100 protein-coding genes and 2 tRNA genes (2 of these 102 running past the window's edge) are annotated in these 114788 nt (G+C 62.5%); 43 read left to right on the top strand and 59 right to left on the bottom strand.

The features are described from left to right. The 3 genes from GLW01_RS04875 to GLW01_RS04865 all read right to left on the bottom strand — a co-directional run. Positions 1-398: the 5' portion of a c-type cytochrome gene (locus GLW01_RS04875; RefSeq protein WP_160898322.1), read on the bottom strand. Its footprint begins 16 nt before the window's first position; 398 of the gene's 414 nt are visible here — the first part of the coding sequence; the start codon lies at positions 396-398; its stop codon lies off the left edge, out of view. A gap of 66 nt (positions 399-464) precedes the next feature. Continuing rightward, positions 465-956: a bacterioferritin gene (gene bfr / locus GLW01_RS04870; protein ID WP_160898321.1), complete on the bottom strand. Its 492-nt coding sequence runs from the start codon at positions 954-956 to the stop codon at positions 465-467. Positions 957-1054: 98 nt separating this feature from the next. Continuing rightward, a complete protein-coding gene (locus GLW01_RS04865) occupies positions 1055-1261 on the bottom strand; it encodes a bacterioferritin-associated ferredoxin (protein WP_160898320.1) in 207 nt (68 codons plus the stop codon). Positions 1262-1519: 258 nt separating this feature from the next. Between GLW01_RS04865 and GLW01_RS04860 the strand changes: the two genes are divergently transcribed. The 3 genes from GLW01_RS04860 to GLW01_RS04850 all read left to right on the top strand — a co-directional run bounded on the left by GLW01_RS04860 (position 1520) and on the right by GLW01_RS04850 (position 4275). After that, positions 1520-1596, top strand: a tRNA-Arg gene (locus tag GLW01_RS04860). A gap of 329 nt (positions 1597-1925) precedes the next feature. Further along, positions 1926-3182 carry an alginate export family protein gene (locus GLW01_RS04855; protein WP_202405570.1) on the top strand — a complete coding sequence of 419 codons (1257 nt, stop codon included), beginning with the start codon at positions 1926-1928 and terminating at the stop codon, positions 3180-3182. Positions 3183-3291: 109 nt separating this feature from the next. Further along, the gene (locus GLW01_RS04850) at positions 3292-4275 is read left to right on the top strand and encodes an NAD(P)/FAD-dependent oxidoreductase (RefSeq protein ID WP_160898319.1); all 984 of its coding nucleotides are present in this window, start codon (positions 3292-3294) and stop codon (positions 4273-4275) included. Here the strand turns inward: GLW01_RS04850 and GLW01_RS04845 are convergent. After that, the gene (locus GLW01_RS04845) at positions 4266-5204 is read right to left on the bottom strand and encodes a sensor domain-containing diguanylate cyclase (RefSeq protein WP_160898318.1); all 939 of its coding nucleotides are present in this window, start codon (positions 5202-5204) and stop codon (positions 4266-4268) included. The genes GLW01_RS04850 and GLW01_RS04845 overlap by 10 nt on opposite strands. Positions 5205-5444: 240 nt before the next feature. On the opposite strand from GLW01_RS04845, the gene tpx reads away from it, so the two are divergent. Then, on the top strand, positions 5445-5945 hold the full coding sequence (tpx, locus tag GLW01_RS04840; protein ID WP_160898317.1) for a thiol peroxidase: 501 nt from the start codon (positions 5445-5447) through the stop codon (positions 5943-5945). Between the two features lie 4 nt (positions 5946-5949). Here tpx and GLW01_RS04835 read toward each other — a convergent pair whose 3' ends face one another. The 3 genes from GLW01_RS04835 to GLW01_RS04825 are packed head-to-tail and all read right to left on the bottom strand — an operon-like array spanning position 5950 to position 8851. Continuing rightward, positions 5950-6606, bottom strand: a complete 657-nt coding sequence (locus tag GLW01_RS04835) for a thiopurine S-methyltransferase (protein ID WP_160898316.1) — start codon at positions 6604-6606, stop codon at positions 5950-5952. A 31-nt stretch (positions 6607-6637) separates the two neighbouring features. Then, on the bottom strand, positions 6638-7177 hold the full coding sequence (locus GLW01_RS04830) for a TIGR00730 family Rossman fold protein (protein ID WP_160898315.1): 540 nt from the start codon (positions 7175-7177) through the stop codon (positions 6638-6640). 30 nt (positions 7178-7207) lie between these two features. Continuing rightward, a complete protein-coding gene (locus tag GLW01_RS04825) occupies positions 7208-8851 on the bottom strand; it encodes a methyl-accepting chemotaxis protein (RefSeq protein WP_160898314.1) in 1644 nt (547 codons plus the stop codon). Between the two features lie 137 nt (positions 8852-8988). Here GLW01_RS04825 and GLW01_RS04820 point away from each other — a divergent pair, with 137 nt between their 5' ends. Next, positions 8989-10647 (top strand): ABC-ATPase domain-containing protein, encoded by a 1659-nt coding sequence (locus GLW01_RS04820; protein ID WP_160898313.1) that lies wholly within the window; start codon positions 8989-8991, stop codon positions 10645-10647. A gap of 69 nt (positions 10648-10716) precedes the next feature. Next, positions 10717-11946, top strand: coding sequence for an MFS transporter (locus GLW01_RS04815; RefSeq protein ID WP_160898312.1), 1230 nt, complete (start codon positions 10717-10719; stop codon positions 11944-11946). A gap of 31 nt (positions 11947-11977) precedes the next feature. On the opposite strand, the gene GLW01_RS15490 is transcribed toward GLW01_RS04815, so the two are convergent. The 7 genes from GLW01_RS15490 to GLW01_RS04785 all read right to left on the bottom strand — a co-directional run bounded on the left by GLW01_RS15490 (position 11978) and on the right by GLW01_RS04785 (position 19811). Continuing rightward, positions 11978-12115 (bottom strand): hypothetical protein, encoded by a 138-nt coding sequence (locus GLW01_RS15490; RefSeq protein WP_202405569.1) that lies wholly within the window; start codon positions 12113-12115, stop codon positions 11978-11980. A 27-nt stretch (positions 12116-12142) separates the two neighbouring features. Beyond that, positions 12143-13138: an ABC transporter ATP-binding protein gene (locus GLW01_RS04810; protein WP_160898311.1), complete on the bottom strand. Its 996-nt coding sequence runs from the start codon at positions 13136-13138 to the stop codon at positions 12143-12145. Beyond that, the gene (locus GLW01_RS04805; RefSeq protein ID WP_160898310.1) at positions 13128-14114 is read right to left on the bottom strand and encodes an ABC transporter ATP-binding protein; all 987 of its coding nucleotides are present in this window, start codon (positions 14112-14114) and stop codon (positions 13128-13130) included. The genes GLW01_RS04810 and GLW01_RS04805 overlap by 11 nt, the downstream gene beginning before the upstream one ends. Further along, positions 14111-15442, bottom strand: coding sequence for an ABC transporter permease (locus GLW01_RS04800; RefSeq protein ID WP_160898309.1), 1332 nt, complete (start codon positions 15440-15442; stop codon positions 14111-14113). Before GLW01_RS04800 ends, GLW01_RS04805 begins: the two co-directional genes overlap by 4 nt. Beyond that, on the bottom strand, positions 15439-16524 hold the full coding sequence (locus GLW01_RS04795) for an ABC transporter permease (protein WP_202405568.1): 1086 nt from the start codon (positions 16522-16524) through the stop codon (positions 15439-15441). Before GLW01_RS04795 ends, GLW01_RS04800 begins: the two co-directional genes overlap by 4 nt. Then, entirely contained in the window at positions 16517-19048 is a 2532-nt protein-coding gene (locus GLW01_RS04790) for an ABC transporter substrate-binding protein (protein ID WP_202405567.1), read from the bottom strand. The genes GLW01_RS04795 and GLW01_RS04790 overlap by 8 nt, the downstream gene beginning before the upstream one ends. 124 nt (positions 19049-19172) lie before the next feature. After that, a complete protein-coding gene (locus GLW01_RS04785) occupies positions 19173-19811 on the bottom strand; it encodes a lysozyme-like domain containing protein (protein ID WP_202405566.1) in 639 nt (212 codons plus the stop codon). 167 nt (positions 19812-19978) lie between these two features. On the opposite strand from GLW01_RS04785, the gene GLW01_RS04780 reads away from it, so the two are divergent. From GLW01_RS04780 to GLW01_RS04765, 4 genes are read left to right on the top strand one after another with little or no spacing between them, the layout of a single operon-like run. Beyond that, entirely contained in the window at positions 19979-21601 is a 1623-nt protein-coding gene (locus tag GLW01_RS04780) for a GMC family oxidoreductase (protein WP_160898307.1), read from the top strand. 28 nt (positions 21602-21629) lie between these two features. Then, positions 21630-23348, top strand: a complete 1719-nt coding sequence (locus tag GLW01_RS04775; protein ID WP_160898306.1) for an aldehyde dehydrogenase family protein — start codon at positions 21630-21632, stop codon at positions 23346-23348. A gap of 41 nt (positions 23349-23389) precedes the next feature. Then, complete coding sequence (locus tag GLW01_RS04770; RefSeq protein WP_160898305.1) at positions 23390-24004, top strand: TetR/AcrR family transcriptional regulator; 615 nt, start codon at positions 23390-23392, stop codon at positions 24002-24004. A gap of 31 nt (positions 24005-24035) precedes the next feature. After that, on the top strand, positions 24036-26015 hold the full coding sequence (locus tag GLW01_RS04765; RefSeq protein WP_237416488.1) for an alkyl/aryl-sulfatase: 1980 nt from the start codon (positions 24036-24038) through the stop codon (positions 26013-26015). Between the two features lie 33 nt (positions 26016-26048). Here the strand turns inward: GLW01_RS04765 and GLW01_RS04760 are convergent. Next, a tRNA-Gly gene (locus tag GLW01_RS04760) sits at positions 26049-26124 on the bottom strand. Between the two features lie 379 nt (positions 26125-26503). Here GLW01_RS04760 and GLW01_RS04755 point away from each other — a divergent pair. After that, positions 26504-28513 (top strand): methyl-accepting chemotaxis protein, encoded by a 2010-nt coding sequence (locus tag GLW01_RS04755; protein ID WP_160898304.1) that lies wholly within the window; start codon positions 26504-26506, stop codon positions 28511-28513. Positions 28514-28655: 142 nt separating this feature from the next. On the opposite strand, the gene GLW01_RS04750 is transcribed toward GLW01_RS04755, so the two are convergent. From GLW01_RS04750 to GLW01_RS04740, 3 genes are all read right to left on the bottom strand, one after another. After that, positions 28656-29627 (bottom strand): GGDEF domain-containing protein, encoded by a 972-nt coding sequence (locus tag GLW01_RS04750; RefSeq protein ID WP_160898303.1) that lies wholly within the window; start codon positions 29625-29627, stop codon positions 28656-28658. A 140-nt stretch (positions 29628-29767) separates the two neighbouring features. Further along, positions 29768-32566 (bottom strand): EAL domain-containing protein, encoded by a 2799-nt coding sequence (locus tag GLW01_RS04745; protein WP_160898302.1) that lies wholly within the window; start codon positions 32564-32566, stop codon positions 29768-29770. 51 nt (positions 32567-32617) lie between these two features. Further along, positions 32618-34195 (bottom strand): methyl-accepting chemotaxis protein, encoded by a 1578-nt coding sequence (locus GLW01_RS04740; protein ID WP_160898301.1) that lies wholly within the window; start codon positions 34193-34195, stop codon positions 32618-32620. Between the two features lie 358 nt (positions 34196-34553). Here GLW01_RS04740 and GLW01_RS15485 point away from each other — a divergent pair, with 358 nt between their 5' ends. Then, positions 34554-35063 (top strand): SDR family NAD(P)-dependent oxidoreductase, encoded by a 510-nt coding sequence (locus GLW01_RS15485; RefSeq protein ID WP_202405565.1) that lies wholly within the window; start codon positions 34554-34556, stop codon positions 35061-35063. Between the two features lie 416 nt (positions 35064-35479). Here the strand turns inward: GLW01_RS15485 and GLW01_RS04730 are convergent, their stop codons facing one another. From GLW01_RS04730 to GLW01_RS04720, 3 genes are read right to left on the bottom strand one after another with little or no spacing between them, the layout of a single operon-like run. Beyond that, entirely contained in the window at positions 35480-36451 is a 972-nt protein-coding gene (locus GLW01_RS04730; protein ID WP_160898300.1) for a DUF4340 domain-containing protein, read from the bottom strand. Between the two features lie 3 nt (positions 36452-36454). Continuing rightward, positions 36455-39331, bottom strand: a complete 2877-nt coding sequence (locus tag GLW01_RS04725) for a Gldg family protein (protein WP_160898299.1) — start codon at positions 39329-39331, stop codon at positions 36455-36457. Then, the gene (locus GLW01_RS04720; protein ID WP_160898298.1) at positions 39324-40244 is read right to left on the bottom strand and encodes an ABC transporter ATP-binding protein; all 921 of its coding nucleotides are present in this window, start codon (positions 40242-40244) and stop codon (positions 39324-39326) included. The genes GLW01_RS04725 and GLW01_RS04720 overlap by 8 nt, the downstream gene beginning before the upstream one ends. Positions 40245-40473: 229 nt before the next feature. Here GLW01_RS04720 and GLW01_RS04715 point away from each other — a divergent pair, with 229 nt between their 5' ends. After that, positions 40474-41007: a uracil-DNA glycosylase family protein gene (locus tag GLW01_RS04715; protein WP_237416487.1), complete on the top strand. Its 534-nt coding sequence runs from the start codon at positions 40474-40476 to the stop codon at positions 41005-41007. Here the strand turns inward: GLW01_RS04715 and GLW01_RS04710 are convergent. Further along, positions 40996-41658: a hypothetical protein gene (locus tag GLW01_RS04710; RefSeq protein ID WP_340162430.1), complete on the bottom strand. Its 663-nt coding sequence runs from the start codon at positions 41656-41658 to the stop codon at positions 40996-40998. The two genes, GLW01_RS04715 and GLW01_RS04710, sit on opposite strands and share 12 nt — an antisense overlap. 188 nt (positions 41659-41846) lie before the next feature. Here GLW01_RS04710 and GLW01_RS04705 point away from each other — a divergent pair, with 188 nt between their 5' ends. From GLW01_RS04705 to proX, 3 genes are all read left to right on the top strand, one after another. After that, on the top strand, positions 41847-43022 hold the full coding sequence (locus tag GLW01_RS04705) for a quaternary amine ABC transporter ATP-binding protein (protein WP_202405564.1): 1176 nt from the start codon (positions 41847-41849) through the stop codon (positions 43020-43022). 10 nt (positions 43023-43032) lie between these two features. Beyond that, positions 43033-43935, top strand: a complete 903-nt coding sequence (locus GLW01_RS04700; protein ID WP_202405563.1) for an ABC transporter permease — start codon at positions 43033-43035, stop codon at positions 43933-43935. Positions 43936-44030: 95 nt separating this feature from the next. Further along, positions 44031-45059: a glycine betaine/L-proline ABC transporter substrate-binding protein ProX gene (gene proX, locus GLW01_RS04695; protein ID WP_160898296.1), complete on the top strand. Its 1029-nt coding sequence runs from the start codon at positions 44031-44033 to the stop codon at positions 45057-45059. Positions 45060-45128: 69 nt separating this feature from the next. On the opposite strand, the gene GLW01_RS04690 is transcribed toward proX, so the two are convergent. Together GLW01_RS04690 and GLW01_RS04685 are read right to left on the bottom strand one after the other, a co-directional pair. Further along, positions 45129-48224, bottom strand: coding sequence for an efflux RND transporter permease subunit (locus GLW01_RS04690; RefSeq protein WP_202405562.1), 3096 nt, complete (start codon positions 48222-48224; stop codon positions 45129-45131). Further along, positions 48154-49278, bottom strand: a complete 1125-nt coding sequence (locus GLW01_RS04685) for an efflux RND transporter periplasmic adaptor subunit (RefSeq protein WP_160898295.1) — start codon at positions 49276-49278, stop codon at positions 48154-48156. Before GLW01_RS04685 ends, GLW01_RS04690 begins: the two co-directional genes overlap by 71 nt. Before the next feature lie 220 nt (positions 49279-49498). Between GLW01_RS04685 and GLW01_RS04680 the strand changes: the two genes are divergently transcribed. From GLW01_RS04680 to GLW01_RS15785, 3 genes are read left to right on the top strand one after another with little or no spacing between them, the layout of a single operon-like run. Beyond that, positions 49499-50335 (top strand): DUF2846 domain-containing protein, encoded by an 837-nt coding sequence (locus GLW01_RS04680; protein WP_151441552.1) that lies wholly within the window; start codon positions 49499-49501, stop codon positions 50333-50335. Between the two features lie 26 nt (positions 50336-50361). Continuing rightward, the gene (locus tag GLW01_RS04675) at positions 50362-50976 is read left to right on the top strand and encodes a gamma-glutamylcyclotransferase (protein ID WP_160898294.1); all 615 of its coding nucleotides are present in this window, start codon (positions 50362-50364) and stop codon (positions 50974-50976) included. A 12-nt stretch (positions 50977-50988) separates the two neighbouring features. Next, positions 50989-52050: a GGDEF domain-containing protein gene (locus GLW01_RS15785; RefSeq protein WP_151441550.1), complete on the top strand. Its 1062-nt coding sequence runs from the start codon at positions 50989-50991 to the stop codon at positions 52048-52050. Between the two features lie 2 nt (positions 52051-52052). On the opposite strand, the gene GLW01_RS04665 is transcribed toward GLW01_RS15785, so the two are convergent. From GLW01_RS04665 to GLW01_RS04645, 5 genes are all read right to left on the bottom strand, one after another. Next, positions 52053-53606, bottom strand: coding sequence for an MBL fold metallo-hydrolase (locus tag GLW01_RS04665; RefSeq protein WP_160898293.1), 1554 nt, complete (start codon positions 53604-53606; stop codon positions 52053-52055). A 6-nt stretch (positions 53607-53612) separates the two neighbouring features. After that, entirely contained in the window at positions 53613-54575 is a 963-nt protein-coding gene (locus tag GLW01_RS04660; protein ID WP_160898292.1) for an NAD(P)-dependent alcohol dehydrogenase, read from the bottom strand. 121 nt (positions 54576-54696) lie between these two features. Then, the gene (locus GLW01_RS04655) at positions 54697-56301 is read right to left on the bottom strand and encodes an MFS transporter (protein ID WP_160898291.1); all 1605 of its coding nucleotides are present in this window, start codon (positions 56299-56301) and stop codon (positions 54697-54699) included. Between the two features lie 65 nt (positions 56302-56366). Continuing rightward, positions 56367-57707 carry an MFS transporter gene (locus GLW01_RS04650; RefSeq protein ID WP_160898290.1) on the bottom strand — a complete coding sequence of 447 codons (1341 nt, stop codon included), beginning with the start codon at positions 57705-57707 and terminating at the stop codon, positions 56367-56369. 149 nt (positions 57708-57856) lie between these two features. Beyond that, the gene (locus tag GLW01_RS04645) at positions 57857-58228 is read right to left on the bottom strand and encodes a SirB2 family protein (RefSeq protein WP_160898289.1); all 372 of its coding nucleotides are present in this window, start codon (positions 58226-58228) and stop codon (positions 57857-57859) included. Positions 58229-58327: 99 nt separating this feature from the next. Between GLW01_RS04645 and GLW01_RS04640 the strand changes: the two genes are divergently transcribed. The 3 genes from GLW01_RS04640 to GLW01_RS04630 are packed head-to-tail and all read left to right on the top strand — an operon-like array spanning position 58328 to position 60337. Further along, complete coding sequence (locus tag GLW01_RS04640) at positions 58328-58687, top strand: YbaN family protein (RefSeq protein ID WP_077531700.1); 360 nt, start codon at positions 58328-58330, stop codon at positions 58685-58687. Then, positions 58680-59858 carry an NnrS family protein gene (locus GLW01_RS04635; RefSeq protein ID WP_160898288.1) on the top strand — a complete coding sequence of 393 codons (1179 nt, stop codon included), beginning with the start codon at positions 58680-58682 and terminating at the stop codon, positions 59856-59858. Before GLW01_RS04640 ends, GLW01_RS04635 begins: the two co-directional genes overlap by 8 nt. After that, on the top strand, positions 59858-60337 hold the full coding sequence (locus tag GLW01_RS04630) for an RrF2 family transcriptional regulator (RefSeq protein WP_151441543.1): 480 nt from the start codon (positions 59858-59860) through the stop codon (positions 60335-60337). The genes GLW01_RS04635 and GLW01_RS04630 overlap by 1 nt, the downstream gene beginning before the upstream one ends. A 12-nt stretch (positions 60338-60349) precedes the next feature. On the opposite strand, the gene GLW01_RS04625 is transcribed toward GLW01_RS04630, so the two are convergent. Together GLW01_RS04625 and GLW01_RS04620 are read right to left on the bottom strand one after the other, a co-directional pair. Beyond that, the gene (locus GLW01_RS04625) at positions 60350-61084 is read right to left on the bottom strand and encodes a Crp/Fnr family transcriptional regulator (RefSeq protein WP_160898287.1); all 735 of its coding nucleotides are present in this window, start codon (positions 61082-61084) and stop codon (positions 60350-60352) included. A gap of 39 nt (positions 61085-61123) precedes the next feature. Beyond that, positions 61124-61876, bottom strand: coding sequence for a Crp/Fnr family transcriptional regulator (locus tag GLW01_RS04620; protein ID WP_160898286.1), 753 nt, complete (start codon positions 61874-61876; stop codon positions 61124-61126). Positions 61877-62235: 359 nt separating this feature from the next. On the opposite strand from GLW01_RS04620, the gene GLW01_RS04615 reads away from it, so the two are divergent. Genes GLW01_RS04615 through GLW01_RS04595 form a run of 5 tightly spaced genes read left to right on the top strand, consistent with a single transcriptional unit; the run spans position 62236 to position 67312 of the window. Further along, the gene (locus GLW01_RS04615; protein WP_151441540.1) at positions 62236-62688 is read left to right on the top strand and encodes a c-type cytochrome; all 453 of its coding nucleotides are present in this window, start codon (positions 62236-62238) and stop codon (positions 62686-62688) included. A 45-nt stretch (positions 62689-62733) separates the two neighbouring features. Further along, complete coding sequence (locus GLW01_RS04610; RefSeq protein ID WP_160898285.1) at positions 62734-64089, top strand: cbb3-type cytochrome c oxidase subunit I; 1356 nt, start codon at positions 62734-62736, stop codon at positions 64087-64089. After that, on the top strand, positions 64086-64874 hold the full coding sequence (locus GLW01_RS04605; RefSeq protein ID WP_160898284.1) for a CbbQ/NirQ/NorQ/GpvN family protein: 789 nt from the start codon (positions 64086-64088) through the stop codon (positions 64872-64874). The genes GLW01_RS04610 and GLW01_RS04605 overlap by 4 nt, the downstream gene beginning before the upstream one ends. A 12-nt stretch (positions 64875-64886) precedes the next feature. Beyond that, positions 64887-66824, top strand: coding sequence for a nitric oxide reductase activation protein NorD (locus GLW01_RS04600; protein WP_160898283.1), 1938 nt, complete (start codon positions 64887-64889; stop codon positions 66822-66824). A 2-nt stretch (positions 66825-66826) separates the two neighbouring features. Next, the gene (locus GLW01_RS04595; RefSeq protein ID WP_160898282.1) at positions 66827-67312 is read left to right on the top strand and encodes a nitrous oxide reductase accessory protein NosL; all 486 of its coding nucleotides are present in this window, start codon (positions 66827-66829) and stop codon (positions 67310-67312) included. Here GLW01_RS04595 and metE read toward each other — a convergent pair. The 3 genes from metE to GLW01_RS04580 all read right to left on the bottom strand — a co-directional run bounded on the left by metE (position 67309) and on the right by GLW01_RS04580 (position 71349). After that, positions 67309-69588: a 5-methyltetrahydropteroyltriglutamate--homocysteine S-methyltransferase gene (gene metE / locus GLW01_RS04590; RefSeq protein WP_160898281.1), complete on the bottom strand. Its 2280-nt coding sequence runs from the start codon at positions 69586-69588 to the stop codon at positions 67309-67311. The genes GLW01_RS04595 and metE overlap by 4 nt on opposite strands. Before the next feature lie 255 nt (positions 69589-69843). After that, a complete protein-coding gene (locus GLW01_RS04585; RefSeq protein WP_160898280.1) occupies positions 69844-70686 on the bottom strand; it encodes an iron-sulfur cluster assembly protein in 843 nt (280 codons plus the stop codon). A gap of 144 nt (positions 70687-70830) precedes the next feature. Continuing rightward, complete coding sequence (locus GLW01_RS04580; protein WP_160898279.1) at positions 70831-71349, bottom strand: SRPBCC family protein; 519 nt, start codon at positions 71347-71349, stop codon at positions 70831-70833. 323 nt (positions 71350-71672) lie between these two features. Here GLW01_RS04580 and gdhA point away from each other — a divergent pair, with 323 nt between their 5' ends. After that, the gene (gdhA, locus tag GLW01_RS04575; protein ID WP_160898278.1) at positions 71673-73022 is read left to right on the top strand and encodes an NADP-specific glutamate dehydrogenase; all 1350 of its coding nucleotides are present in this window, start codon (positions 71673-71675) and stop codon (positions 73020-73022) included. A gap of 289 nt (positions 73023-73311) precedes the next feature. Here the strand turns inward: gdhA and yegQ are convergent, their stop codons facing one another. Further along, on the bottom strand, positions 73312-74658 hold the full coding sequence (gene yegQ / locus GLW01_RS04570) for a tRNA 5-hydroxyuridine modification protein YegQ (protein WP_237416486.1): 1347 nt from the start codon (positions 74656-74658) through the stop codon (positions 73312-73314). Positions 74659-74706: 48 nt separating this feature from the next. Here yegQ and GLW01_RS04565 point away from each other — a divergent pair, with 48 nt between their 5' ends. Beyond that, a complete protein-coding gene (locus tag GLW01_RS04565; RefSeq protein WP_160898277.1) occupies positions 74707-75111 on the top strand; it encodes an HIT domain-containing protein in 405 nt (134 codons plus the stop codon). A 3-nt stretch (positions 75112-75114) separates the two neighbouring features. Here GLW01_RS04565 and GLW01_RS04560 read toward each other — a convergent pair whose 3' ends face one another. The 3 genes from GLW01_RS04560 to GLW01_RS04550 all read right to left on the bottom strand — a co-directional run bounded on the left by GLW01_RS04560 (position 75115) and on the right by GLW01_RS04550 (position 79074). Then, positions 75115-75489, bottom strand: coding sequence for a gamma-glutamylcyclotransferase (locus GLW01_RS04560; protein WP_160898276.1), 375 nt, complete (start codon positions 75487-75489; stop codon positions 75115-75117). Then, a complete protein-coding gene (locus tag GLW01_RS04555; RefSeq protein ID WP_160898275.1) occupies positions 75486-77078 on the bottom strand; it encodes a BCCT family transporter in 1593 nt (530 codons plus the stop codon). The genes GLW01_RS04560 and GLW01_RS04555 overlap by 4 nt, the downstream gene beginning before the upstream one ends. A gap of 67 nt (positions 77079-77145) precedes the next feature. Beyond that, on the bottom strand, positions 77146-79074 hold the full coding sequence (locus GLW01_RS04550; RefSeq protein ID WP_160898274.1) for a sigma 54-interacting transcriptional regulator: 1929 nt from the start codon (positions 79072-79074) through the stop codon (positions 77146-77148). Positions 79075-79369: 295 nt separating this feature from the next. Here GLW01_RS04550 and cynS (GLW01_RS04545) point away from each other — a divergent pair, with 295 nt between their 5' ends. The 3 genes from cynS (GLW01_RS04545) to GLW01_RS04535 all read left to right on the top strand — a co-directional run bounded on the left by cynS (GLW01_RS04545) (position 79370) and on the right by GLW01_RS04535 (position 81822). Further along, entirely contained in the window at positions 79370-79813 is a 444-nt protein-coding gene (gene cynS, locus GLW01_RS04545) for a cyanase (RefSeq protein WP_160898273.1), read from the top strand. A gap of 74 nt (positions 79814-79887) precedes the next feature. Further along, positions 79888-81141, top strand: coding sequence for an alginate export family protein (locus GLW01_RS04540; protein ID WP_202405561.1), 1254 nt, complete (start codon positions 79888-79890; stop codon positions 81139-81141). A gap of 60 nt (positions 81142-81201) precedes the next feature. Further along, positions 81202-81822 carry a class I SAM-dependent methyltransferase gene (locus GLW01_RS04535; RefSeq protein ID WP_202405560.1) on the top strand — a complete coding sequence of 207 codons (621 nt, stop codon included), beginning with the start codon at positions 81202-81204 and terminating at the stop codon, positions 81820-81822. Between the two features lie 5 nt (positions 81823-81827). Here GLW01_RS04535 and GLW01_RS04530 read toward each other — a convergent pair whose 3' ends face one another. From GLW01_RS04530 to GLW01_RS04515, 4 genes are all read right to left on the bottom strand, one after another. Continuing rightward, complete coding sequence (locus GLW01_RS04530; protein WP_160898272.1) at positions 81828-83417, bottom strand: sigma 54-interacting transcriptional regulator; 1590 nt, start codon at positions 83415-83417, stop codon at positions 81828-81830. A gap of 161 nt (positions 83418-83578) precedes the next feature. Then, positions 83579-84403 carry an ABC transporter permease gene (locus tag GLW01_RS04525; protein ID WP_160898271.1) on the bottom strand — a complete coding sequence of 275 codons (825 nt, stop codon included), beginning with the start codon at positions 84401-84403 and terminating at the stop codon, positions 83579-83581. Next, entirely contained in the window at positions 84400-85635 is a 1236-nt protein-coding gene (locus GLW01_RS04520) for an ABC transporter substrate-binding protein (protein WP_160898270.1), read from the bottom strand. The genes GLW01_RS04525 and GLW01_RS04520 overlap by 4 nt, the downstream gene beginning before the upstream one ends. Further along, positions 85628-86482 (bottom strand): ABC transporter ATP-binding protein, encoded by an 855-nt coding sequence (locus GLW01_RS04515; RefSeq protein ID WP_237416485.1) that lies wholly within the window; start codon positions 86480-86482, stop codon positions 85628-85630. Before GLW01_RS04515 ends, GLW01_RS04520 begins: the two co-directional genes overlap by 8 nt. A 336-nt stretch (positions 86483-86818) precedes the next feature. Between GLW01_RS04515 and GLW01_RS04510 the strand changes: the two genes are divergently transcribed. From GLW01_RS04510 to GLW01_RS04470, 9 genes are all read left to right on the top strand, one after another. Next, positions 86819-87358: an OsmC family protein gene (locus GLW01_RS04510; RefSeq protein WP_160898269.1), complete on the top strand. Its 540-nt coding sequence runs from the start codon at positions 86819-86821 to the stop codon at positions 87356-87358. Positions 87359-87418: 60 nt separating this feature from the next. Further along, the gene (locus GLW01_RS04505) at positions 87419-88549 is read left to right on the top strand and encodes an acyl-CoA dehydrogenase family protein (RefSeq protein WP_160898268.1); all 1131 of its coding nucleotides are present in this window, start codon (positions 87419-87421) and stop codon (positions 88547-88549) included. Between the two features lie 12 nt (positions 88550-88561). Next, complete coding sequence (locus GLW01_RS04500) at positions 88562-89935, top strand: FAD-dependent oxidoreductase (protein ID WP_160898267.1); 1374 nt, start codon at positions 88562-88564, stop codon at positions 89933-89935. Positions 89936-89953: 18 nt separating this feature from the next. Next, a complete protein-coding gene (locus GLW01_RS04495) occupies positions 89954-90349 on the top strand; it encodes a DUF302 domain-containing protein (protein ID WP_160898266.1) in 396 nt (131 codons plus the stop codon). 88 nt (positions 90350-90437) lie between these two features. Then, positions 90438-91322: a sulfurtransferase gene (locus tag GLW01_RS04490; protein WP_160898265.1), complete on the top strand. Its 885-nt coding sequence runs from the start codon at positions 90438-90440 to the stop codon at positions 91320-91322. A 300-nt stretch (positions 91323-91622) separates the two neighbouring features. Further along, entirely contained in the window at positions 91623-92063 is a 441-nt protein-coding gene (cynS, locus tag GLW01_RS04485) for a cyanase (RefSeq protein WP_160898264.1), read from the top strand. A 13-nt stretch (positions 92064-92076) separates the two neighbouring features. Then, positions 92077-92889: a formate/nitrite transporter family protein gene (locus GLW01_RS04480; protein WP_160898263.1), complete on the top strand. Its 813-nt coding sequence runs from the start codon at positions 92077-92079 to the stop codon at positions 92887-92889. Positions 92890-93012: 123 nt separating this feature from the next. Then, on the top strand, positions 93013-93432 hold the full coding sequence (locus GLW01_RS04475; RefSeq protein WP_160898262.1) for a DUF4399 domain-containing protein: 420 nt from the start codon (positions 93013-93015) through the stop codon (positions 93430-93432). 44 nt (positions 93433-93476) lie between these two features. Beyond that, positions 93477-94511, top strand: coding sequence for a DUF5924 family protein (locus GLW01_RS04470; protein WP_160898261.1), 1035 nt, complete (start codon positions 93477-93479; stop codon positions 94509-94511). A 19-nt stretch (positions 94512-94530) separates the two neighbouring features. Here GLW01_RS04470 and GLW01_RS04465 read toward each other — a convergent pair whose 3' ends face one another. After that, positions 94531-94674 carry a DUF3096 domain-containing protein gene (locus tag GLW01_RS04465; protein ID WP_095616256.1) on the bottom strand — a complete coding sequence of 48 codons (144 nt, stop codon included), beginning with the start codon at positions 94672-94674 and terminating at the stop codon, positions 94531-94533. A gap of 98 nt (positions 94675-94772) precedes the next feature. Between GLW01_RS04465 and GLW01_RS04460 the strand changes: the two genes are divergently transcribed. Beyond that, positions 94773-95789: a lipid A deacylase LpxR family protein gene (locus GLW01_RS04460; RefSeq protein ID WP_237416484.1), complete on the top strand. Its 1017-nt coding sequence runs from the start codon at positions 94773-94775 to the stop codon at positions 95787-95789. 51 nt (positions 95790-95840) lie between these two features. Continuing rightward, the gene (locus GLW01_RS04455) at positions 95841-97484 is read left to right on the top strand and encodes an FMN-binding glutamate synthase family protein (protein ID WP_160898260.1); all 1644 of its coding nucleotides are present in this window, start codon (positions 95841-95843) and stop codon (positions 97482-97484) included. 1 nt (position 97485) lies between these two features. Here the strand turns inward: GLW01_RS04455 and GLW01_RS04450 are convergent, their stop codons facing one another. The 16 genes from GLW01_RS04450 to tssA form a co-directional block, all read right to left on the bottom strand. Next, the gene (locus GLW01_RS04450) at positions 97486-98280 is read right to left on the bottom strand and encodes a hypothetical protein (protein WP_160898259.1); all 795 of its coding nucleotides are present in this window, start codon (positions 98278-98280) and stop codon (positions 97486-97488) included. Further along, complete coding sequence (locus tag GLW01_RS04445) at positions 98262-99164, bottom strand: hypothetical protein (RefSeq protein WP_160898258.1); 903 nt, start codon at positions 99162-99164, stop codon at positions 98262-98264. The genes GLW01_RS04450 and GLW01_RS04445 overlap by 19 nt, the downstream gene beginning before the upstream one ends. A 121-nt stretch (positions 99165-99285) precedes the next feature. Continuing rightward, on the bottom strand, positions 99286-99723 hold the full coding sequence (locus tag GLW01_RS04440) for a hypothetical protein (RefSeq protein ID WP_160898257.1): 438 nt from the start codon (positions 99721-99723) through the stop codon (positions 99286-99288). Between the two features lie 41 nt (positions 99724-99764). Next, positions 99765-100415, bottom strand: a complete 651-nt coding sequence (locus tag GLW01_RS04435) for a hypothetical protein (protein WP_160898256.1) — start codon at positions 100413-100415, stop codon at positions 99765-99767. Continuing rightward, complete coding sequence (locus tag GLW01_RS04430; RefSeq protein ID WP_160898255.1) at positions 100412-101449, bottom strand: hypothetical protein; 1038 nt, start codon at positions 101447-101449, stop codon at positions 100412-100414. The genes GLW01_RS04435 and GLW01_RS04430 overlap by 4 nt, the downstream gene beginning before the upstream one ends. A gap of 31 nt (positions 101450-101480) precedes the next feature. After that, positions 101481-103331 (bottom strand): type VI secretion system Vgr family protein, encoded by a 1851-nt coding sequence (locus GLW01_RS04425; protein WP_160898254.1) that lies wholly within the window; start codon positions 103329-103331, stop codon positions 101481-101483. A gap of 82 nt (positions 103332-103413) precedes the next feature. Beyond that, positions 103414-103893, bottom strand: a complete 480-nt coding sequence (locus tag GLW01_RS04420) for an Hcp family type VI secretion system effector (RefSeq protein WP_095616246.1) — start codon at positions 103891-103893, stop codon at positions 103414-103416. Between the two features lie 113 nt (positions 103894-104006). After that, positions 104007-106646, bottom strand: a complete 2640-nt coding sequence (gene tssH / locus GLW01_RS04415) for a type VI secretion system ATPase TssH (protein ID WP_160898253.1) — start codon at positions 106644-106646, stop codon at positions 104007-104009. Positions 106647-106652: 6 nt separating this feature from the next. Further along, a complete protein-coding gene (gene tssG, locus GLW01_RS04410; RefSeq protein WP_160898252.1) occupies positions 106653-107627 on the bottom strand; it encodes a type VI secretion system baseplate subunit TssG in 975 nt (324 codons plus the stop codon). Continuing rightward, a complete protein-coding gene (gene tssF, locus GLW01_RS04405; RefSeq protein ID WP_160898251.1) occupies positions 107624-109438 on the bottom strand; it encodes a type VI secretion system baseplate subunit TssF in 1815 nt (604 codons plus the stop codon). Before tssF ends, tssG begins: the two co-directional genes overlap by 4 nt. Beyond that, positions 109438-109902 (bottom strand): type VI secretion system baseplate subunit TssE, encoded by a 465-nt coding sequence (gene tssE, locus GLW01_RS04400; RefSeq protein ID WP_151440059.1) that lies wholly within the window; start codon positions 109900-109902, stop codon positions 109438-109440. Before tssE ends, tssF begins: the two co-directional genes overlap by 1 nt. Continuing rightward, positions 109889-110698: a type VI secretion system accessory protein TagJ gene (locus tag GLW01_RS04395; protein ID WP_160898250.1), complete on the bottom strand. Its 810-nt coding sequence runs from the start codon at positions 110696-110698 to the stop codon at positions 109889-109891. Before GLW01_RS04395 ends, tssE begins: the two co-directional genes overlap by 14 nt. 48 nt (positions 110699-110746) lie before the next feature. Beyond that, positions 110747-112201: a type VI secretion system contractile sheath large subunit gene (gene tssC, locus GLW01_RS04390; protein ID WP_160898249.1), complete on the bottom strand. Its 1455-nt coding sequence runs from the start codon at positions 112199-112201 to the stop codon at positions 110747-110749. Between the two features lie 36 nt (positions 112202-112237). Further along, a complete protein-coding gene (tssC, locus tag GLW01_RS04385) occupies positions 112238-113728 on the bottom strand; it encodes a type VI secretion system contractile sheath large subunit (protein ID WP_160898248.1) in 1491 nt (496 codons plus the stop codon). Further along, the gene (gene tssB / locus GLW01_RS04380; protein ID WP_151440063.1) at positions 113725-114237 is read right to left on the bottom strand and encodes a type VI secretion system contractile sheath small subunit; all 513 of its coding nucleotides are present in this window, start codon (positions 114235-114237) and stop codon (positions 113725-113727) included. The genes tssC (GLW01_RS04385) and tssB overlap by 4 nt, the downstream gene beginning before the upstream one ends. 63 nt (positions 114238-114300) lie before the next feature. After that, positions 114301-114788 carry the 3' end of a type VI secretion system protein TssA gene (gene tssA / locus GLW01_RS04375; RefSeq protein WP_160898247.1) on the bottom strand. It continues 646 nt past the right edge of the window, so the window shows 488 of its 1134 coding nt (coding positions 647-1134); its start codon lies off the right edge, out of view; its stop codon occupies positions 114301-114303.

The raw sequence follows: 114788 nt of genomic DNA, 5'->3' as shown, positions 1-114788 counted from the left end.
GTCATGTAGTCCACCGCGTTCTGTACTTCCTCATCGGAACAGCCACTGCAGCCGCCCTTGGCAGGCATGGCGTTGAAACCATTGATCGCATGGTCATAGAGGGTTTCATCCCCCTTGCTGATACGGTCCGCCCAGGCGCCGGAATCGCCAAGCTTGGGCGCGCCAGCAGCGCCGGAGTCATGACATGCGGAACAGGCGTCGGCATAGACCTCTTCGCCACCGCGCGGTCCAGTGGACTGCTGCTGGCGCTGCTGGCCTTCCTCACCTGCAATGTTCACATTGCCGGTGGGCTCGATGCGTTCCCTGATCTGGTCCTCAACGGCGGCCAGTGTGAGCGCGGAACCGCCCAGCGCCACAATGAGGCCGAGACTTGCGAAAATTCGGGTCAGCTTGTTCATTACCACACCTCAGTCGTCAGAAGCGGACGTATTGTACCCGCTCCCGGCCGATGATACGAGCCTGCTTTATTCGCCGCCTTCCTCGGCAGTGCCACTGGACTGCAGCTGGCAGTAGTTCTCGAGACCCATGCGATCGATCATGTCGAGCTGTGTCTCAAGGAAGTCCACATGCCCTTCCTCGTCCGCCAGAAGGCTCGCGAGCAGATCACGTGTACCATAATCCTGAACGGATTCGGCGTGCTGGATGCCGGCCCGATAGATGGCGATGCCGTCGTGCTCGGCCTTGAGGTCGCACTCAAGGATTTCCTTCACGTTCTCGCCGATCAGAAGCTTGTTCAGGTCCTGGAGATTCGGCAGGCCGCCCAGAAACAGGATGCGCTCGATCAGCTGATCGGCGTGCTTCATCTCGTCGATGGACTCGTCGTATTCGATCTTGCCCAGCTTATCGATGCCCCAGTCCTTGAGCATGCGCGCGTGGAGAAAATACTGGTTGATAGCGGTCAGCTCGGCCGCCAGCGCCTGGTTCAGATACTGGATGACCTGTTTGTCGCCCTTCATGGGAATTGCCTCCTGATCCGGTCTGTCTGTTTTCAATTACGCAAAACTAGCACACACGGATCAGTAACGGCCAGCCAGTCGCGGGGAGTAGGGGCTACTCACGCGGGGCGCGCGAGCGCATTGATCAGATCCAGATCCACGCTCTGGCGGTGCTCATTCAGAATCTCTCGGGCCATGGTTCCACAACGACCACACTGGGTGGCAACACCGAGCTCATTCCGGAGCTGACGCATGCTGGAGCAGCCATCCTCGACCGCGCGGCGGATTTCGTGATCAGTGATTTGATTACAGAGACACACGTACATGACAACTCCTGCGTGGCAGCTAACGAGCACCTTAATGCTAATTATTCTTATTTCCTCAAAAGAATGCAAGTGTTTCGCGCAAAAAATGTTCTCATTGGACAATGGCACATTTGGCAGCGCCCCTCAACTGCTGAAATGTCACCAGGGGATGGACGTGCGGGCCAACGGCCCTTATCATACGCCCCCTGTTTCGATGGCATTGCTCAAAAGGCAACAGCCGTCGAACGACACCGGTACCATCCATTCCGGTGTCAATCTCCGCCCGTAGCTCAGCTGGATAGAGCGCTGCCCTCCGGAGGCAGAGGTCATAGGTTCGAATCCTATCGGGCGGGCCAGACAGACGAGGGGCCTGCGAGCAATCGCAGGCCCCTTTTTTATGCATCGTCGGCGCTGGACGACGACCGCCCCCTATTGAGAATCCTGAAAGCACCCAATGCTGCGGGGGTGATCCTGGTCAGTACGTGGATGCCACACAGATGTGGTACTCCCTAAGCACCAGCCTGATCCGGAAGCCGACAGGCAAACCCTACCCCTTAAGGTCTACCTTCCTGATCCTGAAGGGAAATAATTGCCGTAACTTGATAAGCATCATTTCCCATATTTCTTTAAGAGGGGATACTCGGCTGAGAATTCATCATCAGTCGGCCGTTGGAGGCCCCACCCCATGACAGCGCGATCACCGATTACCACCGCCGTCCGCTCCCATCTTGGCAAAGCCCCCCTCGTGGTTGCTGTTGCCGCATTTTCCGGGGGAATCTGTGCAGACCCCATCACAGATGCCATCGCCAATGGCACATCATCACTGGACACGCGTTATCGCTATGAAAACGTGGGCGAGGATGGCTTCGCAGATGATGCGCGGGCATCCACGCTGCGTGTCAGGCTGGGCTATGAAACCGCTGAGGTCGCCAACCTCAAAGGTTATATGGACGTGGAACATGTCACATCGGTCGGCCCTGAAAATTACAACAGCACAATCAATGGTCGTGATAGCCGCCCGGTGGTTGCCGACCCAACCGAGACGGAGCTGAACCAGGCTTATCTAGCGTACAGCGGACTGGCGAACACCAGGCTGACAGTTGGTCGCCAGCGCCTGAAGCTGGATAACGACCGTTTCATTGGCAATGTGGGCTGGCGCCAGAACGAACAGACCTTTGACGGCTCAACGCTGGTCAATACGTCACTGCCGGATACCACCATCACGGCAGGGTATCTGTATAACGCCAACCGCATTTTTTCGGATGCCAGCCCCAAGGGCGACCTCGCCATGGATACCGGCATTTTGAATGCGCGGTACGAAGGCCTGGATTACGGATCAGTGTCGGCCTACAGCTACCTGATCGCGCTTGATGACAACCCCGATGACTCCACACAGACGTTCGGGCTGCGGTACACCGGAGATGCACCCCTCAGTGACACCGTGAATGCCCTGTACACACTGGAATACGCTCACCAGAGCGACTATGACGATAACACCCGCAGCCTGGACCAGAGCTACTACAGCCTCGAAGCCGGGGTCGATGTGTCGGGCGTGCGATTCAAAATCGGTCAGGAAATGCTGGGCAGTGATGACGGTAACTCAGCCTTTGCAACGCCTCTGGCCACACTGCACGCGTTCAATGGCTTCACCGACCGTTTCCTCGCGACCCCGGATTCCGGGCTGGTGGACAGCTACACCAGTCTCTCCGGCACTCTGGGTGGCGTCCATCTGATGGCGATCTACCATCAGTTTGACAGCGATGAGAGCAGCGACGATTACGGTTCTGAAGCCGCATTGCAGGCGACGTACAGCATCAACGGGACCTATTCGGTAGGCGCCAAGTATGCCGCCTACGATGCTGACGGCTTCAGTCAGGACACTGACAAAGCCTTCAACCGCGATGCGGACAAGGGCTGGGTCTGGATACAGGCCTCCTTCTGAATTCAGCCTGAAACCCCAAAAGCCGGGCCTCTTTGTCAGCAGGGGCCCGGCTGGTTACGATTATTCGGACGCGGTCATCCATAATGTCTCCGCCAACGAATAACTCCCCATGATTCAGAATACAGACATCGCCATTGTTGGGGCTGGCGTTGCCGGCCTGACAGCAGCGCTGCGCGCACGCGAAGCGGGTTTCACGCCCATCATCTACGAGAAAAGCCGTGGTCCGGGAGGGCGGCTTGCCAGCAAGCGCACCCGGGATGACGCCAGCGTCGACATCGGAGCGCAGTTCTTTACCATCCGCAATCCGAAGTTCAACGCGTTTCTTAGGGAATACGCCGGAGCGGACGCCCTTCAGCTCTGGGACGCCACTCTCTGGCATGAAAGTTCGGAAAACGGGGTGGACAGCTTCCACCAGGCGATGCGGTATGTTGGTACGCCCCGCATGACCGCCATCACCCGTGCGCTATCCAGAAATCTTTCCATCAGCACGGGAGCCCGCATCACGGCAGTCTCGGCGGGTCCTGAGGGCTGGACCCTGACGACCGACCAGGGTTCGCATGGGCCATTCCCACGCGTGATCATTACGACTCCGCCCGAACAGGCCCGGGACCTGCTCCCTGAATCCCTGGTCGCTGCCATGACGCTGGAACAATTCCGGATGCTGCCCTGCTGGACTCTGGCACTGCGCTTCGAAGAAGCGCTGACACCTGGCTTTGATGGCATCCAGTTGGCCCATGAAAGTCTGGGCTGGGTCGCCCGGAACACCAGCAAACCCGCTCGCGGCAATGCGGAATGGTGGGTTATCCATGCCAACAGCACCTGGTCCGAGACCCACCGTGACATCGAGCCGGCGATAGTCGCCGAAAAACTGACCACAGCCTTCCGCCAGCGCTTCGGGGTTGGCCAGCCCATCAGCGATCACCTGGTGCACCGCTGGCTCTACGCACGCCCTGCCCCCGGGCCCAGGCCACTGTATCTCAGCTCAGCAGACAATGGTCTGGGCCTGTGCGGCGACTGGCTGGCGGGTGGCCGTGTGGAGGGTGCCTTCGAGAGTGCGGACGCACTGATCACAGCCTGGACGGATCAGCCGTAGACGCAGTCCCGCCCGGCCTGCTTGGCCCGGTAGAGCGCCCGGTCCGCACGTGCCATGAGATCATCAACGCCATCGTCCGCTGGAATCAGGGAGGAAACACCGAAGCTGGCACTGGCGCTGACCGTGGCATCACGGCAGGCAACGGATGAACTGGAGAGACACTGGCGCAGCCGGTTGGCCAGGATTCGGGCCTCGTCCTGGTCCGTATCCGGAAGCAGCAACACGAATTCCTCGCCACCGACGCGTGCCGCAACATCGCCCTCTCGCACACAGTTGCCGATCAGCTGCCCGATGTGGCGCAGTAGCCGATCACCGGCCTCATGGCCGTGCTCGTCATTGATGCGTTTGAACCAGTCCAGATCAAACTGCACCAGCGAAAGGGAGCGGTCGCTGCGACGGGCTCTTGCAAGCAGCTTCTCCGCAGCCTCGAAGAACGCTCGGCGGTTGTTGAGCCCCGTCAGTTCATCCTCGCGGGCCAGCGCATCCGCGCGTTCGCGTTCGGCCCTGAGCGCTTCTTCCATCTCCCGGCGCTCGGTGATGTCCGTGGCGATCTCCAGCCGCACAAGGCGCCCATCCGGCCATTGGATGGCCTGATCGCGGCACTGGTACCAGCGGCCGTTGGTCTGGTTCCGGAACTCCCACACCAGTGGTTCAGCAGCCTCACGCTCGGCATTCACAAGCTGGGAGTTGGTGCAGAAGGGGCAGGGGCTGTCCCGATCCTGAAGCACCGCCCAGCACTTGCGACCAGCCGGTTCACCCCAGATGCGCCGGCCGTAGTCGTTCATGAACAGCAGCTCGTGCGTTTCCATGTCCGCCACGTAGACGAGCGCATCCATATTATCGAGGATGGTCAGCAGTGCCCGGGAATCCATCTGACTTAAGTCGGTAGCAGGCGCCTCCCTGAAAAACACCGCATCTCCTTCCTGCATCAAAGAGCTCCCATACCACAGAAGGGGTAATTATCGGCGGGGTTCCGGCCGTATGCCAACCAGTCAGGCATAAACTTTGAAAAATCCCGGTAAAAGTCCATTAACCCGACAGGCACACCCGGTGGATCAGCGGCTTTGTTCCAGCACTGCATTGTGGCACTGTTGGGTCATCCGCGGTCACAGTGACAGCGTACCCAACGGCGGTATTCCAAAAGACGTACAGAAACAGGGAGAACAGCAATGGCACAGGTCACACTTGGCGGCAATCCGGTTGAGGTCAGCGGTAACCTGCCCCAGCCCGGCGATACTGCCCCGGACTTCACCCTGACCAACCCGGACATGGAGGAGAAAACCCTTGGTGACTGGCAGGGTCAGCGCCGCATACTGAACATCATTCCCAGCGTGGATACCGGCGTCTGCGCCGCCTCAACCCGCACCTTCAATGAAAAGGCCAGCAGCCTGGACAACACCGCGGTGCTGGTGATTTCGGCGGACCTGCCGTTCGCGGCGGCGCGTTTCTGCGGCGCGGAGGGGCTGAACAACGTGATTACGCTGTCGTGTTTCCGCAACGACGGCTTCCGGCAGGACTATGGCGTCAATCTCACCTCCGGCCCCTTCCGTGGCCTGTGCGCCCGTGCCGTGGTGGTTCTGGACGGGAACGGCAAGGTACTGCACAGCCAGCTGGTATCAGAGATCGGTGAGGAGCCGGACTACGAGGCAGCCCTGAAGGCGCTGGGGTAAAGCCTCATGCCGGCTCGGCAGTACGCTCGAGCCGGTAGGCCGTTTCCACCAGCGAGGTAAGGCCCGCCTCCTGCAGGTGGCTGTAATAGCCGATCACTTCCTGGCGCTCAAGCTGTTCGACCCGGAACCAGTTCTGGGCGTCCAGCTCCGGGCGCCGCACCGGGAAGGGCGGGCCATCCATTTCGTGGTCCGGGTATTCAAAGGTGATCAGCATTCCCACGCCGCCTTCAACAACAACCGAAGCCAGCTTCCTGAGGTAGTCCGGGCGCATGGCTTCCGGCATGGCGATCAGGGCAGCCCGGTCGTAGAACGCCTCAAAGCGCGCCTCCGGCTGGAATCCGAAAAAATCCCCCACCAGCAGATGGATGTTACCGGAATGATGGTCCGCAAGCCCGTCAACGCGCGCGTCAACCGCCGGCTGACACTGCCATTCCTCGAAGAACTCATCCACGGCACGCTGGTCCAGCTCAATGCCAGTCACCTGGTGGCCTTCGCTGGCGAGCCAGCGCATGTCCAGTGTCTTGCCGGACAGCGGCACCAGTACATCGAGACCCTCACGCCCGAGTGAATGCCAGTGGTTCTGGAGCATGGGGTGCATGTCACTACGGTGGAAACCGATCTTCCGCTCGGTCCAGATGTCATGCCAGAACTGCGGCTCCATTGGAGGCTCCTGCGACTTTATTTAGAATAAACTAATGCAAAGACAGGGCATCAAGCAAGTCTTCCGGTACCTGTGACACGGTCAGCATGGCCCGATGCCGGGGATGCACAAACCCCTCGGAAACGGTGCCATCCAGGAACCGGATCAGGTCATCGTAGTACCCGCGGGTGTTGAGAAGGCCAATGGGTTTGGCATGGAAGCGCAGCTGGCCCCAGGTCAGGATCTCGAACAGTTCCTCCAGGGTGCCGAGGCCACCCGGCATGGCGATGAAGGCATCGGCGCGCTCGGCCATGAGGCGCTTGCGCTCGTGCATATCCGCGGTCACCAGCAGTTCCGTGAGCCCTTCGTGGGCCACCTCCTTCTGCTGAAGCGACTCCGGGATCACCCCGGTCACGGCGGCGCCGGCCGCCAGCATCTCATCCGCGATCACCCCCATCATGCCGATCGAGGCGCCCCCATAGACCAGGTCGAACCCCCGCGCCGCCATGGCCTTTCCAAGCCGGCGCGCGGCGTCCGTGTAGTCATCCCCATGCCCGGTGCGGGAGCCACAGTAGACACAGATGGACGTCATCACCCTCTCCCTGATCAAGTGAGGCCGGGCTCAGTCCACCCGGAACTGGCGCACCATGGACTCGATGGAATCCGCCGCACTGCCCAGGGACTGGGACTGCTCCTGGATGCTGTTGAGCTCCTCCCGGACCTGTCCCGCCAGTGTGGTCAGATGGTTCAGGCTGGCCGAGATCTCGTTGGAGGCCTGGGACTGCTCCTCCGCCGAGGTAGCCACGTGCTGGGTCATGTCGGTGATGGTGCTGACCGACCCGGCAATGGCCTCCAGCGCCTGCCGGGCTGAATCCACACTCGTCTGCATGCTCTGGGTCTGTTCGCTGCTGCGCTGCATGGTCTCCACAGCATGGCGGGTCCCTTCCTGCAGCTGATTGATCATCTCGCGGATCTCATCCGTGGACTGCTGGGTGCGACTGGCCAGGTTACGCACTTCGTCCGCCACCACCGCGAAGCCGCGCCCGTGCTCGCCGGCGCGGGCCGCCTCAATGGCCGCGTTCAGTGCCAGAAGGTTGGTCTGATCCGCCACGCCATGGATCACATCCAGCACCTGGCCGATGTTCTGGGCGTGCTCATCCAGCTTGCCAATGGCGTCGCTCGACTGCTGGACCTCCTGCACCAGATTCGCCATCCGGTCCCGGGCCTCCTGGGCCGTATGCTCACCCTCGCTGGCGCGGTCATTGGCGGTGCTGGCCGCGTCCGCCGCCTCACTGATGCGCTTGGCCACATCATCCACGGTCTGGGTCATCTCCTCGATGGCGGAAGCGACCGTGTCCAGCTCGGATTTCTGCTGGTCAAAGGACTGCCCCGCCTCGGTCACCGAATTGCGGACACTGCCGGCCACTTCCTTGTTGGTCCCGACCACCTCCCGGAGTTCACGCACCATGTCCTGGATCCGGGAGACAAAACTGTTGAACCCATTGGCAACGCGGGCAACCTCATCGCCACCGCTGTCATCCAGGCGCCGGGTGAGATCCCCCTCGCCCGTGGCGATGCTCTCCATGGCGGCAGCGGCCGCGCCCATGGGCTGGGTCACACTACGCACAATCAGGAAACTCACACCAATCAGCACCAGAATCCCGATCACCGCCAGCGTTATCACCCCACTCATGGCGGCAGCGTACTGGGCCTCCTGCTCGTCCAGGTAGATGCCGGTGCCGATCACCCAGTCCCAGGGTTCAAACCGCTGAACATAGGAAATCTTACGCACCGGGTCGTCAAAGCCCGGCTTGGGCCAGTGATAGGGCACAAAACCCGAACCACCTTCATTGCGGATGGTTTTGTTCATTTCCGCAAACAGACGTACCCCGTTCGGATCCTCGTAGTCCTTCAGCGACTCGCCTTCCAGATCCTCACTGAAGGGGTGCATGACCATGACCGTATCCATGTTGTGGATCCAGAAATAGTCATCGTCGCCATAGCGCAGGTTGCGCGCGGCTTCGGCGGCGCGGCGCTTGGCCTGCGACTCACTGAGTTCACCGTCCTGCTGGCGTTCGTAATAGTACTCCACCACCTTCATGGTGCTCTGTACCAGATTCTTGGTGCGCTCCTTGCTGCTGTTGTAGAGGCCTTCCTCGAAATCGTTGGCAACCATCAGCACAATCCCTAGCAGGAGCAGGAAGGCTACGCCCACCAGCCCCATCAGACGCTGGCGGATGGTAAAACGGCGCATCAGGGCAAGCATGATGTGATCTCCGAATTTTCGTAGTGGCGAACTGGTGTGCAATATAGTTGCGGCTGCGACATCAGTCACGGACAGAATTGAAACACTTGTTCAACGAGCTGCTGTTAGCATGCCCATTTATGTAATCGGAAGGCTCCATGAAAGAACTGGCATCACTGCTCACACGACTCGACGGCAAAAGCTATAAGGCCTATAAGGATCTGCTCGGCGAACACCGTTTCGAGGGCTGGACCCTGATCGTGGACCACGTGCAGGCCGACCCGTTCGCCGCCCCTTCACGCGTACGGGCCAGGGTGGACGCGGCCACAGCGCAGCTCCCACAGACGGTGTTCACCAGCCAGGCGCGACGGTGCGCGGCACGGGATTACATCGCCCGTGCCTTCCGCCAGGCCACGCGCAATGAGAAAGAGCTGGGCATCGACGCCGGTAACCAGACGGTACTGGACCGAACGGCGACCCTGATCGATGACAACGGCGACGTGGAACTGCGCCTGAACCTGAGCCTGCCGGCGCGCGGGCGCAGCATCATGGGCCACCAGGCCCGCAAACTGATCTGCGAGAAGCTGCCCGAGGCGGTGCTGGCCGCGGCCACCGCCCGGCGTCTGGATCTGGAAGCACTGGAGCGGCACATGGCCGTGGTGGAGGACCAGCATGCCCTGCGCCGCCAGCTTCCGGAGCACGGGATCGTGGCCTTCGTGGCCAATGGCTCGATCCTGCCCCGGCGCTCAGGGGTCGATGACCGGCCGCTGACGGATGCCATCCCCTTCGAGACGCCCGGGTCACTGGCCGTCACGCTGGAAACGCCCAACCATGGCCCGGTCGCTGGCATGGGCATTCCCGAGGGGATCACCCTGATCGTCGGCGGCGGCTTCCACGGCAAGTCCACCCTGCTGTCCGCGCTGGGGCTCGGCGCCTACGACCATGTACCCGGGGACGGGCGCGAGCAGGTGGTCACCGATGGCGGCGCTGCCAAGATCCGGGCGGAGGACGGGCGCGCCGTGCACGGCCTGGATCTCTCCCCCTACATCAACCGTCTGCCCTACGGTAAGACCACGGAACGCTTCTCCACTGAACTGGCCTCCGGCTCCACCAGCCAGGCGGCAGCCCTGCAGGAATCCCTGGAGGCCGGAGCCCATACCCTGCTGGTGGACGAGGACACTTCCGCCACCAACTTCATGATCCGCGACCGCCGCATGCAGGCGCTGGTCGCCCGCGAGAGCGAACCCATCACCCCCTTCGTGGACCGCATCCGCCAGCTGCGCGATGAACTCTCGGTTTCCACCATCCTCGTGATGGGCGGCTCCGGGGACTACTTCGACTACGCGGACACCGTGATCCAGCTCCAGGACTACCATGCCCATGACGTGACCGCTGATGCCCGGGCTGTGGCCGAACGCTTTGCCACCGGGCGCGAGACCGAGGCCCTGGACCCACTGAACCGGCCAGCACCGCGCCCTCTGATTGGCAAACAACTGAACCCGGAAACCAAGCCGGGCAAGACCAAGATCCAGGCCCGGGGACCGGACACCCTGATCTTCGGCCGTGACGACGTGGACCTGCGTTCCGTGGAGCAGGTGGCCGACCCCTCCCAGGTCCGGGCCATCGGCCAGTTGCTCGCACGGGTGGCGGAATCCGGCGCTCGGCTGGACCAGCCGCCGGAGGAGCTGGCCCGGCGACTGGAGGCAGGGCTGACGGCGCTCAGCCGCCGCCCCGACGGCGACCTGGCACTACCCAGGCTGCATGAGGTGATGGCCGTTCTGAACCGCCTGCGCAGCTCGGCTTTCGGGGACTCCTGACCCGCCGCCCCTGTAACGGCGGACTCCGGCGCATTATCATGGCGCTCCCGCTGTTCACCGGAGTCCGTCTTGAAGCTGCCGCTGCCACGCTTTATACAGACCAACCCGTCGCTGGCACTGTTCGCGCTGCTGGCCACGGCCCTGTCCGGGTTCGGGCAGACCTTCTTCATTTCCATCTTCGGCAGCAGCCTGCGTGACACCTTCGAGCTGAGCAACGCCACCTACGGCACCTACTACAGCCTGGCGACCCTGTGCTCGGCCATCGTGCTGGTGCGGCTCGGAACCATCGTGGACCGCTGGTCCCTGGCCAACACCATCACCCTGGCACTGGGCCTGCTGGGCGCCAGCGCCCTGATGCTGGGGACCGCCGCCCACTGGCTGCTGCTGATTCCCGGCTTCTTCCTGGGGCGGCTCGGCGGCCAGGGCATGATGACCCACATCGGCTTCACCGCCGCCAGCCGCTACTTCGATCGCGACCGGGGCAAGATCATGGCTCTGACCGTCTCCGGCCTGCCGCTGTCCGAGGCCCTGCTGCCGGCGGCCGGGGGCCTGATCCTCGCCGCCTGGGGGTGGCGTTCGCCCTGGCTGCTGGCGGCTGCCTTCCTGTTCCTGCTGGCGCTGCCGCTGATGCGCTGGCTCGCCCTGGATGCCCGCCACCCGAGCGAGTTCCGTTCCCACGCCCACGACGACGATGACGGTGCCAGCGCCAGTGGCTTCACCCGGCGCCAGGCGCTGCGGGATCCCGGCCTCTACATGGCCCTTCCCGGCGTACTGGCCGTGCCCTTCACGGTGACCGCCATCCTCTTCCACCAGACCGCGATCGCGGAGATCCGGGGCTGGTCGCTGGAACACATCGCGCTGGCGTTCTCCGGCTACGCCCTCGGCCACTTCCTGATGCTGTTCGTGGCGGGGCCGCTGGTGGACCGCATCGGGGCGCGGCGGTCACTGGCGATGGGGCTCTACCCCATGGTCGCGGGGCTGGTGGTGATGGCCATGACCCATGCAGTCTGGACGCCCTTCCTGTACCTGGCGCTTACGGGCATGAGCCAGGGCTTCGCGGGCACGGCCGGCAACGCCCTCTGGCCGGAACGCTACGGCGTGGCCCACATCGGCAGCATCCGTTCCCTGGCCCAGGCGGCCATGGTGCTGTCCACCTCCGCCTCCCCGGCCCTCGCCGGACTGGCCCTGGATGCCGGCATGACACCGGCCGGACTGGGTCTGACCCTTGCCGGCGCGACCGTGGCCGCCTCCATGCTGCTCCTGCTGGTGCCGGACACACCACGCAGCAGCGCTTCCTGATCGTTGACGTCGCCCGATACGGTGCTCCTGGCTAGCGGCGGCGAATGACCCCGGCGGTGTAGCAGAACACGCCAGCGAACAGGGCGCCGTAGGCCAGCAGGGAGAGCAGCACCGACGGCGCCAGGCCGCCGGAGACCATGGCCAGCAGCGGCGCCAGGGCTGACAGCATCAGGAGGATTCCGATGGCCCGCAAGGTCTAGTCCCGCTCCGGGTCCTGAAGCCAGCAGGCGGAATAGTGCCCGGCCTCGGGCTCGAACACCGGGGGATCCTGCTGGTCGCAGAGCCCTTCCATGGCCCGGGGGCAGCGCGGGTGGAAACGACACCCTTCGGGCGGGTGCAACAGGCTGGGCGGTTCGCCATCCGGCACGTCGCGTTCATCCAGCGCGTTGTCTGCATCCACATCCGCAATCGCCGCCAGCAGGGCCCGGGTGTAAGGGTGCTGTGGATTGTCGAGGAGCCGTTCCACCGGCGCCTGCTCCACCACCCGGCCCGCGTACATCACGAAGATGCGGTCGGCGTAATGGCGCACGGTTGAGAGGTCGTGGGTGATGAAGGCCAGGGTCAGCCCCCGCTCCTTCTGGATGCGCCGCAGCAGGTTGAGGATCTCCACCCGCACCGAGGCGTCCAGCATGGAAACCGGCTCGTCCGCGATCAGCATGGCCGGCTCCAGCAGCAGCGCCCGGGCGATCACCACTCGCTGCTGCTGGCCGCCGCTGAGCATGTGCGGGAACTTGGGCAGGATCTCGTCCACCTGCGTCAGGCGCACTTCCTCCAGCGCCCGGCGGATACGGCGCTCGCGCTCGTCACGGTCCTTAACGCCGTGGATGATCAGCGGCTCCGAAAGCAGACGGCGCACGTCCATGAACGGCGGCAGCGCGCCGAAGGGATCCTGCTGCACATAGCCGACCCGCGCCAGGTACTGGCGGCGATCCTCGCCTTTCAGCTCGCTGAGGTGCTGCCCCTCGAAGATCACGTCGCCATGGCTGGGGTTGTGCAGGCCGAGCAGGGTCCGGGCCAGGGAGCTCTTGCCGCAGCCGCTCTCGCCCACGAAAGCCACGGATTCGCCCTTCGCCAGCTCAAAGTCCACGCCGTCCACGGCGCGCACCGAGCCCACGCGCAGGAAGCCCCACTGGCGCAGCTCAAACCAGGTGTGCAGGTTGGTCGCCTGGAGCAATGGTTCCTCAGCCGTCATGGTCGGTGCCCTCCTCATGCAGCCAGCAGCGAACACGGCGGTCGCCGTCCAGTTCGAACGCGGGCGGATCCTCGCTGCAGCGCCCGAAACGCCGCGGGCAGCGGTCCGCGAAGCGACAGCCCGCCGGCGGGTCGATCAGGTCCGGCGGCTCGCCGGGAATGTAGCCCGGCGGCTCGCTCTGGTGCAGGCGCGGCACGCTGTCCATCAGCAGCTTCGAATAGGGGTGGGCCGGATGATGGAAGAAATCACGGGCATCGCTCTGTTCCACGATCTGCCCGGCATACATCAGCGCCACCCGGTCCGCCAGCTCGCTGGAGGTGGCCACGTCATGGGTGATCAGGATGAAGCTGGTGCCCTGCTCGCGCTTGATGCGCTTGAGCACGTTCATGATGCTCGCCTGGGTCAGGACGTCCAGGGCCGAGGTGGGTTCGTCCAGGATGACCAGCTCGGGCTCGGTGACCAGCGCCATGGCCAGCACCACGCGCTGGCGCATGCCGCCGGAGAGTTCGAAGGGGTAGCGGGTCACGAAGTCCCGGGATACGCCGACCGTGGCGAAGGTCTCCACCACCCGCTCCATGGCAGCCTCTTTCGACCAGCCCCGGTGCACCCGCAGCGGCTCTGCCACCTGCTCGCCCACCCGGACCACCGGGTTGAGGGCGTTCATGGCCGCCTGCATTACCATCGAGATGCGGTTCCACTGCACACCGGAACGGAAGCGCTCGTCGTCCATGCCCATGAGTTCGTCACCACCGAGCATCACCTGACCGCTGTAGCGGGCCACGTTGCGGGGCAGCAGCCGCATCAGTGCCTTGGCCAGGGAGCTCTTGCCGGAGCCGGACTCGCCCAGCACCACCAGCGCCTCGTTGCGCCCCACGTCCAGGTCAACGCCGTCCACCGCCCGGGCCGTCCCCCGGCGGGTGCGGTAATGGAGCTGCAGGTTGCGGACCTGCAGCAGCGGCTCGCGAGCGTCCGTCATTGCGTTCTCAGCCTCGGATTGAAGATACGGTCCAGGGCGAAACCGAACATGGCGAAGCCCAGCCCCGTCAGCATCAGCAGCACGGCGGGCGCTATCACCCAGTAGTAGAAGCCATTGTAGAGCGCGCTCTGCTCCTGGGCGTCATTGAGTACCTTGCCCCAGGTGGGCAGCTCCGGGTCGCCCAGACCCAGAACCGCCAGCGACGCCTCCAGGAACACGAAGGTCGGGATCAGGGTCACGAAGGTCGGGATCAGCACCGGCAGGATGCGCGGGATCATGTAGCGCAGGATGATGCGCGCGTTGCCCGCGCCATAGGCCCGCGCCGCCTCGATGTAGGGCGCCTCGCGGATGGGCAGCAGCATGGCCCGGTAGGTCTTGATGCCGGCGCTGAAGATGCCCAGCGCAATCACCACGCCCAGCATCAGCCAGATGCTGGTGGAATAGAGCGTACCCACCATCACCAGTATCGGGAGCATGGGCAGGATCATGTTCACCTCGGTCAGGCGCTGGATGAGCGCATCCACCCACCCCCGGTACCAGACGCCGGTGGCGGCGATCACCAGGGTCGTCAGCGTGGTGCCCACCGCCGCCAGCAGCCCGAAGGCCAGCGCCACGGGCGTACCCCACATCAGTGCCAGCATCAGGTTGCGGCGCTGGTAGTCGGTGCCGGCCAGCCCGTGGACCTGGCCATAGACCGCCAGATCGGCCTCCAGTTCGGCACCCGGATCAAACAGCATGGCGTCCACCGTGAGCCGGTATTCGCCCTGTTCAGCCTTCGAATCCGCCGGACCACTGTCGCCGGCGAACAGTCCCACGTGCGGCACCATGCCCAGCCGCCCCTCCAGCGCCCGGTTCTGGGAGATGGAGATACGGTCCTCTTCCGAGACCCGACGCCCGCCCAGAGAGATGGTCTCCCCGGAGGGCGTGTGCCAGGTCAGACGCACAAAGGCCTCCTGCTGGGTACCCTTCTGGTTCAGGAAGAGGTTGAGTTCGCTGGGGAAGCCCTCATTGTCGTACTCAAAGGTCAGCGGAATCCGCACCTGCTTGCCACCCTCAAAGGGCGCCTCGCGCACGTCGGCATTGTCACTTTCCACGACCCGGGTCTGCGGCAGGTTGCCGCCCAGCAGCCGATCCGCCCAGACCGGCCCGGCGTTGACCGGGTTCATCTGCCAGTGGTCCCCGCCCCGCCAGCGATCCAGTGCCTCGGAGTATGGAATGGTGATGACGGTATAGAGCGACAGCGCCACCAGGAAGAGGATGATCCCCAGCCCGCCAACCGCGGAGGGATACCCCTTGAGCTCACGCAGCCCCTGCATCCAGCGGCTCATTGCTCACCTCCTTCGATCCGCACGCGCGGGTCGAGAATGGCGTAGAGGAAATCCAGCATGAACACGGTAACCGCCAGCAGGTAGGCAAAGATCACCACCCCACCGATGATCACCGGCGTGTCCCGGTGCCCGATGGCCTGGAACAGCAGTGTGCCCAGCCCGGGCCAGTTGAACACCTGCTCCAGGATGATGGCGCCACTCCAGAGGCCGATCAGCATCAGCAGGAAATTGGTGATGATGGGCGCCAGGGTCGGCCGCAGGATGTAGCGGCTCTGGATCAGGTTCGAGGGCAGGCCCTTGGCCCGCGCCATCTCCACGTAATCCTCGCTGGAATGGATCAGGAAGAAGGTCCGCCACGAGTAGATGGAGATGAAGATGGACGACAGGAACATGGCGATGACCGGCAGCACCAGGTGCTCCAGCACGCTCCCGGCGTAGACCCAGGGATCCGCGGGCGGCGGTATGGCAACCATGCCGCCGGCGGGCAGCACCGGCACCACGAAGGCGAACAGCAGGATCAGGAAGATGCCGTAGAACCAGGCCGGCGCGGCCGAGCTGGGGGCCAGGCCGATGACGGCGCGGTCCAGCCGGCTGCCGTAGCGTCGCGACAGGTAGAGCGCCGCATAGACGGAAACGAAGAACACCAGCAGGTTGGCCGTACCGAACAGCAGCAACGTGGCCGGCAGCCGCTCCACGATGATGTCGTAGACCGCGCGCGAGCCGGAATCACTGTGCATCTCCTCCGCGCGCCCCAGATCCAGCTGGATCGCCTGGGCCAGGTAGTCGAAGCTGCGCCATATGAAGGGTTCGTCCAGGTTGCGCTGCTCGATCTGCAGCTGCACCTGTTCCTGGATCAGCTCGTTGCGCTCCTTGGAATCCATCTCCATGAAGGCCGGATCCGCGCGAACCGATTCAGACACCGTTGCACGGATCTGAATCTTGCGGAGCTCATCCACCTTGCCGCCCATGTTGGCGATGATGATGGTCAGGTAGACGCCGATCAGAACGGTCACGAACAGCGCCAGCACCCGGCGCAGGGTGAACCAGCCAAGACGGCGGAAATCCCGCAGGCGACTACTCATCATCCACCTCCATCAGCCGGGTTCCCACCGGAACCGTGGCAAAGGCGTGGGAGGCGAAGGCCGGCAAAGCCACCCGGGAGGACGTCACTGCCACCTCCAGGCTGTTGGCACCGTCGCCCAGGGCCGACAGGGTGTCGGCATCCAGTGATACCTGCCAGCGCCCCGCGCCAGCGGGTTCCGCCTGGCCGCGGGTCTGGAGATTGCCGTCGGCGTCGAAAAGCAGGTATTCAAGGTTCCTGATGGCCTTCTTCGGGTAGGGATCCCCGCCAAAGGTCACATCCACGTTGAAGGTGGCAGACTTCCCCTGGGTCACCATCATGGGCCCGTCCAGGGTCACCTCCGGAATCTCGGGTTCGCTGAAATCCAGCCACTTGTCCGCCGGGTCCGCAAAATCCTCGTAGCGGCGCAGCACCACTGTCTTTTCAACAGGGTGCACGGAATGCAGGTAGAAGGGCCCATTGCCCACCCAGAAATGGCCACGCTCGCGGTACCAGTCCTGGATGGCGCTGTAGCGCCGTTGCGCCGGGTTCCCGCCTTCCGTCATGCCCTTGAGGACCGAGGCGTAGGGCAGGTAGCCCTGCTCAAGTGCCCGGCCCAGGTGCCGCTCCAGAGTCGCCAGGCTGGGCCCGGACACCAGACTGAGCCAGGGCACCCGATTGGCGTCCGCCTTGTGCGAGGAAAAGGCCAGATCCCCGGCCTTTTCCGCCCGCATGCCCAGCGCCAGCATGTGCCACGGCAACGGCGACAGCGCCTGCTGGGCCACGATGGTCTCGGCGTCCGGGAAGACCTGGTCGCTGTAGACCTCGATCACCAGCGGTTCGCGCTGGAGAATGCGCCAGCCCTTGAAGTACCGCTGGAACACCTTGAAACGCGGTACGTGCGCAGGGTCGAAGAAGGGACTGTTCTCATCCGCACGGGCAAAGCTCAGGATCCAGGGCAGCACCAGATCCGCCAGGGACATCTCGGTGCCGTCATGCCACTGACCATCCAGATAGCCTTCCTCATAGCGGATGCGGGTGCGCGAGCGCGCCGTCGTGCCCTCGGGATGAGCGTCCCCGACCGTCCGGAAACGGCGCTCTTCCGCGTTCCAGCCGATCCATGCGTCCGCCGGCACCTCAATGGTTTCCTTGCGCTCCAGCTCCACCCAGTCCTGGCTGCGCTGGGCCACCGTATCCTCGGTGACCGTCACCTCCGCGCCCTGGATGCTCTGGGGCTGGTAGAGCCCTGTGTAGGGGTTCGGAAGCAGAGGCGGATCATTGAGTGCCCGCGTGATCATGGTATCGAACAGCCAGTTGCTGCCGGCCACCGGGTTCCAGGGCTCGGTCAGGATGCTGGGAGCCGCAAACGTCATGCTACCGCCCAGCCGATCCTCGTAGCGCAGGGTGTAGGGCCACATCCGCGAGCCGGCGATCCCCCCGGCCAGGTCCGCGGCCAGGGCCACGTTGGCAGCACGCGGAATGATACTGAGCTGGTCCACCAGCCAGATGCGGTAGGACTCCTCCATGGCCAGCTCCATGCCCTCGGCCATCAGCTCGCGCCGTTCCTCCATGCTGGTGTAATCCCGGCGCTCCAGCCGGCGGGCGATGTTATCCAGGGTCTCGTCCGGGTCATAGGCCTGCCACAGCGGGTCCGGGCGGCCACGGTTGGTGTAGTAGAAGCTCAGGTTGCTGGAGACGTCCCGGTTGATGGCGGTTGAGACCCAGCTGCCGGTATAGATGTGCCACTGTCCTGCCGCCGGGTCGGTGGCGATCCAGATGCGCGAGGCCTCCTGGGCTGTGCGGTACTGGCGCCGCACGTTGAACCCGAGATCGCTCATGAGGTTGCTCACGTAGTCGCCCACCTGCTTGCGGGCGTCCTCGGTGCGGATCAGGATCTGCAGCGTTACCGGTTTGCCGTTGTGGTACCACTGCCCGTCCCGGCGGATCGCGCCCATCTCTTTCATGGCATCCGTGATGATCCGGCGTGCCTTTTCCGGGTCATGGCCGTACTGGAGCTCCAGGGAACGGGCAGTCTCCGCCAATCGCGCATAATCCGGGAAGGCGGTGTTCATCGGCAGGTAGCGGGGAACGGCCATGCCGCCGTAGATCTCCTCGGCCACATGCCGGCGGTCCACCAGCCAGTTCATGGCCTCACGGATACGGCGGTTGCTGAAGGGATTGAGGCCCTCCTCGAATTCCGCCGGGTTGAGGGTCAGCTCGGTGTTGGAACCGTAGGCGGTTTCGTAGTCACCCTTACGGGAGTCGCGCAGGCGTTGATAGGCGGTGATGTTGGTGATGCCCTGGGCAAACACCTGCTGCCGGCCGCGTTCAATCAGCCCGGCGATCCGACCCACGTCCGATTCCTGGGTGAACACCACCTCGTCCACCAGCGCGCCTCGGCGGCCGGTTTCCTCAATGGCCTCCCGGAGATCCCCGTCTTCCGGGCCAGCACTGGTGGACTCGGGCTGCTCTGCCGGGCGTGGCAACAGCATCAGCAGGGCCAGCACCACAAGCCCCGCCAGCACCCAGGCAATGGGTTTTCTCAAGATGACCGGCGCTCCCTTCCTGTTGTTCTTTGACGGGACAGGTTATACGAAGCCAAGCCGGCGGGAAAACCGGATTCAGACTGAAATGACGGTAATGCCAACCCGTTGGCGGGGTAACGGCGGGCTATTCAGAACAGAAGGGCCAGAACTGCCAGAAATGGCGACAGCGGAACTCGGACTCACACTGCTTCAACTGGGCGTCATAACGCCAGGCCCGTTGCTCCACCTGCCGGGCGATTCTCTGGATACCCGGCTTGGACCGGTAGCTGCCCCGCTCATAGCCGGTCGGCCCCTGGTGGTAGGCCAGATAGAGATGCTCCGGATTGGACAGGGCAATGCCCTGACGCTCGTGGCTGCGCCGGTTGTACCAGCCAATGAAGTCCGTGGCGTGCTTCATGTGGGTACGCCGCGCGAACAGCCCGCCCGCGTCCTCCTCGTACTCCCCCCAGACCGGATCCTGGGCCTGGGCGTACCCGTACGCCGAGGACGAGCGGAACCAGGGAATGATGCCCAGAAGCCAGGGGCGCGGCGGCCGCACGTGGCTGCGGAAGGACGATTCCCTGTAAACAAACGCCATCTGCGTGGCGATGGGCGTACCCCAACGCTCTTCGGATGCCCTGGCATAGTCATACCATTCGGGCTGCTCCCGGAAGATCTCGCAGATGTTGCCCTGGTCCGACGGCGGGTCCGGCGCCAGCAGCGAACACCCCGCCAGCACGCCGGTCGCGATGATCAGCAGCACATACCGGACCATTGAGGTCATATGCGGCAACTCACTCAATCCACGCTAACGACCGCAGTATAGCAAGGGCGGAACGCGAGGAAATGGACTGATCCTGAACGGCCGGACATAAAATTTGGACAAGTGTCCGATTTTATGATTCGCTGCTCGTAATCTGATCAAAAACAACAAAAGAGAAGGATGAGGTCATGACCTATGACTACGTGATCGTCGGCGGCGGCTCGGCCGGGTCCGTGCTCGCCTCCAGACTGAGTGAGGATCCGGACGTCAGCGTCTGCCTGCTGGAAGCGGGCGGGCACGGCAACCACCTGCTGATCCGTGCCCCGGCAGCGGTTGTGGCCATGATGCCGGGCCACGGCAAAATCAATAACTGGGCGTTCGAGACCGAACCCCAGGCAAGCTTCAACGGCCGCCGTGGCTACCAGCCCCGGGGCAAGGGCCTGGGCGGCTCCAGCGCCATCAATGCCATGCTGTGCGTGCGCGGCCACCGCAAGGACTACGACCACTGGGCGGAGCTGGGCTGCGAAGGCTGGAGCTGGGACGAGGTCCTGCCCTATTTCCGCAAGTCCGAGAACAACGAAAACGGCGCCAATGCCGTCCACGGCGACAGCGGCCCCCTCCACGTCAGCAACCAGAGGTCACCGCGCCCCATCACCCGGGCCTTCATCAAGGCCGCCACCGAGTGCGGCCATGCCGAAGTGGACGACATCAACGACGGTGACAACGAGGGCGTCGCCCTCTTCCCGGTCACGCAGTTCCACAGCCTGGAGCGCAACGGCGAGCGCTGTTCCGCGGCGGCCGCCTACCTCCACCCGGTCATGGACCGCCCCAACCTGACGGTCATCACCGGCGCCCACGCCACCCGCGTCCTCACCGAGGGCAAGCGCGCCACCGGCGTCGCCTACCGGCAGGGCAAACAGGACCACAGTGTCCACACGCGGCAGGAAGTCCTGCTTTCGGGCGGCGCCTTCAACTCACCGCAACTGCTCCAGCTCTCGGGGATCGGGCGCCCGGACAACATCCAGTCCCACGGCATCGGGATGGTCCAGGAACTGCCCGGCGTGGGCCAGAACCTGCAGGACCACCTCGACCTGATCATGGCCTACAAGTCGACGGACACCGACACCTTCGGCTTCAGCATGGCGGGCTTCCTGCGGATGCTGCGCCAGATCCTGCAGTGGCGCCGGGACGGCACGGGGATGATCGCCACGCCCTTTGCCGAGGGCGCGGCCTTCCTGAAGACCGACCCCGCGCTGGACAAGCCCGACATCCAGCTCCACTTCGTGATCTCGATCGTCGAGGACCACGCGCGCCGGCTGCACTGGGGCCATGGCTTCAGCTGCCACGTCTGCGCCGTGAACCCCCACTCCCGTGGCGAGGTCTTCCTCAAGAGCGCGGACCCGCTGGCCGCACCGGGCATCGACCCGAAGTTCCTGGACGACCAGCGCGACCTGGACACCATGATCAAGGGCGCCCGGATGACGCGGGAGATCCTCCAGGCACCGGCGCTGGCGCCATGGCGCCAGAAAGAGCTGTTCGGCGTGGGTGATGGCATGAGCGACGCCGACTGGGAGCAGCAGATCCGTGCCCGCGGCGACACCATCTACCACCCGGTGGGCACCTGCCGGATGGGCCCGGAAGGCGACCCCATGGCGGTGGTCGACCCGGAACTGAAGGTGCAGGGCATGCAGGGGCTGCGCGTGGTGGACGCCTCCGTCATGCCCACCGTGGTCAGCGGCAACACCAACGCGCCCACCATCATGATCGCGGAAAAGGCGGCGGACCTGATCCGCTCCGCCCGGACCACTTAACACTGCAGGAACCAAAGGAACACCGACCATGACCAACGACAACGCGCACCCCGACTTCGAGGCCCTGCAGTCCCAGCTCGACACGCTCGCCGCCGCGAAGGACCAATGGGCCCGCACGACGCTGGATGAGCGCATCGCCATTCTTGAGTCGGTCAAGGATGCTCTTATGGGCGTCGCCGGTGACTGGGCCCGGCAGGGCGCCAGCGCCAAGGGCCTGTCGGGTTCCCCCCTGGAGGGTGAGGAATGGATGTCCGGCCCCTACGCCCTGATGGGCGCCTGTAACGGCCTGATCGAGACGCTTTCCAGGATGAACGGCAAGTCCTTCCTGCAGGATATTCCCCTGCGGACATTGCCCAACGGCCAGCTCGCCGCGCGCGTCACGCCCCACAGCATCTGGGACCGGCTCCTGCTCTCCGGCGTCAGCGCCGAGGTCTGGATGCAGGAGGGCATCACCAAAGACAACCTCGCCGCCCACACCGCCACCGCCTACGACACCCCGGCCGAGCAGCGCCAGGGCAGGGTCTCGCTGGTGCTGGGCGCCGGCAACATCGCCGCCATCGCCCCGCTCGACGTCTTCCAGAAGCTGTTCCTTGAGCACCAGGTCGTGATCCTCAAGATGAACCCGGTGAACGAGTACCTCGCCGGGGTCCTGGAGACCGCCCTGGCCCCGCTGATCGAACGGGACGCCCTGCGCATCGTGAAAGGCGGCGGGGATGTCGGCGCCTGGCTCACGGAACATGAGCTGGTCGAGGAAATCCACATCACCGGCTCCCAGGCGACCCACGACATGATCATCTGGGGCAAGGGCGAGGAAGGCGAGAAGAACCGTGCCGCCGGCACACCGCGCCTGGACAAGCGCATCACCTCGGAGCTGGGCGCGGTCTGCCCCACCATCGTGGTGCCGGGTAACTGGTCCCAGGCGGACATCCGCTTCCAGGCGGAACAGATCGCCACCCAGAAGCTGCACAACTCCGGCTTCAACTGCGTGGCCTGCCAGGCCCTGCTGATGCCGCGCGGCTGGGACCAGGAAGACGCCCTGATGCGCGAGCTCCGCGACGTCATCAGCCAGTCCGCCCGCCCCACCTACTACCCCGGCACCGAGGACCGTCTGGCGGCGTTCCGGGACCATGCCAGTGAGGTAGACGTTGTCAGCCGTGGGCACGCGCCGGAGCTGCTGATCAACAACCTTGAGGACCACGACCGGTTCCGCTCGAACGAGGTCTTCGCCCCGGCCTTCTCCGTGCAGCGCCTGGAGGCCCCGGACGCGGAGCAGTACCTGCGCAACGCCATCGAGTTCGCCAACAACCAGCTCCACGGCACCCTGGGCGCCAACATCGTGATCCACCCGGACACGATCCGCGCCATGGGCCGCGAGCGCTTCGAGGCCCTGCTGGCGGATCTGCACTACGGCACCATCGCCATCAACGCCTGGACGGGCCTGGGCTTTCTCAACACCGTCTGCCCCTGGGGCGCCTTCCCCGGCCACACCCTGGACGACGTCCAGAGCGGCATCGGCTCCGTCCACAACACCTTCATGTTCGACGCGGCCGAACGCTCAGTGGTGGAAGCCCCCTTCCGACCCTTCCCGCGCTCGGTCGCCAACGGCGACTGGAGCCTGCTGCCACGGCCGCCCTGGTTCATCACCAATACCCGGCAGCACAAGCTTGGTGAACTGCTGACCCAGTTCGAGTACAGACCGGCCTGGCACCGGATTCCCGGCATTTTCCTGAACGCGCTGATGGGCTAGGGTTCCGCGCTCCACGTGGATGGTCAGACGAGGTAGTAGGCATGAGCACGGTTGCCCCCGACAAACTGCAGGCACGCGCGGACCGCAAGACGCGCAAGCGCCAGGAGAAGAAGGACCAGATCGCGCGCAGTGCCATGCAGGCGCTCCAGGAGCTGGGGTACGCCAATACCAGCCTGCGCGACATCGCCGCCAGGGCGGACCTCTCGCTCGGCATGCTGCACTACTACTTCGAGGACCGGACCCAGCTGATCCTGCACTGCGTCTCGCTCTACAAGGCCGCGTTCATCTCCGGGCTGGAAGACGCACTCAGCGACGCCAGCGGCCGGGAACCGGTCATCAATGCGCTGGCCAACGCGCTGGCGACCTCCATCGTCGAGGACGCCTCCACCCATCGCCTCTGGTACGACATCCGCGGCCAGGCCCTGTTCGATCCGGCCTTCCGGCCCATGGTGCGTGAGCTGGAGGCCGCGCTGATCGGCGTGGTTGAGAGCGCTGCTGAAAAGACCGGATCGGCCCGCCCCGACATGGGCGAATTCGGCTACGCGCTCATCGACGGCGTCTTCCGCTACCAGATGCAGAACCAGCTCACGGGTACGCCCCGGGATCATCAATCGCTCGCTACAGAGATGCGAGCCCTGCTCGAAAAACTGTTCTAGACCCGCAAACCCCTGGACAACAGGAGACACCATGACAATAACAAAACCACTCCGGAAAACCCTGACGACCCTGGCCATGCTGACCCTGTCAGCGGGCGCTGCCCATGCCCAGGACGCCAGCACGCATACGGCGGAAGCCAACCGGGCCGTCCTGGACGTCCTGCCGTTCGAGGACCGCACCGACTTCGAGAACGCCGAGCGTGGCCTCATCGCCAAACCGGACAACAAGACGATCACCAACGCCGAGGGTGACGTCGTCTACGACATCGGCGCGTTCGACTTCCTCGCGGGAACCGAGGCCCCGGCAACGGCGAACCCCAGCCTCTGGCGGCAGGGCCAGCTCAACCGGATCTCGGGCCTCTTCAAGGTGACGGATGGCATCTACCAGGTCCGTGGTTACGACCTGTCGGTGATGAGCTTCATCCGTGGGGAGAATGGCTGGATCGTGATCGACCCCCTGATTTCGACCGAACCGGCCAGAGCCGGGTTCGAACTGCTCAAGCAGCATGTGGCGGACCTGCCGGTCAGCGCCGTGATCTTCACCCACAGCCACGCGGACCACTTCGGGGGCGTGAAGGGCATCATCTCGAAAGAGGAGGTTCAGGAACGGGACGTCCCGATCATTGCACCCGAAGGCTTCTATGATGCCGCCGTGGGCGAGAACCTGATTGCCGGCAACGCCATGAGCCGCCGCGCCAGCTACATGTTCGGCAACCTCCTGCCCAAGGGCCCGAAGGGCTCCATTGGCGCCGGCCTGGGCAACACCACCTCCGCCGGCACCATCACCATCCTCGAGCCCACCCGGGTGATCTCCGGCCCGCCGGCGGAGCCGATCGAGACGTCCGTGGACGGCGTCGAGATGACCTTCCTCAACACGCCCGGCGCCGAGGCCCCCGCCGAGCTGATGTTCTACCTGCCGGAATCCAACGCCATGATGCAGGCGGAGGAAATCAACCACGTCATGCACAACCTCTACACGCTGCGTGGCGCCAAGGTCCGCAGCGGCGACCTCTGGGCCAAGTACATCCACGAGGTCATCAAGCAGTTCGGGGACGAAGTGGAAACCAGCTTCGGCAGCCACCACTGGCCGGTCTGGGGCAACGCCGCCATCAATGAGTTCTGGCGCAAGCAGCGGGACACCTACCGCTACCTGCACGACGAAGTCCTGCGGCTGGCGAACAAGGGCCAGACCATGGATGAAATCGCCGAGAACATTGAGCTGCCCGAGAGCCTGGCCAGCGAATTCGCCAACCGTGGCTACTACGGGTCGGTCAGCCACAATGCCAAGGCCCAGTACCAGCTCTATTTCGGGTGGTTCAGCGGCAACCCCGCCGAGCTGAACCCCCTGCCACCGGTCGAGGAAGGCGAGAAATTCGTTGAGTACGCCGGGGGCGCCGAAGAACTGATCCGCAAGGCCCGCGCGGACTACGAGGCCGGCGAATACCGCTGGGCCGCGACGGCGCTCAACCATTTGGTCTTCGCCCAGCCGGACAACGAAACCGCGAAGGAACTCCTGGCCGATGTCCTGACCCAGATGGGTTATCAGTCCGAGAACGGTCCGTGGCGGAACTTCTACCTGACGGGCGCGAAAGAACTGCGCAACGGCGTGGCCGCGGGCATGATGCCCAACACCCGATCCACCGACATCATCCGAAGCTTACCCATCGATAAGTATCTGGATTACCTCGCGGTGCGCCTGGACCACCCCAAGGCTGCCAAAGCCAACGTGGACCTGGACCTCAACATCGTGATGCCGGATGTGGACACCCGGTTCACGCTCGACGTCGCCAACGGGGTCCTGAACTACGACATCGGGAAACAGGATGATGATGCCGACGCCACGGTCACCATCGACCGCGCCGTGCTGGACGCCATCAACCTCAAGCAACGGACCTTCCCGGAAGCCATGAAGGCTGGAGACATCGAAATCGAAGGCGACCAGGAAGCCTTCATGTCGTTCCTGGGTCTTCTGGACAGCTTCGATTTCGGCTTCAACATCGTCACGCCCTGAGCGGCGTGACCCGAGTCGATACGGAAGGAAAACTGGAGCGGGCGACGAGGCTCGAACTCGCGACTTTCAGCTTGGGAAGCTGATGCTCTACCAACTGAGCTACGCCCGCGAACGTGGACAGGGAACCACCCCGCGCCGGTGCTGTCAATCTCGAAAGGCATCAGAGCCCTGTGGTTCCCCGGATCGGAGAGTCAGAGAGCCCGCTTCACCACCATGCTTTTGAAGCGATACTGCCCTGCTCAAAAAACCTGCAGAGCGTCAATCTCAACTCATTGAATTTCTGAAATTTTAAGAGGTACAACTTGCGGGGTAGGCTCACACTTTATTAGATACAAATACCATACATGTTAGTGATTGTGTGCATATCCTCCCCAGTTATCATTTGAGTCATCTGGTTATCGAGGTTTTCTTGAGGCGGCTATGGCCAGTTCAAGTAAACCAATAGAGCAACGGATCCAACCTGACATAACTGAGTGGAGCGAGCGCCCATGGCCTTTATCGATCGTCTCTCTATGCGCGGCAAGATGCTTTCGCTGGCCTTCCCGGCGTTGCTCGTGATTCTCTGGTTTGCAACCACGGATATTTTTCAAAACTACAATGAGTATCGTGAGGGTTACGCGCTTCAAGGAATGATGGAACTCGTTGAGGCAGGGGCCCCCGTCATTGAGCACTTGCAACGGGAGCGGGGGCGCTCAGCGGTTTTTTTCGCTGCTGAAAAACAATCGAGTGACGCAGCGACTGCGATGCACAATCAACGTAAGCGCACCGATGACGCGACCCGTCGCTACCGAGAGGCGGTGAGCAAGCTTGAGGCGGTTTACAAGTTCCCAGACATGATCAAGGCCAATATTGATCAGGTTGCCCGGGCACTGGATGAACTGTCAGGAAAGCGTCGGGCCATCGACAATCATGATTTTTCTGCCGGTGAATCAGCGTCAACTTACACGAGCTTAATCACAACACTGCTTGAGCGAGAGCGCCAGATCGTTCGCCGGGCGACCAACCCTGGTATCACTCGTCAACTCTCAGCCTACTATCTGATCTCACAGGCAACTGAGATGGCTGGTCGCGAGCGAGCTGCAGGCGCCGGCATGATTCGCTCGAACAACGTCGATCTCGCTGGCAGCGCTCGAATTGCAGGCTTATTTGGGCGGCAGGAGGCCCTTTTCACTCAAGCGGGTGCAATGCTGGACCGGCAGGAGCGCACTGCTTTGGCTGAAAAGCTCGATAACACGGATGAAGCTACTATGGGGCAGTTACGGGAGACTTTGACGAGCGACCGAGAGGGCGTTGATGAGCTGAGCGCTGAGCAATGGTTCAGCACGTCAACGCAACGGATTGAAACACTTAACAGGATTGGGGAAAGCCTGCTCCAAGAAGTGAGCAGCCAGACTGGGTTGCTCCTCTCCAGCGCTTGGAAAGGGCTGGTCACTACCAGCGTCATTGCCCTAATCATCGTCGGTATCGTACTGACGCTGGTTGCGCTGATCACGATACAGATCAATCGCCAGGTCAGGGATCTACTCAATGGACTTAGCGCGGCAATGGAAAAGAAGGACCTGAGTACACCCTTGCCGGTTCAGTCGAACGATGAGATTGGCACCATCAGTACCAAGATCAATGAACTTTTTTCCCGGTTCGGGGAAGCTCTGCGCGGAATTGAAAAGGCGAGTGTTCAGTTGGCCACGGCAACAGAGGAAACCAGTTCAACGGCCCAAGAGAACGCGACTGAGGTCAAGAACCAGCAGCAGAATATTGAGCAGGTAGCCGCTTCCACCGAGGAAATGTCATCCACCTCCGAGGAGATTTCGCAAAATACCCAGCAGGTAGCGGATGCTGCCAGCAGCGCAACCGAGAAAAGCCAGAGTGGTGAGCAGGCATTGCGAAGCAGCGTCGAACGGATCACGTCTCTCGCCAACTCTGTCGATAATGTGAATTCGGTGATCAATGATTTGGAACAACGCAGTGGTTCCATTACCAAAATGATTGACGTGATCGGGCAGGTTGCGGAGCAGACCAATCTTTTAGCGCTCAATGCCGCCATAGAAGCGGCTCGGGCGGGCGAACACGGGCGTGGTTTCGCAGTAGTAGCCGACGAGGTGCGCAACCTCGCTAAAAAGACTCAGGAATCCACCAGGGAAATTGAAGGCATTATCAGTAGCTTCCAGGAGATTACCGAGAATGCCAGCCGATCCGTGGGGGAAAGTCATGCCTTGGCCAACCAAACCTGTGAGCAGGCGAAGGACCTGGAGCAGACGTTCGCGGAAATCCTCAATGATGTGAACTGTATCAGTGACATGAGCTCGCAGATTGCGACGGCTTCGGAGGAACAGGTAACGACTACCCGAGAGCTGGCGGGTCGTATGGAGTCGATCAGCGGGTCGGCAGTACAGACATTGAGCGGGGCTGAGGAAATATCAGGCGTTTCTTCTGAACAGGCTAAGCTGGCGCGCGAGCTTCAGGACATGGCCAATGAATTCAGCGTTTGCGAAGGATGATCGTGGGAGGGTGACCTGCCCCCACACCGGGCAAATTAGCGCGGCGTTGACACGAGCGGGCTGATGACAAAGGCAACCAGCCCACCACGGTCATCATAGCTGGAATCAAGATCGGGACTTACAAAGTTTACAGCGGCTTGTCTCAGTCAGGCAGCTCACCTTCCGTGCCCGAACTGTGGCGAAGCTCAGAAGGCCCTCGCTCAAAAACCGCTTCCCGGCTCGCATCCTTGCCCGCTGCTTTCACCTCATACATCAGCTTGTCCGCAGCCTTAAGAGCATCCTCGGGGGTACCCGGGGGTGTACGGAACGTCACCACGCCGCAGGAAATGGTCACGGACCACCCGCTATCATGCATGCTCTGTTTCATCTTGTGGAGCAGGTCTGCGATGGGTGACTGTATGGTTGTTGTACCCGTCTCCGGAAGCAATACAGCAAACTCGTCACCCCCGATGCGAGCGATAACATCCGTCTTGCGCAGCCTTCTTTGAGCCACCTCAACGATTTGTTGAAGTAGCTTATCCCCTTGCGCATGGCCATAGCGGTCATTCACGTCTTTGAAGTTATCAAGGTCAAGGTACGCGACTGAAAATACGCGCGCATGCCGGCTGGACCGTTCGATCTCGTAAAGAAGCTCGTTGCTGAAATGACGACGATTACCAACCCCAGTTACAGGATCTGTGGTCGACAGCACTTTTTCCTGCTCCAGTGCTTCATGAAGATCGTTCTTCTGGCGTTGCTCCTGGGACATATCCCGACAAATAGCCAATGCATAACGCCCATCCTCCAGGTTCAGTTGGTTAAGCATGATGGCAACGGTGATGGATGTCCCATCCTGCCTTCTTGCTCCCAGCCGCTCCCTGTTACCCATGGATCGGGCCACCGGGTTGTCCCAGTAGCGCTTCATGTGCTCGAAGTGGCCCTCCCGCAGGTGCTCTGGGATGAGCTCCTCAACGTTCTGAGCCCAAAGCCCATCCGCTGAGCCACTGAAAAGCGCCACCGCCATCTCATTAGCCCAGACAATGCCTCCATCGCTGTCGGCCAAAAGAGCCGCATCGGGTATGGTCGTGAGGAATTCACAGTACGTCTCAAGCGTTACGCGGATGTCCTGCCCCATGTCTGCTCTTCAATGCGGTGTCCTGTCTCAAAACCGGTTTGGCCTGCTGTTTCCGGCGCGCAAGCGCTGGAGAAGACCGATTACAGGGCGTCGGTACGTTCCTGCGAGGTTGACGGTTGATCCCGTTACGCAAAGCTTTGTTAAAGACTGAGCAACTGACGCCATTGGGATTCCGGAAGAGGCCGGTTGTAGTAAAAGCCCTGACCTAATGTGCACCCCAGCTCTTTTAAGACGTCGCCATGGTGCGCCGACTCCACCCCTTCGGCGACAATCTGGGCGCCAATCGCAACAGCGATTGCGTCTACCGCTTTAACAATGGCCCGACCATAGGCGCCGTCATCAAGCTGCCAGACAAAGCTTTTATCAATCTTGATTTCGTCAAACGGATAGTCTTTAAGGTAGCTCAGCGAGGAATAACCAGTCCCGAAGTCATCCAGGGACAGTTTCACCCCCATCGCGCTGAGTGTACGCAGGTCTTCCTTTAGAAGGTCACTGTGCTCCTCAAAGACGCTCTCGGTGATCTCCAGCGTGAGCTGGTGCGGATCAATCCCGAAATCCGTCAGCGCTTTCTCAACAATATCCGGCACAAATCCGAGCTGAAACTGGACCAGCGACATGTTCACCGACACCGGCCTTACGTCGAGCCCGGCGTCCTGCCAGGCTCGGAGATCGCTGCACGCCTGACGCAAAACCCACTCGCCGATAGGCCCAATGAGCTGGCTTTGCTCGGCGAGTGGAATAAAGTCGCCCGGTGCTATAAAGCCCCTATGGGCGTGTTGCCACCGCAGCAATGCTTCCGCAGCCACAACCGCGCCGCTCGCCAGGTCCACTTTTGGCTGGTAATAAAGCATCAACTCATCGCGCTCTATCGCCTGACGCAGCTCGTGGGTTGTAGCAACCGTCGCGCGGGTTTGACGTTCCAACACCCTGGTGTACTGCGTCCAGGTGACGGACAGATTCTGCTGGCTTTGGCGCAGTGCCAGCTCTGCATCATTCATTAACGCCTGCGCCTCGCGCGCCGCGGACCCGATACGCACATAGCCGAATGAGACACTGATAAAGAGCACGAACCCACCGACCTCGAATGGGGCGTTAAAAACTGCCTCCAGCCGCTGGCGCCAACGCGCGGGCGTGTGCTGCCTGTCAACGGCCACGAGGACGAGAAACTCGCCACCTCCTGGGCGGGCCACCAGATTCGACTCGCCCACCTCTGCAGCCAGGCGCCGTGCTGCTTCTTCCAACACCTGATCACCGATCACGTAACCCTGAGCGTTATTGATTTCCCTGAGTCCGGAAATATCGATCGAAACGATCAGGCTGGCTGGGTGCAAACCAGCTCCAGACCGAAGCTCGTCCAACTTCCACGCGAACCCTTCACGCGACAAAAGGCCGGTCAGACGGTCCTGATAGGCGGCTCTTTCGACCGCCTTCCGGGCGTTATTGAGTTCCGTGTTGTCATTGATCGCAGCGACCACACGCAGCTGGTGCTCATGACCAAACCAGCTCAGCCCGACTTCCGCATCAAACTCGGTGCCGTCCTTGCGTACGCCCCGGACTTCACGATTGACGCCCATCCGCCTGATGGAAGGTTCAGCCGAGTACGCGGTACGCAATTGTTCGTGCTTGTGCCTTGAGGCCTCCGGAACAAGCGCTTCAACGGCCATGCCCGTCAGCTCGTCCACGGAATGACCGAAAAGTCGGCTGGCTTGAGCGTTGGCAAGGGTGATCGTGCCGTCTCGCTCAACCACTAGCATGCCCGTTGGAGCCGCCTGGATAATCCGATCCAGATCCTGTTCGGCATCCTTGAGAGCTGTTATCTCCTGCGAGACGCCAAACCACTCCAGCAGATGGCCGTCATCGTCATGGACTGGCGTGAATCGGTCCTGAAACCACCGCGGTGATTCACTTCCGGCGGGAAGCTGATAGACCACTTCAAAGGGTTCGACGGTCTGCAGCGCCTCAACCCACCTGTGGTGATAAGTTGCCGCTGCCTCTGGTTCCAAAGCATTGCGTATGGTCGCCAGCTCCGGCGTTTCGCTAGACGGTGGCAGTCCTGCGAGCGCCAGCCATGCCGGGTCCACACTCTGGACCTCTCCCTCCGCATTCATGTGCCATATATAGCTTGCACCACTCTCAATCAGACTTTCGTACCGGCGCTTTTGCAGATCCAGCGATTCAAGCGCCGACTGCTCCCTGGTGACGTCTTCCTGGATGCCAATGACATGGGAAATGGTCCCGTCACTGGTGCGAATGGGCCGCAGACGGAGCCTGTTCTGGAAAGCCTCGCCGTTGCGGCGAATATTGGTCAGCACCGTGGTGCAGTCCACGCCGCGAGCAAGCGCGCTCCGGATGCTTTGAATGCCGGGCTGATCCTGTAGGTGACCCTGAAGAAAACGGCAGTTGCGACCCAGTGTTTCGGCGCGCGTATAGCCCGTAAGACGTGTGAAGGCGTCATTGACATAGATGAGGGGGCTGTCTTCAAGGTTGGGGTTGGAAACAGTCACGCCACATTCCACTTCGGCCAGCGCCGACGCGAGAAACGGTGCCTGTCTGACCACCGTCAACTGACTGGCTGTTTCAGTGGCAAGTGCGTGGGCAAGCGCCACCGCGCGATCAAGGTCCGCTGAATGGCGCATGGCAAAAGCCAGAACGGTGGCCGGCTCGTCCGGTAAGATCCCCAAAGGCTCAACAGCAAGGACCGCCGCTTCATCCATTGTGCCATCACCAGGCGGTTCCTCTGTTCTGGGCAGTGCATCTGCCAGTGCACTACGGACAGCTGCAAGTTGAACCAGGCGCTGCCCCATGCTTTGATCACCAGCGCAATCCACGGGCGATTCATGGCCTTCGACAATCACCGCAGCACACACAACATCGAACACCTGAAAAACAGCTTCAGCAAGATCGCTCAGCAGCGTGCTCGATTTCTGTTCCATCGTCATCCATCACTCCAGACAACTGTTGCTTAAGGGGCGTTCGCCGGGAAAGATCCGTTACTTTTGCAGCTTGAATTGACGGACCACCCCTTCAAGCCGATGAACCATCTCTTCAAGGGCATCGCTGTTGTTACGAGTGCTTTCCGCGATGGCGGCACTGGTCTGTGAGTTCTCGTGGATCTGATTGACCCGATGAGTCATATCCGCCGCCGTGCTGGATTGCTCTTCGGCCGCCGTCGCAATCTGGTTGGCCATATCCCGGATCTGCTCAACGTTGGCCTCAATGCTTTGAATCCGCTCGCTGGAATCCTGAGCCTGCAGCTGAACCTTCTCCGCAAACTGGCAGCTCTGATCCATTGCCTGAACGGTTGATTCGGTACCAGAGCTCAGCGAGTCAATGGTCGAACGGATCTCCTTGGTGGACTCGCTCACCCGGTGCGCGAGCTGACGGACTTCGTCAGCAACGACGGAAAACCCTCGGCCGCTCTCGCCCGCCCGTGCCGCCTCGATCGCCGCATTGAGCGCCAGAAGATTGGTCTGATCCGCAATGCCGGTAATCACATCAACCACGCTCGTTATGGATAGAGCCTGCTCACGCAGCCTCTGGACTGACTCGTTCGCGTTATTGACCTCCTCTGCCAACGACTCCATGGCCTGAGAGGTCTCCAGAATCGTCTGGCTCCCAGCCTTGGCCTGCTCTGAAGCCTGGCTTGCACGATCCGACGCTTCACTGGTGTTGGCTGATACTTCTTCAACGGTCGAACTCATTTCTTCCATGGCCGTGGCGACCTGTTGGATCTCGTTTTCCTGCTGCCCTGCCGCCGTTTGTCCGGATTCAGCGGCTTCTCTGGCGTCCCTCGCCGACTGCGTCAACTCACCTGTCAAATCTTCGACCCTTCCCCTCAGGGCCTCCAGTTGCGATTGCCGCATCGCCAGCGCCACTCGGGCCTGTGCCATCAGGTCATTGCCATTTCCATAGACCTGGGCTCCCAGATCATTATCAAACACGGCCTTGCATTCGTTCTTAAAAGTCCGGATCTGCCCGGCAACCCTGAGACACAGTGCCCCCGCTGCCAATGCACCCAGCAACACAATCGCCGCGCTTACTGCGGTATGACTGCCCCCAAAACCGTAGCCAGCGGCGAGCGCGGCGATGACCGCGCCGACACCGGCGCCCAGCATTTGCCACCCCATGCCAAAGCGCCGGCTCAAAGGCATTGAACGAGCCCCTCTCTTCATACGTCTGTATGCCGTCAGGGCGTTCTGTTTAAGTCGTTCGCTGGGCTGTGTGCGAACCGACTGAAAACCAACCTGCTCCCCGTCTTTATAGATCGGGGAGACATAGGCGCTGACCCAGTAATAGTCACCGTTTTTGCAACGGTTTTTGACAAGCCCCATCCACGGTTTACCCGATTTCAGCGTTTCCCAGAAATTGGCATAAACGGCTTCCGGCATATCCGGATGCCGAACAATGTTATGAGGCTGTCCTTCCAGTTCATCCCGGGAAAAACCCGAAACCCTGATAAACGTGTCGTTCGCGTCCTCGATAACACCACGCAGGTTGGTCGTGCTGATCAGGCGTTCGTCTGACCCGAAAGTCTCTTCTCTGTCGGTTACTGGCATGTTCTGGCGCATGACGGCTGTTTCCTTTGTGGTACAGGGCTGATCAAAGAGTGCCAATTGCACTTACCTACCATCTACAATATTGACCCTATATCCAACTTTTGCACCAAGAACGCCAAGCGCTTTGTGTGTGATCTCTGTAACCGGGCCTTGAATCCATCGGTGCGTGATCGCGGACTACCTGCGCTAATGTGTAACAAGCCTTAGAGACCACGCTTCTTAGGGCACTGGGTTACAAATCCTTATTGTCGGTGTTTGCCTGACGTTACGACGGTTGCACATACATCGATCAGGTCTGCCACTAACCTCTTGCGGCAGTCCACGCGTATCAACTTTGGTTCGTGTGCTCTAAAAAGCGGGAAAATGACTCATGCAGACAATGATCGTTGGAGCAGGCTCCGGTATTGGCAGGGCTTTGGCATTTGAGATGGCAGGCAGGGGTCATGACCTGATACTGGCAGGAAGAACGCAAGGGCATCTGGAAGATATTGCCAGCGAGGTCAGCTCCGGACACAACTCAATAGAGGTCGCAATACGCAGGCTGGACCTGGCAGAAACGGAACAATGTCAGGCCCTTTGCTCAGAACTGCGCAGCACCACTGAGCGCATCAACAACTTCATCTATTGTGCAGGTGTCGGAAAACCGGCTGGAGGATTCAGGGATTTCAATCCAGCGGATCTCCAGGAGGCGCTAACCATTAACACCGTCGCGCCAACAACCCTCATACACGGCTTACTGCCAGTCCTGTCTGGTGACCATCCGCTGAGTCGGATCGTCCTTATCGGGGCTGGTATGGATCGACGCATTCAGCCGGGCACGCTAAGTTATGGCGTGAGCAAAATGGCATTGAGGCGCATTTTCGAGCAGCTTTCCGTTTAGCTCGTTCCGGATGAGGGCGATCCAGCGGTCAGCCTGTTCCAGCCCGGCCTGGTGGATACACCTGGAATCCGGGATCACCTGAGCAAAGCCAGGTTCTTCAACCTGCCCCACGCGGGATGGCTGGACCAGCGACTGAAGTCTGGGGACAGCATGAGCGCGGAGCAGGCGGCAAGCGCGATCGCTCACACGCTCCACGAGGTGCCAATTACGGACTTCCACGGAACAGTTTTTCATGGCGCGGATCTGGTGGATACGCTGTCTTTCTCCGCAAGCTGACACCGACTCACTCAATAGTCGACAAGCTGGATCTCTCGACTACTGAGTGAGTCAGTGTGCTCTGGCCTCCCGCCCTGCTGTTCAGCCAGGGGGAATAAAACGGCCCGACGGTTCGGCTCTTCCTGACCGCCCCTGGTGCTTTACTCCTTGCTGTCGCCGTTGGACGATGGAATCAGAGTTTTCCTGCCGGCTGCCTTCCGGATGCTGTCGAAGACCGGGGTGTTCACGGTAAAGACGGTATCGTATTGCTCCGTCACCAGAAGCGCGTCTTCCCCCTTGTCACCGGCGTAGAAGTGATACTGCCGGGGTGCGCCCTCCCCGGTGCCAATGCGGGTGGTCAGGGCGGGCTCACCGTCCGGTATGCTCCGGTCACCGGCTGCACCCGAGATCCTCAGGGCGGCAATCCGGCTGACCAGATCCGCCACCGCCTTCGGGTTCGCCTGGCCGGCATCCTCAGTGCCGGAGACCGTCCACTTACGGCCCGCTCCGTCACCTTCACCGTTGCTGGCTTCTTCTGGTGCCGCCCGCTCAAGCCGGAGGTCGTTGACCTCCAGGGACTGGATCCTCTGCTGGTCCAGGCTCAGCAGGTCCTTGGCCAGCCACTGGTCCGCCTCGAGGGGCATCATGTGGGTGCCCACGCCGACCCGGTAGACGCTGGTCTCCCCCTCGCGGCGGGCGTAGATCTCGCCGGCGCCGGGGGTGTCGCCGAAGAACAGGACCCGCCTGCTCTCGGAGTCCGCCAGCGGCAGCACCAGGCGGCGCTTGTAGTCGTCCCCGGCGACCCGGAAGCGCTGCGCGGCCCCTCCCGAGGTGGCCACCGGCAGCCCGGTACTGGCCTCGCGCAGCCCTTCAAGCAGCCGGGTGACCTGGTCCGTGCCGGCGGGCAGGTCGTTCAGGGCGGGAATGCGCCACTCCTCCCCTTTTCTGGTCAGTTGGACGCTGCTGCCTTCCGGCCCCTTGAGTTCAAGGCTCGACACGGCTTCGGCGGCCACGCTCAGGAAGGGCCCGCCATCGGCCGCCCCGGTGGTTCCGGTGGCGGGCCAGTAGGCCACCGCCACGGCAACCACCTGAATCACCACGAGCAGGCTGAGAATCCGGATTGCTTTCGCCATGGCTTACACCTCCGCCTTGATCGTCCGGTAGAACGCCTCATCACGCCGCCGCACAAGGCGCCGCCACAACCAGATCACGAAGAGCCCGAGGCCACTGAGGGCGTAGTTGCCGTACTCCCAGTAGCGCTTGCTCTGCGGGTCCAGCGGCACCAGCGTGCGGGCCTCGTGGCTGCTGCCGCGCAGCGCGAGCAGGGCCGGGTCCTCGAACGACCAGGCCACGGTGTTGCGCAGGAACGTCAGGGGCTTGCTGTACAGCGAGCCGCCGGTCTGCGACAGCAGCTGGAGCGTGGCGTCCGAGCCGAAGGCGTTGCTGGCCACCAGGACCAGGCTGGCGGATTCGGGGGACTGCTCGATGACCCGCGTGTAGCTGGGCGAGTCGCTGCCCTTCTCCGGCTTCGCCTGTTGCTCAACCTTCTTATCGCCACTGTCACCCAGCAGGGGCGAGGGCTTACCAGCAAAGAAGGAGTCAAAGCGCCCCTTGATGCTGACCGCCATGGGCTGCGCGCCGACCTGCTCAGATTGGGCGAAGCCGGTCTCGGGGTAGGTCTGGAAGTCCGGCAGCACCGAGGCTTTCTTCTGCAGCCATGTCTGGCTGGAACTGTGCAGCAGCTCTGTCACCGCCCGGTCGCTGTTGGCTTCGGAATCCACCCTGATGGGCGAGGCCCAGGTCATGGTGAGCTGGTTCATCTGGGCCGTTATGGGCGAGCCCGGGTTGAGCTGGTTTCCGCGCAGGTCCGGCGCGAAGGGATAGGGCTGCATCCGGATCTCGCGGAACCGGCGGCCGGAGACCGTCCGGGTCACCGGCAACGGCACGGTCGCGTTGCGTCCATCCGCCACCAGCCGGTCGCGCACGGTCAGGCCATGGTGCTGTAGCCACTCGCTGACCCCGGAGTCATGCCGGCTGGCCCGCAGTGACCGGCCGACGGTGACCTGGTAGGGCGAGGTCGCCATCACAACGTTGCCGCCGCGCATCAGGAACTGGTCGATGGCGAACAGCTGCTTGTCGCTCAGGGTCTCCGGGGCCATCACCATCAGCAGGTCCGTCTGCGGCGGCACCCGGCCGTTACTGAGCTGGCTGGTCTCCACCTGCCGGGATTCGGACAGGGCGTTATTCAGGCGACTGAAACGCGGCCCCATGGCAGCAGCCCTCCGGCGGCGGCGCCGGCTCTGGTCGTTCGGGGTCACCAGGGTGACCGTCTCCAGGGCACCGGGGGTGACGCGCTTGAGCGCCGCCTCGATGTTACGCCGCAGGGCGGCCTTGGTGAGCTTGTCCGGCAGCGTGACCTCAACCTGCTGGTCCCCACGCTCCAGGAGCAGATGGAACCAGAACGGGTTGGGGTCATTGAGCCCGGCCACCAGGGGTTTCAGGCCCAGTTCACCGGTCAGGCGGTTCTCGACCTCCGGGTCCGGTGTCACGACCTCGGTGGCCAGCCCACCGTTCGACTCCTTACCCAGGGTCTCGAACAGGCCGCCCAGATTCCCACGGAGTTTGGCCAGGGGCTCAGGCAACTGATCCGCGGATGAGGCGTAGGCGGTCAGCCTGGTGTCGCCGTCCAGCCGGGCCAGCAGATTGCCCCCGGCCGCGTACTTGCCGGCGAGCTTCCGGATGGCGCGGGTGATCTCGTATTCCGGGTTGTTCAGCGCCACATCAATCCCGCTGCCCGTGTCCCGCTCGACGCGGATCAGGTCCCGGAAGCCCAGGGTTTCATGCTGGTTGCCGTACTCGATCACCACGTTGAAGTAGGCGTTGACCACCGAGGACTCGTACCGGCTGCTGGTCTGGAACGGCACCGGCTCCACGCCGTAACGGCTGGCCGCGCGCTTTTCCGCTTCCTTGTTCTCGGTCGGGTCCACCACGCGGACCCGCACCCGCCGGTCGGTCATCACCGCGTATTCGTTCAGCAGGTCCCGGAGCCGTGGCACCAGCGGCGACAGCATGGGATGGGTCTTGTCCGAGAAGTAGGCGCGGATGGTCACCGGCTCCTGCAGGCGTTGCACGCTCTCCAGCGTGGTGGCGGAGAGGGTGTAGCGGTTGCCCTCGGTCAGGTCCACCCGCAAGTTGTTGACCGGCGCCAGCCAGACGTTCACCAGCAGCAGGTTCGCCAGCACCAGCACTGTGGCCGCGCCCCAGAGCCGGTGGTTGCGGTTGCGGGGGTTGCCGGCCCAGCGCAGCCGCTCCAGGGACAGGCGGTTGAGGGCCAGGAAGACGCCGGCAATGGTGAGGTAATAGAACAGGTCCCGGATATCGAGCACGCCCCGGGTGATGTCATCAAAGCGGCTGCCGGTGCCGAAGTGTTCCAGCCAGTGCCCGATGCCGTACCCGAACAGGCCGGTGATCACCGGCGCCCCGATGACGTAGAGCACGCCGCAGGTGGCCGTGGTCAGGATGAGCGCGATCACGGCGTTGCTGGTCAGGCTGCTCATGCACAGGCCAATGGCCAGGTAGGCCAGCCCGAGGAAGAGGGTCGCCACATAGCCGCCGATCACGGGGCCCCAGTCCAGCGGGCCGAGCAGGGAGACCGTGATCGGCAGGGGCAGTGTCAGGCCAAGGCCCACAATGAGCAGGGCCAGCCCGGCCAGCAGCTTGCCCGCGATCAGGCTGCCGGGGCTGACCGGCACGGTCAGCAGGGTCTGGAACGTGCCGGAACGGCGTTCCTCGGACCAGCTGCGCATGGTCAGCGCCGCGACGAGGAAGATCAGCAGCAGCGGGAACCATTCGAACAGGGGGCGGAGGTCGGCGGTATTGCGGGCAAAGAAGGCCTCGCCCCAGAAGAAGATGAAGTGGACGGCCACCAGGAACACGCCCAGGAGCAGGTAGGCCGCCGGCGAGGCGAAGAAGCTGCGGAATTCCTTTCGACACACCTGGAAGGTCTCACGCATGGGAAGCCTCCTGGATCACGCTCTCGAACAGGGTTTCCAGATCCCGCCGACGGGGCTCGACGGCGTGCACGCTGAAGCCGACGCCCACCAGGGCGTTAACGGCGGCCGGCACGGCCTTGTCCGTTCCGGAGAGCCGATAGCGGTGACCCTGATGATCGGCTCCCCTATCGATGACCTCCGTCACGCCGGACACGGATTCGAGGACGGCAGCAGGATTACCACTGCCGGAAATCACCATGTCCACGCCCTCGGACGCGGTGAGATCCACCAGCTTTTCATCCACGGCCAGGCTGCCGCTGCGCATGATCAAAACCCGTTCGCAGACGGCCTGCACTTCCTGCAGCACATGGGTGGAAAGGATGACGGTGGCGTCCTGGGCCAGGTCCCGGATCAGGTCGCGCATCTGGTGGATCTGGGCGGGGTCCAGCCCGTTGGTAGGCTCGTCGAGGATCAGCAGTTCCGGTTCATGGAGCAGCGCCTGGGCCACGCCAACGCGCTGCTGATAGCCCCGGGAAAGGGTGTCGATACGGTCCCCGGCTTTCTCGGCCAGGTCCGTGCGGCGGATGCTCTTGGCAATCGCCCGGTCGCGTTGCTCAGGCGGTATACGGCGCAGTTCAGCCATGTACGCCAGGTAGTCGATGACAGTCATCTCGGGCCAGAGCGGGCAGTTCTCCGGCAGATAGCCGATGCGCTGCTGGATGGCGGCGGTGTCCTGGCCCATGACGAGGTCGTCCAACCTTACGGTTCCCGAGGTCGGCTCCAGCGCGCCGGTCATCATCTTCATGATGGTGGTCTTACCGGCCCCATTGGGCCCCAGCAGCCCGACCACTTCGCCGCGCTCGATCCGGAACCCCACTTCCCGGACCGCCGTCAGCGCCCCGTACTGTCTCGTCAGGTGCTCGACTTCAATCATCCGGTGGTCTCCCTGTTTCGGAATCGGATAACCTGCTGGCCGGGGGAATCGATTCCCGGCGGCCGGATTTCAAAAGAATCGGGCGAGACGTTTCAAGAGGTATTACAGAACTGAAATGGGAGAAAAAAGCCTGCCGATAGAAGAGCTTACCCAACGGATCAGGCAATGCCGCGTGTGCCGCGACTGCCCCCGGCACGGCCCGCCGCTGCCCCACGAACCCAGTCCCGTGATGCAGGCAGGCACCGGCGCCCGGGTCTGCATCGCCAGCCAGGCACCGGGGAACAAGGCCCACCAGAAGGGCCTGCCGTTTTACGACCCGTCAGGCGTGCGACTCAGGGAATGGCTGGCGGTCTCCGAGGAGCGCTTCTACGACCCGGAACAGTTCGCCATCGTGCCCATGGGGTTCTGCTTCCCCGGCTATGACAGCAAGGGCGGCGACCTGCCGCCACGGCGCGAATGCGCGGAAATTTGGCATGAATCCGTGTTCGCGGCCCTTCCGAATCTTTCGCTGATTCTGGTCATCGGCCAGTACTCACAGCGTTACCACCTGCCGAAGCGTCACCGCGAGAAGACACTGACGGCAACCGTGGCCAACTGGCGGGCCATCCTTGAGGAAGACAGCGAGCCGGCGGTTCTGCCCATGCCCCACCCTTCCTGGCGCAACAACGCCTGGCTCCGCAACAACCCCTGGTTTGAGGCGGAACTGCTGCCGGAGCTGCGCCGGCGTATCGAGACTCTGCTGGGGCCGGAATCAGGCGCCTGAGGCCACGACCGGGTAGCCCGGCTCGCCCCAGTCCGCCTCCGGATGCCCCATCAGGGTGTCGATGATCACGGGCACCAGCTGCTCGAGGATATTGGCCCCGTCCCGCACCTGCTCCCGGTTGACGGAACTGTTCCAGGTGGAGCCTCCATGCATCATCTGGTTGCGCAGGGTATAGAGTCGCGAGAAAACCAGGCCCAGAACCCGGGCCGTGTCATCCGAGCCCAGGGCCCGGGAGGCGGTCACCTTGGCGCGCTCGAACAGCCCCTGCCACTCCCCGCGGGGCCGGCGCCCGTTCTGGCAGTCCCAGTAGGGCTGGAATACATACTGGTTGTTCAGCAGCATCCGGATGGCATTGGGGAAGGCCGTCCAGACCACTCCCGAGAGGCGCTTCTCGACGTCCAGCGCCACCAGCCGCTCGAGGAACTCACGCAGGACCTTCTGCTCCGGCATTGGCTCCTCCAGGCGCATCTCCTGGGCATAGGCGGCGTTGAAGGCAATCCAGAGGAAGATGAAGCGACCATCCTCGTCATCACAGATTTCCGCCCTCTGCAACCAGCTCAGGGCACGGTGAACGCGCAGGTCCAGAGCATCCGGAAGGTTGTCGCGAATGCCTCTGTGGCGGGCTTTGAGAGATTCAAAATCCTGTGACACGGGAGCTCTCCTGTTTGACCTCTGATCCGAATACGTATAATTTCGTACACCATGACTGAGCGGTTAAGCATCAGTAATCCTTCCGCACGCCGCTTTCTTAACGTCTCTATCTAATCAGACCACGAGGTATTATTGCAGTGATACGGGCTGAAGGCGTCACCAAAGTATTCGGACCCAACCCGGAATCCGTGAAATCTCTGCTGGAACAGGGCAAATCCAAAGATGAAATCCAGTCCGAGACCGGGCATGTAGTCGGGGTCAACAACGCCAGCTTTGAAGTTGGCGCCGGCGAGGTCTTCTGCATCATGGGCCTTTCCGGCAGTGGCAAATCCACCCTCATCCGCTGCATCAACCGTCTCATCGAGCCCACTTTCGGCAAGATCATTCTCAACGACCCGGAACATGGCGAGATGGATATCGCCACCATGGACGGCCCGACACTGAGGCGTGTCCGCTCCCAGCATCTGAGCATGGTCTTCCAGCATTTCGCGCTTTTCCCGCATAAGACGGTTCTTGCGAACGTGGTCTATGGGCTTGAGGTTCAGGGCCGCGACAAGGCCGAGCGCGAGGAACTGGGAAAGAAGTACCTGGAGATGGTCGGACTGGGTGGCTGGGAAAACCACTACCCGGATGAGCTCTCCGGCGGCATGCAGCAGCGCGTGGGCCTGGCCCGCGCCGTGGCCACCGAAGCCAACATCCTGCTGATGGACGAACCCTTCTCCGCGCTGGACCCGCTGATCAAGGTCCAGATGCAGGATGAGCTGATTCGCATCCAGCAGGAACTGGGCCGCACCATTCTGTTCATCACCCACGACCTGGACGAGGCCATGCGCATCGGCGATCACATCGCCATCATGGATGCGGGCAAAATCGTGCAGGTCGGTAATCCGGAAGAGATTCTGGTCAACCCGAAAACCGAGTACGTGGCCAAGTTTGTCGAGCATGCCGACCCGACCGGCGTCATCACAGCGGAAACCGTCGCCCTGCCGTTCAGCGACCGCTACTTCAACAGAGTGGGCGAAGAAGCCGGCAACCAGATCTGGAACCGTACCGGTTACACCGATGTCGAGTTCCATGTGGATACCAATGGCCACCTCGCGAAGATGCGCTGCGAAGGTAATGACGTAGCGCTCCATGAGCTCGAGGAGAAGATCACCGAATCCGGCGGCGCCCCCGAACGCCACACGGACGCCGCCGTCCACTGCACCACGGACACCATTCTCAAACGGGTGCTGCGCGGGCGTGCCTACTCGGAACTTCCGGTCATCGTCCAGGACGCCGAAGGGCGCCTGAAGGGCATCATCGACGAACCGGAGCTGATCCACGGCATTCTCGAGAAACACGGTTACGCACAGGACGACTGAGGCCACCATCATGAACGACCTGATCCCGATGCTCAGCGGTTCCCTGGGCAACCCGTTCGAACTGATTGACCTGCCAGTTGATGACTGGGTCACCTGGTTTGTTGACTGGCTGGTGAACACCTTCCGGGACTTCTTCCGCAGCTGGGTGAGCCCGCCGGTCAAGACCGTTATGGAGGGGGTCCAGTGGCTGCTTACCTCCACGCCACCACTGGCCGTACTGGCCGGCCTGTTCGTCCTCGCCTGGCGCGCCGCCTCCTGGAAAGTGGGTGTATTCGCCGTGGTCGCCTTCGCCTTCATCGGCTTCATGGGCGTGTGGGACGAGCTGATGACCACCCTCTCGCTGGTAATCACCTCGGTGCTGTTCTGTCTCGTCATAGGGGTGCCCATAGGCATCCTGTGCTCGCGCAAGGACATGACCTACACCCTGGTGCGACCGATACTGGACATCATGCAGACCACCCCGCCCTTCGTTTACCTGGTGCCGGCGGTAATGCTGTTCAGTATCGGCAACGTGCCCGGACTGATCGCCACCATCATCTTCGCCATGCCGCCGACCATCCGCCTGACCAACCTGGGCATCCGCCAGGTGCCCGGCCAGTATACGGAAGCGGCCACCGCCTTCGGCTCCACGCCGCGCCAGATCCTGTGGAAGGTCCAGGTACCGCTGGCCATGCCCACCATCATGGCGGGCCTGAACCAGACCATCATGCTGGCGCTGTCGATGGTGGTGATCGCGGCCATCATCGGTGCCGGTGGCCTTGGCCTGCTGGTGTTCCAGGGGCTGAACCGGCTTGATATCGGCCAGGCCTTTGTTGGCGGGCTTGGAATTGTGCTGCTGGCCATGGTGCTCGACCGGATCACCCAGGGTCTGGGTGAGAAGGCCCCGGGCAGCCGGGCCAGCAGTGATGACTGACAACCATCTGTGAAGCGCGGATGCCGCCGGCATCCGTGGGACGACACAGCTCACAGCGATGTGAGTTAAATAAGAGCAATACGGAGGAACGTATTATGAAACGCCTGAAATCCATTTCGCTGAAAGCGCTGGCGCTGGCCCTGGTGGGCTCTCTGGCGCTCAGTGCCCAGGCCGACGATCACAAGTCCATGCCCGGTGAGGGCGTAAGCGTCCAGCCGGCTGTAGCTACATGGACCTCCGCCATTCCGGTGAGCTGGGTCTATGCGGAACTGCTGACCGAGCTGGGCTACGACGTCCAGGATCCGATTTCCCTCCAGAACCCGGTGGCCTACCTGGCCATGAGCGAGGGCGACGTGGACTACTGGCCCAACGGCTGGTTCCCGCTGCACAACCCGCAGCTGCCCGACAACTGGGATGAGAATGGCACCATCTTTGATCCGCTGTGCAAGGGCTGCGGCATCCAGGGCTACCTGGTGAACAAGGAAGCCGTTGAGAAGTACGACATCACAGGCATCATGGACATCGTGGAAAACGAAGAGATCCGCAATGCCTTTGACCACGACAACGACGGCAAGGCCGAGCTCTACGGCTGCCCGCCCGGCTGGGGTTGCCACGAAGGCATCAACGCCATGATCGACAAGTTCGAACTGGGCGACCGCATCGACCACGTGGATGCCGGCTATGCCGCGAACTTCACGGAAGCCATGTCCCAGATCGAACAGGGCAACCCGACCCTGTACATGACCTGGGGCCCCAGCGCCTGGATCCTCAAGCTGGTACCGGGTGAGGACGTTATGTGGGTCAACGCGCCCGGCATTGTCGAAAGCGAGAACGAAAAAGCTTCCGGCATCACCGGCGCCGTAACCGATCCCATCCAGATGGGCTTCGTTGCGGCTGACATCCAGGTTGCCGCCAACAACAACTTCCTCAAGGAGAACCCGGCCGCTGAGGAACTGTTCCGTCAGGCGGAAGTACCGCTGAAGTGGATCAGTCAGGTTGACGGCAAGATGAGCGAGCAGGACCTGGACGACGACGAAGTCCGGCCCCTGGCCGCTGAGTGGATCGATCAGAACCGCGACATGGTCGACAAGTGGCTGAAGGCGGCGCGCGAAGCGGCCAAGTAAGCCAGTACGATCCAACCGGATCGGAAAAGAAAGAAGGGGGCTCTGCGGAGCCCCCTTTTTTGTGCCCGGTCACCGGGCCGGGGTGCAGGCCAGCCGGTAGGCGGCGGGTGTCACCACCAGTGCGATCACCGTCGCAAGCAGAAGCCCCACGCCGAAGGTCTGGGCAAACGGCGGCCAGAGGGTGCCGCCGGCCACCATCAGGGGCACCAGACCACCAAAGGTGGTCATGGTGGTGGAGCCGATGTGGCGGAACGTGGGCCCTGTGATCACGTCGACCATGGCGGCGGCATCACCGTCCCGCGCGTGGTCATCGTCGTCCAGGGCAGCGATCATGATGATGGTGGCGTTGATGGCCACTCCCACCAGCCCCATGATCCCCACGATGATGATGAAACCGAAGGGGTGCCCGGCCAGGGCGAGAGCCAGCAGGCCCAGGCCAAAGGCCTGAGCGCCGCTGAAGAAGACAATCCCCGCCCGCCGGAAGGAATTGAAGGTCAGGGCCACCGCCGCGACCATCATCAACACAAGGATGGCGACGGAGCTCAGAAGCCGGGTGACGGCCTCGTTGCGCTCCTCGGCCTCACCACCGGTTTCCAGCCGGTACCCGGGAGGCAGATCCAGTTCCGCCTCCAGTTTGCCTTTAAGGCGCCGCATCACCGTGGGCGCCAGTTCCCCAACCTTAAGGTACCCACGGACCAGCTGGACCCGCTCGCCCTGGCGGCGCTGGATGCGCCGCCAGGACGGCGTCAGCTCCTGCTCCGCCAGGGCCGACACCGGGATACCACCCCGGCCCTCGCCGCCACGGATCAGGGCACTGCCGAGCATACTGCTCTGACTGCGCCAGGGCTCCGGGTAGCGCACCTGGACCGGCATCTGTTCCGTTTCCTCCAGCATGAAGCCACCATCACGCCCGCTGAGAAGGGCGTTGAGCTGGCCAGCCACCCGCTCCGCGTCCAGTCCCAGCGCCGCGATCTCCTCCTGGTCCGGGGTCAGCTCAATCCGGGGCTGGTCCCGGTTGACCAGGGTATGCACATGGGTCACTTCCGGCAGAGCGTGCATGAAACCGGCGATGCGCTCGCCCAGATCCGCCAGCACCGGCAGTTCCGGGCCATAGAGGCGCAACTCCAGGGGTGCCGCCACCGGCGGGCCCTGTTCATAACGCCGCACCAGCGTCTGGGCGTCAGGGAAGGCCTCATCAAGCCGTTTCTGCAGCGTCCGGATCGCCGGGATCGTCCGCTCTGCCCCGGCAGTATCCACAATGGCCTGGATAAAGGCGGGATTGCTGTCCTCACGCCCCACCAGGTTGTAATAGACCTTGGGCGCGTTGCCGCCCGCGACCATCCAGACGTCCTGCACCCCTTCAACATCCCGGATGACCGGGGTCATACGCTGCGCGACGTTCCGGGCGCGATCCACCGAGGCGCCGGGTTCAAGGCGGACCTGGATATGGAACTGGTCCCGGTCCGCCGCTGGGAAGAAGCTGATCGGCAGCATCGGCAGTATCACGGCGCCGCTGATGGGCAGCAGCAGTGTCAGGCCTATGGCAATGACGGGGCGCCGCAGTGTGATCCCGATGAAGGAACGCAGCCAGCCCATGGCCCGCCCCGGCCCCGAGGCGGAGGCGGATGTCAGCCCGGTCAGAAGCAGGGGGCTCATGGCGGGAATCACCAGCAGCGCCACCAGGTAGGAGCTGATCAGCGCCAGGATCACCGCAATGGCCAGCGGCCCCACGAACTCGCCCGCTCCGCCAGGCATAAGCACAATCGGCATGAACGCCAGGATGGTGGTGAGCGTGCTAGCCAACAGCGGACCAGCGAAGTGGCGCAGCGTCCAGCGGACGGCCTCAGTGTGGGAATCCCCCTGGCCAAGGCGCTCACGCAGGGCGTTGGTCACCACAATGGCGTTGTCCACGATCAACCCGATCGCCACGATAATGCCCGTGATGCTGATCTGGTGGATATTGACTCCGAAGACCCGGAACAGGCTCAACACCAGCAGCATGGTCGCGGGAATGGCCAGCCCCACGGCGGCCGCCCCGCGCCAGCCCAGGGTCAGGAACAGCAGGGCCACAACGATGACCAGCCCCATCAGGAGGCTGCCGACAACGCCTTCCAGCCGCTCCTGGGTATAGAGGCTCTGGTCGAAAAGAACCCGGGTCTCGATCCCGTCCGGCAGTTCCGCCCGCATCTCATCCAGGACGCTCCTGGCCTGCTGCGACCAGCTGTCGATACGGCCACCACCGGCCATGCGGGCGCCCACCAGGATGGTTTCCTCGCCATTGAGCAGCGCGTGCTGTTCCGGTGGGTCGGCCACGCCCCGCTCCACGTCCGCCAGGTCACCCACTTTCAGGCGCTGGCCCTCGTCGATGCTGATGGTGACATCCCGGATCCGCTCCAGGTCCGCGAAATCCCCCCGCAGCGTCACCGCCCGGCGCGACTCGCCGTTGTCCAGAACACCCGCGGGACGACGGGCATCGGAGCCGGCCACCCCCCGCGCCATGTCCTCGGCGGACAGTCCAAGCTGCGCCAGCTCGGCCGGATCCGCGTGCAGGCGGATCACCTCGGCGGCGCGACCGAACAGGTTGGTGTAGTCGGTGCTCGGCATGGCCCGGAACCGCTCCTCCAGGCGCTCCGCGTGGCGCCCCAGGGCGTTGTGGCTGATGCCCGGATCCTCACGCGTCAACGCGATCACCATGGAGAAGGCGTAGAAGCGGTCATCAATCAGACGCGGGCGTGATGCCTGGTCCGGCAGGTCCGGACGGGCATCCGCCAGCTTGTCCCGCACCCGGCTCCAGACGGGTTCGACCTCCGTCACCTCCTCGAGGAGCTCAATCGCGATGCTGGAGACCCCCTGTCGGGAGGCGGACGAGAGCACCTTGACCTCCTTGAGGGTACGGATCTCGTCTTCAAGCGTCTGCGTGACCAGCGCCTCGACCTGTTTCGGGTCCGCTCCCGGGAAGGTGGTGAGAACCCGTGCATTACGCGCCGTGATGCGTGGATCCTCGAGGCGTGGCAGGGTCTGGATGGCCGCCAGCCCCGAGACAATCAACAGCCCCACCGCCATCACCAGCAGGCGACGGTTGAACAGCAGCCGTTCAATCACCGTCGCCACCCTCTTCCGCAATGCGCACACGCTGGCCCGGCACAACCCGGTGGGTACCGCCATCGATCACCTCCATGCCCGCTTCGAGTGGGCCGCGGACCAGAACCCGCCCATCGTGGCTGTAGAGCCATTCCACGTTCACGCGCCTGATCCGGTGCGCTTCCTCCCCATCCGGTTCCAGGACCAGTACGGCCCAGAGGCCGGAACGGGCCCGGGTCAGCGCGGATTCAGGCAGGACATGGCCGCTTTGCGACACCTCGGTGGCATGGCGTAGATGGGCGATCTGCCCCGGAACAACCGGGGCGCCAGCATCCAGTGCCACGCGCAGGGTGCGTGTGCGCCTCGCCGGATCCAGCTCCGGAAGCCGCTCGATCACGGTACCTTCCAGCGATTGGTCACCCACCCTCAGCGAGACACGGTCACCGCTGCTGTAGGCCGCTGCCGTACCTGCCGGCATACCAATGCGGGCCTCCAGGCTTTCGGGGTCCAGCACCCGGAAAGCCGACGTTCCGGTCGAGACCAGATCGCCCTGATCCACCATCCGGCGGGCCACAACGCCATCGAACGGCGCCCTGAGGCGGGCGTCATCCAGATTGGCCTGAACCCGGTCGCGACGCCCCTCAAGCCCCTGGAGCTGGCCTTCCAGGCGCCGGCGTTCCGCCTCGGCCCGATCCACATCACGCTGGGTACTGGCGCCATCACGGCGGAGGTTGCGCTGGCGCTCCTCCTCCTGGCGGGCCAGATCCAGGCTGGCCCGGGTGGCGGCGATCTCGCCTTCCACCTCCTTCAGCGAGGCCCTGAGGCGGCGATCATCCAGAACCGCGAGCACCTGCCCCTGGGTGACAGCATCCCCTTCCCGGACCTCGATGCGGGCCACACGCCCTTCCGGCTCAAAAGCCAGGGTGCTGGCCCGCCGCGGCTCCACTAGCCCGGTGTGGCGGGTCACCTGCGGGAAGCTGTCCACGGCCTCGGGCGTACTGGTGCTGACGGGCAGCAACCGTTCGTCATTGGCGTCCGCGGTGGTCTGTGTGCTGGCCCAGGCACGCATTATGATCAGGGCCACGGCGAGGACCGCCAGTGCCACCAGCACCCGCGGTCGTTTCCATTGGTCAGTCATGGTCAGGCTTCCCGGCTGTTTTCTTGTTGTACCGCTTGGCATACGATCCGCGCGAAAGCTTAACAGAAGGCAACCCATAGCACCCTATCTATCCGGGCGATTTCCCTGACCTGAATGACGGGCCCCACTGGAATCCAAAGTCTTGCATCACCTCTCAGATCCACGCTTGCCGTGGGTGGTAACCTTGCTGGCCGGAACTGGGACACCACGAGTGACTGCCATGGGAATGAACACCCGCGCCTGCATCCTTTGTCTGCTGATCGCCCTGCTCAGCCTTGGCGGCTGTACGGTCCACCAGTCCATCGGCCATGATGCCGGCGCCTTCCTGCGGGATGTGGACGGTGAGCGCTTCCGTCCCGTGCCCAAACACAAATGGGACAGCAACAACCACGCCCTGCTCTATGTCTACCGCCCACAGTCGGAGTGGGGCGACCAGGAGCTCATGGCGCCCAGCTTCTACGTGGACGGCCACCACTACGTGAATCTGCGCAGCGGCGGCTACACCTGGCTGGAAATCCTCCCCGGCACCCGCGAGCTGGACATGAGCCGCCCCTTCTTCGGGATTGAAGGCATCGGGTTCCGCTTCTCCCATCTCCTGGATGCCGAACTGACAATGGAGGCGGGCGAGATCTACTTCCTGCGCTACTCCGAGGTCAGCGAAACCGACTCCATGGACCCGCGCCTGCCCGATGATCATCCCCTGAGCCGTGGTGCCGCACGGCTTGTTACGCAGGAAGCCGCCATGAAGGAACTGCGCCGGACCCGCTTCATGGAGAGCGTGCTGCTCGCCACCAACCATGCCGGCACCTCCATTGTGGCGGACAACCGCGAGGCGGATTACCAACGCCGACGCAAGGCACTTATGGAAAAGCGTAAAGAGGAGGTCGAACGCATGAAGGAGCAGGGCCATTACGAGCCCGCTCCCTGGTACTGGCCCTGGGGCGGCGGGCCTTCCCGGCCACTGGAGACGGATCGCAAACTCCGCCAGCTTGAAAGGGAACGGCAGCAGAGGCTGGCCGCACAGGAAGGCGAAGGCCACTGGTGGTGGCCGTTCTGAGCGCCGTACAGTAGTATGGCGGCGTTATGAGTGCCAACACGATATCCCTTAACCGCAACACAGACCAGCTTCCGCAGGACGGCCGCCCCGTATGGCTTTTCGGGTACGGGTCACTGATCTACAAGGCGGGCTTTGACTATATCGAGACGCGGCCGGCCACCATCCAGGGCTGGAAGCGACGTTTCTGGCAGGGCTCCCACGACCACCGCGGCACCCCCGACAGCCCCGGGCGCGTCGCAACCCTGATTGCCGATGCCCAGGCCTCCTGCACTGGCCTGGCATACCGGGTGACACCGGATGTTTTTGAACAGCTGGATGTACGCGAGAAAAATGGCTATCTGCGCCTGATCCGCTCTCTCAGGCTGGACGATGGCAGCGACGCAGAGGGCCTTGTCTACATCGCCACCGAAGACAATGCTGCCTGGCTGGGGCCGGCTACAGAAGCCGCCATTGCACGGCACGTAGCCGCTTCCGAAGGGCCGAGCGGACCCAACAGCGACTATGTGCTCGAACTGGCGGAAGCGCTGCGGGCCATGGGCGTGGATGATCCGCATGTGTATGCGATTGAACGCCATCTCAGGGCTGTCCTTGATGGGGACAATAAACCCGCCTATAGTTACAGCCAGTCCCCTGAGACCTGATGAGTCAATCACGTGTCCGATAATGACAAGAACAGACCCGTCAGGGACGCGAGCCTAGCCGAACCCGCGCTTGCCGTTGCCACAAGGCGACTGCGCACTGATTTCCAGCTCTCGATCATTACGCTGCTGGGCGCGGCCGCCCTGTTCGGCATTATTCCTTTTGGCGTCTACCGGTTCCTGGAAACCAATTACCTCGCCGGCGCTGCCGATTCACTGATTTCCTTCGGAATCCTCAGCAGCGTGATCTATGCGTGGCTGTCCGGCGATACGGAGAGGACGGGGTTCGCGCTGGCGGTCTTCTGCTGTGTTGCGGGGGCGGTCATCGGCTCCATTCTGCCGGAAGTGGGGCACCTCTGGAGCTACCCTATACTGGTGGCCAGCTTCTTCCTTACACGGCCGATCATCGCCATCAGTCTCAATACCGCCATGGTCGTGGCCATCATCATCCATGGCACCTCCCTGCCCTCGGGAGAGAGCCTGTGGGCCTACTTTGCCACGGCCACGGTGGTCAGCGCCTGCGCCTTCATCTTCGCGATCCGTAACCAGCAACAACGCAAGGAAATGGCCGTTCTGGCCCGCCGCGACCCGCTCACCGGCATACGCAACCGCCGCTCCATGGATGATGCCCTGCAGCTGGCCGCCTCCACCGCCAGCCGCACCGAAACCCCCTATGCCCTGGTCATGCTGGACCTGGACCACTTCAAGGCCATCAACGACAAGCACGGCCATGGCCTGGGTGACGAGATCCTGGTCAACCTGGCCAGGATGGTGGAACGCAATACCCGCCAGAGCGATCAGCTGTTCCGCTTTGGCGGCGAAGAATTCGTGCTGCTCATGCCGGGCGTGGACTCTGACGGCATGAGCGCCGTGGTCCAGGGCCTGCGCCAGAAGATCCGGTCCACCCTGAGAAGTCCCGATGGTCCCGTCACCGCCTCCTTTGGCGCGGCTCACCTGGGAGCGGATGAAAGCTGGGAGGACTGGCTGAAGCGTGCGGATGATGCGCTCTATCAGGCCAAGGAGAGAGGCCGTGACTGTGTCATAATCGCCAGCGACCGTGAACAGCCCGCCGGCTGATCTCAGCTCACGAGCCGAACCCAGTATCCCGAGCGCTGAACCCGCCCCTCATCCACCAGTTTCTCCAGGTGGGCTTCCAGTGAGCGCGCAGCCACCGGATGGATAGCCGCCGGCACGTCGTCATAGACCCGGGGCAGCAATGCTTCCGTCTCAATACCTTCCGGCGCCTCGGCCAGGCAGTCCAGAACCTTGTGCTCGCGGCGATGGCGGTGGGTGATCAGATAATCGAACACCGCCCAGGGATCGGCCATCAGCTGGCCATGCCCCGGCAGCAGATACGCCACCGGCTCATCCAGAAGACGCCGCAGCGTGGCCAGATAATCCCCCAGATGCCCGTCCGGCGGGTCAATGACCACTGTGGAGGACTGCATCACCAGATCCCCGGCCAGCAGTAGCCCATCCGGTTCCCACAGGAACGCCAGATGATTAGCAGCATGCCCGGGTGTACTCAGCACCCTCAGCCCCGGTACCAGGTAATCCCCGTCTGCTGGCTCATGATCCGGCGCAAGATCGTAGTCGTGATGCGCCAGGCCTCCTGCAGGGCGCCGGAACACCAGCCGGGCGCCAGTGCGTTCGCGCAGCCGATGGCTGGCCGGTGTGTGATCCAGATGCGTGTGGGTGAGCAGTATGCGGTCGATACGCCCCCCGGTGGCAGCGAGGATGGCCTCAACATGAGCGCCATCATCCGGCCCCGGATCCACCACCAGCATCTCCTCGTCCGTACGCAGGATGTAGGTGTTCGTGCCCGGCCCTGTCATGACACCCGGGTTGGGAGCAGTCAGGCGGGTGATGGCCGGAGTGATCGCAACCGCCTCGCCCGGTTCGATGCGTCCGGTCGTGTGCCCACCGGCTGCGGGGTCCAGGAAACGGGCCTCGTCGTATCCTGCCGCTCCGGCAGCCAGGCTGCTATTGCGGATCGGCCAGTCCTCTGCCGGCGCTTCATAGGGAACCAGATACGCCATTGATGCAACCAGATCGGCGACGCTCCGGAATCCCCGGATCTGCCTCAGCGTGCCCAGTGTCGGCGGCACCAGCAGGCGCTCACCACGGCCATGCTCCTCCAGAGCCTGCTCCGGTGTCAGCCAGAAGGCCTCGGTGGTTTCCGTACCATCCGGCCAGGCGGTCTGTCCCGCCGGCACTGGCGCCAGGAAGAAGCGGGTATCAAAACGCCGCGGGGGCCCTGGGGGCGTGATCCAACGCCCCAGATAGAAGAGTCCATCCGCGGCGGGCGTCAGCCCGGCGCGCCCGCAGTAATCGGCCAGCGACTGCTCGCCGGCATCCAGCCGCCGCCGTTCATCGAGCTCCGGCACTGTATGCGTGGTCAGCCCTCCGGCATCGTCCCGGACCACCAGAACGCCCGCTTCCTCAAAGCACTCCCTGAGCGCTGTGGTGCGATCCACCAAGGCCCCATCCAGATCACTGACCGCCCCGCCCGGAAACACATCGAACCCCGGCAGGAAGACCGCGTCCCTGGTACGACGCAACAGCAGTACCTCCGGGCCACCGGCGCCATCACGCGCCAGCACCAGGGTCGCTGCTTCACGTATCTCAGTCATGGCCACTCAGCAGGTCGCCTCCATCGCTACCTTGCCCCGGGTATGCCGGGTTTCAATGTGACGGTGGGCATCCTCGGCATGATAGAAGGGATAAATCTCGTCCACGTGCACCCTGAGCCGACCCTCATTCACCCACTGGCGCAGCACGTCCAGGTCCGCGCGATTGGAATGCACGATCACAAGCCGGTTGCGCTTCTGGAGACCCAGCCGGGCCAACCCTTCTGCAGGCAGGCTGTGACCGCTGGGAATGGTGTTCACATAGCGCCCGCCCCGCACCAGCGTGTCGCTGAAGTCACCGACCCGGTAATTGCCGAAGACATCGAACACCGCATCAAAGGGGCCGGGAATGGCGGGGGCCGATGTCTGCTGGTAGTCCACAGCCTCGTTCGCCCCCAGATCACTCACGAACTTCAGGTTACGCTCACTGCACACGGCGGTGACATGGCAACCGAGATTGCGGGCAATCTGCACCGCGAAGTGGCCAACGCCACCGCTGGCGCCATTGATCAGAACCCGCTGCCCCGGCTGGACACCGGCGCAGTCGCGCAGCGCCTGCAGGGCGGTGAGGCCGGCCAGAGGAATGGCCGAGGCCTCGGCAAAGGACAGCCCCTCCGGACAGGGAGCCACCTCATCCGCCTCCAGCACCGCGTACTCAGCATGGACGCCACCGTGGAAACGGTTGCTCATACCGAATACCGGCTGCCCTACTTCCAGGCCCCGGACACGGTCCCCGATTCGGGAGATCTCCCCGGCCATATCCAGACCGCTGACCCGCGGCAGGGGTTCGCGGTCAAGGAATCGCAGGAAGGTGCTGAACATCCCCTTGCGCAGCAGCACATCCTTGGGATTCAGACCACCCGCCCGGACACGCACCTGGACCTGGCCGGGACCAACTGCCGGTTCCGGCCAGTCATCCACCCATTCCAGCACATTGGGTTGTCCATAGGCCCTGTAGATGATGGCTTTCATGGTGGCGCTCCCTGACCAGAGACACGGACTTTACGCCATTGTAGCCGTCAACCAGCCAGTTTTCCTCTGTATTTACAGGCCCATACTATTTCCGGGGGCCCGAGCACTGCCCCCTTTGTCGTCACGGATTGCGGTACTCGGCTTTCGGCCCCAGATAGTACCACCAGTTCACCACCAGGCAGACGGCGTAGAAAACCGCGAAGGCGTACAGCGCATTCTCCGGGGTGGTCGCCTTGATCTGTTCCCCGAAAACCTTGGGAATGATGAAAGCGCCATAGGCCGCTACGGCGGATGTCCATCCCAGAACCGGACCAGCCTGTTCAGTGTTGAATACCTGGGCGATGGTCCGGAATGTCGACCCGTTACCGATTCCAGTTGCCGCAAAAAGCAGCAGGAACAGCAGCAGGAAGGGCATGAAGAATTCCTGCGGTGTCTGCGAGGCATAGGCCAGCTGCATGTAGTAGGCCACCCCCAGGGAGCTGGCGATCATCACCACCGCCACGATGCCGGTGACCAGTGCACCCCCTACCTTGTCCGCGATCCAGCCGCCAACAGGTCGAATCAGCGCGCCGATGAAGGGGCCCATCCAGGCGTACATCAATGCGGACGGACCGGCAGGATTAGCCGTGTCATGCGTCATGACGCCATCCACCATGATGTGCTGATAGCCGAAGATGACCTTGATCGCCAGCGCAAAGCCCGCCGAGAAGCCGATGAAGCTGCCAAAGGTCATGGTGTAGATGAGGCTCATGATCCAGGTGTGCTTGTTCGAGAAGATCTTGAACTGGCGCTGGAGATTCGGCTTGATCTCACCCGGAATCAGCTTCAGAAGCATCACCGTTGTGAACAGAATGCCCGCAATGACCGGCCACTTCACCCAGTCCGGGGTACCCAGTCCAACCGGGGCGGGAAGGATGATGTAGAGACCGACGGCGGCGGTGAAGAAGCCGATCAGCAGCATCCCCGTGATCTTGCCAAACGCGCTCAGCGGACTGCCGATGTTCGGCGATACGCCCTCGGTCCGGATATTGTCCATACCAAACCAGCCCGCGAAGGCCAGCGGAATCAGGAACAGCAACCAGACATAACCGGCATTGTGGATAAAGGTCTCACTGCCGGCGGGAATCTTGCCGATCAGGGTGCCGGAACCGTTTTCCAGGATCATGGGAGCGCCACCGAAGACACCGATGGTCATGAACAGCGGCACCAGGATCTGCATGGTCGTAACACCGGCATTACCCAGCCCGGCATTGAGCCCCAGGGCAAGGCCCTGTTTCTTCTTGGGGAAGAAAAAGCTGATGTTCGACATGGAGGAGGCGAAGTTGCCGCCGCCGATACCAGAGAGGAAAGCCAGGATCTGGAAGACCCAGAGCGGGGTTTCCTTACTCTGAAGGGCCAGGCCCGTTCCGATGGCCGGAATCATGAGCAGGGCCGTGGTAAAGAAGATGGTGTTACGACCACCCGCAATGCGGATGAAGAAGCTGCTGGGAATCCGCAGTGTGGCACCGGTCAGGCCAGCGATGGCCGTCAGTGTGAAGAGTTCTTCCTTGGGGATCGGGAAGCCCAGATTGTCCATCTGGACCGTGATGATCCCCCAGTAGAGCCACACCGCAAAACCGCACAGCAGACTCGGGATGGAAATCCACAGGTTGCGGTTGGCGACTTTCTTACCCTTTGACTCCCAGAAGTCTGGGTCTTCCACATCCCACTTATTGATTTCACCCATAACAAGGCTCCGTATCTATCTGTATGAATCGGGTTCCGCGGGAGGCTCGACCTCCCGCTTCTGTCTCAGCTTTTTGCGGCATTGCCCTCACGCCCGTAATCAAGCTGGATTTCCGGGAGGTAGCGGGCGCTTTCCTCTTCTCCACGCTCCGGGTGGCGGCGACGCTCCATGCGTACGATGGCACCGTGCATCCACAGCAGCGAGACCAGCACCAGAAGGAAGAGCAGCATGAAGCAGCTTGTCCAGACACCCAGCACGTCATTCAGTACGCCGAAGATGATCGGCAGGAAGAAACCACCGAGGCCACCGATCATCCCCACAAGACCGCCCACGGACCCCACGTGATCGGGGTAGTAAACCGGGATGTGCTTGTAGACTGCTGCCTTGCCGAGCGACATGACAAACCCGAGCACGACAGTAATCAGTGCGAAAACTGCCAGCGGTACGCCAAAGGCGAATTCAATGGGCCCATCAATGCCCTGGATGACGTAGCGGGTCTGGGGGTAGCTCAGAACAAAGAGGCAGAGCAGGGAAACGCCATAGGTCCAGTACATCACCGCACGGGCGCCGATCCTGTCGGACATCCAGCCTCCCAGGGCCCTGAATACTGAGGCCGGAAGCGCGTAGAGCGCGGCGAGCATGCCTGCCTGTTCCAGGCTGAGGTCGTAGACGCTGACGTAGTAGTTCGGCAGCCATGAAGCGAGGGCCACAAAGGCACCAAAGACAAAGAAGTAGTAGAGCGAGAAGCGCCAGACCTGAAGCTTCTTCAGCGGAGCCAGCTGCTCCTTCACCGGCATGGGCTGCGTGCCCTCTTCGACCCGACGCTTGAGACGCGGGTCATTCTCGGTCATGAACCAGAAGAGCACGGCCATGCCGGCAAGAATGGCGGCATAGACCTGGGCCGTCATTTCCCAGCCAAGGGCCACTACCAGAAAGGGCGCTCCGAAGTTGGTGACAGCGGCACCAACGTTACCGGCTCCAAAAATGCCGAGGGCTGTTCCCTGGTGTTTTTTGTCGTACCACTCCGAGGTGTAGGCAATCCCGACGATGAAAGAGCCGCCGGCCAGACCAATGCCCAGAGCAGCAACCAGAAAGAGGCCATAGGTTGTCACTGTTGAAAGGAGGAAGACTGCCACGGACGTGGCCAGCATCAGGATCGTGAAGACCAGCCGTCCACCAAAGCGCTCGGTCCACATGCCAAGGAAAATCCGGCTTATGGAACCGGTCAGAACCGGTGTCGCCACCAGGAGCCCGAACTGCGTGTCGGATAGTCCAAGATCCTGTTTGATTTTCACCCCGATCACGGAAAAGATGGTCCAGACCGCGAAACACGTGGTGAAGGCAAGCGTGGAAAATGCGAGTGCCTTATGGGCTCGCGGTGGGTCGTAATCGTGTTCACTCAGCATCGTCAGCTCCTGTTCGATCGGCGGTCACACTGTACTTTGTGACCTTCGGGCACAGAGTAACCAGATAAGGAGCATTTTAACTACAGGTTTATTTCCAAATAATCAGGAAGTTACCCATATAGGGGTAGAACCGGAAAAGTTGAGGTAGATCAAAGCGGCCTCAGGATGGCCAGCGCAAAGATCGCTGCAAGCTGAACCAGTGCCACAAGCGCCGCCATACCCCTTACCCCGGTCGGCCGCGTCTGATCCAGTGCCCACTTGCCGGCCAGGATGTAGCCTACCAGCAGGATCACCTTGCCGGTCAGCCAGTGGTGAACGAACGGCATCCAGCCGCTGAGGGCCAGCAGCCCCAGTGCGGCGGCCAGCAGGGCGGTATCATTAAGGTGGGGAACCCAGCGCAGCGGTGTACCCCGCCAGCCCGGCCGACCAGCCGCATCCAGCCCCAGGCGCAGCAGCATCAGGGCTGCGGTGGTATAGGCGGCCAGCATGTGCACACCCTTGACGATGTGATAGAACTCCATAGTCGACCCCGGACACTAAGATTTATTTAAAATATATCTTAACTGGGTTACACTGACTCTGTCATGCGATATGGCAGCAGCACAATGACGGACTGTCTGATGCTCTTCAAAGCGTTCTGGCGCCTGCTCGCGTCCCTGGCGGTGCTCCTGGGCGCCCTGGGGGTAGCCCTTCCGGGCCTGCCCACGGTGCCCTTCCTGCTGGTGGCCGCCTGGGCGGGGAGTCATGGCTGGCCGGAACTGGAACAGCGCCTGCTGGACCATCCGCGCTACGGCCCCTCCATCCGGGCCTGGCGTGAACAGCGGGCCGTGCCCAGAAGAGCGAAATGGGCCGCCTCCGTGCTGATCGCCATCAGCGTGACCATGCTGGTGGTCTCGCCGGCGCCGGAGCTGCTGCGCTGGGTGCTGCCACCGTTCCTGCTGTGCGTCACGATCTGGCTATGGAGTCGACCCGATGGCTGAACCGCTCAACTCGCCACCCCCCCTGTCCCCTGTCACGCTGTTCAGCTACCCCTTCCGTATCTTCTTTCTGTCACTGGCCGTGCAGGCTGTGGTGATTGTCCCACTCTGGGTGGGCGCCGTCACCGGGCGGCTGGACCTGCCGCTGGCAATTCCGGCACTGGCCTGGCACCAGCACGAGATGGTCTTTGCCTGGCTGCAGGCCGCCATTGCCGGTTTCCTGCTGACCGCGGTCTGTGTCTGGACGGGCACCACGCGCACCCATGGCTGGCCGCTGGCGGGGCTCTGGGGCGTCTGGCTCATGGGGAGGCTGGTGATCACGCTCGGGGAATCGCTGCCTGAGTGGCTGGTCATCGGCGTGAACCTGCTGTTCCTGCCGCTGCTCATGCTGGATGCGGGGATGCGTGTGTGGCGGGCACGCCAGCCGCGCCAGATCCCGATACTGCTGGTTCTCCTCGGGCTCTGGCTGATGCAGGCGACCTTTCTCATCAGCGGCAGCGGCACTGCCCTCGACGGTGCCCTGCTCATGGCCATGACACTGATGCTGATCATTGGAGGCCGCATCACCCCCAACTTCTCCATGGGCTGGCTGCGGACCCGGGGGCTCTCTACTGACGGCATCACCATCATTCCCTGGCTGGAGAAACTGGTTCTGGGTGTGATGGCACTGACCTTCCTGAGTGTGCTCGTACTGCCTGACCCGGTTACGGGCATCCTGGCACTGGTGGCCGGAACCGTGGCACTGGTCCGCATCCTGCTCTGGCGCGGATGGCGGGTAGCCCGTGAACCGCTGCTGTGGATCCTGCACCTGTCGCTGCTGTGGATTCCAGTAGCGCTCTGGCTTCTCGCAGCCAGCCGCTTTAACGCCATACCCGAGACGGTCTGGGTCCACGCCACCGGCCTGGGCGCCATGGGCGGACTCATTCTGGGCGTAATCAGCCGCGTGGTGCTGGGCCATACCGGTCGCACACTGGTTCTGCCGGGCGGTATGGTCACTGCTTTCGTAATGATCCACCTGGGAGCCCTGATCCGGGTCGTCACCGGCGCCGGCGGCATGGCCTGGCAGACGGGCATCAGTGTCAGCGCCCTGCTGTGGATGATCGCCTTCGGGCTCTTCCTGTTCCGCTACACGGGCATCCTTGTGCGGCCACGCGTTGACGGGAGGCCTGGCTGATGCGACTGACGCGCCACACCGACTACGCCGTGCGCATGCTCATGTTCCTGGCACTGCGCGACGGCCAGCTGGGCACCATCCGCGAGATTGCCAATGCCTACGGCATCTCCCGCAACCACCTGATGAAGGTGGCCCATGAGCTGCAACGCCACGGCTACCTGGAAACCATCCGCGGCAAGGGCGGTGGCCTGCGCCTGGCGTTGCCGCCCGAACGGATCATGCTGGGGGATCTGGTCCGCACCATGGAGCCGGATCTGAAAATCGCGGAATGCTTCGGATGTGATAACCAGTGCGTGATCACGCCCAGCTGCCAGCTGAAGTTCGTGCTGGATGAGGCCCTGGGGGCGTTCCTGAAGGTTCTGGACGGTTACAGCCTGGAGGATGTCACCTCACCACGGGCCCAGAAACTGCGACAGCACCTGGCGCTGACACTGGAAGGCGAGCCGACGCCGGCTCTCAACAGCAGGCCGGGAACCTGAAGACCGGCCTGTTCAGAGTGCGCCGAATCTCAGCCCGCCGTACTGCTCGCCCACCAGCCGCTCCAGGAAATCCAGATCCCTGAGCCCGATAGGGCTGCGCTCCGGCGCCAGGATCCCCTCGCGCCGGAAGTCATTGAGCACCCGGGAGACTGTCTCCTCACGGACACCGAGCATCAGGGCCACCTGCTTCTGGCGGCATGGCAGGCGGATCTCACGGCTTTCCTGCTCCTCATGGAGCTGCAGCAGGAAGGCGGCCACCCGCTGTTCGGCGGAACTGGCCGTGAAGAAATCCACCTGGTTGAAGGAGCTCTGAAGCCGTTCACTGGTCTGTTCCAGAAGGCGGGAAGCGAAGGGACCGTTGGCCTCGGCCAGGGCTCGCAGCTGGCGCGCCGGGACCCCGAACACCCGACTGCGCAGCGTCGCCCGGTAACTCATGATGTAGCCACTGCCATTGAGAAACGCGGCCGTCAGCGCCACCAGACGCCCGGGGCCGTGGGTGCAGAAGAACTTCTCGTCACCATTCTCGGTGTAGCGCACACCGGCAATCTGGCCGCTGTCGACCACCCCACAGTAATGGGCTGACTGCCCCTCACTGAACAGCAGTTCTCCGGCGCGGGTTTCCAGCCGCACCGTCGCTCCGATCAGGTTATCAAGCTCACGCCGGGACAGGCTCCGGAACGGGCTGTACGCGAGCAGCCGCTCACGCAGGCGTTGCGCTTCATCGTTCCGGATCCGTGTCTCCTGCATTCACTCCAACTCACTCTGTTTCCCGGTGAAGGCCTGGGCCTATCCCACGAATTCCTGCAGTCCCGCCCTGTCCAGGAGGGTGACCTGACGCTGGGCAACCTGGATCAGCCCGCGGTTACGCAGCTCCTTGAGCACACGGGACAGGGTCTCAGGCTGCATGGCCAGCTGCGAGGCCAGGAGCCCCTTGGGCAGAGGCAGTTCCACTACCACCCCGGTGTTGCGCCGGTCCGCGCCCGGAACCAGGCTGAGCAGATACTGGACCAGCCGCTCCCGGGCGTTCTGCGCCGTCAGAATGGTGCGCTCCTCCACTGTCTGGGACATGGCCGCCGCCACGTAGCGCATCACGTTCATCATGTAATCGGAACGACCGGCCACCATCTCCCGCAGCAGAGCACCACTGAACGAGCGGACCCGGGTGGGCTCCAGGCTCTGGGCATACCAGGGGTAGCGCCCATCCGGTGAGCAGGCCGCAACCTCCGCAAGCACCTCATCCGCGCCGGCACTGCCCAGAACGCGCTCGCTGCCCTGGTCAGTGACCCGGAACAGCTTCACGGAACCGGAAAGCACAATGAAGAACCGCTCCGCTCTGTCCCCCTCGCGGCAAAGCATCTCTCCCGCCTCCAGAGTATGCAGGCGGCTGCGCTGGCACAGGCTGGCCAGATCCTGATCGCCCAGATCCTGGAAGAATGGGTGCCGGTGGATGGCGCAGTGCTCCAGGCGCGGGCACAGCAGGGGGTCTGCCAGCTTCGCATGGGTTACATCGGCCAGTTTGATCGCGTCACAGGATGTCACGGCAGCCTCCTCGGTTTGACGGTTGTTCGCTGTGGGGGTGTTATGCCTTGACATATTACAAACTCCCGGCCGTTCAGGCTGCGCCCCTTAGGTGGTACTCCCTGTGGGTCCCATGCTGCACCGCCAGCTTAAAGAATTATTTAATATGCATCTTAAATCAGAGAGAGGCTGGCCGCAATCCTCGGATTTTCCATTCACAGCTGGATCATGCGAATGGTCTACGGCGGGCTCGCCATGAGCAGACACCAGAATCCCATTATTGATTTATATGTTTTACATCTTTAAAGTCAGCCCGGATAATCACACCAGTCACGGAACCGCCGTGCAGACCCCAAAGCCATGACCGGGAGGACACGCCCATGTCCGAGGGACTGACCCGAAACGCCGCGCGCAACATCTTCTATGGAGGCTCGACGATCTTCTTCCTGATCTTCGCCGGCCTGACCATCCATACCCATATCTACATGAGTACCACCTCGACCAACAGCGACAAGCTGGATGAGGACGTCATCGCCGGCAAGGAGGTCTGGGAGGAGCACTCCTGCATCAACTGCCACACCATCATGGGCGAAGGGGCCTACTTCGGGCCCGAACTGTCCAACGTCTGGCACCGCTACGGCGGGCGCGAGAATCCGAAAGCCGCCAGGGCGGGCATCAAGGGGTGGATGAAAGCCCAGCCCATCGAGGCGCCGGGGCGCCGACAGATGCCGCAGTTCAACCTCAACGAACAGGAGCTGGACCACCTGGTGGATTTCTTCAAGTGGGTGGACGGTATCGACACCCACGACTGGCCACCGCACAAGTCCGGCTGACCATGCCCGCAATCCACTCCGTCCGTTCATCCAGGGAGAGAACCGATGAAGTATGAAACCCAGAAAGTGGCCCTGCCGTTCTTCGCGGTGGCCATGGCGCTGTTCGCGCTGCAGATCTGTTTCGGGCTGATGGCGGCGACCGTCTATGTCATGCCCGAATTCCTTTCCGAGGCCATGCCCTTCCACATCATGCGCATGAGCCACACCAACCTGCTGCTGGTCTGGCTGCTGATCGGCTTTTTCGGCGCCACCTATTACCTGCTGCCGGAAGAGGCCGAGACTGAGCTCCACTCACCGACCATGGCCTACATCCAGCTCGCGATCTTCGCCGGTGCCGGTGCCGCGGCGCTGATCGGCTACCAGTTCGGGATCCATGGGGGCCGCCACTACCTGGAGCAGCCGGTCTATGTGAAGATCCTGCTGACCATCTCGTTCCTGATGTTCCTGTACAACAACACCCGTACGGTCATGAAGGGCCGGCGCACGTCGGTCTCCACTGTACTGCTGCTGGGGCTGTGGCTGGCGGCCATCTTCTGGATGTTCGCCTTCTACGAACCGGACAACCTGGCCCAGGACAAGCTCTGGTGGTGGTGGATCGTGCACGTCTGGGTCGAGGGCGTCTGGGAACTGATCATGGCCTCCATCCTCGCCTACCTGCTGATCAAGATGACCGGCGTGGACCGCGAGATCATCGAAAAGTGGCTGTACGTGATCGTGGGCCTGGTGCTGTTCTCCGGCCTGCTTGGCACCGGCCACCACTACTACTGGCTGGGCACCCCCGGCTACTGGCAGCCCATCGGCAACATCTTCTCCACCATGGAGGTCATTCCGTTCTTCGCCATGGTGATGTTCGCCTTCTACATGTTCTGGAAGGGCTCCCGGGAACACCCGAACAAGGCGGCCATGCTCTGGACCCTCGGCTGCGCGGTGGTTTCCTTCTTCGGGGCCGGGGTCTGGGGCTTCATGCATACCCTGTCCTGGGTCAACTACTACACCCATGGCACCCAGATCACGGCGGCGCACGGGCACCTGGCCTTCTTCGGTGCCTACGCGATGCTCAACATGGCCATCATCAGCTATGCCATGCCCCAGCTGCGCCGGCTCCAGCCCTACAACCAGATCATGAACATGTGGTCGTTCTGGATCATGGTCGGTGGCATGTGCTTCATGACCTTCACTCTCACCTTTGCCGGGGTGGTCCAGACCCATATGCAGCGGGTGCTGGGCGAGGACTTCATGACGGTTCAGAACCAGCTGGATATTTTCTTCATCATGCGGCTTGGCTCGGGTACCGCCGTGGCGCTGGGTGTCGTTCTGTTCCTGATCGCCATCTTCGGACCGGCCCGTGAGCAGCTCCCAGCCCATGTCAAAGGCGGCAACGGTAACGGGAGCAGCCAATGAGCGCCGTCGAAGCGCCCTACTACGAACCGGTCGGCCACGAACGTGAGCTCTTCGAGTATGCGTTCCACCGTAAGCTCCCGCTCCTGCTCAAGGGCCCGACCGGCTGCGGCAAAACGCGCTTTGTCAGCCACATGGCGGCGCGTCTGGGGCTGCCACTGCAGACAGTCGCCTGCCATGACGACCTCACGGCCTCTGATCTGACCGGTCGTTACCTGCTGCAGGGCGGTGAGACCGTCTGGACAGACGGGCCACTGACCCGGGCCGTTCGCCACGGCGGCCTGTGCTACCTGGACGAGGTGGTGGAGGCCCGCAAGGACGTGACGGTGGTCATGCACCCGCTGACCGACGACCGTCGGGTGCTGCCCCTGGACCGCACCGGCGAAACCCTGGAGGCCCCGGAGGACTTCATGATGGTCGCCTCCTACAACCCCGGCTACCAGCATGTGCTCAAGTCGCTCAAGCCCAGCACCCGCCAGCGCTTCGTGGCGCTGGAGCTGGACTTCCCGCCGCCGGAGCAGGAGCTGGCCATCGTGGTGCACGAGAGCGATCTGGCCCGGGAACGGGCCAGGGCCCTGGTGAACCTTGCCGTGCGCCTGCGGGAGCTCAAAGGGCAGGACCTGGAGGAGGCGGTCTCCACCCGCCTGCTGGTCTACTGCGCCCGACTGATGCAGGCCGGCATGCCGGTGCTGCAGGCCTGCCGCGCGACGCTGGTGGAGCCACTGAGTGACGATACCGACGTGCGTGAAGGGCTGATGGAAACCATAAGGGCCACTTTCGGGGGCTGAGGAGACGCCAGGTTGGCATCCTTTTTCGAGGTTGAGGAAATCGCCGGGCAACTATGGCACCGCTGGGCCTCCCGCGCGGTCAGTTACCCGCGCTACCCGGACGCCGGCGTTGCCCTGGCGGAACTCGAGGGCAGCCTGGGCGTGTTCTTCCGGGCCATGGGAGGGCCCGGCGCCATCCCGGTCAGTGCCGTGGAACCCCGTGCCTCCGGCCACCGCCTGACCTTCCGCCAGAAGCTCGGCTTCGACCAGGAAAGCCTGGACATGGCCTTCCTGGACGACGACCAGCTGCTTCTGCCGCCACGCATGGACTACTTTCCCAGTCGTGAACTCAACCGGGGCGCCTACCACTGGCTGACCGCGCTGCTCACCCTCCTGCCAGAGCCGACGCCGGATCAGCCGGCGCTGGCGGCGGACATTGCCTGGCTGCGGGCGGTGCACCAGGCCGAAGGCGTCCTGGAGCGGGACTTCCCCGGCCTGATGGCCACCGGCAGGGCCTGCCGCGAGCACCTGCTATCAGTTCGCCCATGCCAACGCCTGCCGGCCTGGGAGGACGCGGTGGATCATGGCATACGGGTGCTCCTGGGCGAGCAGCGGGATCCCGTCACCGCAGAGCGGGAGCAGGTCCTGGCCTGGGTCCTTGACCAACCCGAACCCGCTTTGCCGGAAACCACCCCAACGGGCTACCGGCCACCGTTGCCGGTGCCCTTCTGGGGTCAGCGTCGGCCGGGGCGCCACGCGGGTACCCCTAAAGAGCCGGAGGACGGCGAGGACCCACGCCAGGGCGCCACGCCCGAGGCCGAAGGCGGCAAACGCCAGGCCATACGCCGCCGCCAGGACCAGAGCGAACGCGACGACCCGCTGGCACTGAACATCTTCGAGAAGATGCTGTCCTGGACCGAGATGGTCAATGTGAACCGCCCGGTAGAGGACGAGAATGAGGAGGATGCCCGCAAGGCGGCAGAGCAGATCGAGGAGATCACCCTGAGCCCGCACCGGGAGAAGACCGCCTCGCGCCTGAAGGTAGAGCTGGACCTGACCCCGGATGCGCCGGATGTCGGCGCGCTCAGCGGACCTGTGACCTACCCCGAATGGCACTATCGCAAAAAACGCTACCTGGATGACCAGTGTCGGGTGCATCCGGCCATCCAGTCCCTGGAAGGCGAGGACTGGACCCCGGATGAAGGCACACGCCGGCGCATCCGCCGTGTCCAGCGTCAGTTCGAGGCCCTCCAGCCCCAGCGCCAATGGCTGCGCGAACAGCCGGACGGCGACGAGTTCGACATGGATGCGCTCATCCGCAACCGCTGCGACATCCGGGCCACCGGCAACGGCTCGGAACGCATCCACCAGGCCCTGCTCACCCAGACCCGGGACCTGGCCGTAACCCTGCTGGTGGACACCTCGCTTTCCACCGAATCCTGGCTTGCGGACCGCCGTGTCCTGGATGTGGAGAAAGAGGCCCTGCTGGTGCTGTGCCACGGCCTGGCCGCCTGCGGCGATGACTTCAGCATCCATGGCTTCACCTCCCGGCGCCGCCACAATGTGGAAGTGAACACCATCAAGGGCTTCCACGAACGCGCGGATGAAACCGTGCGCCGGCGCATCCAGGCCCTCAAACCCGGCCATTACACCCGCATGGGCGCTGCCATACGGCACGTGAGCCAGGAACTGGCGCAACGCGGCAACCGCAACCGCCTGCTGCTGGTGCTCACGGACGGCAAGCCCAATGACACGGACTACTACGAAGGACGCTACGCGCTGGAGGACACCCGCAAGGCGGTACTGGAAGCCCGCCAGCAGGACGTGCGCACCTTCGGCATCACCATCGACCAGCAGGCGCGCCAGTACTTTCCCTGGGTCTTCGGGCGCGGGGCCTACCACATCGTGCAGCGCCCGGAACAGCTGAGCGCGGCGCTGCCCGGCATCTACCAGCAGATCGCAGGAGTCTGACCATGCACCGAGTCCACCGTCCCCTTGCCCTGCTGATCCTGGGCGCCGCAATCGCCGGCTGCGGCGAGGCTCCGGTTCCCAAAGGCTGCGGCCCCGAGGCCAGTGCCGCGGAAGAAACCGCCATGAACGGCACGCCCATTCCCGAATGCGCCGGCCCCCAGGCCCAGGCCTGCCTCGCGGACAGTGGCCGGAAGCACTACTTCTGCAGCACAGCGGACCTGCTGGAATGGCAGAAGGGACTGGAGGATAACGAAGGGGAGATCGTTACCTTCACCCGGGATCTGTCGGATGTGGACTGGGACCCCAGAGACACCGGCGACTGGGTCACCATGGATACCGCCTGGTTCGTGGTCGGCCATGAACGCGACAATGGGCAGGGCCAGACACCACCGACGGGGTTCTCGGATCTGGGGGATGCGGAGATCTTCGCCAGTAAGCATGGCGGCCGCATTACCGGCCCCCAGGGCCTGCCTGCTCCCGGCGACTAGCCGGATTGCCGCAGGCCGCGCGCCGCCCCCACCATGGCCGCCAACGCGGGCCGCACTTCGTCCCAGTTGCGGGTCTTGAGCCCGCAGTCCGGGTTCACCCAGAGACGCTCCGACGGAATGCGTTCAACCGCCTTCCGGAGCAGCGCCACCATGGATGCCTCAGTGGGAATGTTGGGCGAATGGATGTCGTAGACGCCCGGCCCGATGCCATTGGGATACTCGAAGTGCTCAAACGCTTCCAGCAGCTCCATGTCCGAACGTGAGGTCTCGATGGTGATCACGTCCGCGTCCATGCGGGCGATGGCGGTCATGATATCGTTGAACTCGGAATAGCACATGTGCGTGTGGATCTGGGTGTCATCACTGACGCCATTGGCCGCGATGCGGAAGGCGTTGATGGCCCATTCCAGATACGTCTCCCACTCCGAACGCCGCAGCGGCAGGCCCTCGCGCAGCGCCGCCTCGTCAATCTGGATGATGCGGATGCCGGCGGCCTCCAGGTCCTGGACCTCTTTTCTGACGGCAAGCGCCAGCTGGTTGGCGGTGTCCCGCTCCGGCTGGTCATCGCGCACGAAGGACCAGTTGAGCAGTGTTACCGGCCCGGTGAGCATGCCCTTCACCGGGCGCTCGGTCAGTGACTGGGCATAGCGGATCCAGTCCACCGTCATGGGGTCGGGCCGGTCCACGTCGCCGTAGATGATCGGCGGCTTCACGCAACGCGAACCGAACGACTGCACCCAGCCATGGCGGGTGAAGGCGAAGCCGTCCATCAGCTCACCGAAGTATTCCACCATGTCGTTGCGTTCGGCCTCCCCGTGAACCAGCACATCCAGGCCCAGCGCCTCCTGCTCACGGATGCAGTCCCGGATCTCGGCCTGCATGGCTTCCCGGTAGGCGGCCTCCGAGAGATCCCCGCGCCGGTACTGCAGACGTGTACGCCGGATTTCCCCAGTCTGCGGAAAGGAACCGATGGTGGTGGTCGGGAAACGGGGCAGATCCAGATGGCGCTGTTGCGCCTCAATCCGCCGCGCATAGGGGGACTGGCGCTGCCCCATGGCCTCGTTCAGCCCGGCCACGGCCTCGCGCACCGCCGGATTGCGCACCCGCTGGGACTGACTGCGACTTTCATGACAGGCACGGTTGGCCGCCAGTTCCGCGATGATGGCGTTGCGCCCCTTGTTGAGGCCCTTCTCCAGGATTTCGAGCTCTTCCAGCTTCTGCACGGCGAAGGCCAGCCAGCCGCGCAGAGCCTCATCCAGGTCCGGTTCCGCGTCCAGATCCATGGGCACATGCAGGAGGGAGCAGGCGGGCGCAATCCAGAGCCGATCACCCAGGGCGGCATGCACGGGCTCGAGCCAGTCCATCAACGCCGTCAGGTCCGCCTTCCAGACGTTGCGCCCGTCCACCACGCCCAGTGACAGCACCCGCCCCTGTGGAAGCTGCTCCACGGCCCGCTGAACGTCCGCGCCGCCGCGCACCGCATCCAGATGCAGGCCCGCCACCGGCAGCCGACAGGCCAGTTCCAGATTATCCCCCAGGTGGCCGAAATAGGTGGTCAGAAGCAGGCTGACCCGGGTATCCGTCAGCCGGTGATAGGCCGTCTCCAGGGCATTTCGCCATTCAGGGGCCAGGTCCGTGACCAGTATGGGTTCGTCGATCTGGACCCAATCGACGCCGGCATCCGCGAGCTGTTCAAGCAGGCCAGCATAGGCCTCCGCAAGCGCTGTCAGATGCTCGAGGCGCTCACTGCCGTCGTCCTTGCTCTTGCCAAGCCACAGATAGGTGACGAGCCCCACCAGCACGGGTTTCGGGTTGTGCCCCTGCTCCCGTGCCTCGGTAACCTGCGCCACCAGAGCACTGGCATCCGGCCTGAAACGGCTCTCCCGCGTGAACTCCGGAACAATGTAGTGGTAGTTGGTGTCGAACCACTTGGTCATCTCCCCGGCTGCCACCACGCTCTCATCGTCATCGGTGGCGGAACGGCCGCGGGCCAGGCGGAAATACTGGTCCGTGGCACTGCCGCCGAGATCGCGCACCCTGGGCGGGACATGCCCGAGCATGATGCTGGTGTCCAGTACATGGTCGTACCAGGAGAAATCGCCCACCGGTACCCGGTGAAGGCTGGACTGCTTCTGCCAGTGCTGGCGGCGCAGGTCACGGCTGCGCTGGATCAGTTCCGCTTCAGTGATTTCTCCCCGCCAGAATGCTTCCAGCCCGAACTTGAGTCCACGTTTGGCTCCGATGCGGGGGAATCCGAGATTGTGCGTGGTCACCATGGTCGTCTCCTCCGATCAATTGTTAACCAGAAGCATGGTGACACCACAAAACCAGCAACAAAATTGATGGTTTTTAGCTTATTAATGAACCATTTTCATGTTTCCCGGCATCTTTCCGTGCCCAACGGCATGGATCCGCCGGAACACGGCCAGTACCGGGCCGGCATCCATGTGTGCCCCGGCGCGGCCCTGAGACGAAGTGATTCCCGGAGCGTTTGCTGAAGCAGCCCAGAGTCTCCATCACTCCACTCTTGGTCATAGAAGCCCCAGTTCCAACCGGGCCTCCTCGCTGAGCATGTCGTAGGTCCAGGGCGGATCAAACACGATGTCCACCTCCGCGTTTTCCACGAACGGAACCTCCCTCAAGCGGTTGCGGGCATCGCCGGCGATCACATCGCCCATGCCACATCCCGGGGAGGTCAGGGTCATCCTGAGGTACACGGAACGCTGCTCCACGCTCACACTGAGACCGTAGACAAGCCCGAGACTGACGATGTTCACCGGAATCTCGGGGTCATAGACCTGCTCCAGTGCCTGCCAGCACTGATCCTCACTGATTTTCCCGTCTTCCGGCGGTTCAAATATGGCCACATCACTGCGCAGGCCCACCTTGCCGGCCTCCTCTGGAGACAGCCGGTATAGGTTACCCCCATGGTTGACGGTCACGCTGCCACCAAGCGCCTGGGTAACCGAGACCTGTGCCCCCTCGGGCAGTGTGACCTCGTTGCCATGCGGCACACGCCGGGCCACGCACGCCATGGGCAGGGCCAGTTCCCTGGGCGGTGCCGCCGGCTGTTTGGCGTACGGCGCTTTGATGGTCAGGGTCTGGGCGTCCGCTGCCGTCTCCAGGTCGAGCCGGATTTCACGGAGATAGGGAAGACTCGGCGCGTCCACGTAGAGCGTGACCTCACCGAAATCCAGCCGTGCATCACTCGCCTGCTCCTCGCCAGGCGGACAGAAGGCCAGACAGCTCTCTGCTCTCGACGTGCCGCCATTCTGGACAAAGAGGCGTGCCGCCATGCCCGGAATTTCCTGTTTGGCCAGTATATCCGCGAGGTAGTCCTGCGCTGCGTCACTGACCTCGGCATCGATGCTCATACCAGAGCCCCTTACGAGTTACATTTCCTGAATCCCAATGGCACAGGAAGTCCAGTCGTGGCCATTACCACTGTTGCTTCGTATGTCACCAGGGTAGCCACCCCTGACCAGAATGGTACGCGCCACCATGGAACGACAACATCTCTATGGGGAAGCGCTGAGTGCCTCTTCAAACTGACTCCGGGATTCCTTGAAGCGCGCCACCGGAAAGCTGAGGGGGACACCGGCCACGGCCGCTTCCAGCATCTGGAGATGAGCATCCCAGCCTGCCGCGCTGATGGCGATCTGGTCTTCGGGCAGTAGCCCGATGGTAAGGGTGAGCCGTGTGCCGCTGTTGGTCGGTGCGAGATCCCAGCGCAGGGGTCTGCGTGGCGCGTCACCGTTACTCCAGGAGTAGGTGAGGTGGCGTTCCGGCTCAAGCTCGATGATATGCGAGTCAATGGGCTCACCACTCATCTCGAACTCGATGCGGACCCGCCCACCGGGACTCAGATCCATTTCACCGGGCGCCAGCCACTGCCGGAGATGGTCGGGGTCCGTCAGCCAGGTCCATACCTGTGCCGGAACGGTGGCGAGCTCCCTCTCCAGCATGACCTTCCAGCCATCGGTCTGCTGTTCAAACGCTGCCCTTTCGGTACGGTTTACCGCTGATGAATCACTCATGAACCTGCTTCCTTATTCTGTCTATTGCTGACCAACCACCCTATGCCAGTGTAAGCTCAGCCCACCCAATAGCGGTTGATCCCGATCAAACGCATTCAGGCTCTGAGCTTCCAGCGCCTTCGTCCCAGGCTGCGTCGCCCGGTCTGCGCCCGATGGTCACCATCGTTATCATCTCTCGTTTCGTGTAAGGTTTCTGGCCAGATCTTTTTGTTTAATGTATTTTAAGTACATCTTATTTTGAAACCAGGAAGGCGTCAATTCAAAGGGTATGAATACTCCATTGATGCCGACCCATGAATCGACACCGATAACAGGAGCCCACAATGAGCGCGTATCTTGATGAGAAACTCGAGCCCATCTTCCAGGACGTTCTCCACCGAAATCCCGGTGAGCAAGAGTTCCATCAGGCGGTCCACGAGGTCCTGGAAACCCTTGGCCCCGTCCTGGTGAAACATCCGGAGTTTGTGGACTCCCGCATCATCCAGCGCATCTGTGAACCGGAGCGCCAGATCATCTTCCGGGTGCCCTGGCAGGACGACAACGGCGAGATCCAGATCAACCGCGCCTTCCGGGTGGAATTCAACAGCGCCCTCGGCCCCTACAAGGGCGGCATGCGCTTCCACCCCTCGGTGTATCTCGGCATCATCAAGTTCCTGGGCTTCGAGCAGATCTTCAAGAACGCGCTTACAGGCCTGCCCATTGGTGGCGGCAAGGGCGGCAGTGACTTTGACCCCAAGGGGCGCTCGGACTCCGAGATCATGCGCTTCTGCCAGAGCCTGATGACCGAGCTCTACCGCCACCTGGGCGAATACACGGACGTGCCCGCCGGTGACATCGGCGTGAGCCAGCGCGAGATCGGCTACCTGTTCGGTCAGTACAAGCGCATCACCAATCGTTACGAGTCCGGCGTGCTCACTGGCAAGGGACTGGGCTGGGGCGGGAGCTGTGCCCGCACCGAGGCCACCGGCTACGGCACCGTCTTTTTCGTGCAGGAAATGCTGAAGGCCCGCGGCGAATCACTGGATGGTCGTAAGATGGTGGTTTCCGGTTCCGGCAACGTCGCCATCTATGCCATCCAGAAGGCCCAGCAGCTGGGGGCTCATGTGATCGCCTGTTCCGATTCCTCGGGGATCCTCGTCGATGAGGAGGGGCTCGATCTGGACCGGATCCGGCGCATCAAGGAGGTGGAACGGCGCCGGATCAGCGATTACGCCGATGAGAAACCCAATGCCCGGTACGTGCAGGACGGCAACGTCTGGCGCGTGCCCTGTGACGTGGCCCTGCCCTGCGCCACCCAGAACGAACTCAATGGCCAGGACGCGAAGTACCTGGTGGAAAACGGCTGCCGTGCCGTGGCGGAAGGCGCGAACATGCCCACCACACCCGAAGGCGCCCAGGTCTTCCGCGAAGCGGGCATCGCCTATGGGCCCGGCAAGGCCGCCAATGCCGGTGGCGTCGCGACCAGTGCCCTGGAGATGCAGCAGAACGCCAGCCGCGACTCCTGGTCCTTTGAGCACACCGAAAACCGGCTCGAGCAGATCATGGTGAACATCCACCGCGACTGCTTCGAAACGGCAGAGACCTTCGGCTCCCCGGGCAACTACGTGGTGGGCGCCAATATCGCCGCCTTCCTCAGGGTGGCACGGGCCATGGAGGCGCAGGGGTTGATCTGAGCCGCAGGACTGGCCAGGCTCTGTTTCACGCTCAACATGTGTCACCCGAGATAGAACATGGTCTTGGCCAGCACGGCTATGGGAAGAGAAGGTCCTCAACCATCACTACCAGAGCGAAGGCCGGATCAACCCCCTCCGTAACGCCGGCCTGGCTTACCAGGAGGAACTCCACATTGCCTTCACCCCGGCCCGGCCCGAAGGGCGAGAACTGGCTGACGCCCTCGACCGGGGGATGGTAACGCTGCGCGAACAGGGAATGATCGCGGAGATACTGGCTGATTACCGGAGCCTAAACCACTGACCGGATGAGGAGCGCGGTTTCCGGTAAGACGTCGGCAACCGGCGCCTGGAGCCAGACCCGGTGACCACTGCCAGGCGCCGATGGCACTGACTGGTGATCCAGCTCTGACAACAGCGTTGAGGGCTGGAACCAGTGATTCCCGGCGGGCGTCATGAGTTCCAGCCAGTCCCCGCATTCAAACCGGTTCTTGGCCTCAATACACAGCCAGTTCCCCTCACGGGCAATCACCTCCCCCACCCACTGGCGGGTACCGAGCAGCGAGGTTCCGGCTTCATAGCGCTGGTATTCCGCTGGTGGATGACGGCGCAGGAACCCCTCCGTGTACCCCCGATTCGAGAGCGCCTCCAGCTCATCCATCAGTGTCCGATCAAAGGCCCTGCCCGCCATGGCGTCATCAATGGCACGCCGATGAACCTGCACCGTACGGGCAACATAGTAGGGGCTCTTCGTGCGCCCCTCGATCTTGAGCGAATCCACGCCCATCCGGCACAGCCGCTCCACGTGCTGCACCGCGCGCAGATCCTTCGAATTCATGATGTAGGTGCCGTGCTCGTCCTCGTGCATGGGCACGCTGTCGCCGGGGCGACCGGCCTCCTCAACCAGCATGCTGCGTTCACCGTCTTCCTGGTGCAGGGGAATCAGGTCGCCACTGCTGTCATGAGTGGAGGCCTGCGGGGTATAGGACCAGCGGCAGGCATTGGTGCAGGCCCCCTGGTTGGCATCGCGATGGTTCATGTAGCCGGACAGCAGACAGCGACCGGAATACGCCATGCACAGCGCCCCGTGCACGAACACCTCCAGCTCCATACCGGGCACCTGCCCGCGCATTGCCTCAATCTCGTCCAGGGACAGTTCCCGGGAGAGAATGACCCGCTCCAGCCCCTGCCGGCGCCAGAACTCGAGGGTGGCCCAGTTCACCGCATTGGCCTGCACGGACAGGTGGATGGGAATATCCGGCCAGTGCTCGCGCACCAGCATGATGAGCCCGGGATCGGACATGATGAGCGCGTCCGGCCCGGTGGCGATCAGCGGTTCCAGATCCCGGAGGGCGGAGCGGATCTTGTCGTTATGGGGAGCAATGTTGAGTACCAGATAGAAGCGCCGGCCGTGCGCATGGGTATAACGGATGGCCTCCGCCAGCGCCTCGGCGTCCCGGAAGCTGTTGTTGCGCACCCGCAGCGAATAGCGGGGTGGACCGGCATAGACCGCGTCCGCGCCATAGGCGATCGCCATTTCAAGGTGTCGCTGGTTGCCGACCGGGGCCAGCAGTTCAGGGGCCTGTTCCATCATGCGCGCAGGGTAGGACATGCGGCACAGCGGCTCCTTGATTTCCATCAGCCATCAGGCCTTCCCCTGCACCGCTCTCCCGTTTAGGGTAATGCCATGACTGATTTCAGCCTGCACCCACAGCTTGAGGCCGACTGTCACTGGGTCGGCCGCCTGGAGAACTGCCAGATCCTGCTCCACCACAATGCCGGTGTTCCCTGGTACATCGTGGTTCCGGAAACTGCGGCGGGGGAGCTGCACGAGATGGGCATGGCCGAGCGTGCCGATGTGGACTGGGTGCTTGATGCCATGGCCCGTTTCATCAAGCACCATCACGGCAGTGAACGCATCAACCTGGGGGCCATCGGGAACCGTGTGCCCCAGCTGCATATCCACGTGATCGGGCGCCGCGAGGGCGATCCCTGCTGGCCGGATGCGGTCTGGGGCCACCTCCCCGAAGGCCCGGCCTGGAGTGATGCGGCGATTGAGGCCATCCGCCAGCAGGCCCCGGTCGAGGCCTGACCCCTACCAGGCCCCGCGTGTGATGCGGCGGCAACCCCGAACGCTGCCGTTGTAGAAATAGACCCAGGCAGGACCAAAACGGGTATCCCGCTGCTGGCGGGTGTATTCGCCCCGCTCCGGAGCCTGGGCGCTGTAGCCCTCCAAAGCGTCCACCCGGGCGAACGTCCGCTCATCCACTTCGTACACCTCCACCAGAATCCCCCGGGAAGGCTGTTCAACAGCACCGGGGTACGGACCCAGGTCGTGGAGGACAATACTGTTCAGGTGATCCGTGCCCAGAAAGCGGGCACGCATAAGAAGGTGGTGATTGCTGCAGCCGCGCTTGAGGGTGCCATAGACCGCGATGCGGAACGCCGCATCCTCCCCATTACCGTTCATTCCCGACTCTCTTTCTCCTCTGTTACAGCATCACTCTGCGCGTACCAGTCATCCAGCATACGCTGCAGCCGTTCCCGCTGGATGGCCTCGTGCAGTTCGCTCTGGCGTTTCTCATCACGCAGCGAGCGCAACAGCGCCACCGCCATGAACAGCATCAGGATCATGAAAGGGAAGGCCGCCAGGATCGAGACGGTCTGCAGCGCCCCAAGCCCACCGCTGAGCAGCAGAACGCCCGCCACCAGCACCTGCACCGTGCCCCAGGTCAGACGCGACCAGCGCGGCGGGGTGAGCACCCCCTTGCTGGTGAACATGCCAAGCACGAAGGTGGCGGAGTTCGCGGAGGTGATGACAAAGAGCGTGATCAGGACCAGTACCAGCCAGCCCAGCCACTCAGCCCCGGGCAGCAGCGAGAGCATCACGAACAGGCCGGCACTGACCTCATCGGCCACCGCCTGGCCGACAGCCGCCTCTTCGAAGAGTTCAAAATAGAGTGCAGAGCCACCGAAAGTCGCGAACCAGAAGGTACTCAGGAGCACCGGGGTGCCAATCACGCCCACCACGAATTCACGGATGGTCCGCCCGCGCGAGATACGGGCGATGAAGCTGCCCACAAACGGCGCCCAGGAGAGCCCCCAGGCCCAGTAGAAGATGGTCCAGCGCTCGACCCAGTCATCCCCGGTGTAGGGCGTCATGACCAGACTCATGCCCATCACGTTGGAAAAGTAGTCGCCAATGGCGGTGGTCATGGCGGCGGTGATGAAATCCGTGGGCCCGGCGAAGAAAACGAACACCAGAAGAGCCCCGGCCAGGAGCATGTTGGCATCGCTCACGTAGCGTACGCCGCTTTCCAGCGGAGCCATGGCGCACAGCAGGAAGACCACCGAGACACCGCCCAGGATCATCAGTTGCTGGTCGGTCCCGAAGGCGACCTCGGACACGGTAACCAGGCCGCTGTTGATCTGGATGACCCCTAGCCCGAGGGTCGTGGCGACACCGAAAACGGTGGAGATCACGGCCAGCACGTTGATGCCGTGACCGGTGAATCCATCGACCCGTGCTCCCAGACTGTTCCGGAAGGCTTCGCTGATCAGCCCCGCCCGCTGATGGCGGAAGCGCACGTAGGCAATGGCGAGCCCCACAACCGCAAAGTTGGCCCACTGGTGGAAGCCCCAGTGAAACAGCGAGTACTGCATCGCCAGCCTTGCTGCCGCAGGCGTTCCACCCTGAGCACTGTCCAGCGGCGGCTGCAGGTAATGGCTCATGGGCTCGGCCACCCCCCAGAAAACCAGACCCACGCCCATGCCGGCGGAGAAGATCATCCCCAGCCAGGTGAGGAAGGAGAACTCCGGCATCTCTCCGTCCGCCCCCAGGCGGATGTGCCCGTAATCGCTGAACGCCACCCCCAGACAGAACAGCAGGAAGCCGGTAGTCACAAACAGGTAGAGCCAGCCGAAATGCAGTGTGGTGAATTCCAGCGCCTGGTTGCTGTAGGCCGCGAACGGCTCCGGCCACGCCACGCCGGCCCCGACGAACGCAAGCAGCAGAAGCAGTGAGGTGTAGAAAACCCATCCTGGACGGTGATTGCTCATGAGTACGCTTCCAATGCTGACGGAGTGACCACTCTAGCTTCCCCCGTTCACGGGATAAAGACCGGTCTCAGGCCCCCGCATCCCGGACATTGCGGTACTGGCGCGGATCAATACCATGACGCTTCAGCCTTGAGGCGAGCGTCGTGGGCTTAAGCTCCAGGAGCTCGGCGGCACCCCCCTGCCCGAATACCTTGCCTCGGCACTGGCGCAGCGCACTGATCATGTTCTCACGCTCCTGCTCCCGTTTCTCGGCTTCGGTCAGTGGCCGCTGCTGCGCCGTTCCAACGGCTTCAGGGCCAACGGCAACCGGCTCCGGACCCGCAGCTTCCCGATCCGCTGGCAGGTCAAAATTCAGCTTACGACCCCGTGTGACGATCACCTGCCGTTCGATCACATTCTCCAGCTCCCGGACGTTCCCCGGCCAGCTGTAACGCTGGAGGGCTTCCACATTGGCATGGCTGAGCTCCAGCGGCGCCCGGTGGAATCTGCGGCAGGCGTTACGCAGGAAAAGCTGCGCCAGCGGCGGGATGTCCTCCGGGCGCTCACGCAGCGGCACGGACTCGATCGGGAACACATTCAGCCGGAAATACAGATCCTCGCGGAAGCGGCCTGCCTCAACCTCGGTTTTCAGGTCCCGGTTCGTCGCCGCAATGACCCGCACATCCACGCTGCGCGTGTGCGTTTCACCGATACGCTCAAACGTCTGCTCCTGCAGAACCCGAAGCAGTTTGCCCTGCAGTGACAGCGGAATCTCACCCACTTCGTCCAGGAACAGGGTACCGCCGTCGGCCAGCTCGAAACGCCCGCCCCGGTCGTTCACCGCCCCGGTGAAGGCCCCTTTGGCATGGCCGAAGAACTCACTCTCGAACAGCTCTGCCGGAATGGCGGCGCAGTTAACCCGGATCATGGGCCTTTCGGAACGCTCGCTGACGTTGTGGATGGCCCGGGCGATCAGCTCCTTGCCGGTGCCGGATTCGCCGGTAACCAGCACATTGGCGCCGGTGGGCGCGACCAGGTCGATGCGCTGGATCATGGCCGCCACCGCCTCGCTGCGCCCGACGATCTCATGCGCATTGTGCTCGGCGCTGATCTCCTCCTGGAGGTAGGCGTTCTCCATCTCCAGCCGGTGCTTGAGGTTTTCCACCTCTTCCAGCGCTTCCTTGAGGCTGTCCTCGGTACGGCGACGGTCAGTGATGTCACGGAATACCACCACCGCCCCCACCAGCTGGCCGTTGTCCACGATGGGCGTGCTGGTGTACTCCACCGGAAAGCCGGAGCCGTCCCGGCGCCAGAAAAAATCATCGCTGACCCGATGAACGGCCCCGTCGCAGAAGGCCTGGTAGATGGGGCAGCACTCGCGTTGGTGGGGCGTACCGTCCGAGTGGCTGTGGTGAATGGCCGTGTGCATGACCCGTCCGAGCAGTTCATCCCGGTGCCAGCCCAGCATGCGCTCGGCGGCGGAATTGATGAAGGTGGTGCGCCCCTCGGCATCCACCCCGTAGATGCCTTCGCCCACAGCTTCCAGGATCAGCTGGTTCTCGCGCTCGATCTCCCGGAACAGGGTCTCCACGCGCTTCCAGTGAAGGAGGCCGCCCCGGTGATAGCTGTTGATCTCGTGGCGCTCCCGGCGCTCGCGCAGCAGGGTCAGATCCCGCAGCAGCATCAGCACACGGGGCTCCCCGGCTTCCGTCATGACGGAGAGCGACATCTCAAGTTCGATGACCCGCTCATCACGGGCGACGAGACTCAGATCCCGGCTCCAGGCCTGACCATGGGTCATGGCCTCGTCGGTGAGACTGACCAGCTGGGGAATCTGGCCTCCGAAAAGCGTGGTGACACGCAGAGACACCAGCTCCGCCACCGACCGCCCCAGCATCCGCGCAAGATGACTGTTGGCAGCCTCAACGGTATCGCGCACCGGATCCACCAGCAGGCCGGGCTCCGGCAGTGCTTCGATCCAGTCCAGACTTGTCTGCGGTGTGATGACAGCGTTCATGGGGCCTCCCGCTGATGTTTTCCTTCCCCAATCAAACGCCGTGCCGGATCACGAATTTCCGTAGCCGGGAACTACGAGTTCCCGTGAATCACGAAATCACGTAGCACCTTCCGCCAGACCGTTAAGTCAATAAGTGACTGATTGAAAAGCACATTCTGATTCAAAGACAGATTGGCATGATCACTGCGACGGCAGAGATGAACCCCCAGCACAGGGGCTGCCGGGCGACTCCGGCAGTGCCCTTTTCCGGGGCACGCCAGACGCACCTGCACAACGCTGAAACAGGAGCAGCACCATGATGAACCACGAAACCATGACCGCGACCATCCTTACCGCCAAGAACGAGAAAGGCTACACCTGGGAGCAGCTGGCCGAGTCCATTGGCATGTCGCCCGTATGGACGGCTTCCTGCTGCTACGGCATGAACACCATGCTGGAGGATCAGGCCAAGGGGCTTTGCAAGACGCTCAATCTCGGTGACGACGTGGCACAAACCCTGCAGAGCTGCCCTCACAAGCACTGGGACAACGCCGTCCCGACCGACCCCCTCATCTATCGCATCTACGAAGCCTGCATGATCTACGGCGACAGCGTGAAGGACATCATTCACGAGAAGTTCGGCGACGGGATCATGAGCGCGATCGATTACAAAATGCACGTGGATCGGGTCGAGGATCCGAAGGGAGACCGGGTCGTGATCACCATGGATGGGAAATTCCTCCCCTTTAAGCGCTGGTAAGAATCGCAAGGCCGAAACACTTGGCCCTGAGCATTGCGTCTTGTTACTTACCCTGTTTCACAGAGGATCAAACCATGAGAACTTATCCTATGGCCCGCCAGAAGAGGTCTGCTCCTGCAAGGGTGTTGGCACTGTTAGCCGCCCTACCAGCGAGCCAGGCCGTAGCAGGCCCGGTAACCGAGGCCATCAAAGATGGGGAAGTCTCGCTGAGTGCCCGCTATCGTTATGAATTCGTGAACCAGGACAGCGTCCCCAATGACGCTCATGCCTCCACATTGAAAACCAAACTTGGCTATCGCACTGGCAGCGTCAGTGGCTTCAGCGGGTTTCTGGAGGCTGAAAGTGTTACCGCTGTCGGCTCCGAGAATTTCTCCAGCCCAACAAACGGTGTTCCCTCACCCTCGAGTACGTCCCCCAACCGACACCCCGTTGTAGCGGATCCTACCGAAACGGAAATCAACCAGGCCTATATCCGCTACCAGGGTCTGGCGGACACGGACATCAAGTACGGTCGACAGCTCTTTACCCTGGATAATCACCGCTTCATTGGACATGTCGCCTGGCGCCAGAATGAGCAGACCTATGACGCGGCCACGGTAGTGAATCAGTCGCTTGAGGATACGACCCTGACGGCGGGCTACATCTACAACGTCAATCGGCTTGTATCTGGAGCCGCCGGTCCGCGTGGCGATGACGCCATGCAAACCGGTGTCTTCAACGCACGCTATGACGGCCTTGCGGCCGGGTCTCTCACGGCTTACAGCTACCTGCTGGATTATGACAATCTGGATACCGCCTCCACCAGCAGTTACGGCCTCCGCTTCACAGGCGACACCGAGGTGAGTGATAGCGTCAAGGCGCTCTATACGCTCGAATATGCGCAGCAATCCGACTATGCCGACAACCCAGACAGCTTCGAGGTGGATTACTACAAGGTTGAAGGTGGGGTTTCAGCATCGGGTGTTACTTTCAAGCTCGGTCAGGAAACGCTTGGCTCCGACGGTGGGACCGCTTCGTTCCAGACGCCGCTGGCGACCCTCCACGCCATGAACGGCTGGACGGACAAGTTCCTCAGCACGCCGGAAAACGGCCTGGTCGATAGCTATGCATCGATTGGAACCAAAGTGGGCGGCATCAAGCTGATGGGCATCCACCACCAGTTTGAAAGCGATACCGCCAGTCAGGACTATGGCACGGAAACCGGCGTTCTGGCGGTTAAGCCACTGACGGAGACCTACACACTAGGCTTCAAGGCCGCCCGCTACAGCTCAGATGATTTCAGCGTGGACACGGACAAGGCCTGGCTCTGGGTCAGCGCCAATTTCTGAAGTGCGGTAAACAAGGGTGGCGTCTTCGAGCGCCACCCGTCTATCATTTTGCCGAGGCTTATGATGACTTCCAAAAACCATTGGGAAACCGTTTACGGAAACCGTTCAGATCCCGAAACCAGCTGGTTTCAGGAGCATGCTACCCAGTCACTGCAACTGATCCATACTGTCCAGCCTCCCCTGAGCGCCTCGATCATTGATATCGGCGGCGGCACCTCACCATTGGTCCATGATCTGATTGAGGCGGGCTATACAAACCTGTCACTGCTGGACTTATCAGGGAAAGCGCTCACTCGGGCCCAGTCAAAACTGAAGGACAGGGATCCCGGCATTACTTGGTGGGAAGGCGACATCACCGAAGCTGCACTGCCGCCCGATGGTTACGATCTCTGGCACGACCGCGCCGTCTTTCACTTCCTGACTCATCCCAGCGATCGCCGCCAATACACCGATGCAGCAAGCAAGGCCATTAAACCGGGGGGACACCTCATCGTTGCGACTTTCGCGGATGATGGGCCCACCGAGTGCAGCGGTCTGCCGACCTGCCGTTACAGTCCGGCAGCGCTAGAGGCGGAATTCGCGGACACATTCGAGTGTCTCCAGTGCCAGAAGGAGAACCACCGGACACCGAATGGCGTCGAGCAACCCTTTGTCTACTGCCTTTTCCGAAGGAAGGGATAACGCCTTTATTTCAAGCCGAACTTTTCCAGCCTGTAGTGCAACTGTCGCGCACTGAGACCGAGCTCTCTGGCTGCCTGCGTCTTATTGCCACGACAGCGTTGAAGCACCTCTTGAAGCTCCTGCGGATCCGACTCCGCCACCCGTTGATAGGGTCGGCCAGTGGAAGGGTATGCGCTCATCTCCCTAACGCCGATTCCATGCGGATTCGAATCCACCTGCTCCGTTTCCTCACCAACAGTCGACTCCTCCCGCAGTATGTGTTCTATGTCGCTGGCTTCAATCACACTGCTACGCGTCGTGAGCACCGCTCGCTCCATGACGTTTTCAAGCTGACGGATATTCCCGTGCCACGGGAAACTCTCCAGGCGTGACTGCACACCTGGTCCCAGAGTCAGGTTGCGCCTGTGGCGATGAGTAAAAGTGTGAAGAAAATGCCGAGCCAGAAGAGCAACATCACCGTCACGCTCGCGTAGGGGCGGCAGCCGCAACGGTATTACATTGAGACGGTAATAGAGATCCAGTCGGAAAGTACCCTGGTTAACACCCTGTTGAAGATCCTTGTGGGAGGCCGTGATAACACGGATATCCACATGGATGTCCTGATTACCGCCGATGCGTTGTACGCAGCGTTCCTGAAGCAGCCGCAAAAGCTTGGACTGCAGATCAAGACTCATATCGCCGATTTCATCCAGGAAGAGAGTGCCACCATCAGCGGCCTCCGCCTTTCCCTGGCGACTACGGACGGCCCCTGTGAAAGCGCCCTTTTCATGGCCAAACAGCTCTGCTTCCAGAAGCTGCTCCGGGATGGCAGCACAGTTGATGCAGACGAAGGGCTTACCCACCCTGGGACTGTATTCATGAATCATACGAGCAAATTTTTCCTTGCCCGTGCCGGACTCTCCCCGGAGCATTACAGTGGCATCACTAGCCGCAACTTGCGTCGCTTCTTCCAGGGCTTCAAGCAGGACGGGACTCTCCCCAAGGATACCGTGCTTGAAGCTCTGTCGTTCCAAAGCCGACCGCAGGGCTTCGTTCTGCTGTTCCAGATGTTGCGTGCGCTGGTGGATAAGAGTCCCAATTCTCAGAGTCTGGCCAATCATGGCTGCTACGATACGCAGAAGATGAATATCGGCCTGGAAGGCGCGCGGCCGGTTGCGGATACGGTGGCATCCAAGGACTCCAGCGGGCTGATCATCCAGCATAATGGGAACAGCAACGAAGGACACCACTTCAGAGGGCAAAGTGGCGCGCTCCACGGCCCTGAACCGAAACTCCGGCTCACGGTCGATGTCTTCAACCACACAGACACGCCCTGTCTGCATAACGTAGCCCGTGATGCCTTCACCGAGATTATAGACTCCCTGTTCCCTTTCCCGGTCACGGAGTCCGTAGGCATATTGGATACTGAGCTTGCTGCCGGTATTGTCCGGCAATACAACCCGCCCCCGATTCAGCCCAGCCAGTTGCGATAGCAGTCGCAGCACGGCAGGTATGGTTATAGAAGCTTCCAGAGAGCGACCAAGGAGATCGGCCGCTTCAGACAGGATGAGGGCATCCTGGTCCGGGTCATTGCCAATCGGCTGATCGATTTCCATCGGAGCCTCACTGCTAAAAAAATGGAGCGGAGAATGCAGATGCAAACTCCGCTCCATCCTAAAGCAGGCTCAATTGCCGGATCCCTGCCGGAGTATTGCTGACTTCGCTGCCCTTTCCCAGTGCAACTGGCTCCAGTATGGCGCACCGGCAAATGATCTGCTCAGGTTCCCTGCCACCCAACGTAGCGGATCAATGCAACCACAATTGCATCTAACACATAACCTATAACACCGATTACCAAAACCAGTGCCGCCAGCAGATCATAGGCAAGAATGTCGCGAGCATCGTTGATCGCATACCCAAGACCGCTGGTTACGCCGAGGTACTCCGCCGGCACCAGCACCACCCACGCAATCCCCAGCGCAAGCCGGAATCCCGCAAGAATATCCGGTGCCACAGCGGGAATAACGAGCCGCCTCAGACTGGCCAGGGGGGAAGCCCCAAAGTTGCGCGCCACCTTGAAGTACATCGGGTCAATCCGTTGTACCGCGAAAGCCGTCGAGAAGAGAATCGGCCAGACCGACGCCATGAACAGCAGGAACACGATGGCTCCATCCCAGGTCTCGAACGCCAGCACGGCGATGGGCATCCATGCCAGGGGGCTGACCATGCGAAGCAGCTGGAATGGAAAACTGGTGATCTTCTGCATCACGGGCAGTGAACCCACCAGTATGCCAACGGGTACCGCCACCAGCGTGGCCCAGAACAACCCCAGCCCGATGCGGCTCAGGCTGGGATGCACTGTATCCCACAGGGTCCCCGACCATAGAAGCTCCCATGCCCGTGGCAGCGCGCTCTCGGGCGCGAAGGCCGAGAACGCCTGGGTCGAGGGATTGCTGGCGATCAGGTATCCCCCGAGCCACCAGAAGCCCAGCAGGATCGCCAGACCCAGAAGGGGATAGCCCAGGTTCTCGCTGATCCGGCGCGCGTAATGGCCAATCTCGACGCCACCAGCGGTGGCCGGAGTCGTTGTGGTTGCCGTCATACCTTGATCACCTCTTCACGCTCCCAGGGGTTGGCCGAGTCCATGCCCGGCAGGTGTGCGTCCGGGTATTTCTCCAGCGCTTTCTTGACGAACCGGTCATCCACCAGGTCCCTTGCCACGAAGTCGGGATCGAGACCCTTGAGGAAGGTCGTATCACCACTAACGAGGGTCTGGTTCATGGACTTGACCAGTTGCCGGGTTGCGGACGGATAGGGATAGGGCGAAAAGTCGATACGGCCCGTGCTCCAGTCCTCGTGCCGGATTGCATCCGGAGAGGCATAGTCATCGGGGTCGTAATGCGTCATCGCCTTGACCACGACATCTTCCGGCATGGGCAGGTAACCCTTGCCATCCCGGGACAGCATGCGCGCCGTCGCTTCCTTGTTGGTCTGGGCATAGAGCTCCGCGCGCACCAGCGCGTTCATCACCTTCTGGGTCCATTCCGGCTTGGCCTCGACGTCATTCTCGTTCATGCAAAGCACACAGCAGGGATGGTTCTTCCAGATATCGCCGGTGAAGCGGAGTAGGCGGCCATTCGCGAGATTCTCTCCGGCGGCATTGAACGGCTCAGCCACGGTGTAGCCATCAATCTGGCCGCCAGCCAGTGCCGGGGCCATGTCCGGTGGCGGCAGGATCAACAGGTTCACCTGGTTGTCGCCCAGCGGCGCGCTCTGCTCCTGGATGACCGGTTCGAGGCCGGCCTGGCGCAGAGCCATCTGGAGCAGCGTATTGTGGACCGAGTACCAGTAGGGCACCGCGATCTGGCTGCCACCGAGATCGCTGAAGTTTTCGGCGGAGCTGCTGCCGCTCATCAGCAGGGCAGAACCGTTGATGTGGGCCCAGGCCATGAGCTTGACCGGGAAGTCGTTGTTGTAGCGCATCCAGATCGGGATGGGGTTGAGAAGATGCACAAGATTAAAGTGGCCACTGGTGAAACCTTCCACCAGGGAGGACCAGCCACGGATCAATTTCGGCTCTGCTACATCCAGACCTTCCTCCTCAAAGTAGCCGTTCGCATGCGCGACCAGCAGTGGCGTGGCGTCCGTAATCGGCAGATAGCCAATCCGGACGACGCCATCACTGGCCATCGCCTGGCGCATCATTCCTGCGGTGCCCAGGGTAGCCGCAAGGCCACCAGCAGCCAGGGAGTCCAGCATGAAACGCCGCCGTCCCTTATCGAGGGTGTATTCGTTGTCCAGGCTCTCGTCGTGATTGCAGTTGCATTTAACCATTAGCGATCTCCTTAGGATCTGGGGTCTGTGACGTGTGACCGGTAGTTTCAGAGTCAGCCGGGGTCTCGACCGACGCACGGAAGCGATCCATGAGATCCTCGCGGATTTCGGTGAATGCCGGATGCATTGGGTTTCGCGGAAACGACAGGTCAATATCCATAATGCTGCGGAAGGTGCCAGGGTTGCGTCCCATCACGACGACCCGTTCGCCCATGTTCAGGGCTTCATCAATGTCATGGGTTACCAGCACCAGGGTGATGCCCTTGTCGCGTGCAATTGAACTGACTTCCAGTTGCAGATTCCGACGCGTAAAAGCGTCCAGCGCCGAAAAGGGCTCATCCAACAGAATCATCTGCGGTTCCACCGCCAGGGACCGCGCCAGAGCGACACGCTGCTGCTGGCCGCCCGACAGGTCCTGGATGCGGGCCTCGGAGCGATCCCTGAGTCCGACAAGCTCCAGCATTTCGTCGATCCGTCCTTTCAGGTTCTGCGTCTGACCAGTGAACTGTAGCCCCAGGGCCACATTCTGTCTGACATTGAGCCAGGGATAGAGACCGGGCCTCTGGAACATCATGTTCCACTCGGGATGAGCCCGAGTGACCTGTCTCCCATTGATCTTGACGCAGCCCTCACTGGGTATCAGCAATCCCGCCAGCATGTGCAGCAGGGTGGACTTGCCACAGCCACTTTCTCCAATCAGCGCGATATTGCTCCCCGCGCCGATATCCATCATCAGGTCCTGAAGCACCACCTCCCCTTTCGGGGAGAACTGATGTGTTATGCCATTGATCTGTATAGATGCACCCATAATTGATTTCCCGCGTTGCATGGTTGCTCGATGTTGCATTCACGTGAGCCACCGGGCGCTGTCCGAAAGCTCTTTCGTCCTGCTCGTGCAAGAGCCAGACCAACCCGGACAACCCGCCACACTGCTGGAATCAAAGGCATCCGAAGTCCTGATCACGGAATGTACAAACACGACAATGTCTACATTGTCTTCTCTGTAAAACCACAAACTGACTCCACAAAGGCCCTCCCCTACCTTCCCGGTGCCCCTGAAAGGCCCGCACCTCAGGGGCTGAGAGAACATTCTCACAACACTGGCATGCAATCTGCTGCTCCCCCTTTGAATGCAGACGGACAAACCGTCGCTCTAAAAAAGCAGCAAATAAGGAGACAACACATGTCTGAAGCCGCAGCTCAGAATGCCAAGACACCGCTTCGCCCTATCGACCTTGAAGGACTCAAGTCCCTGGGTGCCAAAGCCCAGATGGACCCGGAAAAGGTCAACACTCTGAAGTCACACACGGAATGCGAAGGGGTCTTCCGGATGATGACCTACTGCCGCGACCTCGACGGGCACCTTATCGACGAGCCCCCGACACTGCTGGGCGAGAACAACGCGCCCAACCCCTCTGAAGCCGCTCTCGCCGCACTGGCGTCCTGTCTTCTTGTGGGCATTCACGCCAATGCCACCTGGCGCGGCATCACCCTCTACAAGCTGGAAGCGAACCTGGAGGGCGATATCAACATCAGTAGCGTCTGGGGCGTGGGCGACACGAGCGAGAAGCGACTCGGTTTCACCGAGATCCGCGCCGAGTTTGATATCGATGCGGACTGTTCACGTGAAGAGCTGCAGGACCTGATCGAGTGGTCGGACAAGTGGTCGCCGGTGGCGAACACCATGCGCAACCCCGTGCCGACCAAGACAAGCCTGGCGTAACCAGGACCTGTTCCGGCGCGCCGCGCCGGAATTGATCCCCGATGACTAGGAGAGAAAGCCATGACTGCCGCGGAAAAACTCAAGCCCCAGACCGATCCGTCTGACCCGGTACCCGGTGTTGAAGCGCTCGTTCAGAGCACGCTGGCGCCCCAGACCGTTGAAATCGATCGTCAGGGCACCTATCCAGCAGGCTTCATGCACGAGCTTGGTGCGCTGGGCGGTTATCGCCAGCACTTGGGATCCGGCGGTGCACGCGGTCCGTCCGGGCCCGGACATTTTGGTAATGCGGTCCGCGTTATGGATGCCGTCTCCAGCGAATGCATGTCGACCGGCTTCTGTGTCTGGTGCCAAGACGCCCTGGGGTGGTACCTGGAAAACGCCGATGACACCAGCGTGCGTGATCAGCTGCTGCCCCGCATTGCGGATGGCAGCCAACTCGGTGGAACCGGCCTGTCCAACGCGCTCAAGCACTTCGCGTCGATCGAGGCTCTCAAGATCCGTCTCAGGCGTGTCGATGGCGGCTATGTGGCCAACGGCACACTGCCGTGGGTTTCCAACCTTGCCAATGACCATGCCTTCGCCGCGATCTTTCAGGTCGAGGGCAGCGACCGCAAGGTCATGGCCCTGACCTTCTGTGACCAGCCGGGATTCAGCCTCCAGCAGTGCGCCGAGTTCACCGCCCTCGAAGGCAGTGGCACCTACGCCTGTCATTTCCGCGACTGCTTCATCCCGGACAGCCAGATCATCAGCGAGAACGTCCCCGCCCTGATGCAGCGCATACGCTCCGGCCTTGTCCTGATGCAGATGGGCATGGGCCTGGGGCTGGTGCAGGGCTGCATTGACATCATGGAGGGCATGCGCGAAACCCAGGGCCACGTGAACTGCTATCTCGACGAGCAGCCCGAAAGCCTGGCTGAGGACCTGGCGGATGCCCGAATGGCCACGCAGGCACTGGCCGGTGACATCGGGGATGATTCCGACAGCCTGTTTGCGGATGTGCTGCAGCTGCGCCACAGCGCCTCAGAGCTTGCGCTTCGTGCCTCCCAGGCGGCGATGCTGCATGCCGGCGCCCGTGGCTACCTGGCGGACGCCCCCGCCCAGCGCAAGCTGCGGGAGTCCTATTTCGTGGCCATCGTCACCCCTGCAATCAAACACCTCCGCAAGGAACTGGAGCGGCTTGGCGCCGCTTGAGGAGAGATCGCGATGAGCCAGCCCTATCGCCGTTACCTGTGCATTGTCTGTGGCTTCATCTACGACGAGGCCGAAGGGGACCCGGATGGCGGGCTGCCACCGGGCACCCGTTACGAGGACATCCCGGATGACTGGGAATGTCCCGACTGCGGTGTCTCCAAGGCGGATTTCGTGCTCCTGGAGTCGCCCGCCGAGCCCCAGGAGGCGCCTGCTGGCCGGACCCAAATGCAGCCTGGCCAGGATCCCGACCAGGTTGTCGTCATCGGTGGCGGCATGGCGGGCTGGAATCTTGTGGAAGCACTGCGGGCCGAAGACAGTTCACGCACGGTGACACTGATCTCACACTGTGACGCGGATGTCTATCCCAAGCCCCAGCTTTCAGCCGCCGCTGCCCGCAACAGGCAGCCCGATGACCTGATCACCGTTGCCGGACCGGAGCGGGCGCAGCAGCTGGGAATCAATCTGATGCCCCGCACACGCGTGTTGTCTATCGACACAGAACGCCGGCGCATCATCACGCCACGAGGGGGTGTTCCCTACGGCGCCCTTGTGCTCGCCTCCGGCGCCCGACAGCCCAGGCCCACACTGGCGGGTGATGCCGCCGACCAGGTGATGCAGGTTAATGACCTGCACAGCTACCGCCGTTTCCGGGCTGAAACCGATGCGCAGGCACCCTCCAGGATTCTTATCCTGGGCGCTGGCCTTATCGGCAGCGAATTTGCCGACGACCTGTCCAGCGCCGGCCACCAGGTTGATCTGGTTGACCAGGCGAGTCATCCCCTGACAAGGCTGCTGCCGACGACATTGAGCGCCACCCTGGGCTGGGCGCTCCGGGAAAAGGGCGTCAACCTGCACACCGGCTGTACCGTGCAATCGGTCCGCACCACCCCTGAAGGGCCACTGGCTGTCCAGCTGGACTCCGGTGAGACGGTCCAGAGCGATGTCGTGCTCAGCGCCCTTGGACTGATTCCCAACGTGGAGCTTGCCAGGCTCGCGGGCGCCGCCACGGGCACCGGCATCCAGGTTGATTCCCGGCTGCAGACCTCCATCCCCGACATTTACGCGATCGGGGACTGTGCCGAGCACAACGGACAACTGCTTCCCTATGTGCGGCCACTCCAGGAGCAGGCCCAGGCCCTGGCCGCCAACCTCTGTGGCCATGAGACCCATTACCAGGCGAATGCCGGGACCATCGTCATCAAGACACCGTCATTGCCCCTGGCGGTATGGGCGCCCGAGGAGGACGGCGAGTGGGTGGAGCGCGAGGCCGATGGTCAGGACATTGTCCTGGAACACCGATCAGAGGATCGACTGACCGGTTTCGCCCTGTCCGGCAAGCGCACACGCGATGCCAAACAGTATGAAGCGCAGATGCGCGGTCAATAAGTCAGGAGCCCGAACACAATGTTCCGTGTTGCCAGCGATTATTCGCCAAAAGAAACGGTTGAACGACTCAAAGAGGCCATCAGCACCGAGGGCATGTACCTTCTGTGCCACATCCCGGCCTCGACCAACGTCGCCCACGTTGGCCTGGAGAGCCCTTTCCACCAGGTGCTCGAGGTTTTCCATCCAGCTTATGCCGCGCGCGTGTGGGAAGCCCGGGAGGACGCGGGCATTGCGATACCCGTGCGGGGCCATGTCTACGAGAGCGTCGCGGGCGGCGTCCGGGTCGACTGGCAGCGGCCGAGCGTCAACCTTGGCCTCTTCCCTGAACCGGAGCTGGCCACCATTGGGCGCGAACTGGACCCCGTGTTTGAGCGCATTGTCCATTCCGTCGGCACCGAACCGGAAACACTATAGCCACACATCCAGGAGGGCCAGGCAGGCCCTTCTCAGATAACGCCTCGACCATCCAGGCAGGAAGGGGCGGGGAGCAGGAGAAATCACCATGACTGAGAAGATTCTTTACAGCGTTGAGGAAGCAAACGCACTGGCCAGCGCCGGCAAGGCGGTGCTGATTGATATCCGCGACAGCGATAAGTACGAGACCGAACACATCCCGGGTGCCGTGAATGTATCCGATATTTTCTACTACCTGGCGGAGACCACGGACAGCGGATTGGACACAATGCACCAGACATTCGCGGAGCTATTCGGCAACGTGGGCCTGGACGGGCAGAAAACCGCCATTGTCTATGAGGACGCCCTGAATACCCAGTACGGTGGTTCCTGCCGCGGATACTGGCTGCTCAAGTACCTAGGGTATCCGGCGGCCGGCATTCTCGATGGCGGCCTCCGAGCCTGGGAAGAGGCTGGCATGCCTTTGACGTCTGAGGCGCCAACAGTGACGCCGGCAACCTTCCCCCTCAATCCGCAGCGCGACCTCCTCGCGACCAGGGATGACATGCTTGAGATCCTGGCCAACGGTGACGCGATCCTGCTGGATAACCGCGACCAGGATGAATGGCTCGGGGAGAGCTCTTCCCCCTACGGTAAGGACTTCGTTCCCCGCAAGGGCCGGCTTCCCGGTGCCGTATGGCTTGAGTGGTACGAGTTCATGGACGATGGGGAAGTCCCCGCCTTCAAGACGCCTGAGGCCATCCGGGAGCTTGCCGCATCCAGGGGCATTGCCCCGGACGACCCCATCGTCATCTACTGCTTCAAGGGCGCGCGGGCGAGCAACACCTTTGTCGCCCTGCGCCAGGCCGGGTTCAGCAACCTCCGGATTTACCTTGGCTCCTGGAACGAATGGGCCAAGGATCCCGCTTTACCCATTGAATCAGGTAGCCCGGGGGCTGCGGCGCCCCTCCTTAAGCAAAGATTGGCTGGTTAGAAGTCCCCCTACTCTCCACAAACAAACCATCAACATTGAGGTCCCCTACTACGGGAAATCGTGTTGTATGACTACGAGAAATCGTTCTTCACGATTTCTCGTAATTTCCCTGCCCCTTCAGACTCATAATTAATCTTTCCAAATCAGAATCTTAAAAAATAGAACAGGTTGGCACAGCAACTGCTTACTCAGTCTGCAACCGACAGCTCGTACGGTACGAGTGCTGTCAGCTAACAGGCGCCCACTTTTAGGGCAAATGCACTATCGATGCAGCAATCTGGTTCAAGGAGTTGCACTGTTATGAATCATGAAACCATGACCGCCACCATCCTCACCGCCAAGAACGAACAGGGCTACACCTGGGGGCAGCTGGCCGAATCCATCGGCATGTCGCCCGTATGGACGGCTTCCTGCTGCTACGGCATGAACACCATGCTGGAGGACCAGGCCAAGGCTCTGTGCACAACACTGAGCCTCGGCGACGAAGTGGCACGGACCCTGCAAACCTGCCCCCACAAGCACTGGGACAAAGCCGTTCCGACTGATCCGCTCATCTATCGCATCTATGAAGCCTGCATGATCTACGGCGACAGCGTGAAGGACATCATTCACGAGAAATTCGGCGACGGGATCATGAGTGCAATCGACTACAAGATGCACGTGGACCGCGTGGAGGATCCCAAGGGGGACCGGGTCGTGATCACGATGGATGGCAAGTTCCTCCCCTTCAAACGCTGGTAACAGGAGAACCAACATGTCCTATCTTCAACCCAACGAGTTCGTCACCAAGCTGGTGGACGCCGGCGAAGCCAAGATCCACATGGGCACGCGGGACACCCTGATCCGTGCCTTCATGGCGGGGGCGACGCTGGCGCTGGCGGTGATCTTCACCATCACCATCGCGGTGCAGACCGGTTCCTTTCTGGTCGGCGCCCTGCTCTTCCCAGTGGGCTTCTGCATGCTCTATCTCATGGGCTACGACCTGCTCACGGGGGTATTCACGCTCGTGCCCATGGCACTACTGGACAAGCGGCCGGGCGTGACCTTCCCGCGCATGCTGAAGAACTGGGGCCTTGTGGGGCTCGGGAACCTCGGCGGCGCGCTCTTCATCGCCATTTTCGGCTACCTCAACTTCTCCATGGGGGGCTCCGAAGCCATCAATGAAGTCGGCCAGAAGATCATGGCCGTTGGCGAAAGCCGGACCGTGGGTTACCAGGAAGCCGGTATTGCCGGCTGGATCGTTCTCTTCATGCGCGGCATGTTCTGTAACTGGATGGTCTCCATGGGCGTTGTCGGCGCGAGCATTTCCACTCACGTGTCCGGCAAGATCATGGCCATGTGGATGCCGATCATCATCTTCTTCTATCTCGGTTTCGAGCATTCCGTCGTGAACATGTTCCTGTTCCCGATCGGCCTGCTGATGGGCGCGGACTTCACCCTTTACCAGTACATCATGTGGAATGAGATCCCGACGGTTCTGGGCAACCTGGTGGGTGGCCTGACACTGGTTGGCCTGGTTCTGTACACCACTCACGTCCGCACCCAGCCGAAGAAGAGCTTTTCCTGATCGGGGCGACGCCCTGCACTGGATGACCATCCGGTAATAACCCTCCCAGCCGGGGCGTGGTGGCTTGCCGCCGCCCGCCCCGGCTTTTTATGCTGGTATCCCATCCACACAGGGAGTTACAGCATGAAGGCACTGACCCGCACACTGGCCGGCATCACACTGGCTCTGGGCACAACCGCCGCAATGGCCAGCGATGCACCGGAAGAAGCATCCGCCTATTTCATTTCCCCGCAGGACGGCGAGACCGTCAGCTCCCCCGTAACCGTCCGCTTCGGGCTTGAAGGCATGGGTGTGGCGCCCTCTGGGGTCGACCGGAAGAACACCGGCCACCACCACCTGCTCGTGGACGTGGAGGAGATGCCCGCAATGGATGAGCCCATTCCTTCCGACGACCAGCACCGGCACTTCGGCGGTGGCCAGACCCAGACCACACTGGATCTTGAGCCCGGCGAACACGAGCTGACGCTGCTGCTCGGCGATGAGACGCACACGCCCCATGAGCCGCCGGTCAAATCCGAGACGATTACCATTACCGTTGAATAACCGTCTTTGACCTGCCGGGCCGGTCAGCCTATGTCCCTTTCGCTATGAGTACACCACTGCCCGGCCCGGTCAACTGGAAATGGAAAGCCCTGCGTGCCGCCGTGCACGTACGTCGCCACCCCTGGCTGTTCGCGCTTCTGGGCTTCGTAGCGGGCATCGCCAGCTTCCTGCTTGTTGATCGACAACAGGATACGGCGGGACTGATCGCAATACTGATGCTCGCGGGCTGGGTCTGGCTGGTTCTGGAAGACCCGATACGCCGCCTGATCAGCCTGATCCCGGGCGTGGACCTGCCACCGCCGCTGGTGCGCTTCACGACCCAGCTGATCCACCAGGAGAGCTTCTTCTTCGCTCTCCCGTTTTTTGCCATCACCACAACCTGGAACAGCGTTCAGGCCCTGTTCACGGCACTGATCGGCATCGCCGGCCTGATCTCGATCATTGACCCGGTTTACCACGGCTGGCTCACCCGCCACCGCTGGCTCTATCTCGCCTATCACTGCCTGGCGCTGTCCACCATTCTGCTGACGGCACTGCCCATCATCCTGCACCTGAGCACCTGGGAGAGCTACATCATCACCACCGCGCTCACCCTGACTCTGGCATTGCCGAGTCTGGCCCAGGCTGTGCCGCTTGGGGGTGCCCTGCGCCTTGTCGGTATGGCCGGGGTTCTCACGGTCCTCGTGGCTACCGCCTGGTTCGGCCGCGTGGCTGTTCCACCCGCCACCCTGTGGCTGACCGAAAGCACCATATCCCATCTGGTGGACCAGGATGACATGGAGCCGGGACGCTCACTGGAGGAGGCCACTGCCGAGGCGGTCGCTGAACGTGGGCTCTACGCCTATACCGCAATCCGGGCGCCACGCGGGCTGCATGAGACGGTCTATCACGAATGGGTACACAACGGCCGCGTCTATGACCGCATACCGCTGGAGGTCACCGGTGGCCGTGAGGCGGGCTACCGTGCCTGGACCCACAAGCTCCGTTTCCCACCCAATCCGGAAGGGATATGGCATGTGCGGGTCAGGACCGGGTCGGATCAGATGATCGGACAGATCCGCTTCCGGGTCCGGGACTGAGCCGGCCCCGGGAAACGCTTCAGAAGCCATGCCCCATGAGGCCAAGAACCCCCATCGCGATCAGGTAACCCGCCACGATGTAGTTGAGAAGCTTCGGGAAGATCAGGATACCGATCCCGGCACCCAGCGAAATCAGCGGGGCGAGATCAATGTGAAACGTCATATTACCTCCTTTGACTGGCTATTCGGGAATCCCCGAATCCAATCCTAGCAGCTCGGGCGTAGAATGAGCCTACTGTTAAGGAAACGTATAGACCCGACATGCTGACATTAACGATCCGATGCCATCTGGGACAGGTGCCGCGCCTTCTGGTTCTGACAGCAATGCTCCTGGCGGGCCCGGCCTCAGGGGGAACTCTGAGTCTTTCCTGGGACAATGACCTGCTGACCGGTGAGGACAAAGGCTACACGAACGGCCTGCGCATTTCCTATCTGGAAGAAGCGGCCGAGAACAAACCCGATTGCCGTCTGTGCCTGAGCGGCCGGACACGGGATGCCCTTACGCCGCTGCCCGGCGTGGGCGCGCCGGAAAGCAACCACGCCCTCGCCTGGTCACTGCGCCAACTGATGCTCACCCCCCAGGATATCGAGCGCCGCGAGCCTCAGTACGATGATATCCCCTACACCGGGTATCTTTCCGGCAGCGTAACCCTCTGGAGCTGGGATGACCGCAGCATCACGGGTTACGGCGTATCGGCCGGTGTTATCGGGCCGGACTCAATGGCGGAGGAAGCTCAGGAATGGGTTCATGGTGTCACCGGCAGCACCAACCCTCGCGGCTGGGACAATCAGCTGGGCACCGACTGGGTTGGCGGCGTCCAGGCCCTGCATGCACGCCGCGCCTTGAAAACCGGTCAGGCAGATGGACTGCAACAGGACCTGAACTGGCTGGTGAGCGCTGAGGCCAGCAACTTCATCTCCAATGCCCAGATTGGTGCGGGCTGGCGCTTTGGCACCAATCTGCCGGACAATTTCATTTCCGACTACGCCGGGCTGTCATCGTCAGTGGGCATGCCCGGCATCCTGGACGCCCCCGGCCCCGGGTGGTCCGTTTTTGTCGGCGTTCTCGGGGAGTGGATTCCCTACTCCTATCTCGACGAGCGCTCCGGTCGGTACCGGTACGACCAGGAACCTCTGGTCGGCCATGCGGGTATCGGCGCGAGCCTGCATAACCGGGACATCCATTTCTCGGTCTCACTGCGGACCACGACCTCACAGGACGCGAGCAACAAAGAACCACTGTCTTTTGGTACTGTTTCACTGGTCTGGCGGCTCTGACACCGTCGTACTCTCAGGAACCATCCGCGTACCGACAAGGGGCGATCCCGAATGACAGAACGGACACTGATCCCCTTACGCTACAGTGCCTTCGTGGCCTGCATCCTGGTCAGCCTGATCACGCTGGCGCTCAGCAGCCTGTCCGCATGGTGGCTGGCCGTCGCCCTGCCCGCCATCGCGTTTACCGTTCTGGGCATCTGGGATCTTGTGCAGCACAGACGCACGGTCAGCCGCAACTACCCGGTACTGGCGCACTTCCGCTACTTCTTTGAGTCCATTGGCCCGGAGATCCGGCAGTACTTCATCTTCTCGGACACCGAGGGCCGCCCGTTCAGCCGCGAGCAACGGCGCATCGTCTACCAGCGCGCCAAGAACACGCTCGATAAGCGCCCCTTCGGCAGCCTCCTCGACATGGATAACCCCGGCTACGAATGGATCAACCACTCGCTGACGCCGGTGGACCATGCCAACTCGGACTTCCGCATCACCATCGGCAGCCGCTGCGCCCGGCCCTACAGAGCCAGCGTCTTCAACATCTCTGCCATGAGTTTTGGCTCCCTGTCCGCCAACGCGATACGGGCCCTGAACCATGGGGCGGCCCGCGGCGGTTTCTATCACGATACCGGTGAAGGATCGATCTCCCGCTACCACCTGGAAGGCGGTGGCGACCTGGTCTGGGAAATCGGCTCCGGCTACTTCGGGTGCCGGGACGAACAGGGGTATTTCGATGAGGGCCTGTTCGTCGAGAACGCCACGCGGGACGCTGTGAAAATGATCGAGGTGAAGCTCTCCCAGGGCGCCAAGCCAGGCCACGGCGGCATCCTTCCCGGCGCCAAGGTCACGCAGGAAATCGCCGAGGCACGGGGCGTTCCCGAGGGCGAGGACGTGGTGTCGCCGCCCAGCCACTCGGCCTTCAGCACACCCATCGAACTGCTCGAATTCCTGGACCGGCTGCGGGAACTGTCCGGCGGCAAGCCCGTGGGCTTCAAGCTGGCGATCGGCCATCCCTGGGAATGGTTTTCCATCGTCAAGGCCATGCTGGAGACCGGGCGGCACCCGGATTTCATCGTGGTCGACGGTGGCGAGGGAGGCACTGGCGCCGCGCCCCTGGAGTTCATCAACCGGCTGGGCATGCCGCTTCTGGATGCCCTGCTGCTCGTCCACAACACCCTGGTGGGCACCAACCTGCGGGACGTCATTGCCGTGGGGTCCGCCGGCAAGATCACCTCCGGCTTCCATCTGGCCAAGACCCTCGCCCTGGGCGCCGACTGGTGCAACGCAGGCCGGGGCTACATGTTCGCCCTCGGCTGCATCCAGGCCCTGAGCTGCCACACCGGGCGATGCCCCAGCGGTGTCGCCACCCAGGACCCACGGCGGGGCGATAAGCTGGACGTGCCGCTCAAGAGCGAGCGCGTGTACCACTACCACCGGAACACGGTGCAGGCCCTCGGCAACCTGATTGGCGCCGCCGGCCTGCGCAACACCTCGGAACTGGGGCCGGACCACATCATCCAGCAGACCTCCCAGACCGAGTTCCGCACCTATCGGGACCTTTACCCGTTCCTCGAACCCGGTGCCCTGCTCAATGGCGACACCGGGTACGAGCTTTTTGACCACTACTGGGAAGAGGCGAGCGCCCGGGAATTCGGTGCTCCCAGTTCCGTTATCCGGTTCAGCCGGAATCCGGTGCGCTGAGTCAGGCTTCGACCGGGTTCATGATCGAGAGCCCCACGAGGGCGCCCTCATCCATGGCCAGAATCGCCGTCTTCTCCGTGAATTCACCCAGGCGGTATCCCTGCGCCAGCCAGGCCCAGCCGAAGAGGTTGCCGGCCACGCCCAGGGTACCCACCGAGGCTTCGGGAAAGAGCCAGCGGACCTCGGGCTGAACCCAGTCACCCAGCCCCGGAAAGGCCGGGATGAGCTGCTCCATGTACCCATCGCTGCCGTTCCCCGGGCACAGCAGGGCTTCGGGCTGGGAAACGGCTTCCACGCCCTTGCGGATCAGGTCACCGGGATCCGTCCCGCCGTCAGGCCGTCCATCCACCCGGGAGAAGAGCAGTTCCAGACCACTGTCCGCAGGCGTCCAGTCGAGAGCCAGGACGGCTTCCACCCCTGCCGCATCCGCGCTGGTCATCCGAGCCGCAATCATCCGCCCGGCAGTGCCCAGCCGGTTGAGCTGGCTCATGGCCAGTGCGTTCCAGCCGCGTCCGAAACCGATTTCAGCCCGGTCACCGATCCGCTGTTCCCAGGCCAGTCGCTGTTCCTGTTCACTGGCGGGCAGCATGACCCAGTTTGGCTGGTCCGACAGGAGCAGAGGCTCGATTACCTCAACCAGCCGCTCATGACCACCTTCAGCCTCAACATCCGGGATCCGGCACTGACCCTGTTCGTCAGGGACCAGGGGCTGGCTTCCCAGCTCCGGCGTCAGAAGATCCTCGAGGTGGCAGGCACCAATCGCTCCGTGAATATCGGTCAGTTGCCAGGGCACCATCGACCTCCGTGCAGCGAAACGGGAGTGCCTTCAATCCGGTGACTACACGCGGGCCAGAGGCGCTCACGGAAACCGAGGGGCAGAACCCGGAACAGTCGCTTCCAGTTCACCTCCTCCAGAGGCATGCCCCACAGCTGCCGTCCCCTGTGACGTTCTTCCCGGTCCCCGACAAGCCAGCGCACTTCGCGCAGAGCGGGTTCTGCCAGTGATTCGTCATGACGAAAGCTGGCCAGCCAGGGCAGGAAGCGGCTGTGCGAGGTGGCCCCGAGTATCCCGATCAGGGCGGCATCCGTGACCTCTGGCGCCAGGGCGTTGATCAGGGCCGCTACACGAGTGTCATCCGTGGCCGCCAGTAGCGGGGGAAGCCATTCCTGCCAGAGATCTCCGTCACCCGTATCCCAAAGGGTCAGCGCGACCGCTCTGGGGCAGGTCTCCTGCTGGATCGCCGCATGCCAGTCCGTCCAGGGAGCCGGCGGAATATAACCACGCCGGGTCAGTGCACGGGCGGCCCAGACCTGGGCGGTGAAGGTCTCCGGGAAATCCGTGGGGCAAGCCAGGTGACGGTAGTGAGCTGCCAGCCACCAGGCGATTTCTCCATGATCGTGCTCATGAATCAGGCTGGAGTGCACCCGCTCCAGCTCGCCCGGCCACAACCGATCACGGGCTTCCAGCACACAGAGCAGGCGCCCCGGCTCAGCTGAGAACAGGTTTGCCACTTCAGAAGTATCGGTCTCTGATGAAAGCAGTGCTGACGCCCCGGCGGCCTGCTTCGCCAGGGTTCCGAACAGTTGCCGATCATATGCCTTCAGCTGATCAGGGCTGGCGCTGTCACTCGCGAGCAACGTGTCGCGAACACCCAGGAAATGTTCGAGTTCGTCTTCCATAACGACTCACTATTGAAGTGATGGTATTGCCCTGAGCTGGACGGAATTCGCTCTATTACCAGTCTAAACGTCTCCGTAGCGGAGCTCGTTTAAAGGCAGCTCTCGGTCTCCCGGGGCTCTGTCAGGACGCAGCATTCCTCGCCCACAAGGCATAGAGATTGTCAGCCGCCGCTCGATTTTCTTTCAGCATACAGACGTAGCCGAAAATATCCTCTTCGGCATTCTCTTCTTCTCTGCTCGCTGCCATCTCATCCACTTCGACGTCCTCACGCCCGCGCCACCAACTCGGATAGGAGACTTCAAATTCGGATCCATCACCGTAGACCCTGAATGTGGTTAAAGCCGTTTTGTAGTCATGAAAATAGTCAACGTCGACTTTCTCGCTCAGAAGGTCCCACTTACTTGAATCAATAACCAACTTCAGAGTTCCGTCTTCGGGAAAGATGGCAACGGCGTGGTCATCACCTTTCCAGCAGAATCCCGAGGTTTTCTTATCTCCAAGAACCTCAGAGTCTTGCAGGGAACAATGGGAGCCATCATAGAAACGACAAAAAGCCATCTCATTGAAGCATCTGAGACGTAAGGCCCTTTCCAATCGCATCAGAAATTTGTTTCTTGATCAGCTGCTTCCGTGGTTACCCAGCTCTGAGGCCGCCTGCCGTTGAATACGAAATTAGATACCACCCGACTCACCGCTTTCCCTTCCGGTAGATCTTCGATGGTACATTCCCACGGTGCGTAAACTTCCCGAAAATTTGTGTAGTCGTTGCCAATCATGAGTGGAGGTTCGATTTCTTCCCTGGTCAACTTGTCACCAAGTACGTTGAGTTCTCGAATACACCCCTTTTCCTCAGCCGACAATGGACGTGACGCGTTTCTAAGGATACCAATCAATTTGTCAACACAACGTGCGACATAGGGATAATATTCACGCTTTGCTAGGAAAGAACCGTGTTTCGTGAGACTGAGCAGCCGTTTTTCATAAACCTCCACAGTCCAAACGTATTCCTCTCTGGATGTGGCGAGCCAGCGTAATGAGCCCTCCGTAAAGACGTAGGCCAAGGTAGCGATGTAACGCCGATCCACTGGAAGGTCCAGACTCCCAGCCTCAGCTCGTTCTTTGAGCCACTTCAACTGGGAAATCATCCGCCCCTCGGGCGTTGAGTCGGTCTGAGAATAGTGACTCAGCTTATCCAGAAGGATGTTGCAATTCTCAATAACATCCTCAACACGCTCATCATGAATATTCATGTCTGACTCACTACGCTTTTCAACTTGCTGGGATTCGGAGCGATTTGTTTGCCACCACCGCTCATCATTTTCGGTATCAATCCTGTACTCCCAGACGCGTCGGTGTAACTGATCAACTCCGTCGCTTTCCCGATCTCGGACTCAACCGCAGTCATTGGTTCCGTGACTTCGGCGATATCGATCGCATCAGCCCGGTTAAAACACGGCAGAGCCAACTCATTCTTGACCGCTTCCCGATCCCAGGCCCCCTCGCGATAATGTTTCTGTTTCATTTCTTCAAACCCTTCCTCGTCAAGCCAGTGCGGAGAGCTTTCCAGATCTTTGGCAAATCCTTGCGAAGTTACTCCATAAAGCTTATCACCGGGCTGCAATTCCTTGAGTTCGGGATTAGTTCCGGACTCCAACACCTGCTGGACCTTATCATCGTCCCAGCCTTGTTTTTTTAGCTGAGCGGCCGCTTTCTTATCCGAAGCTGGCAGATCCTCCAGGTCGACTTCGCGGCGAGTCTCAAAACCTTTTGCCTCAATTCCCCCGTCTTTTGGCCATTCCTTATTATGCAATCCTGGGTGTGGTGAATCACCGCTAGAAGGGGCTAATGGTCCGTCCTGGTTTTTATCCCCACCTGTTTTTTGAGCACGTACCTCATCCGAGTCTTTGGAGACACTTTCTGCAGCGGAACCTATCTTCTGACCACCAGCACTCGATACGTCAAACACACTATCGTTGGGATCATATTCCAGATACACCTTCAGATCCCCGCTACCAACCTGGCGCGCAAGGTCGTCCAGCAGCTGGTGAAGTGTCGTTGGCTGATCCCATGGCCGCTGGAACACATCCAGCCACAGGTCCAGAAGCCGGTAGTTGAAGGGGTCGTCCTGGCTCCGGGCGATGTCCTCAAGGGTCTGGCGGGCGTAGATCCGGCAGGCCATGACATCGGGGCGGCGGTAGGTGCCGTCCTCCTCCATGCGCAGCCCCAGGCTGAACGAGTAGAGGCGCCCGAGGTCGGCCTTGAGCTGGTGGTCGCGTCTCAGCATCCTGACATCCTGTCCTGGTCCGTCCCTGGTCTCAGTTGAGACTGATATTGGCGCCCTTGAGGCTGATCGTCGCCCCATCAAGGCTGATCTGTGTGCCCTCGATGGCGATGTTGCCGGAACTCTCGAGCGTGATACTAGCCGCCCCCGTCTGCAGCGTGATGCTGGTTCCGGCGTCGACGGTGATGGTCTTGCCGGCCTTGATGGTGTCGCTGCCGCTGGTCTCGCTGGTGCGGTCCCCGCCGATGGTGGCGTTCTGGTTATTCCCCACCTTGAGCGTGTCGTCGTTCCCGACCTCCGCCTGCCGGTTGTTGCCGACGGAGTCGGTTTCGTCGTTCTCAACGGTCAGCTCATAGTCCTTCTCCGCGTGAAGGACAAGCAGCTCCTTGCCTTTATCGTCGTCAAAGCGGATCTCACTGTAGTTCGCCTCGCCGCCTTCCAGCGTGGAACGCGAGCGGATGCCCGAGGAGTTCAGCTGCTTGTCGGTCGAGTACGGCAGGGGGTTATCGTCGTTGTAAACGGAGCCGGTAACCAGGGGCTGATCCGGATCGCCGTTGATGAACTCGACCACAACTTCCTGACCCTGGCGCGGCAGGAACTGCGCCCCGAAACCGGCACCGGCCCACCCCTGGGCCACGCGGATCCAGCAGGAGCTGTCCGGGTTGTTCTTTCCTTCCCGGTCCCAGTGGAACTGGACACGGACGCGACCGTATTCATCCACGTGCAGTTCCTCGCCCGGCCCAGTGGTCACCGTGGCGGTCTGAACGCCGGGAATGACGGGCTTGGGCTGACGCGCCGGCACGAACGGCTTGTCCGTGGTGATGCATTCAAAGGTATTGGTGTAATGGGAGGCTTCGCCTGAATCCCCGTCCTCACTGTTCACGGGAACACTGGCGGTGCACTCAAAGCGGGTTATGACAAAGCCGGTACCTGAGCTGACCCCGTCCTCATGCTCGCGGAAACTGAAGGTCAGGCCGGCTCCGAACGACAGGTAATCCGAGGCCCCGTGGTAGACCTGCGCTTCCCGGTTCAGGCCCTTGAGGTGGGTCGCCGCCAGGGGCTCGCTGTCGTTGATGAGCAGGCGATCCTCGCCGATGTAATGGAAGATCTCCTGCTCCCCGAACGCTTCGCCTGGAACGCTGGCCTTGCCGCTGTCGGCAACGGTTTCGCCAGGCCGCGTGAAATCAAAGCCCTGTTCCACCATGGCATCCGGCCCGGCCCTGTGATCCTGGCGCCATTGGTAGATGCGGCTGTCACCGCTATCCCCGGAACGGTAGATCACGCTGTCTTCCAGCGCCGGCTGGTAGGCGTTCACGTTGTCACCGACCACCATTCGATGGCCGGATTCGGAATGTTCGAAAAAGAAGAAAAGGCCTTCGTGGGCCAGTAACCGGGTTACGAAATCCCAGTCGGTTTCGTTGTACTGGACGCAGTAACGGTAATTGCGGGGTGTCCCTTCAATGCTCCGGACCAGTTCAACCTCGTGTTCGCCCAGGACGGTTTCCGCAATGTCCAGCGCCGTTTCGTCCTGAAAGATACGGCAGTTGCTGCGGTTGCGGGCACTCCAGGCACGCGGAACCACCCGGGCCTCGTAACGCTGGCCCTCACTGTTGTGCAGGGGTTTGCCGAGTTCCCCGATGCTCGCGATATGACCGTGGAAATACCGCTTTTCGCTCTCCGACTGGCCACTCAAGGTCAGGCTGATGCTGACCGCCTGCCCGACCTGGCCTTCCAGATCATTCAGCCGCTTGTTGGCAATGAACCGGACATGGATCTCGAAAAGGCGCGACAGGCTCTCACTGACCCGCAGGTGCTCAATCGCCAGTGCGTCCTTTCCCTGGGGCCCCTGGATCTTCAGGTGGTGATGCTGCTCTTCCGTTGCCATGACACTCCGCACCGTCCTGGTCTGTGGGAATCAAGAATGGGGAGGGCATGCCCTCCCCGGTTCCGTGTGGCAGCTGCCACCCTTAGAGCTGCTGGCCCTTCACACCGCTGTAGCCGTAAACCAGCGGCGCGGTTGCCGCGTTGGTGTCGTCAGTCGGTGTGACGGACATGGTCATCTCGGTGTAGCTGATGGTGATGGACTCGGTCGGGCGATCGCCTTCAGCGGAGACGCTGTAGTTGGAGATCATGGCGTCGGAGAGTTCGATCTTCATGATCTCTTCGATCTTGTCGCCCTGCTTGGTCAGGTAGAAGGTGGCAGGCTTGCCCTTACCGATGGTCGCTTCCTTGAAGAGATCCGGTGTGGCCTTGTCCTGCTTCTTGGTGATGGTGATGTCGCCCAGGCGTGTCGCCGAGGCTTCCCGATCCATGGCGGTACCCGTGGGCGCCGCAATATCCCGGTGGACGTTGAAGTCCAGGGTATCGACGGTGATCAGGTCCTTGTATTCCTCGGCGGTTGCTTCGCCTTTGAGGCCACCAAAATCCAGGTAGGTATTGGTCTGCATTGAATTGCTCCTTTTGCATTTTGCGTTACGTCCTGTAACCAGGACATGGCGGTTTGCTTCCCATCCTTACGGGAAGCAGTTATCCGGAGAGTTCCAACTCCCCGGAATCCGGCTCAGGCCTGAACGGGCGTATCCGTCCAGACTGAATTCCTTTTCGATGGATCTGCATCATCAACCGAGAGCTCGATGCTGAACGACCCGTTGTCGATGGACAGCGTCACGGTGCGGGGACTCTGTTCCCGGCCGAGACTTTCCAGAATCCGGGTCGACATCTCGGGCAGCACTTCCTGCTGCAGGATGCGCGGGATATTGCGTGCGCCGGACGTGCTCTCGGTGCAGCGATCCACAATGGCGTCGATGACGTCGTCGCTGTAACTCAATGGCGCCTCGTGATGACGCTGGATGCGGTCGGCGACACGGCCCAGCTGCAGGCGTGCGATCTCGGCCAGTTGTTCCCGGCCCAGCGGGGTGTAAGGCAGCACTGTCGTACGCCCGAGGAACGCTGGCTTGAAGGTGTTCAGCAGCTCATCCCAGATAGCATCCTTCAGGGCGTGGGGCCTGGGCGCCGTCATCTCATCCGCGTACAGGTCGTTGATCATTTCCGAGCCTGCATTGGAGGTCATCAGGATGACCGTGTTGCGGAAGTCCACGTCGCGGCCTTCCCCGTCCCGGAGCATGCCCTTGTCGAAGACCTGATAGAAGACGTCCTGGACGCCGGGGTGCGCCTTCTCCATTTCATCCAGGAGAATGACACTGTAAGGGCGGCGCCGGACCGCCTCGGTCAGGACACCACCCTCGCCATAGCCCACGTAGCCGGGTGGTGAACCCACCAGCTGGGAGACCTTGTGCTCCTCCTTGAACTCGGACATGTTGATCACGGTCATGTTGTCTTCGCTGCCGTAGACCTGCTCCGCCAGCGCCAGGGCGGTCTCGGTCTTGCCTACGCCGCTGGGGCCCACCAGCAGGAAGACGCCCAGCGGCTTGCGCTCATCCGCCAGGTCCGCCCGGGCGATGCGGATGGTCCGGGCAATGTCCTCGATGGCGTGATCCTGGCCCCGTACCCTTTCCCGCAGGTATTCGTCCAGGGAAAGCACACCGGCTATTTCGTCCGCCTGCAGGCGGCCCACGGGGATGCCCGTCCAGTCGGAAATAACCTCGGCGACAAGCGGTTCATCCACCTGCCAGTGCACCATCGGGGCGGCTCGTTCGTTGAGTTCCTGCCGGAGCCGGCTCAGTTCCGTGACCGGTTCATCATCGTCCTCCTCGGCAATACGCCGACCGAGTTCCCGGGCTTCATTGACCTGCTCACACTCGTGGTTCCAGGCCGACTCCAGATCTTCCAGCGTCTGCTCCAGGCGGTGGATCTCAGTGCCGAGCTCGTCCTGGCGTTGCCCATGCTCGACGCCGGCACGGGCCTCGGTGGCCAGCCGGTCCGCTTCCTCCCGGAGACCGCGATGCCGGGCGCGCGCCTGTTCCAGGGCCGTCGGCAGGCTGGCCTGGCTCATGGCGACCCGGGCGCAGGCGGTATCCAGCAGCGCTACCGCCTTGTCCGGCAGCTGGCGGCCGGGCAGGTAGCGGGTCGACAGCCGAACGGTGGCCCCCAGCGCCGCGTCCGTCACGGCGACGTCATGGTGGGCTTCGAGAGTTGGGGCCAGTCCCCGCAGGATCCGCGTCGCGGTCTCCTCGTCCGGTTCATCCACCGGCACCACCTGGAAGCGCCGGGTCAGGGCCGCGTCCTTCTCGAAGTACTTCTTGTACTCGGACCATGTGGTGGCCGCGATGGTGCGCAGTTCGCCCCGCGCCAGTGCCGGCTTCAGGAGATTGGCGGCGTCGTTCTGGCCGGCCTGGTTGCCGGCGCCGATCATATTGTGGGCCTCATCGATGAAGAGGATCACCGGCTCGGTGGCCGCCTTCACCTCATCAATCACGCCTTTCAGCCGGTTCTCGAATTCGCCCTTTACACCCGCTCCGGCCTGGAGCAGCGCGAGATCCAGCGTCAGAAGCCGTGCCCGCGCCAGTGCCTCCGGGACCTCGCCGTCGGCGATGCGCCGCGCCAGACCTTCAACCACAGCGGTCTTGCCCACGCCGGCCTCACCGGTGAGGATCGGGTTGTTCTGGCGCCGCCGGGTCAGGATGTCGATCATCTGGCGGATCTCGTCATCCCGCCCCAGGACCGGGTCAATCCCGCCGGCCCGCGCCTGCGCCGTCAGGTCCACGGTGTACTGGGCCAGGTGCTGCTCACGTCCGGAGGCCGGATGGGTCTGGTTCGCGGGGTTGGCTTCGAGGGTCTCCCGCAGCGTCGCCCATTCACCAAGAAGCGTCTGCGCGTCAAGGCCGTCCAGCTCCTTGGCGTAGCGGGTGGCAAGCGCCGCCATGGCCGGATCCTGGAGCAGACTGTAGAGCAGCGTGGCGCCACGGATGGCGGCTTCCCCGAACTCGATGGAGGTGTCCAGCCAGCACTGGCGCAGCAGGTCCACGAGCCGGGGCGAAAGACTCGGCGTTGCACCATTGCCGGTGCTGAACCCTTCCAGCGCCTGGTCCAGCTGGCCTTCCAGCCGGCCGCTATCCAGCCCGTAATGGTCGAGGATCCCGATAATGTCCGGGTCCCGTTGCGTAAGCAGGGCCCGCAGGAGGTGTTCCACCTCGACGCACTCGTGCGTACGCTGGTGACTCTGGCCCACCGCTGCCTCCATGGCCTGGCGGGTGGACGGGTTCATGCGCTCGACGAGCGCCTTGAGCGTCATTGATGACATGGCGGGTTACTCCTTCCCTGGCCTGAAACCGATCTCCAGGGGCTGCTCCGGATTCCGGAACGCCCCGATGAAACTGTTCTTTCCAATACGGGCGCGGCCATCCAGCCGCGCGCCGGTCACCATGGCCGAACGCGCCCGCACCCGGTAATGCAGGGCCGTCTGTCCGCCCACCAGCTTCCGGCTCAGCCTCTGCATGACCGGGCTGAGAGTGCCACCCGGCAGAAGCGAGCGGAGCTGGGCTTCCTCCTCCGCATGGAAGGTGATCCGCACCCCGTGATCGGCGATCCATACCCGTGTTCCGAGCATGGCCTCCCCGAGCCGGGCATGCTGGCCACGGGGGCGTGACGCATCGGGCAGACGGGTCTGGTCCACGTCGGCCACATCAGCCCACTCGCCCTGCAGCGGCGTGACCGCCACCGGCATACCGCACAGATCCTCGAGGCAGTGCCGGAGCATACTGGCGGACCGTGGGCCACGCGCCAGGGCAGCCCCATAGTGGACGTCCAGATCCGTCTCCGCGCCCGTCATTGCCCCGAGGACGGTGGTGAACGCATCCGCTTCGGTGTGTTCCTGCTGCACAGCCGGCTGGGTCTTCTCCCAGCTGCGGTAGAGCAGGGACAGCAACCGATGGTTGAACATGTCCAGAAAGTCCCGCAGCGCGGGCGAACGGGACCGGACCTGCGCCAGCACCATCTCGGTGTAGTGGGAAGGCAGCGCGCCCCGGGCGCCGGTCAGGCCGAGGCTGTCCACGGTTAGTTCGCCCCGGGTAACCCCCTCTTCCAATTGCTCCTCATGCGCCGCCACCAGGTCCGAGCCCACGAAGCCCATGTGCTGGCTGGTGCGGAAACGGACCAGTTCCTGGCTCGGCCAGCCGTCATGCCCGACACGCCGGTACGGGGAACGACGCTCCGGAATCTGGCGCTGAAGGCGCCATACCGTGCGGAAGAAGTCCTTTTCACCGGCTACTGCTTCCACACTCATAGCAGCGTCTGCTCCCCGGCCCGGGCGGGCCAGACGTGGTAATCCTGGTTCTGGCCACTGAGCCGAACCCGCAGCCGGGTGAAACTGTTCAGCTGGGCAAAGTGGGCGAAGAACCGGTCCAGAACCGCGGCGAACAGATAGATGCTGGTCCCTGCGTAGCTCGGACGCGAGAAGGTGATCACCACGTCACTGCCCCGGCAGACGCCCCGTTGCACGCCAGTTCCGACCCGTGCCACCGAAGGCTTGATGGCGACGTCCTCGATGCCGTCAATCAGGGCCCGGGTTTCCGGTGTCTTGCGGAAGTCGTGAAGCTGGAGCACCGTGCGCAACCGCTCCAGTGCATCCGGCCCGTCGAAATGCGCCAGTGTCAGGTGCTGAACGAACTGCCAGCGACCGGCATTGCCCAACTCGGGGCGAACCGTTTCGGTCGGCGCCACAATCGCCTCTGCCCGCTCCACCCGGGATTCATCCACGGCCCGGAACCGGGGCGACCCACCGCCGAATGGCAGGCTGGCGGGCAGGTTACGATTGCAGCACCGGGCCCTAACGGCGAGTGTCTCATCGCGCGGCAATGACTCCCGGCCCTGCTCCACACAACGATGATCCACCAGGCTCAGCCAGGCCTCAGTTCCCGGTTCATTGCGGCCACCGGCCCATTCCGCCTGTTCACGGTGAAGGTGCCAGTAGACGTTCATCGTGTTCTGCCACTTGGGGTGGCCGCGGCCGTAATAGGGAGCCAGCTCACGCGCCTTTCCGTCACGCAGCAGGTCCACGCGTTCCAGGTCCACCACTTCGCTCACGTCACTGTCGCCGTAGCGGGGTGCGAGGCGGTGGCGGTATTCCCCCTCATCAGAGCGCACCGGCTCAAGCCGATCACTGAACAGGTTTACCACCGGTGTGCACCAGAGCCTCATGTGGTCCGCCACAAACCGCTTTTCCTGTTCCTCGTTCCCTTCGCCCAGATAGAAATACAGGTCCACTTCCCGGGTCTCCGGCCACTGGCCAGCGAGCCCGTCCAGCTGGACGAACAGGAACTTTTCCGGGAACAGGAAATACTCGGTCAGCAGCCGGTACCCGGTGAACCCGCGCTGCCCCCAGGGCACCAGTGCTTCATCGTCGTCAAAACCAACAGGGCGCAGGGCGTCGCCCGGAAAGAAACGGACCTGGCGCTGGTCATCCACCGGCACCATGGCGCAGCCCAGGCCGGTGCGGTGGATGAGGTCGTAGAGTTCATGGCTCTGGTGCGACTGACCGTGCAGGTAGAATCGGAGCCACTGGGGATCAAGGTCCTGGAACGACGTCCGCGCCTGAAGACGAAGCCGGATGATACTGCGGGCCCCCGCCACCCGGGGATGACGCGGGGCCTCGAAGGGGCTGTTCTCGAAGGCGCCCCCGATCACCTCAATCGGCCCCACGGCCTGTTCGCCACGGCCTTCGAAACGGCATTTCGGGTGTTCCCTTGAAACCGTTTCGAAGGCCACGTCCTGTTCCAGCGGCGCAATGGACTTAAGCGCCGGTGCCGGTGTCATCTGCAGGATGCTCATGGACGGGATCGGCGCCTGGTAATCCGGGTACAGTGTGCCCATGAGCACATCCGCCAGCTCCGTGAAGTGGCCGTCCAGACGCTGCCGGATCTGCGCTGAAAGAAAGGCCACACCTTCCAGGAGCCGGGAAACATGCGGATCCTCAACCGACTCCTCGCTCATCCGCAGATGCCCGGCGACACGCGGATAGGCCTCGGCGAACTCGGCGCCCTGGCGCCGGAGATAGGCCAGTTCCCGGTTGTAGTACTGAAGCAGCTCGTCACCCATCACGCGCACTCCCTGAGCGTTACCGAGAGGTTCACCGGTTCCAGTTCCGAATCAAACGCCACGGGCTGCGGTACGGGCTCGACCAGCAGGATGCCCTCGATGCGCAGCCGAAGGTAGCGGTCCATGGGGGTCTCCGTATCCCGCATCACCACGTCGACCCGGGCCAGGCGGGGCTCAAACCGCCGGATCGTCCGCCTGACCTCCTCGCAGAGCCACTGCCGACCGTCCTCGGTGCTGAGTTCCATGACCGTGAAATCCGGCAGGCCGTAGCCCAGCACCGACTGGTCGAGTTCCGACCCGGCCGCCTCGCGCGGCAGCCAGCTGCGCCGGGCGTTCAACAGCCACTCCAGGTCCCGGCGCACGGATTGCCGGATCCGGGCCAGGCTCGGCCGGACCGCGCCGTCCTCCAGCAAGCGGTCGAGCAGACTCAGCTGCAGCCCATTGCGGGCATCAGACGGTTTCATGATCGGCCCCGGCCCGGCTCTGGCGTTCCAGCTCCACCCGACCTTCCAGAGGCACCGCCTCATCGCCGACCAACAGCAGCTTGAGCCCAAGGCCCGTCACAATCCCGGGAGCAGGTTCCACCCAGTCCGTCTCGCGGCCCAGTTTCTGCGCATCCGTTTGGCTGTTTGCATAGGTCAGCGGCAGCAGTACCTCGCCCTGACGCCCACTGGTCAGGGCCACACGGGCCCGTCGCCATACCCATTCCAGCGGGGAGGCCGGTGCCTCGAAGCGGATGCTCTCCAGCTCATCCCACTGCCAGAGGTAGAAATGGCCGTCTGTCCCCAGTGCCTCGAGATAACCGTTGAGGGTGTCGTCACAGTCGCGTACCGGGCCCGCCTGGTCGCCGCATTGGAAATGGACCGTCGAACGGGCCTCCTCCAGCGCCCTGGCGGCCTCGCTGGCCGCGTCCATGCCACCACTGCGGAGTTCCGCGTGGAGCTTGAGAAGCGCTTCCAGGGATTCGCCGGGCGTGGCCACAACGTCATCCGCAAGCTGACCTTCACGCAACGCGAGGCGCGCCTGCTGGGCCCTGAGCAACTGGCGCAGGTTGGCCGCTCCGGCCAGCCAGTCCGGATGATGGCGTGCCAGGTGCTCCAGAACCTGGTCAGCCCGTTCCAGGTCATTGGCAATGCACAGCAGCTCCACGAGGCAGGCACGCCAGTCACTGGCCGAGGGTGCCTCGCGCAGGTGCGCCTGGATGGCTTCGATGGCCGGCGTCAGTTCACCGGTGGACAGGTACTGCCTGATGGGTTCCATATCCCTGTTCCTGTTCGTCCGTGCATTTCCGGGTCCGTCGCCCGGGCATCAGTTCTGTATCGGCGTCAGTTCCGTAATCAGCCGCATGCTGGTCACCAGCTGGTCCAGCTGGAAATGGGGCTGCAAGCGGATCACCGAGTCGTAGCGCCCCGGCTGCCCCGGCCGGGGGCGGACTTTGACGCTGGCACTGCGCAGCGGGAAGCGTGCGCGCATCTCGTCCGAAGCGCCTTCCGTTGCCATGGTGTAGCGGTGCAGCCAGCGCTGGAGTTGGGTCTCGCACTCCTCCGGCGACTGGTAGCCGCCCACGCGATCCCGGCCCATCACCTTCAGGTAGTGGGCAAACCGCGAGACGCAGAGCGTGTAGTGCAGCATGGCGGCCAGCCGTGCGCTGACCTGGGCCTCGCCCTGGTCGTAATGGGCCGGCTCCTGGATCGACGGGACCGAATGCAGCACCAGCATCTCCGTGTTCACCAGCGGCAACAGCGGAATGAAGCCCTGGTCCGCCAGGACCCGTTCCATCCGGTCGCTGATCTGCCATTCCACCGGACTGCGGGTCGGAAAGATCCGCCCCGCCGAGGACAGTGTCTGGACCTCGGGCAGGTTATCCACCGTGCCGTGGGCCACCCGTCCTTCCCGGTATCCCCGGATCTGGGCGAACCAGCCCGAATGACAGAACGCCCGGATTGCCACGGTGCCCACAGCGAAACAGGCCGGCCCCCACAGGTAGTCCCTGTCCGGCGAATCGCCCTTCTCGCGGAACCGGAAGGCTTCCGGTCCCGGCCCCGCGTCCGCATAGGGGCGCCGCATCAGCATGCCGGGCATGGCCAGCCCCAGGAATCGGGCATCCTCGCTGCGCCTCAGCGAGCGCCAGCGCACCAGTTCCGGCTGGTCGAAATGACTCTCCAGATCCATGACGCTTGCCAGCTCGGCGAACCGGTCCACCCCGAAGAAGCTCGGATCCGCGTTCAGGATCAGCGGCGCAAAAGCCGCAGCCGCCACCCGTGCCAGCTCGCCCAGTGTCTCCAGGTTCGCCTGACCACCCTTGACCCGATGGCTCACGCTGTAGGCGCCGAGGAGAAGCCCGAAGGGTTCACCCCCCGGGCTGCCGAACTCCTCGGAATAGAGCCGTGCGAACAGCTGGGACTGGTCGAATTCAATGGCACGGGCGAGATCCCGGCTCAGTTCGCCCCATCCCAGATCCAGCATCCGGATCCGGACCAGTCCTTCGGTATCGTCATGGGCCGCCTGTTCGGTCAACAGCTGAACGCCCCGCCAGTTCGCCTCCAGCGCCTGGAATGCCGCATGATGCAGGATGGCGTTCACCTGCTCGTTGAGACGCGCGTCAAGCTCCTCCAGCGCGCCCACCAGCAGTGCCGTCACCTGATCCCGATCCCAGCGGGTTCCGGGCGCCAGTACCGCAAGGCGTTCCACCAGCCCCGCAACCGTGGTCACCCCGGCCAGCGCTGTTGCCGTCATTCCGGCGTTGAACTCTGCACTACCCATGACACATCCCTGTCACGACTGTGTTACGCGGTGGCCTCAGCCGGCTTCCGGAATCTTCGCCACCATCCGCAGCGAGGTGGACAGTTCCTCCAGCTGCAGCCAGGGCCGGAGCCAGGCGACGGCGTTGTAGGAACCGGGCCGCCCCGGAATCTCGCGCACTTCCACTTTCGCATCCGCCAGCGGATACCGCGCGCGGATGTCCTGGCCGCCGCCCTCGGACCCGTTCACGTAGTTGAGGATCCAGCGGTTGAGCCAGTTCTCCACGTCCTCGGCCTCCATGAAGGAACCGATCTTGTCCCGCGCCATGACCTTCAGGTAGTGCGCGAAGCGCGAGGTCGCCATCAGGTACGGCAGGCGCGCGGAGATCGCCGCGTTGGCGGTGGCGTCCGGGTTATCAAACACCTTCGGCTTCTGGCAGGTCTGGGCCCCGAAGAACACCGCGTAGTCCGTGTTCTTGTAGTGGCACAGCGGCAGGAAGCCGAGTTTGCTCAGTTCCGCCTCGCGCCGATCGGTGATGCCGATTTCGGTCGGGCACTTCAGATCCGGATCGCCGTCATCGCTCTGGAAGACATGGGTCGGCAGGCCCTCGACCTTACCGCCACCCTCGGCGCCCCGGATGGCGGTGCAGAAGCCATATTTCGCGAACGCCTGGGTCAGGCGGGTGCCCATGACGTAGGCCGCGTTCATCCAGCAGTAGTCGTTGTGGTCGGCCGCCACGGACATGCCGGAATCCGCATCCATGTCGAATTCCTCAAAGTTGAAGGCCTCCACCGGCTGGGTCGCGGAACCGTAGGGCAGACGCGCCAGTACCCGGGGCATGGTCAGGGTCACGAACCGGGAATCGTCGCTCTCGCGGAAGGAGCGCCACTTGGTGTACTCCACGGATTCGAACACCTTCTCGAGGTCCCGGGGCTTGGTCAGCTCAGTCCAGTCATCGAATCCGAAGAGTCCCGGACCGGAAGAGGCAATGAACGGACAGAAGCCGGAAGCCGCCACATTGGACATCAGGCTCAGGGTCTCCATGTCCGTGGGGTGGTTGCTGAACTCATAGTCGCCGATCAGCGCGCCATAGGGCTCGCCGCCCGGGGTTCCGAATTCGGATTCGTAGATCTTCTTGAAGGTCTGGCTCTGGTCGAACTCCACGGCCTTGGAAAGATCCTTGTGCAGTTCCTTCTTGCTCACGTTGAGTACCCGGATCTTGAGGCTGGAGCTGGTCTCCGAGTTCATCACCAGGTGCTGGAGCCCACGCCAGGAGCCTTCCAGCTTCTGGAACTCCTCGTTATGCATGACCTCGGAGAGCTGGCTCGAGATCGCCTCGTCGATGGCGGCAATGGCCTGGTTAAAGGTGACATTCAGGTTCTTGTTCCAGGTCACCGTGCCTTTCATGGCCTCGTCGGTGAGGGTGCGGATCAGCTCCCGCGCACGGTCGCTTTCCGTCTGCTTGGTGGCCCCAATGGCCTGGTCCAGGAGGCTCAGGCTTTCGCCTTCTCCGGTGACTGCTTCCTGGGTCTGCTCTTCAGCACTCATTCCGAATCCTCCCCTTCCCTGGTTCCCAGTTCGCTGTTCAGGCTGTTCAGGTCCTCGGAGTTGCTGAGAACCCGCTCCAGCAGTTCCTCGAGCTCCTCCGAGCGATCCACCTTGGTCATCAGGTCCCGCAGCTTGTTACGGGTTTCCATGAGCTCGCGCAGCGGCTCCACCTGGTTCACGATGGCCTCGGGTTCGAAGTCCTCCATGCGGTTGAACTCAAGCTCCACCGCCATCTGCGAGTCATCATCGGAGAGCTTGTTGTCCACCTTCATCGCGAGTTTCGGGCTCATGCGACGCATGACGTCGTCGAAGTTGTCCCGGTCAATCTGGATGAAGCGGCGGTCCTTGAGCGGCTTCAGATCGGTGTTGTTGTTACCCGAGAAGTCCCCCATGACGCCGACCACGAAGGGCAGCTCTTTCTTGACCATGGCGCCTTCAGTTTCGACGTCGTACGTGATGTGGACCCGCGGTTTGCGGACTCGTGAAAGTTTGTCGTGGACGCTTTCCATGTCGGTATCTCCTTGTCGTCCTTCTGGAATGTCAGCCCGACCTAGTCAGGCCCAATACGGCGTTCAGCCCCCCGCGTCCTGCAACGGTACCCCGGTCATCCTGGCGAAGCCGTCTCGGACGTTCTTGTCCTCTATCAACTCCTGCATCAGTTCCGGCAACGGCAGCTCGCTCCAGCGCACGGCCTGATCAATGGCGTAGGAAACAGGGGAATGGGGCTCAGTCTGGCGGAAGAAAGCGGCGAGTTCCCGCAACTGCTCCAACGCCCGCGCGCGACTGTCGATGGCAACCCGCACGGGGTCCTGTACCGATGTGGCGTGATCACGCCCGGCCTCCGCGTCCGGCATCGGCGCACCGTCATCACCCGTTTCAGAAGCCGCGACAGCCCACGCGCGCTCGAGACGCTCCCCGGCATAATGGGTAAAGATGCTCCGGCAGCGTTCCAGCGCGGAACGGATGTGGCTGGTGGGCTGCGGCTCACCTTCCATAACCCGGTCCATGGCCTCGCTCAGGGCAGTAAAGGCGGAGCATGCCCGCTCAATGGCGTCGGACA

Source organism: Vreelandella halophila (genome assembly GCF_009856365.1).
Lineage (GTDB): Bacteria > Pseudomonadota > Gammaproteobacteria > Pseudomonadales > Oleiphilaceae > Halospina > Halospina utahensis_B.
This window is presented reverse-complemented; position numbering and strand designations above follow the sequence as displayed.

What these genes read in the sequence shown, in the direction of transcription:
- yegQ (WP_237416486.1), bottom strand. Translation starts at nt 74,658, where the DNA reads ATGGAAATCAAGGAGCCGCTGTGCCGCATGTCCTACCCTGCGCGCATG.
- GLW01_RS04850 (WP_160898319.1), top strand. Translation starts at nt 3,292, where the DNA reads ATGATTCAGAATACAGACATCGCCATTGTTGGGGCTGGCGTTGCCGGC.
- GLW01_RS04770 (WP_160898305.1), top strand. Translation starts at nt 23,390, where the DNA reads ATGAGCACGGTTGCCCCCGACAAACTGCAGGCACGCGCGGACCGCAAG.
- tssC (WP_160898248.1), bottom strand. Translation starts at nt 113,728, where the DNA reads ATGAGTGCTGAAGAGCAGACCCAGGAAGCAGTCACCGGAGAAGGCGAA.
- GLW01_RS04610 (WP_160898285.1), top strand. Translation starts at nt 62,734, where the DNA reads ATGAAGTATGAAACCCAGAAAGTGGCCCTGCCGTTCTTCGCGGTGGCC.
- GLW01_RS04465 (WP_095616256.1), bottom strand. Translation starts at nt 94,674, where the DNA reads ATGACGTTTCACATTGATCTCGCCCCGCTGATTTCGCTGGGTGCCGGG.
- GLW01_RS04845 (WP_160898318.1), bottom strand. Translation starts at nt 5,204, where the DNA reads ATGCAGGAAGGAGATGCGGTGTTTTTCAGGGAGGCGCCTGCTACCGAC.
- GLW01_RS04690 (WP_202405562.1), bottom strand. Translation starts at nt 48,224, where the DNA reads ATGGCGGTACCCACCGGGTTGTGCCGGGCCAGCGTGTGCGCATTGCGG.
- GLW01_RS04660 (WP_160898292.1), bottom strand. Translation starts at nt 54,575, where the DNA reads ATGAAAGCCATCATCTACAGGGCCTATGGACAACCCAATGTGCTGGAA.
- GLW01_RS04425 (WP_160898254.1), bottom strand. Translation starts at nt 103,331, where the DNA reads ATGGCAACGGAAGAGCAGCATCACCACCTGAAGATCCAGGGGCCCCAG.
- GLW01_RS04720 (WP_160898298.1), bottom strand. Translation starts at nt 40,244, where the DNA reads ATGATTGAAGTCGAGCACCTGACGAGACAGTACGGGGCGCTGACGGCG.
- GLW01_RS04455 (WP_160898260.1), top strand. Translation starts at nt 95,841, where the DNA reads ATGACAGAACGGACACTGATCCCCTTACGCTACAGTGCCTTCGTGGCC.
- GLW01_RS04765 (WP_237416488.1), top strand. Translation starts at nt 24,036, where the DNA reads ATGACAATAACAAAACCACTCCGGAAAACCCTGACGACCCTGGCCATG.
- GLW01_RS04505 (WP_160898268.1), top strand. Translation starts at nt 87,419, where the DNA reads ATGACTGCCGCGGAAAAACTCAAGCCCCAGACCGATCCGTCTGACCCG.
- GLW01_RS15485 (WP_202405565.1), top strand. Translation starts at nt 34,554, where the DNA reads ATGCAGACAATGATCGTTGGAGCAGGCTCCGGTATTGGCAGGGCTTTG.
- GLW01_RS04540 (WP_202405561.1), top strand. Translation starts at nt 79,888, where the DNA reads ATGAGAACTTATCCTATGGCCCGCCAGAAGAGGTCTGCTCCTGCAAGG.
- GLW01_RS04450 (WP_160898259.1), bottom strand. Translation starts at nt 98,280, where the DNA reads ATGGTGCCCTGGCAACTGACCGATATTCACGGAGCGATTGGTGCCTGC.
- GLW01_RS04625 (WP_160898287.1), bottom strand. Translation starts at nt 61,084, where the DNA reads ATGCAGGAGACACGGATCCGGAACGATGAAGCGCAACGCCTGCGTGAG.
- GLW01_RS04665 (WP_160898293.1), bottom strand. Translation starts at nt 53,606, where the DNA reads ATGACTGAGATACGTGAAGCAGCGACCCTGGTGCTGGCGCGTGATGGC.
- GLW01_RS04430 (WP_160898255.1), bottom strand. Translation starts at nt 101,449, where the DNA reads ATGCTGAGACGCGACCACCAGCTCAAGGCCGACCTCGGGCGCCTCTAC.
- GLW01_RS04565 (WP_160898277.1), top strand. Translation starts at nt 74,707, where the DNA reads ATGACTGATTTCAGCCTGCACCCACAGCTTGAGGCCGACTGTCACTGG.
- GLW01_RS04520 (WP_160898270.1), bottom strand. Translation starts at nt 85,635, where the DNA reads ATGGTTAAATGCAACTGCAATCACGACGAGAGCCTGGACAACGAATAC.
- tpx (WP_160898317.1), top strand. Translation starts at nt 5,445, where the DNA reads ATGGCACAGGTCACACTTGGCGGCAATCCGGTTGAGGTCAGCGGTAAC.
- GLW01_RS04560 (WP_160898276.1), bottom strand. Translation starts at nt 75,489, where the DNA reads ATGAACGGTAATGGGGAGGATGCGGCGTTCCGCATCGCGGTCTATGGC.
- GLW01_RS04795 (WP_202405568.1), bottom strand. Translation starts at nt 16,524, where the DNA reads ATGAGTAGTCGCCTGCGGGATTTCCGCCGTCTTGGCTGGTTCACCCTG.
- GLW01_RS04725 (WP_160898299.1), bottom strand. Translation starts at nt 39,331, where the DNA reads ATGCGTGAGACCTTCCAGGTGTGTCGAAAGGAATTCCGCAGCTTCTTC.
- GLW01_RS04635 (WP_160898288.1), top strand. Translation starts at nt 58,680, where the DNA reads ATGGCTGAACCGCTCAACTCGCCACCCCCCCTGTCCCCTGTCACGCTG.
- GLW01_RS04655 (WP_160898291.1), bottom strand. Translation starts at nt 56,301, where the DNA reads ATGGGTGAAATCAATAAGTGGGATGTGGAAGACCCAGACTTCTGGGAG.
- GLW01_RS04755 (WP_160898304.1), top strand. Translation starts at nt 26,504, where the DNA reads ATGGCCTTTATCGATCGTCTCTCTATGCGCGGCAAGATGCTTTCGCTG.
- tssE (WP_151440059.1), bottom strand. Translation starts at nt 109,902, where the DNA reads ATGAAACCGTCTGATGCCCGCAATGGGCTGCAGCTGAGTCTGCTCGAC.
- GLW01_RS04435 (WP_160898256.1), bottom strand. Translation starts at nt 100,415, where the DNA reads ATGAATATTCATGATGAGCGTGTTGAGGATGTTATTGAGAATTGCAAC.
- GLW01_RS04835 (WP_160898316.1), bottom strand. Translation starts at nt 6,606, where the DNA reads ATGGAGCCGCAGTTCTGGCATGACATCTGGACCGAGCGGAAGATCGGT.
- tssF (WP_160898251.1), bottom strand. Translation starts at nt 109,438, where the DNA reads ATGGGTGACGAGCTGCTTCAGTACTACAACCGGGAACTGGCCTATCTC.
- GLW01_RS04830 (WP_160898315.1), bottom strand. Translation starts at nt 7,177, where the DNA reads ATGACGTCCATCTGTGTCTACTGTGGCTCCCGCACCGGGCATGGGGAT.
- gdhA (WP_160898278.1), top strand. Translation starts at nt 71,673, where the DNA reads ATGAGCGCGTATCTTGATGAGAAACTCGAGCCCATCTTCCAGGACGTT.
- GLW01_RS04510 (WP_160898269.1), top strand. Translation starts at nt 86,819, where the DNA reads ATGTCTGAAGCCGCAGCTCAGAATGCCAAGACACCGCTTCGCCCTATC.
- GLW01_RS04585 (WP_160898280.1), bottom strand. Translation starts at nt 70,686, where the DNA reads ATGAGCATCGATGCCGAGGTCAGTGACGCAGCGCAGGACTACCTCGCG.
- GLW01_RS04685 (WP_160898295.1), bottom strand. Translation starts at nt 49,278, where the DNA reads ATGACTGACCAATGGAAACGACCGCGGGTGCTGGTGGCACTGGCGGTC.
- GLW01_RS04825 (WP_160898314.1), bottom strand. Translation starts at nt 8,851, where the DNA reads ATGCTTGCCCTGATGCGCCGTTTTACCATCCGCCAGCGTCTGATGGGG.
- GLW01_RS04495 (WP_160898266.1), top strand. Translation starts at nt 89,954, where the DNA reads ATGTTCCGTGTTGCCAGCGATTATTCGCCAAAAGAAACGGTTGAACGA.
- GLW01_RS04745 (WP_160898302.1), bottom strand. Translation starts at nt 32,566, where the DNA reads ATGACGATGGAACAGAAATCGAGCACGCTGCTGAGCGATCTTGCTGAA.
- metE (WP_160898281.1), bottom strand. Translation starts at nt 69,588, where the DNA reads ATGGTGACCACGCACAATCTCGGATTCCCCCGCATCGGAGCCAAACGT.
- GLW01_RS04595 (WP_160898282.1), top strand. Translation starts at nt 66,827, where the DNA reads ATGCACCGAGTCCACCGTCCCCTTGCCCTGCTGATCCTGGGCGCCGCA.
- GLW01_RS04470 (WP_160898261.1), top strand. Translation starts at nt 93,477, where the DNA reads ATGAGTACACCACTGCCCGGCCCGGTCAACTGGAAATGGAAAGCCCTG.
- GLW01_RS04460 (WP_237416484.1), top strand. Translation starts at nt 94,773, where the DNA reads ATGCTGACATTAACGATCCGATGCCATCTGGGACAGGTGCCGCGCCTT.
- GLW01_RS04630 (WP_151441543.1), top strand. Translation starts at nt 59,858, where the DNA reads ATGCGACTGACGCGCCACACCGACTACGCCGTGCGCATGCTCATGTTC.
- GLW01_RS04480 (WP_160898263.1), top strand. Translation starts at nt 92,077, where the DNA reads ATGTCCTATCTTCAACCCAACGAGTTCGTCACCAAGCTGGTGGACGCC.
- GLW01_RS04530 (WP_160898272.1), bottom strand. Translation starts at nt 83,417, where the DNA reads ATGGAAATCGATCAGCCGATTGGCAATGACCCGGACCAGGATGCCCTC.
- GLW01_RS04865 (WP_160898320.1), bottom strand. Translation starts at nt 1,261, where the DNA reads ATGTACGTGTGTCTCTGTAATCAAATCACTGATCACGAAATCCGCCGC.
- GLW01_RS04550 (WP_160898274.1), bottom strand. Translation starts at nt 79,074, where the DNA reads ATGAACGCTGTCATCACACCGCAGACAAGTCTGGACTGGATCGAAGCA.
- tssB (WP_151440063.1), bottom strand. Translation starts at nt 114,237, where the DNA reads ATGGAAAGCGTCCACGACAAACTTTCACGAGTCCGCAAACCGCGGGTC.
- bfr (WP_160898321.1), bottom strand. Translation starts at nt 956, where the DNA reads ATGAAGGGCGACAAACAGGTCATCCAGTATCTGAACCAGGCGCTGGCG.
- GLW01_RS04525 (WP_160898271.1), bottom strand. Translation starts at nt 84,403, where the DNA reads ATGACGGCAACCACAACGACTCCGGCCACCGCTGGTGGCGTCGAGATT.
- GLW01_RS04515 (WP_237416485.1), bottom strand. Translation starts at nt 86,482, where the DNA reads ATGCAACATCGAGCAACCATGCAACGCGGGAAATCAATTATGGGTGCA.
- GLW01_RS04740 (WP_160898301.1), bottom strand. Translation starts at nt 34,195, where the DNA reads ATGCGCCAGAACATGCCAGTAACCGACAGAGAAGAGACTTTCGGGTCA.
- GLW01_RS04445 (WP_160898258.1), bottom strand. Translation starts at nt 99,164, where the DNA reads ATGGAAGACGAACTCGAACATTTCCTGGGTGTTCGCGACACGTTGCTC.
- GLW01_RS04800 (WP_160898309.1), bottom strand. Translation starts at nt 15,442, where the DNA reads ATGAGCCGCTGGATGCAGGGGCTGCGTGAGCTCAAGGGGTATCCCTCC.
- GLW01_RS04785 (WP_202405566.1), bottom strand. Translation starts at nt 19,811, where the DNA reads ATGACCTCAATGGTCCGGTATGTGCTGCTGATCATCGCGACCGGCGTG.
- GLW01_RS04555 (WP_160898275.1), bottom strand. Translation starts at nt 77,078, where the DNA reads ATGAGCAATCACCGTCCAGGATGGGTTTTCTACACCTCACTGCTTCTG.
- GLW01_RS04500 (WP_160898267.1), top strand. Translation starts at nt 88,562, where the DNA reads ATGAGCCAGCCCTATCGCCGTTACCTGTGCATTGTCTGTGGCTTCATC.
- GLW01_RS04855 (WP_202405570.1), top strand. Translation starts at nt 1,926, where the DNA reads ATGACAGCGCGATCACCGATTACCACCGCCGTCCGCTCCCATCTTGGC.
- GLW01_RS04680 (WP_151441552.1), top strand. Translation starts at nt 49,499, where the DNA reads ATGGGAATGAACACCCGCGCCTGCATCCTTTGTCTGCTGATCGCCCTG.
- GLW01_RS04420 (WP_095616246.1), bottom strand. Translation starts at nt 103,893, where the DNA reads ATGCAGACCAATACCTACCTGGATTTTGGTGGCCTCAAAGGCGAAGCA.
- GLW01_RS04775 (WP_160898306.1), top strand. Translation starts at nt 21,630, where the DNA reads ATGACCAACGACAACGCGCACCCCGACTTCGAGGCCCTGCAGTCCCAG.
- GLW01_RS04750 (WP_160898303.1), bottom strand. Translation starts at nt 29,627, where the DNA reads ATGGGGCAGGACATCCGCGTAACGCTTGAGACGTACTGTGAATTCCTC.
- GLW01_RS04805 (WP_160898310.1), bottom strand. Translation starts at nt 14,114, where the DNA reads ATGACGGACGCTCGCGAGCCGCTGCTGCAGGTCCGCAACCTGCAGCTC.
- GLW01_RS04675 (WP_160898294.1), top strand. Translation starts at nt 50,362, where the DNA reads ATGAGTGCCAACACGATATCCCTTAACCGCAACACAGACCAGCTTCCG.
- GLW01_RS04535 (WP_202405560.1), top strand. Translation starts at nt 81,202, where the DNA reads ATGATGACTTCCAAAAACCATTGGGAAACCGTTTACGGAAACCGTTCA.
- GLW01_RS04395 (WP_160898250.1), bottom strand. Translation starts at nt 110,698, where the DNA reads ATGGAACCCATCAGGCAGTACCTGTCCACCGGTGAACTGACGCCGGCC.
- GLW01_RS04650 (WP_160898290.1), bottom strand. Translation starts at nt 57,707, where the DNA reads ATGCTGAGTGAACACGATTACGACCCACCGCGAGCCCATAAGGCACTC.
- cynS (WP_160898273.1), top strand. Translation starts at nt 79,370, where the DNA reads ATGATGAACCACGAAACCATGACCGCGACCATCCTTACCGCCAAGAAC.
- GLW01_RS04475 (WP_160898262.1), top strand. Translation starts at nt 93,013, where the DNA reads ATGAAGGCACTGACCCGCACACTGGCCGGCATCACACTGGCTCTGGGC.
- GLW01_RS04715 (WP_237416487.1), top strand. Translation starts at nt 40,474, where the DNA reads ATGCAGGCAGGCACCGGCGCCCGGGTCTGCATCGCCAGCCAGGCACCG.
- cynS (WP_160898264.1), top strand. Translation starts at nt 91,623, where the DNA reads ATGAATCATGAAACCATGACCGCCACCATCCTCACCGCCAAGAACGAA.
- GLW01_RS04730 (WP_160898300.1), bottom strand. Translation starts at nt 36,451, where the DNA reads ATGGCGAAAGCAATCCGGATTCTCAGCCTGCTCGTGGTGATTCAGGTG.
- GLW01_RS04640 (WP_077531700.1), top strand. Translation starts at nt 58,328, where the DNA reads ATGCTCTTCAAAGCGTTCTGGCGCCTGCTCGCGTCCCTGGCGGTGCTC.
- tssG (WP_160898252.1), bottom strand. Translation starts at nt 107,627, where the DNA reads ATGAGTGTGGAAGCAGTAGCCGGTGAAAAGGACTTCTTCCGCACGGTA.
- tssC (WP_160898249.1), bottom strand. Translation starts at nt 112,201, where the DNA reads ATGGGTAGTGCAGAGTTCAACGCCGGAATGACGGCAACAGCGCTGGCC.
- GLW01_RS15490 (WP_202405569.1), bottom strand. Translation starts at nt 12,115, where the DNA reads ATGCTGTCAGCCCTGGCGCCGCTGCTGGCCATGGTCTCCGGCGGCCTG.
- GLW01_RS04440 (WP_160898257.1), bottom strand. Translation starts at nt 99,723, where the DNA reads ATGGCTTTTTGTCGTTTCTATGATGGCTCCCATTGTTCCCTGCAAGAC.
- GLW01_RS04700 (WP_202405563.1), top strand. Translation starts at nt 43,033, where the DNA reads ATGAACGACCTGATCCCGATGCTCAGCGGTTCCCTGGGCAACCCGTTC.
- GLW01_RS04810 (WP_160898311.1), bottom strand. Translation starts at nt 13,138, where the DNA reads ATGACGGCTGAGGAACCATTGCTCCAGGCGACCAACCTGCACACCTGG.
- GLW01_RS04615 (WP_151441540.1), top strand. Translation starts at nt 62,236, where the DNA reads ATGTCCGAGGGACTGACCCGAAACGCCGCGCGCAACATCTTCTATGGA.
- GLW01_RS04580 (WP_160898279.1), bottom strand. Translation starts at nt 71,349, where the DNA reads ATGAGTGATTCATCAGCGGTAAACCGTACCGAAAGGGCAGCGTTTGAA.
- GLW01_RS04820 (WP_160898313.1), top strand. Translation starts at nt 8,989, where the DNA reads ATGAAAGAACTGGCATCACTGCTCACACGACTCGACGGCAAAAGCTAT.
- GLW01_RS04780 (WP_160898307.1), top strand. Translation starts at nt 19,979, where the DNA reads ATGACCTATGACTACGTGATCGTCGGCGGCGGCTCGGCCGGGTCCGTG.
- GLW01_RS04645 (WP_160898289.1), bottom strand. Translation starts at nt 58,228, where the DNA reads ATGGAGTTCTATCACATCGTCAAGGGTGTGCACATGCTGGCCGCCTAT.
- GLW01_RS04605 (WP_160898284.1), top strand. Translation starts at nt 64,086, where the DNA reads ATGAGCGCCGTCGAAGCGCCCTACTACGAACCGGTCGGCCACGAACGT.
- GLW01_RS04490 (WP_160898265.1), top strand. Translation starts at nt 90,438, where the DNA reads ATGACTGAGAAGATTCTTTACAGCGTTGAGGAAGCAAACGCACTGGCC.
- tssH (WP_160898253.1), bottom strand. Translation starts at nt 106,646, where the DNA reads ATGTCATCAATGACGCTCAAGGCGCTCGTCGAGCGCATGAACCCGTCC.
- proX (WP_160898296.1), top strand. Translation starts at nt 44,031, where the DNA reads ATGAAACGCCTGAAATCCATTTCGCTGAAAGCGCTGGCGCTGGCCCTG.